Origin of the sequence: Psychrobacter immobilis (assembly GCF_904846065.1) — a bacterium.
Taxonomy (GTDB): domain Bacteria; phylum Pseudomonadota; class Gammaproteobacteria; order Pseudomonadales; family Moraxellaceae; genus Psychrobacter; species Psychrobacter immobilis_H.
The window spans coordinates 2,422,202-2,537,544 of record NZ_CAJGZV010000001.1 but is presented as its reverse complement, the minus strand read 5'-3'; the positions used below and the strand labels follow the sequence as shown (position 1 = coordinate 2,537,544).

Genomic DNA, 115,343 nt, shown 5'->3' with positions numbered 1-115,343 from the left:
TTGCTGAGTTGGTCAACGTTACCAGTCGAAACCCTGACTCACGCAGCTTGGTTAATGCTGGAACTACATCAGGGTGAGCAGGCATTTTGCTCATACGTTCTTTTAATTCGTCGACATCACTATCTATCAGCCTAACGTTATGAATATCAGCGGTCATCTGTAAGGCACTGACGCCAAGCTCGCCAAAAGGCGTATAAAGTCCTGATAACGTCACGGTTTGCGAATATAGCACCAATTGCGCAAACCATTCTCTTAGTAGTATTTTATTGCCAAATAGGCGAGCAAATAATGGCTCAAGAGTGGTAATGTCGAGTAGCGTCTCATTGACATCAAACACGATAATAGGAAGGGATTTATCGGAGGACATAAAGGATCCTTTTAGGAATAGCAAACGAAATCTAGCCAAAAAATCTCGTCAGGAAAACTAGGGCGTGTCTTAATTTTAAAAATGTTGATAAAAATAAGATAAATTGCCGTCAAACGAGGAAAATAGTGCAGATAATATCGGGATATTAACCAGCTGTTTGACGATGTTTGGCAAGATTTAGCCATTTTTAGTCCGTTTAGATGACTATCGAATGAACTGAAGATGCGCCCTAGTCTGGCATGTCAGCCAACTGCTGCAAGATAGTTTTGAAATTCTCAACGCCTTGTGCACCGCTAACCAGATGGCGCTTATTAAAAATTACCGCTGGGACGCTTTGAATGCCTTGTTGTTGCCAATGTTGCTCTTCTGCGCGCACCTCTTTAGCGAATCTTTGGTCTGCTAATACGGCTAGCGCCTCATCACGATCCAAGCCAGTCTCAGCGGCAATGTCAGCAAGCACGGCATTGTCAGAAATATTGCGACCATTGGTAAAGTGAGCGACGAATAACGCCTGCTTTAAGTCATGCATGCGACCTTTCTGATCTGCCCAGTGCAGCAATTGATGCAAGTTGAACGTGTTGTGCATACGCGTGTCATCGTTAAAGTTAAACGTAAAGCCAACCTCATTACCCGCTTCCATTAATCGAGCACGGCTAGCATCAGATTCTTGCTTGCTCGAACCATATTTCTCCATAATATGTTCACGCATATTTTGTCCGGCGCTTGGCATATTTGGATTAAGCTCAAACGGATGCCAGTGAATCTCGTGTTCGGTGTTGGTTTGCTTGAGGGCTTCTGCCAGCTGGCGGTAACCAATGACGCACCAAGGACAAACAACGTCTGAGACGATATCTATGCGTAGTGGCTGCTCTGAGAATAACTGCTTTGAATGTTCCATATCTATCTGCCTAATTCAGTATTTATTTTTTATATAAGCTGTCTGTGGTCGACCGCCTTATAAATCAATGCTAATTAACCAATGCTAAGAGAATGAGGGAACAATTACAATATCGTCTAAGTTACTGTTTAATGAGTCTCTGTCTAATAAGTATCTGCTTAAATAACTGTTTAAATGGCGGCTCAAATAACTGTTTAAATGGCGGCTCAAATAACTCAGCGATGCACTGAATTATCAGCAACTTAATAACAAAATAGGTGACTACTTAACCAATCTGTAACGGTCATCAAACGGGTTTTTGCTTAAAGTAGCGGTACTAAAAATCTTGGAGTCATAAATGAAAAACATCACTGAAGCCATGAACTGGCGTTACAGCACCAAAGAGTTTGATGCCAATAAAAAAATATCAGCAGCAGACTTTCAAAGTTTAAAGGATATCCTACGACTTAGCCCATCAAGCACTAATATTCAGCCTTGGCATTTTGTAATCGCTGATGATGAGGCTGGCAAGTCACGTATCGCAAAAGGTACACAAGGGATGTTTGATTTCAACACGGCAAAGGTGAAAGATGCCTCCCACGTCATTATTTTCTGTAGTCGTATCTATGCTGATGATAAATTTTTGCATGAAGTATTGGATAAAGAAGATGCTGATGGTCGCTTCGCAGAACCAAAATTCAAAGAGCAAATGCATCAAGTGCGCAAAATGTTTTTGGACATTCGTCGTTATGAGCAAAAAGACGAGCCACATTGGCTGGTCGAGCAAGTGTATCTGAATATGGGCGCATTATTGCTGGGTGCTGCTACTTTAGGCATTGATGCCGTACCGATGGAAGGTGCTGATCTAAAGGCACTCGATGAAGAATTTGAGCTACGTAGCAAAGGCTACACAGCCGTTGCCGTTATCTCACTTGGTTATCGTAGCGAAGACGATTTTAATGCTGATTTGCCAAAATCTCGATTGAGTGAAGCGAGCATAATTACTAAAGCGTAATGCCCGACTGGTATTTTTAACTGACTATATTGGACTCAAATAGCGTTATAAACGGCATATTTATAGCGCTATTTTTTATTGCTAATAAAATGAGTTTTTGAGTTTCATTTATAAAATTGATAGTGAATAAGCGAGATAAAATAGTGAGAAGTAAAGTTTTCATAGATTAAAAACTACACTGTAATAACTACAAAGTGAAAACAAATCGACATTTCTAATAAGTCATAATAAATCGATTGGCGCGACTTTTAAGAAGCGTTTAACCCTATTTTTTCTGATTATTTGCCAGCGAGAAGCCAGCATGTCTACCTTGAACTTAACCATTAATAAGCAAGATTATCAGCTCGACAATCTTGATCCACGCACGACATTACTCGATGTCTGTCGTCAGCACCTCAAAATTACGGGGCCTAAAAAAGGTTGTGACCATGGTCAATGTGGCGCTTGTACCATACTTATCAATGGGCGTAGGGTCAATGCCTGTTTGACCTTAGCAGTTATGCACGATGGTGATGAGATTACCACGATTGAAGGTATTGGCATGCCCGAATCATTATCGGAGCTACAACAAGCCTTTAAAGATAATGATGCGTTTCAATGTGGTTACTGTACCCCTGGGCAAATTTGTTCAGCAACAGCGCTGATCGATGAAATTAAACAAAACTGGCCCAGTCATGTCACTACAGATTTGCAAAATCCTGATGGATTGCTGGTGCAAGAAATCGCTGAGCGTATGAGTGGCAATATTTGCCGCTGTTCTGCTTATCCCAATATTATTAAGGCCATTTCACAAGTTTTAGAAAATGAAATGAATGATTCATCTAAAACTGACACAGCACAAAAATCAGAGGTGACGGGTATTTGGTCGCCACCACCTAGTGAAGCGCAATTAGGAAGCCAAACGACGAACCATAACACTATAAGTAATACGTCAGGAGGTCGCTCATGAAACGCTTTGAATATAGCCGTGCTACCGCGCCAGAGCAAGCAGCCCAATCTGCTAGTGTAAAAGACGCCTCATTTATCGCAGGGGGTACCAACCTTTTAGACTTAATGAAGTTAGAGATTGAGACGCCAATTAAGCTGGTGGATATCACTCGCTTAGCATTAGCTCAAATTGAGAAGACTACAGATGGTGGCCTACGCATCGGTACGCTAGTGACCAATAGTGATTTGGCCGCGCATCCTGAGGTCATTGCCCATTACCCAGTGCTATCACGGGCGATTTTGGCAGGTGCGACAGGACAGTTGCGCAATAGAGCGACGACGGGCGGTAATCTACTACAGCGTACTCGTTGTTATTATTTTTACCAGACGGATAGTGCTTGCAATAAGCGCAAGCCAGGTTCTGGTTGCCCAGCTATCAATGGTGAAAATCGTACCTTGGCAATTTTAGGTACTAGCGAGTCCTGTATTGCCCAGCATCCATCTGATATGGCCGTCGCGATGCGCTCATTAGATGCCACTGTTGAGACGTTAAAAACGGATGGTTCAACGCGTAAAATCGCGATTAAAGACTTTTATTGTTTGCCAAAAAATACACCACATATCGAAAACGTTTTAGAGTCTGGTGAGCTTATCACTCATGTGGTGTTGCCAGCGCCCATCAAAGGCGTGCACACTTATGACAAAGTGCGTGATCGCGCGTCCTATGCTTTTGCCTTAGTGTCTTGTGCAGCGATCATAGACGTGACTGATAATGGGCGTTTGGACACAGTGCGCCTAGCATTCGGTGGTATTGGTACTGAACCATGGCGTAACGAATCCGTTGAGGCGTTGTTAATGGGTACTGATGGCAACGAAAATATCATTAAACAAGCAGCGGACTTATTATTAAAAGAGGCTAAAGGTAGTGGTCAAAATGATTTCAAAATACCACTGACTCGTCGTCTACTCAAACAAGTTATTCAACGCGCATTAGCGGGCAAGGGAGCATAATCATGTCATTATTGGACTCAGTATTTCCGTCAGAACCGACCAAAACAATGATGATGAATGAGTCTGTTGAGTCGCTTTTTGATAAAACAGCGAGCAAATTGGTGGGTAAGCCCATTAACCGTGTTGAAGGGTCACTAAAGGTCAGCGGTCAAGCACCTTATACGGCAGAGATTCATTTAGACAATCAAGCCTATGGTGTTTTGGTGAGCGCAACGATTGCCAAAGGACGGGTCAAGAAAATCGATAGCCGCTCTTTGGATGGTATTCCTGACATTATTAAAGTGGTGACCGATCCTGAGCACTTTTTACGCAATGCACAACAGGGTGGTGCAACCAAATCACCTAAGCAAGGCGTTAGCGAAATTTTTTATCATGGTCAGCCTATTGCAGTCGTCATCGCTGAGACGTTTGAGGCGGCGACAGAAGGCGCAAAAGCACTCAGAGTGACTTATGAGGATGAGACTGAGCAGGCGGCATTGAACTTTACGACAGAGCTGCCAAATGCTCATGATGTTAATGAAAAAAAAGGTTCGGATAAAAATTCAGAAAAGGGTAATCCAGAACAAAGTCTTGCTGATGCTGCGGTAACCCTTGACCGCTTTTATCATACGCCAAGTCAAAACAGCGCAGCGATGGAGCCACATGCAACGCTTGCACATTGGGAGGGCGATAAGCTGATTATGTACTCCTCTAATCAAATGCTGTCCTCGTGCAAAAAGCAAATCGTCGATGCATTGGATTTGGATGCAAATAATGTGCAATTAATCGCTCGTTATGTCGGTGGCGGTTTTGGTAGCAAGCTTGGGATTTCTCCAGAATCGATAGCCGCCGCACTCGCCGCAAAAGAGTTGGGTCGTCCCGTGTTAATCACTATGACACGTCCGCAAGTAATGGAGGCAACGATTAGACGCTCAAACACGCGTCAACGCATCGCAATTGGCTGTAGCAAAGACGGTATTATTGACACCATGATTCATGAGACGGTCTCTAGTAATTTGCCAGGAGAAGCCTTTTTTGAGCCAGCAGCGCTCTCTACGCACTATTTGTATCGCGGTGACAATCGCCGAGTCAATTATCAGCAAGTAGACATGAACCAAGTATTGTCAGGCTCGATGCGTGCCCCCGGCGAAGCAGTCGGACAGATTGCCCTTGAGTGTGCGATGGATGAATTGGCAGAGCAACTCAACATAGACCCTGTCGAACTGCGCCGTCGCAATGAGCCTGAGCAAGATCCTAGTAAAGGCATCCCGTTTTCAACGCGTAAGCTTATCGCTTGTATCGATCAAGCGGCTGAACAGTTTGGCTGGAATCAACGCAATGCTAAGCCTGCCAGTCACTTAGAAGGTGATTGGTGGATGGGTATGGGTATGGCAGCGGCAGCTCGCGGCAACAGCTTAGCGCCATCAGAAGCACGGGCGACCCTGCAAATAGATAACTCAAAAGCACTGGGCGTGAAGGCGGTAATCGAGACAGACATGACCGATATCGGTACAGGTTCTTATACCGTATTTACTCAGGTTGCTGCAGATTTATTAGGGCTACCAATAGATCATATTGAAATGAAGCTTGGTGATACCAGCTTGCCACCTGCGGTTGGTTCAGGGGGGAGCATGGGCGCTGCTAGCTCAGGCAGTAGCATTTATCTTGCTTGTCAGCAGCTACGTGAGATGATCGCAGGAAAAGTCGGTCTGTACCCTGACACCATTCAGCTGTATAACGGTCAAATTAAGCAGATAGGTGAGCATGATGCTAATTTTGTAGAAACAGTGGTAGAAACCGTTATAGAAGCAGGAAAAGAAAAAGTAGCAGGTTTGGGCGATAATATCGTAGATAAAGTGGCTGATCTAAAAGATAAATTAGCTGAAATCTCACTAACTGAATCGAAAGAATATGACTTTAGTAATTTCCAGACTCATTCATTAGCCGATATCGTCGCTCAATATGATGACCAAAAACTCAGTGCCAAAGGTCAAATTGCACCGGGTAAAAATGCAAAAAGTCATCGCCAAGCGTCATTTGGTGCTAATTTTGCCGAGGTCGCTGTACACCGAGTGACTGGTGAAATACGCGTTAAACGTATGACTGGTGCCTTTGCAGCAGGGCGTATCCTCAATCACAAAACCGCGACCTCGCAGTGCTACGGCGGTATGGTATTTGGTATTGGTTCTGCGTTGATGGAGCAGGTGATTCACGATAAGCATGACGGTCGGCTATGTAATCATAATCTTGCAGAATACCATGTCCCAGTCAATGCGGATGTTCCTCAGCTTGATGTTATCTTGGTAGAAGAGGACGATCCGTATACCAATCCAATGCACATAAAAGGTATAGGTGAAACGGCGATTGCCGGTGCTGCCGCTGCTATTGCTAATGCCGTGTACAACGCCGTGGGTGTACGAGTTTATGACTTTCCTATTACCCTCGACAAATTACTTTATGAACTACCAGAGTAGGTTTTTAGTCAAGTAAATGGACAATATAAACCCGCTAATTGTAGTCGTTAGCGGGTTTTATAAACTGGTTTTATTAGTGGACTAGGATAGATATAGACCGTATATAGACATCAATAATAGCTAGTATATAAGAGACATTATGAATCAAATTGCTGATATTCTTAAGCTGGCACGCGAGGCTCAGCAACAACAGGTTGACGCGGTATTAGCAACCGTCGTGCGTACCGAAGGGTCAGCCTATCGCCGCGCAGGCGCGATGATGCTCATCTGTGAAGATGGTCGTTCGGTTGGGATGATTAGCGGCGGCTGTTTGGAGCCACATATTATTAAACGTGCTTTTTGGCTCACGCGTCAAGGTGCAAACGTGCAAGTCTATCAAACAGGCGATGATATTGAGTATGCTGAAAATGGTAATGTGCCAGCAAGCGTATCAGAAGAGGGTTTTGACTTTGATAGAGGCAGTGATAATAAGGGCACAGACAATAACTACGATGAACAAGATATTGATTTGGACGAGTTAAATTTTGGATTAGGCTGTAATGGGCGCGTACACGTGTTGTTTGAAAGGCTGGCAACGGCAATGTCTTTGTTAAATGTCATCAGTCAGGTTCGTCAGTCTCAGCAGCCAGTAACGGTAGCAACTTTAATTCGCTCTACAATCCATTTTAATAACCAAAATAATCCAAACTCCGAACTTCAAATTGGTGTGCGTCTTAACCTAGATAATTATATCAAGTCAGGAAAACTCACCGTTATCGACGCTAATAATTCAGATAAAGTGATATCTAATGCTTCAAGCACAGTTATCCATGCAGTTGAAAGTTTATCCGAATATAAACTTCTCCATAAAAATGCTGAGTACGTCATTGTAAAAGATGACAATGACGATTTAACCACAGAATGGCTGATTCAGCGCCTACAACCACAGATATGTTTGCTGATTTGTGGCGCTGGTAATGATGTGATGCCGCTAGTTACGATGGCAAAGCTGCAAGATTGGCATGTGACAGTGGTAGACAGTCGAGCGCAATATGCCACGCAGCGGCGTTTTCCTCAGGCAGATAGAGTGATGGTACTGGCGTTAAATGATAGTGACACTTTACTAAAACTAAGTAAAAATGCTGCCGTTGCTTTGATGTCGCATAGTCTCAGCCAAGACCGTGCTCGCCTTGGCGTATTATTAGAGCATGCTAATCACTATAAATATCTTGGGCAACTAGGACCACGCTACCGTACCGAGCGCTTAATCGAAGAAATTAGTACAAGGTTTACAAATCCTGCCAGTTTAAACCTAGGTATCAAAAAACTGCATTATCCGATTGGTTATAAGCTGGGCGGAGATGGACCTGAAGCCTTAGCACTGGGTATCATGGCACAAGTCAATGCGGTCGTCCATAACCAGCTGCCGCCAGCAGAGAACTCAGACACTCATCTTTCAAATACTAACTTTACAACGCTATTTTCTACGCATATTGATTCTATAGAGATGACTGCTACAAGTGCTCGTGCATCGATAAGTTTATCATGAGCCGCGACGCATCTATTTTAGCATCTATGCAACTAAAGCCAATAAATCTATCAAAGCCACCAAACCATGCGGTCATTATTTTGGCCAGTGGACTGAGCCTGCGTTTAGGTCAAGCAAAACAGTTACTGTGTAAAGATGGCGAACCCTTAATTTGCTTCATGACCAAACTCGCACTTTCTACAAAACCACAAGTAATTATTATAGTCATTCCTGATAATCAACCATTAATAGCCAGTGCGATGAATGAATTGGCTTTTCAGTACTCTATGATTCAAATGGTCGTAAATCCCACGCCTGAAATAGGGATGGCGTATAGTTTGAATTTGGCTATTGAGGCGGTCACGCAGTTAACAAGCTCATTAATCGAGCGCGTCGTCATTATGGGTATTGATCAAGTTCTACTCGATGAGCAGCATTTGGCAAAACTGCTGGCAGATAAGCGGTCTGTAGTGGCAAGTGCTTATAGTAGCTGGCAGTATTCAAATAATATGAATTTAAATGAAACGTCTACTGCCACTGCATTGAAGCACAATATTATCGGACTACCTTTAACGATTGATTGTGATTTACTCAGAGAGTGGCAAGCATTGCTGGTAGGCGATAAAGGGCTGCGTTATTTAATTAGAGAATTGAAGCCCAGTCAGATAAGTACCGTTGTTAATAATCAACTGAGCTATGATATCGATACTCCTGAGCAACTTGCTCATGCTAAGCAAAAAGGCTGGCTGGATAAATAGTATTAACAGTGTCAATCCATAAGTGATAAAAATGATAAATGTGATAGAAACAGAACGTCTTTACCTTAGACAATGGCAAGCAAGTGACTTTGCTGTTTTTGCTGAAATAAATGCTGATCCTGAAGTAATGAAATATTTCCCCAAGTTATTAACGCCTAAAGTAAGTGACATCATCGCTAGTAAATGCCAGCAGCTTATTGCTAATCAAGGCTGGGGGCTTTGGGCCGTCAGTTTAAAAGATAGATCAAAAGAGCATGGGGCTTTTATCGGTTTTGTTGGCTTGAATGATACCCACGCAGATATGTCTTTTGCCCCGGCTGTCGAGATTGCATGGCGACTACATAAAGATTATTGGGGACAGGGCTATGCTACCGAGGCGGCGCGTGCGGCGCTGAATTTTGCTTTTACTGAGCTGTCGCTCGATGAGGTTGTGTCATTCACAGCGGTTATTAATGAACGCTCGCAATTGGTTATGGAGCGCCTTGGCATGATGAATACCCGAGCCAACTTCTACCATCCAGCCCTTGACCCTAACCATCGGCTGGCTGAGCATGTACTGTATAACATGACGCGGCAACAGTGGAACAATCAGTTAGCAGGCTTGTGACCACAAATCAATGCCCACACTCTAATATTAACAGGACTACTCGAAGATATTACTACCGTTATACAACATAAGGTAAGGTTTGCGATATAATTTATTTTCTATTAAATGTAAAATAAGGTCGTCTTATGAATCGTAGATTATGGTTAGTCATTGGCATCATTAGTATTCTTGGCGGTATCTTTGCATTTTTTAATCCTCTTAGCGCCACTTTGGCCGCTGAGCAGTTAGCAGGTTTTATCTTCCTTTTAGTGGGTGTTTTACAGTTTATTGCCTTGTTCCGAGCACATAGTACCACTGGAAAAGTGCTGGCTGCCATCGGCGGTGTACTTGGTGTATTGATTGGTATTGAGTTATTACAAGATCCGTTGCAAGGCATATTAACCTTGACCATGGTAATTGCTATTTTATTTATGGCAACAGGTATAGTCAGAGTTGTTGTTGCTTTCGGTCTCCGTAGGACAGTGGCTTTTGTCCCAATATTACTCTCAGGTCTGCTCTCGATTATATTGGCTATCATGATATTTACCAGTTATCCGCAGTCAGCGACGTATATTCTTGGCATACTGTTGGCCGTCGAGTTGATATCTAACGGCATATCATTAATTATGTATTCACGTATACAATCAATTGTGGTGCGCAATATATAAGTTTAGTTATATAGTCAGAGCATTTTTAAACCGCTACGGTGTTACCCGCTCTAGATGTACTCAGTGTACTATCTGCGGTCGGTCGCCTTGTAGCGATTCTAAAATTCCTTGACTATAGCAATAAACAAAAAAGACGCTATTTACAGCGTCTTTTTTTATTTCATAATTTGTTTGAATATCACATCTTAATAATGCGTAAAGCCTAAGTGCAATTTGTAGTACTTTATCCTTGTATACAAATCGTATTAAATCGGCTATAGCAGAAGATGAAAGAAAAAAAGATATTGAAAATAAAGCAGATGTGAGAGATTGAAAGAAGTGCGCTTGGTTTGATATAAGCGCACGGGTCATACTGATATTTAATGATATATCAAGTGGTTTGGTTGAATTAGCTAAGAAATCTTAAGCCAGACGTTTTCAATGCCCATACCATCTCAACAAAGGCGCGGCTATTAGTCAGAGGCTCGCCATCGATGATGAGGGCGTAACCTGAACCATCAATCCATAAGAACACAAAGCTGGTCTCAGGAATCAGTAAGTCAACTTGTTGAAAAAACGAGATGGCTTGGCTTTCGACCGCCCAGCCGCGTTGTTTTTGGCGGATCATAAAACCTGAAAAGTCAGCAGCTGCAACACTTAGCATGTCCGCTTCTTCTTGGCTGTAACCGATTCGTGCTAGGCAAAACCCTTCATCAGAGCCAATAGCTGCACGGCGTTTACCGGATAAGCTGGCAACCACATACGGTAAAAACTGGTCCAACGGCAGATTGGGTGCGGGTAACAACAAAGACAGCTTTTCAATCCAGCCGTGTTCTATAAAGCTCTGTAGCCATTCGTCAGGATAACGCTCAAGCCAATCAGCGGCGAGCAACGTCTCCCCATAGGACATTAAGTCTTGTAATGACAGCTGTTCATCAGTGGGCTCACTTTGTGAAAATGCCTCAAAAATACCGGCTGGAGTGAGGGTTAGATACGTTTTATCAGCATTTAAGTAAGAGGACATAGCGGCTACCATTGTGATGAAAGGGTTAAATCGGCGATAAATTAGGTCTTGATGGTTTGATCAAGATGCTGTTGACAGTTGTTCCAGCGCTCATCGAATTGCCAGTCGCTTTTACCCAAGCGAAACCATACTAGCGAGAAGGCAAGTAGATCATTGCGAGCGATACAGTGAGCAAAGAATTCGTTTTCGATCTGCTCAATCGTGCCCCAATCCTTATCTTCACGCGCTTGCATGAGCTCAGCGGTGATGTCTTTGGATATTTCTTTGGCGTCATCGCTACTGATAAGCAATCGCTGTTTTTGCTCATTGAGAGACGGCGATATCAGGACACTCCAGCGAGTCGCCAGCATACTATTGCGTTGAATATATCGCTTCTTACTAATACAATCGCGAAACCCTTGCTGGATATGAGGGTACAAGCGATCTTTAATACGCGTAAACAGGTTATTTACATCGTAAGGAATGTCATACCAGCAGCCATAAAAAAAGTCTGCGACGGCACCTTGCAGCGGCTCTTTTTCGGTTAAAAGTAATGCGGCATTGATACGTTGTTCATGAAAATGACGGTTATTGGGTGCCAAAAACACTTTACGCGAATATAAACGAAATACTCGGCGCGCTTCCATCTCATTTTCTTTGATAAGGTCTAAATCAGACATAATAGTGTCCTTTAAGTCATAGTGTCTATTGTATGGCTAACAGCTTGTGGCTAATATCGTATGGTCAAAATGATATAGCCACTATTGAGCAACAATAGGCTATGACTTCACTAAGCGAAACGGTGCAACGTGCCAATTAATAATTAATAATTAATCAAGTAAAGTTTGCATCAAATCTATCATAAATTCAGCATCTTCTTCGTCCATGGCTTCAAACCCTTGAGGCATGCCAAGTTCAGCCAATGCTTCTTTACCATCGTCATCATTATGCAAATTCAGGATCGCATTCATGAATATTTCGGTATCAGGAAAGTCATCTTTAATTAGTAATACATGGCTAATATCTGCCAAATCACTTTCGATCAACACCGACAGCTGAGTTTTGGTCAAGCGTGAAAAGCTATGAAAAATCTCTGCTAAGAAGAAAGCCGCTTGAGCATCACCTTTGATGACTTTACGGGCGGCTGCCTGATAAGTTTCAGTGATATCCCAGTTAAGATCAGACTCTTCTATATCCACAGCTTCTAGCAAGCGTAAGCCAATCAGCTTAACATCACGGTTGTCTGCCATTGCTACGGTCGCACCCGCTTTAATGTCTTCTAAGCGCTTGATATCACTGTTTGCCGCAGCAGCAATGACCATCTCATCCGATTTGCCGATAGGGCGTGCAACAGCGCGATAGCCTTGTTCACGGATCAAAGTAGCTGCATCAAATGGGTTGGCATAGATAACTTGAATGTCACCTGCCTCAATGATTTTCTCTTGTTCAGCATGTGAGGTAGGTATGTTCAGATGCATATTTAGGTTGGCACGTTTTTGAATCAAAATATTAAACATGTGCCAGCCTGCAAAACGCTCAGGAGAAAAATCAGGGGCGATTAACATATTGTGTGTCGTCATGATTTAGCCTTCCTCATTTTGATTCATTTGGGCATACTGAGCCATAGCAGCTTCGATTTTGCTACGTGATGGCTTACGGCGTACCGAGGTATAACCTACTGTTTCGCCGCGACGAATGTTTGGCACAACGGTCGCATAGACCCAATAGTGACTACCATCTTTGCATAAATTCTTAACGTAGCCATGCCATTTTTGCCCAGCCGCTGCGGTATCCCATAAATCTTTATAAGCGGCTTTTGGCATATCAGGGTGGCGCAAAATAGATTGTGGCTGACCAATAAGTTCATCAACGCTGTAGCCACTGATTTCGACAAAAGCATCGTTGACGTGAGTCAGCACACCATCCAAATCGGTGCGCGATACAATCAGCTTGCCATCAGGATAAGGGCGTTCAATACCAGTATCATAGACAGTCCGCGATGTACCATCATAATAAGTCAGAGTAATCTGCTCAGCGGGCATATCAGGCTTATGTGCATCAGGGATTGGAGAACCCATCGTAATCTCCTTTATTTATCGTTATATTTATAATGATTAAAAAATCAATCTAGTATGGTAGTTGTCGATAACATCATGTTGCCTTTCAGCTCAGTCGTCGTCCCAATATTTATCAGGCCATTATTCCATACAAATAATGTGTGCCATCTTAAATATTTTTTATGAGACAGTCACCTCATTTTGATTTAAAGTCATATTTATCAGTCGCGCTATGTGCTATACGACGTTAAATAATAAAAAATGTGTTATCGACAAAAATCCAAATTTACCAATTAGATAAGTTTTGCAAGGGCTTCTGAGGCACGCTTGATATCTAAGAATATCAAACCAAGTTTTGCATTCGGTTTTGCCATAATAGTAAGTACCGCTTCATCTCCAGATGAGGTCATAATCACGTAGCCTTTTTCACCTTGAATCATAATACGATCGATACTACCACGTGCCAACTCACGACCTGCGCGGTCACCCAATGACAATAAAGCCGCTGACATAGCGCCAACACGGTCTTCATCAACGCCCGTTGGTAGTGCTGAGGCAATCATCAGACCATCGTTAGAAATAAGGGCAGATGCTTCAACATCGGCTGATGAGCTGTTTAGGTCTTCCAAGATTTGCTGGAATGAATCTGTACGCATATCGCTTTCTCTATGACGGGTTATTCAATTGATAAAATAACAGTGAGTAATGGTGGAGAATAAATGTTGACTAAGTCGGCTATTATAAACCCTTGCTGTTAATATTGATATACATCAGCTCAAGCAAAAAGCCAAGTTTTTGGGTTTTTTATACCGTTTGGTGCTGATTATTGACCTTTCCTCTTTACTTAACGGTTATCGATACACAAATTTCCATTAATATTTGATTTATTTACCGATTAGGAAAACGAAGATTTCTTAGTAATACAGGACTATTTTTTAGCACAATCAATGAGATCTGTAAGCTCATCAGTCGGTGTCTCAAGGTTCTATGAAAAGGTGCACTTTAGACTGTGTCAATAAAAATCGCTTATAACTTTTCATGATGGTGATATTTACTAGACTTATACGCCTCAAAAATGATATATATTATGAGATAAAAAATGTTCTTGTCTCTGAATGTGGCATCTAGGCATAAATTCAGTCAGCTTTTTTAATCCCATTTGTCTCTACACAAGCCAGCGTGTCGGGGCAATTTCAGTTTTACACCAGTGTCTACAATCCTCTCGTTTGTTGTCATACGACGTGACATCGGTGTAAGTAAGCACGATCACCATTTTTACCCTAAGGAAAAGATATGAGTATCAGTCAGGCCATCGAAAAAGTCGAAGCGCGTTACGCCCATCAACCTGAATTCGTTCAAGCGGTAAAAGAAGTTGCAATTACGATTGCGCCGTTATACGACGCCCACCCAGAATATGATACTTTTAAAATATTTGAGCGTCTCGTTGAGCCTGACCGCGTTATTGCTTTTCGTATTAACTGGGAAAATGACCAAGGTGAAGTTCAGGTTAACCGCGGCTGGCGTGTCCAGTTCAGCAATGCCCTAGGTCCTTATAAAGGTGGCGTGAGATTTCATCCGACTGTCAACCAATCTGTTTTGAAGTTTTTAGGCTTTGAGCAAATATTCAAAAACGCTTTGACTGGATTGCCAATGGGCGGTGGTAAAGGTGGCTCTGATTTTGATCCCAAAGGCAAAACAGACAGTGAAATCCGCCGTTTTTGCTATGCCTTTATGCGTGAGCTACATCACTATGTGAATAAAGACATCGATGTGCCCGCTGGTGACATTGGCGTGGGTGGGCGTGAAGTCAGCTATATGTTTGCTATGTATAAGAATTTAACGCACGAATACGGCGGGGTTTTGACCGGTAAAGGCGTTGGCTTCGGTGGCAGTTTGATGCGTACTGAGGCGACAGGTTATGGTGCGGTGTATTTCTTAGAAAACATGCTTACGGCGCAAAATGACGATATCAAAGGTAAGAGAGTATTGGTTTCAGGTGCTGGTAACGTCTCATTACATGCTGCTGAAAAAGCCCATATGCTGGGCGGCATCGTCGTCACTGTGTCAGACTCACAAGGGACTTTGTATGATGAAGCGGGTCTGAATCAAGAAAAAATTGATTGGCTCAAGGCACAAAAAGCAAAAAGCAAACCGTTGGCTGAGTACGTCGATGTTTATGGTGGAGAGTGGTTTGCGCAGCAAAAGCCGTGGCAATTCAAAGGTGACATCGCGATTCCATCAGCGACGCAAAATGAAGTCAATGAAGAAGATGCCAAGCTCATGGTTGAAAATGGCATCACATACGTTGTCGAAGGTGCTAACATGCCATTGACTGCTGAAGCCATCGACTATATTCGTTTGCACCGGGTGCATTATGCCCCAGGCAAAGCCGCCAACGCGGGCGGTGTAGCAGTCTCTGCGCTTGAGATGTCACAAAACTCAGTCCGTCAGTATAAGAGCTTTGAGCAAATCGACTTGCGCCTCAAAAATATCATGCGAAATATCCATGACTGCGCAGCTGACGCCTCAGAACAGTATGGTCAAACGGATAATGGCTATATCAACTATATGGCTGGTGCAAATATCGTTGGCTTTAAACGAGTTGCCGATGCATTGGTTGCTTACGGTATTTTAAACTAAGCACTTTTATCATAGCCACCTACTAACGAATAACGCGTCTGTTTTAACGATAGGCGCGTTTTTTATGAATTAACCCTACCGTGAATAGTCAAAGTGGTTTTTATGAAGTGATACGATTGACCTATTGATAATATGTGTTTTTTAAAAGATAATAATTTTAGAACACTCAATAAGATTAATTTTGTGGAGACCGTTATGAGCAAGATTTTCAAGCCATTTTCGCTAACGACTTTGGGTACTCGTGCTGCAGTAGTAGTGGGTGCGGCTATGTTGACTACGACAATCTATGCATCTACACAGCAACCGCTAGCAAGTGAGGTGCAAGCCGCCAAAGCCAGTAGAATAAGCTTACAACAAGCAATAAATATTGCGGCGAAAAAGTCATCTGGTCTATTGATGAGTGCCAGCTTTGATCACGATGATGATAAAGCGCAAGGCGGTGTGTATGAGATGGAATTTGTAACCAGTAGCCGAAACTATGAAATCAAAGTCGACGCCATGAATGGTAGAGTGATCAGTACGGATGTGGAACGATTAGACAGTGATGATCTGGTAGATTATAAGGCGCTTAAACAAGCGAAGATTGATGTTAAACAGGCAATGAAAATTGCTGAAAAACAATCGGGCGGGCGTGTTATCGAGATTGAGTTTAAAAACGACCGAGATTATAGTGATCATGCGTCCTATTATGAAGCTGATATCCTCAAAGGTAATAGTATCATTTGGCTAAATATTGATGCCAATACTGGCAGTGTATTTAACAATAAGTTTAAGAAATAGCTAAGTAAGTTAGATAGATAGATAGATAGATATGATAGGTATCGCTAATAGTCGTTTTTCTTGCTACTCAGTTTTTTGAAAATGGGATAGCAAAGCTGTGCATTTATTATTAAAAAAGCCCCAATCATTCAATGACTGGGGCTTTTTTAATGTGAGTAGTTAGATAAGTTCGCTATACCGTCTCACGCCACTTGCCTTGAACCATAATGCCGTTAATAGGGTTTAGTCCCATCTGATAAGCCAAATCCGCAGGGCGGGCGATATCCCATAAGACCAAATCTGCATCACAGCCAATCTCTATTTTGCCTTTATTAGACAATCCCAGCGCTTGTGCTGCATAAACAGTTGCCCCTGCCAGTACCTCTTCAGTGGTTAAGTAAAATAGCGTACAGCCCATGTTCATCGCAAGCAATAATGAGGTAAGCGGTGAAGTGCCAGGATTACAATCAGTAGAAATAGCCATGGGTACTTGGTGTCTTCGTAATGCCTCAATAGGTGGCAACTTGGTATCCCGCAGGGTATAAAATGCACCGGGCAATAGAACTGCAACGGTATCACTGGCCGCCATTTTTTTGATGTCGTCTGCTGATAAATGCTCTAAATGGTCGCTTGATAACCCTTTGTATTCAGCAACCAAGGCGCTGCCACCTATATCAGACAACTGCTCAGAGTGCAGTTTGACTGGTAGGTTTAATGAGCGTGCCACCTCAAAAACGCGTCTGATTTGCTCAGTGCTAAAGGCGATGTTTTCACAAAAGCCATCGACCGCATCGACTAAGCCTTCTGCATGTAGAATTGGTAGCCATGTACACACTTGCTCGATATAATCATCCGAGCGGTCCTGCATGTGAGACTTGTATTCAGGTGGCAAGGCATGAGCCGCTAGATAAGTGGTGCTCACATGGATATTGTGTTTGTCACCAAGTTGGCGAGCAACCGTGAGCATTTTGCGTTCAGTATCTAAATCTAAGCCGTAGCCCGATTTGATTTCGATACTGGTGACGCCTTCTTTCATGAGTGCTATTAAACGTTTTTCACTTTGTGCAAATAGCGATTCAATATTGGCAGCGCGGGTGGCAGTGACAGTTGAGACGATACCGCCACCTTGTGCCGCAATGTCTTGATAACTAGCGCCTTGCAAACGTGCCTCAAACTCGTTACTGCGATTGCCACCATAAACGATATGGGTATGACAGTCGATAAGTCCAGGCGTGACCCAGTTGCCATGAGCATTTTTTATTTGCCCTGCTGAGTAATGCGACAGGTGCGCAGTTATTTTTTTATTAGAGCCAATCCACGCAATTTTGTCATCAATAATACCGATGGCAGCATCTTCCAGTTGCCCATAAGGTACATGGTCACTGCCATTAAAACCGTAATGGGCGGAAAACGTTGCAAGATTGACATTGGTAATGATGTGGTCAAACGATGTCAGGATGTCTTTATCATCTGTAGTATTGATAGATTTGTCGAGTATCTGTGCGCTAGAGTTGTTCATAATAAGCTCCTGCTTAATACTGATAGTCAGGTGAATATATAAAATTCATCTTTACAGTTTTATTCATAAGTCTTTATTTATAGAGTCAGTAAATGCTGCTCTATAATAGTCGCTAATAGTCTTGCCGCAACTTTGCAGCTACGCCCATCAATATCAAAGGTGGGATTAATCTCGGCAATGTCGGCCATTTTTACTTTACCAGTAGCCATAATGGTTTTTACCATGCGCTCAACAAACCTAAGCTCAATGCCATAAGCAGCTGGGGCACTCACACCGGGCACAACACTGGCAGGCAAGCAGTCCATATCAATGGTCAGATAAACCACATCAACTTGATTGATAAAGCTTATAACCTGATCGGCAAGTATCTGCCAAGGCTGATAATGGCAGTCTTCATCACTGATGATATGCACGCCCAATTGCTCGGCACGATCAAACAGCGCCGCCGTGTTAGAGAACCGACTGACGCCAATACAGCAATAGTTGAATGGCTGACCATGTGCGTCAAGATGCTCGGCAATTTGGCGAAACGGTGTACCAGAAGTCGCCACATCCGACTGACGAATATCAAGATGGGCGTCAAAATTGATAATACCAATACGCGGCAGTGCATCTATATCATTGGTAATATCTGTCTGCTGTAGCGCTTGCCACAATCCCAAAAAGCTACCATAAGCAATGGCATGACCACCACCAAGACCAATGGGCAAGCCGCCTTTTTCAACAATAGTACTCACCTTATCCGCATATTTGAGCTGAGCTTGCTCAAGAATGTTCGTGGCAAAATCATCATCGTCATGACAATGAATGTCGCCAGCATCACCTAGCAATGTTGCCAGTTGATTGTCATAGCGTGTCTGCACCGACGCAATCACTGGCAGCGTCGCAAACGCTTGGCGAATCAGCGGCGGGGCAGCTCGTGCACCCACGCGTCCTTGATTGCGCCTAACCCCTTGATCACATGCAAAGCCAATTAGCCCAATATGCTGACCGGTACTATCGAAACCGTAAGGCTTTGCAAGCTGATACCAGTAGCGGGCACGTGCCGTCTCAAATAGCTCTGCACGACCTGTCCACTGCATCATGTCAGCCGCTGTGTGACTCACGGTTGTGCTAATTTTCGTCATGGCCATTGCTCATTCCCTTTCATTATCTAACGCTTATTTAGACTCGTACCAGTTGCTGCGCAATGATTGCCAATGTTCAGCAAGCGTACCGTCTAATACCAATTGCTTGGCTGCCTCGATATCAGGGGCAAGGTAGCGGTCTTTATCATAGAAAGTCACTTTTTCACGTAGTTTTTGATGTGCTACGGTCAACGGCTCTGAGGTGTCTAATCCGCGATGAAAATCGATACCTTGGCCAGCAGCCAACAGCTCAATACCGATAATGGTGGCAGTATTCTGTGCCATCTCATATAGGCGTCTAGCGCAATAGGTTGCCATTGATACATGATCTTCTTGATTGGCAGAGGTTGGGATACTGTCGACACTGCCTGGGTGAGCGATAGATTTGTTTTCTGAGGCCAGTGCTGCGGCGGTCACATGAGCAATCATAAAGCCTGAATTGACTCCAGCATTGTCAACCAAGAATGGTGGTAAGCCGCCTGACAAAGTCGCATCAATCAGCAAAGCGACACGGCGCTCAGACATAGAGCCAATCTCGGCGATTGCCAAGGCCAAAATATCAGCGGCAAAAGCGACTGGCTCAGCATGGAAGTTACCTCCTGATATGGCTACAGGACCATCTTCGTTATTAAAGATAAGTGGGTTGTCGGTCACCGCATTAGATTCTATTAATAAGGTTTTTCCTGCTTGGTTAATGATGTCAAGGCAGGCACCCATGACTTGCGGCTGACAACGCAGGCAGTAAGGATCTTGTACTCGGTCATCCTGCTCGCCGTCATGCGAGGCGCGAATGGCACTGCCTTTAATGAGTTGACGGTGAGCTTTGGCGATTTCAATTTGACCATGATGCCCACGTACTTCGTGAATACGCGCATCAAATGGTGAGTCCGATCCTTTGGCCGCATCAATTGACAGGGAGCCAACGATAGTCGCTGTCTCCAGCAAGTCACGCGCTAAGAAATAACCCCGTAATGCTAATGCGGTTGAGACTTGCGTGCCGTTGATAAGTGCGAGACCTTCTTTGGCTGCTAGGATAATTGGCTCAAGTCCATGCTGGGCTAGCGCTTCTGCTGCAGGCACTTTTTCGCCAGCGACAAACACGTCACCTTCACCCATCATTGCAAGCGTCATGTGTGATAAAGGCGCTAAATCACCAGAGGCACCAACAGAGCCTTTTGCCGGAATGTTTGGCGTGATTTGATTATTGATTAAGGCAAGTAAGCTGTCCACTACCTCGCGGCGTACGCCTGATACACCTTGTGCTAGGCTGGCCACTTTCATCACCATAATCAGTCGCACTACGCCGTCTGGTAACGCTTCACCAGTGCCTACTGAGTGAGAAACAATCAGGTTACGTTGAAGTAGCTCAAGCTGATCATCACTGATACGGGTCTTTGCTAACAGACCAAAACCAGTATTGATGCCATAAGCGCTTTTGTCGCGTGCAATGATGGTGCGTACATCTTCGTGTGAGGCATCGATGGCTTTATAAGCACTCTCGGGCAGTGTCAATATAACAGGCTGCTCATAGATATCACGTAGCATCTTAAAGCTAAGCTGGCGAGGGTGTAGCGTTAATTGTTTGATATCGTTCATAGGGTGATCCTAGTATTGTAAGACATATGGATTATATTATTTTTGATTCATGTCTTTGTTGAAATGACGTTTTTTAAATGTTTTTAGTTAACATAATACTTGTTATTAAATTTGTTTTTTTAGCCAATCCAGTTGAAGTACATGGCTAGATGTCCGAATGCCGCAGCCAATAAAATACTGAGTACCACACGCTCAAACCAGATAATGACCATTTTGCCGACAGATAATGGTATTTCAGTGGCAAGTACACAAGGAATCATGGCAGAGAAAAACAACACGCTGCTAATAGAGATGACCCCTGCAACATAGCGAGTCAGTATATCAGCCTCACTGAGGAGCAGTGCTGGCAGGAACATTTCAGCCAATCCCGCTGACATACCTTTGGCGGCAACCAGAGGCTCTGGTAAGCCGCTAAGCCATGTAAATGGATAAAGAAGCAAGCCTAAAGCATCGAATACAGGCGTATATTTTGCTAATAGTAATCCTGTCAAGCCAACCGCGATGATAGAAGGCACAATCGCCGCTGCCATCGTCAGCCCATCGCGAAAGTTAGACCATAAGATTGTTTTTAGGTCAGTGGCACGGCGCGAAGTGGACAAACCTAGATCAAATGCTGCCGCCAGACGTGTACCACGTTTATGGTCTAAAGCGGGACGTTCAACGCTATCATCAACAAGGCTAATGGGTGGAATACGAGCGGTAATCGCAGTGACAATAAAAGTAATCACTAGCGTAGACCAAAAGAACACATTCCAGAACTCCATCAGACCAAGCGTTTTGGCAACAATGACCATAAACGCTGCTGATACGGTCGAAAATCCAGTCGCAATGATAATGGCTTCGCGGGCTGAATATTGCTTTTGCAAATACACGCGATTAGTAATGAGTAGCCCGATAGAGTAGCTACCAACAAAGGATGCGACCGCATCAATCGCTGATGAACCTGGGGTTTTCCAGATAGGTTTCATGATTGGCTGCATGAGCACACCGACCATCTCGAGCAAACCAAAACCCACCAAAAATGCTAAAATTAATGCGCCAAGCGGTACAATCATACCGACTGGTAATGCCAGTTTTTCAAACAAAAACGGCAGCATGTCCTTTTCCATCATAAAGGCAGGCGCTACGTCAGCAACATACATCACTGCCAGTATCAGACCAATGATTTTAAAAGCAGTCATAATCATATGGGTGATATTTTTACGCCATGAGCCATCGATAAATGGCTTGCTTACCCCAAAGATCATCAGTAAAAATAATAACGTCACAGACAATGTATGCTGCTGAGTGACCAGATAAGTTGCCCCATGATCGAACAAAATCGTGCTTTTCTCACCAATGGTAAATGGCACAAAAAACATGACCAAACCGATAGCACTAAAGATTATCAATTGCATTAACGCTATAGGTTTAGACAGTAGTGCTTCAGTTGGTGTTACTGCTGCATCCTTGAGATTTAGTGTCGTATTTTGCTCAATCACATTATCCTCCTTGATAAAATGTCGATGATATCCTTATGTCAAATAATCACTTATAAGGATAAAGGGTATGCTACTTAATCATCGGCAAATTTAGACCATAATCTTTCGCTGTTTTGATCGCCAGCTCATAGCCTGCATCGGCATGACGCATAACCCCTGAGCCGCAATCATTGACTAGCACTCGTGCCAAGCGTTTGGCAGCGGCATCAGTGCCATCTGCGACAATGACCATGCCTGAGTGCTGCGAGTAACCCATGCCAACGCCGCCGCCATGATGTAGCGATACCCAAGTGGCACCGCCTGCGACATTGAGCATACCATTCAATAATGCCCAGTCAGATACCGCATCTGAGCCATCTTTCATGCTTTCTGTTTCGCGGTTTGGACTGGCAACAGAGCCTGTGTCTAAGTGATCACGGCCAATGACAATAGGGCCTTTTAGCTCGCCGTTTTTGACCATCTCATTGAATGCGAGCCCTGCTTTGTCACGCTCACCCAATCCTAACCAGCAGATACGGGCAGGCAAGCCCTGAAATTGAATACGCTCTTTTGCCATATCAAGCCAGCGATGAATATGTTGATTTTCAGGGAACAGCTCTTTGATTTTTTGATCGGTTTTGTAGATGTCTTCTGGATCGCCTGATAATGCGACCCAGCGAAACGGGCCTTTACCTTGGCAGAACAGCGGACGAATATAAGCGGGGACAAAACCTGGGAAATTAAAGGCATCTTTAACGCCTTCATCAAAAGCCACTTGACGAATGTTATTGCCATAATCGGTCGTTGGAATGTCCATCGCTTGTAGATCTAGCATCGCCTGTACATGTACGGCACAAGACTGAGCGGCAGCTTTGGTTAATGCAGAATGTTGCTCTGAATCTTCTTGTGCAGCTTTCCATTCTTCTACTGTCCAGCCAACTGGCAAGTAACCATTGATTAAGTCATGTGCTGAGGTTTGATCGGTGACCAAATCAGGCTTCATGCCACCATCGTGCGCACGCTTGACCATCTCAGGTAAGATGTCTGCTGCATTACCAAGTAGGGCAATAGAGACCGCTTCACCTGCGTCGGTATGCTGTTTGATGAGCTCGTAAGCATGGTCGAGATCATCGGCTTGCTTATCGACATAACCAGTACGCAAGCGAAAATCGATACTAGACTGTTGACACTCAATGTTTAATGAAGTTGCCCCTGCAAAAGTAGCCGCAAGTGGCTGCGCGCCGCCCATGCCACCAAGACCCGCGGTCAAAATCCAACGTCCTGCCCAGCTACCATCATAATGCTGACGACCTGCTTCTACAAAGGTCTCGTAAGTACCTTGGACGATGCCTTGCGTGCCAATATAAATCCAGCTACCAGCCGTCATTTGACCATACATCATCAAGTCTTTGCGATCGAGCTCGTTAAAGTGCTCCCACGTGGCCCAGCGTGGTACAAGGTTAGAGTTTGCAATCAATACACGCGGCGCATTTTCGTGCGTTTGAAACACGCCAACTGGCTTGCCTGATTGCACGAGCAACGTCTCATCGTCTTCCAATTCTTTTAATGACGCTAGGATTTGATCATAGCTTTCCCAATTGCGAGCTGCGCGTCCGATACCACCGTAGACGACTAAGCTTTTAGGGTTTTCGGCCACATCAGGATGCAAATTGTTTTGCAGCATGCGATACGGTGCTTCGGTCAGCCAGCTTTTGCAATGTAATGTGCTGCCAGTGGGCGCGGCGATTTCGCGGCTCTCATCACGGCGAGTCAGCTTAGTCTCTTTATTGGTTCCATGGTCAGTAGTCATTATCATATCCTTGTGATATCTGTTAAGACGATAAGTAATCAAAGTAAGTGTTTTACAGTCAGTCTATAAATTCAGCGAAATATCGATTAGATGACGCAGATTTTTTAGCACTGTCGTAAAGTTGTATATACAAATTATCAAAGATACTTTTTTCATGCAAGCAATTTTTTATAAATGACTCAATTATTTTTATGAGGATTTTGGTCGATAGATAAATGTCACAGTGTTTTGACAAGGTTCATGACGTTATCTCGTGATATTATGGCGCTACTATTATTGGTAAAACTAACGGTTAAACACGGACATGACAAAGACGATTCCGGCATATCAGCGCATAAAAAATGCCATATTAGACAATATTCACTCGGGTAAATGGCAAGCGGGCAATGCAATTTCTACAGAAATGGCGTTGGCAAAAGAGTTTGGCGTATCGCGTATGACGGTCAATCGCGCCCTAAAAGAGCTGAGCGAAGAGCGAGTGCTAGAGCGCCGGCAAGGGTCGGGGACGTTTGTCGCCCAGCAGCAGTTCAATCATACCTTTGTAGAAGTGCGCAATATCGCGCAGGATTTAAAATCTGCCAACCGTGATTATCAGGCGCAAGTGGTGAGTAAACGCATACTCACGGCTGCGATGTTAGACGATGAATTACGGCGTAAATTTGATATTAATGAAGTAGCTGTGTCTTCTAATACAAGCGCTAACATAAACGCTGATATAACCGTGATGGATGACAGTACTGGCGCAGATAGTAATAGCGACGTTGCTGTTTTATACGAGGTAAAAATCATTCACTTTGCGGATGGTCAGCCCATACAGTTCGAAGAGCGCTGGGTGGATGCGCAAAAGGTGCCAGAATTTATTGAGCAGGATTTTAGTGTGGTCAATACCAGTGATTATCTCATTGCTAAAAGTCCACTAGAGCGCGGCAGCTATACCATTCGTGCACTGGCGGCACCAGATGAGATTGCTGCGCTACTGCAAATCGCACCGCAGTCGCCGACATTGGTATTGCGCCGTCAGACGTATTCAGCAGGTCGAGTATTGACCTTTGTGAAGATGTGGCATGCAGGCGATCGTTATCAATTCTCCGGTGAACTATAATAGTCTTACGCATGCTCACTGTTTTTGTACGTTTATTCTTTCTGAAGTGCGCTAGTATATGAATAAATGGCTATTTAATTGGCAATAATAACGTTAATATCTGCCTAAAAAATGTCCAAAAATTCAAAGATAATATAGAAACAGTATTGAAAAATATGCTGAGCATCCTCAAATCGAGCAGCCAAAGCTAAATAATACGGCGCAAATACTTTATTATAGTATTCGCCTGTGCTGGTCTTATCCTTATTTGTTGCTATGGTTTTATTGGCACGATACCTTTTTGCATTATTCATTCACTCTTATAAGGACGTCTTATGAAACGTCGTACTCTTTTAGCACTTGCCGCCAGTACTATGCTACTTGCCGCTTGTGGTCAGTCTACTACCAATGAAGCAGAAACCAATGCGACAGACAGTGCCGCGACGGGTGGCTCTGATTTGCTGCAACGTATCAATAATGGTGGCACCATCAACGTCGGTACAGAGGGTACTTATCCGCCATTTACCTATCATGATGAGAGTGGCAAGCTAACTGGCTATGATGTCGAAGTGACACGTGCGGTTGCGGATAAACTAGGCGTAGACGTCGAATTTAAAGAGACTCAGTGGGATGCTATGCTGGCAGGTCTTGACTCAAAACGCTTCGATATGGTGGCCAATCAAGTAAGCTTGACCACGCCTGAGCGTTTGGCTAAGTATGACAAAGCCATGCCATATAGCTGGTCGGGCGCAGTTGTACTAGCACCGACTGATGACAATCGTTATAGCTCGTGGGAAGGTTTAAAAGGTCTGCGTACTGCGCAATCACTGAGCAGCAACTATGGTGAGCTTGCAGAACGCTACGGCGCAGAAATCGTCCCTGTCGATGGTATGGCGCAAGCGATTCAACTGGTTAAGCAAGACCGTGCTGACTTCACGATGAATGACAATCTGGCAGTATTGGATTATCTCAAAAAATTCCCAGATGCAGCACTTGAGATCAAACTGACAGCGCCTGCGAGTGAGCAGACTGGTTCAGGTCTAGTGCTCATCAAAGGGGATGACGCTGTGGTGGCAAAATTGAATGAAGCAATGGACGCATTAGCAGCCGATGGGACGCTGACCAAGCTTAGCGAAGAGTTCTTTGGTGCTGATATAAGTCAACAAAAATAATGCTAGCGTCTATCACGTCAATGCTAGCTGAGTTACTGGCACTACTACCATTTATGGATCCTGCGCGGGCGCAAATTGTCATCAATTCATTTTGGCCAATGCTTAAAGGCGGTATTTATTATTCGATACCGCTGGCGTTGATCTCATTTGCGATTGGTATGGCTATTGCGCTGACAGTAGCGCTGATTCGTATCGTACCGCGTGCTGGCTGGTTCCATGAAATCATATACAGACTTGCGCGTATTTATGTGTCCGCCATTCGCGGGACACCAATGCTGGTTCAGCTATTTATTATTTTCTACGGCTTGCCAAGTATCGGGGTAAAGCTTGATCCTTTTCCCTCAGCGATTATTGCCTTTTCGCTCAATATTGGCGCGTATGCATCGGAGACGGTGCGTGCCTCTATTTTGTCCATTCCAAAAGGACAGTGGGAAGCAGGCTCGACGGTAGGCTTGACGTATCTACAAACCTTTCGTCATGTCATTTTGCCGCAAGCACTTCGGGTGTCAGTACCCCCGTTATCCAATACCTTTATTAGCCTAGTAAAAGACACGTCTTTGGCGTCATTGGTATTGGTGACTGAGCTATTTAAGCAGGCGCAAATCATCACCGCACGTAACTATGAATTTATGTTGGTCTACACCGAAGCGGCGATTATTTATTGGGGTATTTGTCTGTTCTTAACCTTTATTCAAGGTAAGCTTGAAACCAGACTTGATCGCTACGTGGCGAAATAAACCCTTGATAATAGGGGCAGTATAGGATGGTAATACCGCGTCGATAAAGCGTGTGTTATTAGCAAACAGATATCAGTACAACAGGAAGTTTTATGATTCAAGTCACTAATATTCACAAAGCCTTTGGTGGCAATCAAGTGCTTAAAGGCATCGACTTGACCATCGAAAAAGGCAAGGTAGTGGTGATATTAGGACCGTCAGGGTCTGGTAAAACCACTTTTTTACGCTGCTTGAATGCGCTAGAAATTCCTGATCAAGGCATCATTGCTTTTGATGATGGTAGCTTAACGGTTGATTTTGCTACCAAGCCTAAGAAAAAAACATTGCTGGCGCTGCAGCGTAAATCAGGCATGGTATTTCAATCTTATAACTTGTTTCCACATAAGACCGCGATTGAGAATTTAATGCTTGGGCCGACGGTAGTGCAAGGGCAAACTAAGGCGCAAGCACGCGAACAGGCACTGGCATTACTTGATAAAGTAGGCTTATCGGATAAGGCAGATCTGTATCCGTTCCAGCTCTCTGGTGGTCAGCAGCAACGTATTGGCATTGCTCGTGCACTGGCTATCGAGCCGTCATTATTATTATTTGATGAGCCAACGTCTGCGCTCGATCCTGAATTGGTACAAGATGTGCTGGGCACGATGAAGCAACTGGCATCTGAAGGCTGGACGATGGTCGTTGTGACTCATGAGATTAAATTTGCTCGTGATGTGGCAGATCATGTGGTGTTAATTGAGGATGGTCATGTGGTCGAAGAAGGTAGCGCTAAGCAGATGTTCGAAGTGTCTACGCATCCACGTACGCAGGCCTTTTTGCAGCGTATTGAACAGTGATGTCATTAAGACAGTCCAAGTTATTTAGCAACTGTCTATGGCATAAATACTTACCTCTAAAGCAAAGTGTCAAACACAATAAAGCCCCGACTATATTGATATAGTTGGGGCTTTCTTTCGTTTAATAGCAATGGTGCCAAGGCTATTCAAAGGTCTTAAAAAGTACAGACTAAATTCTTTGTCGTCTTTTTAGCCAGCGTGGTACGCGAGTGGCAGTGCCGTTTAATATGGCATTAAATAAAGCTGCCATTAAGATTAACACCACGCCCACATATTGAATCCAAGATAAGGATTGATGCAGCAATAGTATGGCAAGGGCAATGGCAGTCAATGGCTCAAAAATCGTAAATACTGATGCACGAGTGGCAGGTAATTTCCCTAATGCTTTCATATAAAGGGCAAAGGGCACGACGGTTCCAATCAAAGACAACCCCAAGGCATAGCCCCAAGTATGTAAAGGTAAGCTCAATAACCGCCCATAGGTTTGATAGGTTTCAGGTAATAATAGCAGTACACCAGCACTGATGATAATAGAGGTAAAAAACACCAAAGGCGCAGGGTGAGCATCGTGCATCGCGCGCTTGCCCAGTACCCCGTATAAGGAATAACAGACGCCTGCTAGCAGTCCTAATAGGATGCCCCAGTTGACTTGCGCCTCATCACCAAGCATCGTCAATCCAACACCAAATACCGCCATGAGCGCCAGTAATGCCGACTGGCGAGTGATAGATTCATCAAGCAAGAATGCCGAAAACAATAAGCTAAACACAGGCGCAGTATAAAGCAAGGCAACCGCAGGGCCAGCACCGACATAGATCACAGCAAAAAAGTAGCATACCGACATACCAAGTACGCCAATCAAAGACTGCAATGCCAGTCCGAGCCACTGCTTTCGACGAAGCTTGATAAGATGCGGCCATAATTTCGGTAGCATGACAAGAATAAGAATAGCCGCGGTCACGATACGTAAGATCGTAATTTGCCAGCCACTAAAGCCGATTTGATTGAGGTAGGTCGAGAATATCCCCAAGGTACCCCAGCAGACAGCGGCTGTGATAATTTGAATAGTGCCTATCCATGACTGCCGTGCTGACATTACGCCATCGGTATTTGCCATATCGCTCTCTATTTTTATGTGATATCAAAACTCATGCCCAAACTCAAAACCTCAAACAGTCCAAGCCTTTTAGCTAATGGCATCATACAATACTGAAATAAGAAAAAGACAACCCGAGTAAGGGCTGTCTTTTGTTTATTTTTTCATTCTATCATTAAAGCGTTAATTAAGTTCGAACACAAGTCAGTTAGACATAAAATTCAATTTATTTGAGTTAGAGGTACGCTTGTTTTTAGCTTATGTCTTTAGCTTATCACCCTTTGGTGTCATATCCCCCAAATTTAAGCATCAAGATTTACACTTGTAGTAAAAAATTCGTCAGCAAGCGTTTGGCACCTTCCGTCGCAAATGACTCTGGGTGAAACTGCACACCTTGAATGGGATAGTCTTTATGCTGTAATCCCATAATCTCCTCACCTGCTAGCGCAGATTCGGTTAGGCTGAACTCAGCATGAGCATTATTGGCGACGACAGCTGTGACAGCCAAGCAATTTGGGAAGGTGTCTGCTTTTACCATCAATGAGTGGTAGCGCATGATTTCAATCTCTTGTGGCAAGCCTTGATAGACACCCGCGCCATCATGGCGAATGGAGGATACCTTGCCATGCATTGGCACGCTCGCCCGTACCACATCGCCGCCGAACACATGCGCAATCCCTTGCATACCTAAGCAGACACCCAATAGCGGCGTCGTCTTACCCATGACTTCAATTACTTCGGCACAAATACCGAAGTATGCAGGGTCGTCAGGAGCGCCAGGGCCCGGTGAAATGATAATGCGATCAAGATTCATTGCCTGTACATCTGCTAACGTTATCTCATTATTACGTTTAACAATGACGTTTGCGGCTTTATCGCCGTCCATCGTCTGCAAAATCTCGCCGATATATTGGTAAAGATTAAAGGTAAACGAGTCGTAGTTATCTATAATTAAAACATTCATGGGTTATCAACTCTTTGGCAAAATATAAGCAATTTACGGGTTCATAAAACTGTCTAATACCACTTTCATGGCAGACAATTTACGCTGAATTTCTAGATATTCATCAGCAGGATTGGAGTCATAAACATTACCACCACAGGTCTGCGCATAAGCGGATTCGCCGTTGATGAATAGGCTGCGAATAGGAATGGCAAAGATACAGTCACCATTAAAGTTAAACGATCCAAGCGCACCGCCATAAGCACCTCGACCATCGGGTTCGAGCTCATTAATAACTTTAATCGCTTCAACTTTCGGTGCGCCTGACAACGTCCCAGCGGGGAAGTTGCTGGCAAGGGCGCTAAACATATCTTCATCAGGATGCAAGATTCCGACGATTTCAGACGAGATATGTTGCACGTGTGAGAAGCGTTTGATATCCATGAGACTACGTACTTTGACGGTGCCAAATTGTGCCACACGGCCGATATCGTTGCGATGCAAATCGACTAGCATATTGTGCTCGGCAATTTCTTTGGCATCATTTAGTAATGCGCGAGCAAGCTGTCGGTCTTCGATGACATCGACGCCGCGCTTGGCGGTGCCTGCCAATGGATAGGTTTCCATCTCACCTTGACGCAAGCGAAACAGCAGTTCTGGTGAGGCACCAATGATGCACTGCTGAGCAAATTTCATAAAATACATGTGCGGCGACGGATTGACCGACCGCAATTTCTCATAAATGGGCATTTTATCGCCGGCAATGCGATATTTGGATTTAAAACCTACCTCACACTGAAAGATACGCCCTGAGATGATGTCTTCTTTGACTTGCATCACGGCTTTGGCATGCTCTTCTTGACTCATACCATCACCCAAAAACTCAACCGTAGGCGCCTCGTAGCTTGGGATGGGCGCATCAAGTAGCGCTTTGATTTGCTCGATGCGGTTTTCTTGCTGCGCAGTTGGATAATAAAAGTAGAAAATCTCACCGGTCATCTTATCGAGCGTTAGACCATCCAAATATACGCCAAATTTAAACGGTTCAAAGTCATCGCTCGCTTTAGCATTGAGACTGGGTTCAAAGAAATTGACACTGTCGTAACCCAAATAACCGACAAGACCACCGCTTTGGTCGCGAGCAATGACGTGCTGCGGCGTAATTTTGCGCAGTAGCTCGTAAGGATTATCCGTTTGATAATGAGTGGTTTCAGCAGTTTTATTATCAGTAATCGCGAGGGTTGCACGATCGATGGCAGCAATGGTCATAACGGGATCAAAACCAATCGCATGATGACGCGCCATATGTCCATCTTCGCCCAATGATTCAAGCAGATAACAGGTCTCAAAAGCGCGCTCAATACGTTTGAACAACGCAAAGAAATCAATATCCTGCGTGAGTTTAATGCGCTGTGGTTTACTAGGGATATCAATAGCAGCAGGTTGGTTAGGTTTTGAATTAGGAGAGGTCATAACAATATCCAAATTGGTTCAATGATTGATCAAATAAAAAGTAAGACAAATTAAAACTCTAGTTTCTGATTAATTAAGCGGGCTTTTCAGCTGTGTCTTTTATGAATGTTTTCTATGAGTCATGTCTATGAGTCATTAGTAAGGCACTCACATCGTGAGCTTGCATGGCTTTAGCACCGCGCGATACGGTAGCGATACCGACACCTAGCTGCTCGGATATCTCGCGCTGGGTGACACCGCGCTCAAGCAAGTCAAAAATGCGGATGCGATTGGCGATTTCCTGCTGCTCTTTTTCCGTCAATAGCGCACTGAATAGCAGGTCGATAGCGGTGCTGTCATGACAACTGGCTAAATGGCTTAATAAGCTTTGATAAGGGTCTGTGCTCATAACATTCATCTTAATGGAAAAGAAAAGGGAAGCTTACTTCGTTTCAGTATTCTAGTACGATAGTACATAAAAGGCAAGTAGCCTATGTAGATGTTTTGCTACTGCTGTTAAATGGGTACTGTGTTTTGGAAGATGATTATTTATATAGGATGGATACTACATTTATAAACATAAAGCCAGATAATCTTTATTAACTGGCTTTATGTTTATAAATGGTTAACAGCTCGTTTATAGACCTAATTAAACGGAAGAGTGCTCACTGGCAAGTTCAATTTGCACCTGCCAATCCTCTATATCCAGCTCATAACAGTTTTTGCCTTCGCCATTGATGCGATCTATCACCAAAAAATCAGAGTCACAACCGAGGGCAAGTAGCGGATGATGCCAGACATTGGCATCGTATTGCACACCTTGATGAGATTGCACATAAAACACGGTCAAATCATCCGCAGACTGTGGCGGCGCACCAGCAGGCGCAACGATGACGATATAATCCTGACCATTCATTGAAAAGAACGCTTGCGTACCAAACGGATGATATTCCATGACCGATAAGGCAATAGGGAACTCACGCTTTTTGGCGCGGAAGATACTCATGCCGACATCGCCGCCGTCAAGTTTGGCTTCAGCGATGGCGTGATGGCGGCAGGCATAGCCTTTATTGATATGGTAGCTATTTTCAGGCGTCTGTGCTTCCTTGTCATAGGGTTCGATTACGGTGCCGTAGGGCGCAAACTCAGCTTTGGTTAAAGGTCGTGCAACGATCGTAGTCTTCATAAGAGTACTCATGACTTTGCCTTACTTTTGGTGATCACTGTTTATAATTGCTATGAGCCACTTTGCCATAAGCCCGTACGCGAATTAAATCAACATCTGGGAATAAATGACATATTCGAATGAACGATTATGCCGCTATATTGCTCATCGTTCTGAATGCTTTGTTGTTCTGGTTATTATTTATTGCGCAGGGCTTATCGTGCTGGGCGAATAAATGGCATATGTCTATTCACGTCTTTGTATAGTAAATATCTAAATGGACCTGGTCCGCCGGCGTAACAAGATTGTGGGCAAAATGCGCGTAGCCACATAAAGTCGCCCGCTTCCACTTCTACCCATTCACCATTTAAGTGGTAGACGGCTTTACCTTCTAGGACATACAAACCATGTTCCATCACATGCGTTTCATCAAATGGAATCACGCCACCTGGTTGGAAAGTCACGATATTCACATGCATGTCGTGACGCATATCAGACTGCTCGGTAAATCTTGTGGTTGCCCATACGCCATCAGTACCCGGCATCTCAATCGCTGCAACATCGTGATCGCTGGTTACAAAGGCTTCAGGCACATCAATACCTTCACAGTGTTGATAAGCTTTGCGAATCCAATGGAATTTAACGTGCTTGTCGCTATTGTTTTTTAGCGTCCATTTGCAGCCGGGTGGTAAGAATGCATAACCGCCCGATTCAAGATGATGAGACTCACCTTCAATAGTGATATCCATTTCGCCTTCAACGATGAATATAACCCCTTCAGCGTTTGCATCTAGCTCAGGCTTTTCTGAGCCGCCATTAGGTTCAACTTCAACGATATACTGTGAAAAAGTCTCAGAGAAGCCTGAAAGTGGGCGTGCAAGCACCCACATGCGCATACCTGTCCAAAACGGCAGATAGCTAATAACAATGTCGGTCAGTACACGTTTGGGAATAATGGCATAAGCTTCGGTGAAGATAGCGCGATCAGATAGCAGTTGTGTTTGTGGAGGCAATCCGCCAGTTGGTGCGTAATATGTACTCTTTGTTGACATTGTTGACATTGTTGACATTGTTGACATTGTTGACATTGTTGACATTGTTGATGTTCCTTAGTGGTGTTGTGCCGCAATAAATTTGTGTCTAAACGTATGGTTACATCCAGTTCGCAGTGTTATCGGCAGTGGCTGGATGGTTTTTATACCAGTGTTTGGCAATGTCATCACGGCGGCATACCCAAACATCGGGCTTGCTGGTGATGTATTGCAAAAACTTTTTGAGGGCAACGATGCGACCGGCGCGACCAATGATGCGGCAATGCAAACCGATGGTCAGCATCTTGGGTGTGTGCGCGCCTTCCTCGTATAAGGTATCAAAGCTGTCTTTTAAGTATTGATAAAAAGGCTCGGCGTTGGTAAAGCCTGGGCTTGATGCAAAGCGCATGTCATTGGTCTCTAAGGTATAGGGAATGACCAAATGCGGCTTACGAGCGATTTTGTTACCGTCTTCTACTTTGACATTGAGCCAGTAAGGGAGCTCATCCGCGTAAGAGTCTGAGTCATAAATATAGCCACCTTGTTCGGCGACCAACTCACGAGTATTGGGGCTATCTCGTCCCGTGTACCAACCGAGCGGCTGACCGCCGATCATGCTCTCGAATATTTCAGTGGCACGGCGCACATGCTCGCGCTCGGTCTCGCGGTACATATTTTGATAAGTAATCCAGCGTAGACCGTGACTGGCGATTTCGTGCCCATCTTCTAATATGCGCTCGATAATATGCGGCGTTTTTTCGGCAGCAGCAGCGCAAGTGAAGGTCGTAATAGGCAAACCGTATTCTTTAAAAGTGTCTAATACTCGCCAAACACCCACACGGCTACCATACTCAAATGCCGACTCAATCGACTGATGACGATTGTTAAATTCTGGCGTACCCAAGACATCCGATAAAAACCGCTCTGATTGACCGTCACCATGAATCACGCTATTTTCTGCGCCTTCTTCGATATTGAGGACGAACTGTACAGCGATTTTAGCGCCGCCTGGCCAGTTGGCTTTTGGCGACTTGTCAGCATAGCCTTTTAAGTCGCGAGGGTAGGCGTCTTGATTGAAATCGCTGATTATTTTTTTACTCATTGTCCATATATCCTAAATATTTTAAAGCAACTTAAGTCAACTAAAGCAAAATAAGGCGTAACTTTGGATTCATGTAATATTTATCTACGACCTTTATCTATAAGCCCGATGCGTAAGCCACCATTTGCTGACGTTCTTCATCCGTCAATTTTGTGAGATTACCCAGTGGCATATAGCCTGTTTGTACAGCAGTGACGATTTTTGCTTTATGAGTTTTCATGTCGGTTGGTGTCTGCAAGATGATACCAGCTGGCGGCGCGGCAAATCCTTGCTGAGTAGGCTGAGCGGCATGGCACGTGCTACAGCGCGTGTGCACGACATCCATAATGGCATCGTCAGCAGAAGCAGTTACTGGCACGACGTCGGCAGTGATATTTTCATTTGAGACAGCGTCATTGCTTATACTAGAACCGTCGACTGCGCTATCAGTTGTTGGTGGTACACTATCTGGTGTCGCCGTTTCAGCAGCGGCTGCAGCATTGACAGTAGGTAATGGCTCAATTGGTTCTGGGCGCATCCAAATAATTAACAATACGGTTAAGACAGCAGGGATGACCAAATAACGCGGCTTATGATTGTCCAAATGCTTTTGGTTAAAATAGTGACGTACAATAGCCGTGATGATACCCACAAATACCAATACCAACCAGCCGTGAGCATGAGAGTACATCATCGGGTAATGATTGCTAATCATGGTAAAGATCAGCGGTAAGGTAAAATAGTTGTTCATCAGCGAGCGATTTTTTGCTTGTAGCGCCAAGTCCGCCACTTCTTTGCCTGGTTTTTCGCCACGCCTCACGCATTCTACCAGCGCTCGTTGCGCAGGCATGATGCCAAAGAACACATTACCTGCCATCACAGTACCTAAGATAGCACCGATATGAATGAACGAAGCACGGTCACTAAATAGCTGGTAAGAACCCCAGCAGGCGATGATTAATAGGATAAAAATAACGGTGCTAAAAATGAAGGAGTTTTTGCCCAAATGGCTGCGGACAATCACTTCATAAATGAAATAGCTGCCGAATAAAAACAACAAACTGGTCGAGATGGCACCGATACTACTACCAAAATCGACTTTGCTGGGATCAATCAAATAGGCAGTCGCATTGGCATAATAGACGATAGAGAGCATCGCCATACCCGTCAGCCAAGTAGTATAAGCTTCCCATTTAAACCAGTGCAGGGTCTTTGGCATCTCTTCGGGTTCAAGCTTGTATTTGGCAATTTCATAAAAGCCGCCACCATGTACCGCCCATAGGTCGCCTGAAATGCCTTTGTCAGCCTTCCACTGTGGTGGTTTACGTAAACTAAGATCTAGCCAAACAAAGTAAAAAGACGCACCAATCCATGCCACGCCAGCGATGACGTGGAACCAGCGAAAAAATAAGTTAAACCAATCGAGATAATAAGCGCCCATGTTGCAAATGTCCTTTTTACAATTTTCTTTTGTTCAGCTTTTTTCAATCTTTCGACGCGTTTTGCTAAGGCGACGTTCTTTTATGATGTGTTTTTATATGGTGATGCTACATAACTACATAACTACATAACTACATAACTACATAACTAAGAGCCGCGGTATGTGCTGTAGCCATGTGCGCTAAGCAGGAGCGGTACATGATAGTGACCGTTATCACTTATCATAAAATCGATGACAACTTGTGGATAAAAAGCCGTGAGATTTTGTGCATCGAAATAAGACTGGGTATCAAAGGTTAAGGTATAGCGACCAACATCTAAGTGATATTCAGCAATATCAATCGTTGGATCAAACGACCAGCTATCTGGTGCCACGCGTCCATCCGCGTTGGTGACGCCATTGGCTAATAGAGATGCCTTGCCACTTGCGCTTACGCGATCTAGCGTCACGGCAATACCAGCGGCTGGTTTGCCCAAATGGGTATCTAAAATATGCGATGAGAGAGTACCTGACATAATAATTCCTTTTATGTAAATGAGTCAGATGCGGCTGAATGCGTTAAGCGTCACTCAGCAGTTTCTGTAAACGTAAGCGGGTGATTTTATTTTGCTCAGCCGCCGCATTGACCAGCTCAGTAGCGCGATCATTGGGCAGGCGTGCTAACAATAAATCGAGCATTTGCTGCGCGCTCTTACCAGTGGCAAATACGATAAAGATAAAGCCAAATTTATCAAGGTAGTCTTGATTGCCTTGTGCCAAAGCTTCAATCACCTCGTCATTGGCATCATTGGCACCCGACTGCTCATGGGCAGCACTGTCTTGAGTATTGCGGTATTTTTCTTTTAACGAGTCGACGTTACCGATTTGTGGATGACCATCAAAAGCCTCTAGTAACTGGGCTTCTGCTGTCTGTGCTTGTGCCCAAGCATCATCACTATGGGCAAGTAGTGTAGATATATCTGAAAAAGGACGTTTTTTTTCTAAAGTCTGCGCCCAATGGGTGCTGGTACAGCAGGTCAATAGATGTGAAATTGCCTCAGCTGTTGAGAGCTCATTAAACTGCTGTAAAGATAATTTCACTATGACATCCTTTTCTTTGCTGACAAAAGCGGTGGAGTAACATTTCTCGATAACATCTCATGCTAAAGTAGTATTTATCGATTAATAATTGGTTTACTATGAGCTATTCTGCTTAAACCTGACCATTTGGTCAACTACTTTATGCAAATATTTTATTTAGGCTGGTGATATTCCATAAAAATTAGCATATGAATCCAGTTATTGGCTGGGATATGGCTCTTTATTCATCACAATAATGACAGGTAACATTAATCATGGCTCAACATAACGATATAGAACCACAAGCCGCGTCTGACGCACCTGTACAGCGCAATCAGCAAGATATCCGCGCCCACAATCAAACCGTCATTTTGGCGGCGGCAGAAGAGGAGTTCGTGCTGCAAGGTTTCCGCGGTGCGACGATGCAAGGTATTGCCGATAGAGCTGAGCTGCCAAAAGCCAACGTGCATTACTACTTTAAGAATAAAAAAAATCTGTACCAAGCAGTGCTGCATTCTATTATTCAAGAGTGGAACGATGGCTTAGTCACCATGACAGTCGATAGTGACCCTAAAACGGTCATCGAAAAGTTTGTCCGTACCAAATTGCATCAAGCGTTTGCTCATCCCAATCGCCATAAATTATTTGCGCTGGAAGTCATTGGCGGTGCCCCGCACCTGCATGAATTTATGTCGGCGACCATGAAGGCGTGGGCGCTAGACAAGGCACAAGTGATGAAAACTTGGCATGAGCAAGGTAAGATTGGCATCGCTGACCCTTTACAGCTATTGATTTTGATTTGGGCAACGACGCAGCGATATGCAGAATTTGAGACAGAAATTGTCGGTTTGATGGAAAAGAGTGAGTACGATCAGCAGGATGAAGCGCGGGCGGCAGACTTTTTAGTGCCGTTTATTTTGCGTGGCTGTGGTCTTGAGTAATGCTTATTTATTATTATTTTACGTCTATAACATGCCATTAATACGAAAGCACTTTAAATGTTTTCGTATTAAGGCGCGCTAAAAGAGTCAATGTGCAGAACCAGAACAGCAATGCTGATTGGTAAAGAATTTGACTATTCTAACGTACGTTTAAGAAGCCTTTTGTCTAAGAGGCTTTAGACCGTCATCCAGATGTTGTTCTACCGTATCAAATTCGACACCGTAGTTTTTGGGCAAAATCATATCGAGAGTAATGGCCACAATACCTGACATAGTAACTGCCGAACCAAAGATATTACGGAAAAGCTGCGGCGCCTGTGCGAATACATCAGGAACAAAAGCCACGCCCATGGACAGACCTAGCGAAGTGGCAATGATTAAGATATTGCGATGGGTAAAGTTGACCGTTGATAGGATGCGAATACCAGCGGTCGCTACCGTTGCAAACATCAATAACGTCACGCCGCCAACGACTGGTTTTGGCAACTGGGTAAAGATAGCACCCAAAATAGGAAATAGCCCCATAGTGAACAAGATAGCCCCAACATAAAAGCCCACATAGCGACTGGCAATACCAGTCATCTGAATCACGCCGTTGTTTTGGCTAAAAGTCGTCACTGGGAAGGTATTAAACACCGCCGCAATTAATGAGTTGACACCATCACCTAATACGCCACCTTTAATGCGTTTCTCGTATAAAGGTCCTTTGATGGGTTCGCCCGATATCATCGAAGTCGCCGTCAAATCACCAGAGGTTTCAATACTGGTAATGACATACATAAAGGCGATAGGAATAAAAGCCTGCCAATCAAACCCAAAACCAAACTTGAATGGCACAGGTAGCGTAAAGATAGGGGCATCAGAGACCAAAGAGAAATCAATACGTCCCATAAGAATGGCTGCGATCAGACCAAGCATCAGCCCTATAAAAATAGCACTGGAGCGAATGACTTTATTATTAACAATACTAATCAATACCACACTAACCAAGACCCCGCCACCGAGCAGCAGATTCTGTATACTCCCGAAATCTTCAGCGCCCACGCCGCCTGCCAAATCCGTCAGACCAACCTTGGTTAATGACAGACCGATAGTCACAATCACACAACCCGTCACGATAGGGCTCATCAGAGATTTGAGTCTGGTGATGAATTGACTTAAGAAAATCTCAACGAAGGCACCAAGAAAGGAGACGCCAAAGATAACAGAGAGAATCTCCTCCGGACTCCCGCCTTTGTTTTTTACCACAAAACCTGCCGCCAATACCGCGGCCAAGAAGCCAAAACTGGTTCCTTGTAATGCCATAAGACCGGAACCTACTGGTCCAACTTTATGGGTCTGAATAAAGGTAGCGACCCCTGATACCATCAATGACATGCTGATGAGATAAGGGATATGTTCCCCCAAACCCAAGACGCCGCCTATGATTAATGAGGGGGTGATGATACCGACAAAGCTGGCAAGTACGTGTTGTACTGCGCCCAAAAAGGCTTTTGTAGGGGTAGGGCGGTCATGCAATCCGTATAGTAAATCGGGGTTTCCTTGAATGTGTTCGCTCATCTTGGCTTCCTCCTAAAGTGACTTTTAGTCCAAGCTCTGTGGAGAGAGCTAAGCATTGTGATGAGTTTAGAGATGGATATCGACACACCGTTTATCTTCATATTGCTTAGTTGTCTTACAAAGAGTCGCACTTATCCTTGTGCTAATAAATATCAGCAGCTAGCTATTATTTATCAATATGACTAATAGTCGTAGGTTTAAACCTGACTAATTGGTCAACTATCTAAGGGTATAGTGAAAGGGTTGGCTATTGCAACGTTTTTTTTCATGTTGATGGCTTTATTTCTGAAATAATAACAGTCTATTAGACGAACATAGAGCAGTGGATTTGGTTTGCTGGCTATTTCTACTCGTCTAAAAACAGTAAGCAACAAAACGGAATAAGCCAGCTAGATTTAGCGCTATTTTTTAATATTAAATTTCTCGCATTAATTATTGCCAAATTGTTAATACTTCGTTATTATGCCTCTCATTATTTAAATGCTAACAATTATCATTAACATTGTTATTCGTATGAAAGACTTTGGCTTTGTCAAGACTCCAATCGTCTAAAAAATGGTTTTCAACAATAAGCGGTGCAACTGCCACAAGCTGTGCTCAACAGTAAATAGCTCTTAAAAATTCTAATTTGTGATAGTCAATAAGGTGAGTGTGTTATGCGTGAAGTAAAGTTATCAAAACTATCTAGTCAAATGACGGTATTGTCCATGGGCGTGGCAGCGGTATTATGGTCACAAGCAGTCAGTGCAGCACCTGCAGAAGACATGCCAAGCACCACGTTGCAGACCATTACGGTGACAGCCAATAGCTCAGTACGTGATAAAGTGCAAACCGATTCTGTTTACATAGAAGACTATACGCCAGCACAGCAAGCAAGCCATTTAAGCGATTTCTTAAATGTGGTGCCAGGCGTGACCATAGGCGGTACGTCATCGGTCAACCAGCGCATTCGTATTCGCGGTCTTGAAGACAGCAACCTAAAAGTCACCATTGATGGCGCGCGCCAAGAAGGCAAGCTGTTCTATCATATGGGCGATATCACCATTGATCCTGATTTGCTCAAACAAGCGGATGTGGCAGTGGGCAACAATTCTGTCACGCTCGGTAATGATGCACTTGGCGGCGCGGTTGCTTTTAAAACGGTCGATGCCGCTGACTTACTTAAACCTGGTCAAAAGATTGGTGCCAAGCTAAAAGCAGGTTATGCCAGTAATAATGATGAGCTACTGACGTCAGCCACAGTTTTTGGCGCACCATCTGATAATGTCGATTTATTGGCTTATTATGGCAAGCGTGATACCAGCTCGGGTGAAGACGGTGAAGGCCGTGAGTTGTTTGAAGACAGTGAGAGCGAGAGCTTCTTATTAAAAGCCGGCGCCTATGTTGGTAATGACCATCATGTAGGCGCAAGCTTTAGCCGTACTGATAAAGAAGGGACTTTCCCATTCCGTCCGGATTTTCCAAGCCTCGGCGATGATCCAATCCCGCAAAAAGTAAAGCGTGATACCTATACGCTTGATTATAACTTTAACCCAGCAAGCTCGCTGGTTGACGTTGATACCACCATTTATCAAACCGAGACCCAAATTTCACGTGATAATGACCCGAAAACATCGCCAGGCTATGATTGGGATGCAAAAGTGAAAACTACTGGTGGTAAGATCGAAAACACCAGTGTAATTGATGCAACGTCAGGACGCCATAAACTGATCGCAGGATTAGAGCACTATAAAAAACAGTCAGATTTTTACACCGCTAAAGACCGTGCAACAAAACTGCCCGCATCAGGGGAAGATAGTGCTAAAAATACCTCAGTTTATTTAGAAGACCAATGGCAAATGGGTAAATTTAGCCTAACGCCAGGCGTGCGTTATGACCGCTATGAAGCACCTGATTTTATTGCTGGTGGCAAAACTTACGATAATGTTGTCGGTGCACTTGCCGCAAGCTATGAGATTGCGCCGAGTACGCAGGTTTTTGCTAGCTATACTCAGCTGTTCAATGGCCCAGATTTAGGCCAAGCTATCTTCAATCGAGATGGTGCTGGCACAGTGGTTAACAACGACCTAAAAGCAGAAGAGGGTGATAACGCTGAAGTGGGTGTCGTAACCACCTTGCGTGATCTCACTACGGCTAATGATTCGCTACAACTAAGCGGTAAATACTTTGAAACCAATATCGAAAACTATATTGAATTTATACGCTCAGGTCTAAGCTGTGGACCAAACCTTGGGAATGATTGCCAAGGTGCGGTCAATAAGGACGAAGATTATAAAATAAAAGGTGTTGAGCTGGCCGCTGATTATAAAATGAATAACTTTAGCATGGGTTTAAGCTATGCTCATGCGCGTAGTAAAGGTGAAGATACGGGTTATAGTTTTTATTCACAAACAGGGTCAGGATCAGATGCAGGTGATAAATACATGGTCAATCTAGCGTATCAGCCAACTGATACCACTGAGCTTGGCTGGCGCAGTACCTATGTAGCCCCTGTTACGCAAACCTTTATACTTCGAGGTGACGTTACGGAGCTTAAGAAACCGAGCTATGATGTCCATGATATCTTTATGAGCTACTCTCCAGCTCAAGTAGATGGCTTGAAAGCCACAGTTGGGGTTTATAACCTGTTTGATGAAACTTATGCTAGCCACGGTTCGCGCTTAAATCCAGCTAATGCTACGGCTACAGATTTTGAGATGGGTCGTAATATCAAAACCTCTTTGACCTATCAATTCTAATCTAACTGTTATTGGTAATATCTAAAAGCTAGCTGTCTTTGTATGAGAGCTGGCTTTTTTATGGTCAGTAAATGATGAAGCATGTGATAGCAATTACAACTTTTTTTGAATACCAATCAAAATAACCAATGAATAAAGAAACGATGAATAAAAAACCAATACTAATGACTTCATTTCCCCCTACGTTGCGTCAGAGCTGTTTATGGATTCATCGTTATACTGGGCTTGCGATGGCAGCTTTTTTGATCATTGCTGGTATCACGGGCACGCTATTGGCGTTTCATGATGAGCTAGATGATGTGTTTAATCACAAGCTGGCAAATATTGAAGCGCAACACAAGCTGCCACTACCGATCGCCACACTGCATGATGCTGTTATCAGCGCTTATCCACAGTATCAATTTTCTAGTATGCCAACGTCAGTAGAGCCTAACAAATCAGCGGTTTTTTCGGTAGATAGAACGCGAGGTCAGGCAGCAGATAATGCTCCTAAAGCCCCATTTCAAGAGGTATATGTCGATCCCTTTACTAGTGAAATCATCGGTACGCGTGATAAAGAGGCGTGGGCATGGCGCAATACGATGTACAAGGTATTCTGGTTGCACCGTGATTTATTGCTAGGTGATATCGGCAAATTAATACTGGGTATCGTGTCTTTAATCTGGACGATCAATTGCTTTATTGGCTTTTATTTAACCTTTCCAAGAGCAGTTAGTGCCAATAAATCTCAACAAGCAGCATTGAGAAAATCATCTGGTAAACCCCGCGCTTCATTTTTTAAACGCTGGCTGCCTGCTTGGAAAATCCGTCGTAAAACCAATGCTTTTAAACTCAATTATGACTTGCATCATGCATTTGGCTTATGGCTGTGGTTGATGCTGTTTGTCATTGCGTGGTCGAGTGTCGGTTTTAATTTAAAATCGGTATATCAGCCTGTGATGCAAGCAATGGTGGGTCTTGAAGGTAGAGAAGGTAAAGGAGATAAACAAAAGAAGCCTGCGATGAATACGGAATCTAGTAGTGATAAGGCGACTACTATTGGCACTAATATGAACAGTACTAATAAGGTAGACAAGGCTAACAGTATTGCTTATTTAAGCAGGCAGGCAGAGATCGCCGCGCAAAAAAATGGCGTCAGCATCCAGCAGCTATTGGGAGTGCGTTGGGTAGAAGAGGACAATCAATGGCAAATGCGCTTTAAAACCAATAAAGATATCGGTAAAAAAGGCGGTGCGTCATCTATCACCGTGGATGCGGCGACTGGCAAAGTTGAAAAGGTCAATTTTGGTTATCAGAGCGCATTTGGTAATCAAGCTGATCAATGGATGGCAACGCTACACATGGGTCATATCAGCCATGGCGTAGGTCATTTGTTGTATCAAATATTTTTAGCATTGACGGGGTTAGCCGTGGCGGCCTTATCTGGCACAGGTGTGTATTTATGGGTCAAAGGGCGTCAAAGTCGGTTAAAGCAAAGGCAAAAATTGACGGTTAAAGACAACTCTTTGAAGCGATTACGCGAAACCAGCCATTAAAGAGCAACTATAAGATATGCTGTACTTAAACCGCATCGACAATCACTGGGCGACCTTGATGACTGAGTACGGTAACATCGACGTTATACAGATTCTTCATGGTTGCTTGGGTGATGACCTCTGCAGGTTGACCGACAGCCATTACCTGACCCTCTTTCATAGTGACTACGATATCGGCAAATTGTGCGGCTTGATTGATATCGTGCAGCACGATGACCACCGTTTTTTGCTGAGTATGGCTTAACTCGCGCAATTCACGCATCAAGCGCCCAGCATGATACATATCCAAATTATTGAGCGGCTCATCGAGTAATAAATACGGCGTATCTTGGCAAACAATCATCGCAATTAACACCCGCTGACGCTGACCACCCGATAGTGTCGATAAAAAACGCTCGGCTAACGGCGCAAGCTCAAAACGTTCGATAATTTCTTGCACTTTTTGCTGATCGTCCGCCGTCGGTTGCCCTTGGTGATAAGGATAGCGCCCAAACATCAGCAGCTCATGCACGCGCAGTCGCCCTTGTACTTGGTTGTCTTGTCCAAGCATCGCCACAGTTTTGGACAAGGTTCGCGCATGACAGCTAACAATATCACGTTCCTCATTATCTACAGCGAAACTGACCTGTCCCGACTGTAGCGGTTGCAAACGTGCCATCACCGAAAACAACGTGGATTTACCGGCACCATTGGGACCAATCAGGGCAATCACTTGTGCACTTGGTAACGACAACGTAATGTTATGAAGAATTTGCTGTTTGCCAATATGGTGCGAGATGTTATTAAGTTTAATCATAGTGGTTCTTATTTTTACAAAGGATCTAATTTTTCATTACTATATCAATGGCCAATTAGATAATTGGCTACTAGGTTAATGGTTACTAAATAATCGCGGTCTTAACGACGCTGAGTCATAAAAATCAATATTAAGAATACCAAACCACCAGCCAATTCAATGACCACCGATAGTACCCCTGCCATGCCCAATAGTTGCTCAAATATCGTCTGACCGAGTACCAAGCAAATCATCGCCACCAAACAGACCAATATCAGACGCTCGCTGTGATACATATGGCGAGCGATACGATTGGTTAGCGCACAAACTAACAGACCAAAGAAAGTCACTGGACCGACCAATGCGGTTGCCGTGGCGACCAATGCCGCAATGACCGTTAATAGTCCAAACGCTAGGTGTTGATAATTGATACCGAGGTTAATGGCTTGTGATTTGCCAAGCATCAATACGTCACATTGATAACGCCAGCGCCAGATAAACAGTGCGCTAATGGCACAGATAACAATGCTGATACCGAGCAGCTGCGGATTGACCGTATTAAATTGCGCGTAACTGGCAGATTGCACGACGACGAAATCATCAGGATTAATTAGCCGTGCAATCAGCGCCGATAAGCTGCGAAACAATACACCAAATATCACGCCGACCAATATTAGTCGCGTCAGATCCTGACTGCTTTTTGAAAACAGCAGCTTAAATAATAATAATGACGCGCCAAACATTAAAACAATTTCAAGGGTGAATTTGGCAAGAGGATTGATACTGGTAAAACTTATTGCGCCCAAAAAGAAAACCAACAGGCTTTGTAATAAAACGTATAGCGAGTCAAAGCCCAATAGTGATGGCGTCAGGATAGGGTTGTGGGTCAAGGTTTGAAATAATAAGGTCGATACGCCAATCGCATAACCGACCACCATTAACGCCAGTAACTTTTTACCTCGCAGTGGTAGCGTAAAGTCCCAATGGCCGTTGACATTGACTGTCAAAAATAGGATGGTTGAGATCAGCAATATGATAGCGGCAATGGATTTTGGGTGATTGACTATAAATGTCCAGAGTCGCGCAAGACAACTTTGTCCAAAAGTAGTTTTGTCGTTATTTTCTGAAGCACTGTTATCTATAGTGTTATTGGCTGTGGTGTTAGGCTTAGACGGTGAAAACATGCGTAAATCCTATAGTGCTAGGCTTATCTAATCAGACAAAACAACGATAAAATAGAGAGAAGAGGCAAAGAGGTTTGATCAGTTGTTATGAATAAAGAACTTTATGGCGAGTTATTTTATTGTTCAGCAGGCGCACGTAATAACAGCCATAAAAACAGTACCGTACCAACGACCCCAAAAACCGTCGCAACAGGCACTTCAAATGGATAGCGTATCGAGCGTCCAATAATATCGCACAATAGCACTGCCGAAGCGCCCAATAGTGCCACCGCTGGTAAGCTACGGCGCAATTTATCTCCCATCAATCGGCTGACGATATTAGGCACGACCAAACCAATAAAAGGAATCATTCCAACAGTTACAACGACAACCGCACTCATCATCGCCACCATGCCAACGCCAATCCACGTCACTTGTCGTTTGCTGATGCCTAAATTGAGCGCGATATTGTCACCCAAGCCGACGATGGTCAGCTTGTCAGCAATGATATACGCCAGCACGCACAATCCGCCTGTCAGCCATAGCAGCTCGTAACGACCTGCTAAGACGCCAGAGAAATCACCAAATTGCCAAACGCTGAGCATCTGTAACGATTCAGTTTGATAGGCGATAAAGGTCGTCACTGCCTCGATAATGCCACCGAAGACGATACCAATTAGCGGGATCATCAAAAAATCCGTCGGCGGAATGCGGTAGATCAGTAGCATAAACAGCATCATGCCAAATACCGCGGCGATGGTAGCCACACCCATTTTGACAATGAGCGCACTGGCTGGAAATAGCAGACTAACCACCAGTAATCCCAGTGCGGCGCTTTGAGTTGCACCGACCATCGATGGCTCAACGAAGCGGTTCTTGAGCACCACCTGAATAATTATTCCAGCAACTGCCATGGAAACACCGGTCAAGATAATAGCGATGGTACGCGGTAGGCGACTGACCAGTAGCAGTGAGCTGTCGGAGTTGGCGCTATGGTTGATAAGGCTGTGAAATATACCTGACCACGAAAAATCAGCCACACCAATTGATAAGCTTAATAACACCAAAAGCCCCATAATAATGAGGCTGCCCGTGTTGATGACCCACGGTGGTATAGAAGCACGGCGATTTTTAGAGCTTAGACCACGGCTTGCGCTTTTTTGCCAACTCGTTGATGCGGCTGGTAAAGTAGGGCGGGCTTTAACGCTGGTCTGCGCACGAGAGGAAAATAATGGCATATCAGCTACTGGCTTAAAGTGAGGGTTGGCAACTGACAGTGATGACAGTTGCCTAAAAACGAATGACGCTTATTTAACATGTTGCTTGTGTAGCATATTGCTTATTTAACGCATTATTTATTTAGCGTTAGCAAAAGCCTCTTTAATGGTCGTCAAATCCTGCATCCATTGATAATAACCGCCAAAGGCAAGGTATGAGTCTGGGCTAAGGTAAACCACTTGATTGTTACTCCATGCGTTGGTTTGCGCGACCAGTGGATTGTCCAATACGGCTTTGGCACCAGCACCATCTTCACCAATGGCGGCACTGCGATCGACGACGAATAACCAGTCTGGATTGGTTTTTTGTATGTATTCAAACGAGATTGGCTGACCGTGGCGTGCATCGGCGATTTGGTCATCTGCCATCGGAATATCTAGCACGGTATGGATAAAACCGTAGCGGGATTTGTCGCCGTAGGCAGATAGCTTATTGCCATTGACCATGACCACTAAGCCTTTACCTTTATCTTTGGTTAATGTTTTAGTCTCATCAATGAGCCCGTCGATATTGCCTTGCAGTTTCGCTGCCTGAGCACTCTTACCGAACAATGCACCCAAATCATGCAAACGCTGCTTGCTCGATTCATAGATATTTGCGGTATCAATCGTCATGTCGAGCGTTGGCGCAATACTAGACAGCGCATCATATTTTTCTGCCATGCGTGAGCCGACCAAGATAGCTTGCGGCTGCATCGCGTTCAACGCCTCAAGATCTGGCTCAAATACGGTGCCGACTGTTTTTGGTTCAGGCTGTGTCTTAGACTGTAAATTGTCTAATTTTAGACCGCTTGGCATACCATCGACAGCAACATCAAGCGCGGCCAAATCCTGCATCAACGTCATATCATAGACCACCAACGGCGATGGATTCATTGCCAAGTCGACATTACCTTTTACCGTGTCGACCGTGATTTTTTCAACAGAGACCGCATCGTTATTAGCGACATTCGAGGCATGATCTGCTGTTTGATTTTCAGTCTTAGCGTCAGCGGGCTCGGAGTCGTTAGATTCAGGTGAGCTACAACCTGTCACACTGATCGTAGCAACCAGAGCGGTCACCATGGCAGTCAGTAAAGGGCGTTTGAAAAAAGGAGTAGAGCGGTTAGGCAATAAAGTAATAGACATAAATAACTCGGTATATCAGCTGGTTGGACAAAGGATGTATCAAATAATCGGTCATATAAAAGTAAAAAGGACTTCATCGATGTGATGCTTCACACCATACAATGCTCGACGGTATTACTTTTGACGTTATGATTTTTTATGGGTTGTTTTTACGCTTAGCTATTGAGACGTTCAACATGCCTTAATATCTTGAGATTTTGTAATCTTAAAGATTCGCAGTCGATTAGGGGCTATGATAAATTAATTGAGACTCATTATCAATACAAATGATAATGGTTTTTATTACGTCACTTTATTTATGATTTGTGGCGGCCTTGGCAAAATAACTCTGTATAGCGATATTTGAGAAAGGATGGTCGAATGATTAAGTAGGTTTTGCTTATTAATAACGCTAAAAGATAGGCCGATTATTTGCCTAATAAGTAAAATTATTATAAATTTATTATTGATAATAATTATCGTTTGCATTATTATCTACGCCATTCTACCTCGGTTAATGAATATTAGGGTGTTATGAGTTCAACGGATTTAGACGCGCCACCACTTAAATTGATACTCGCAGCTATTATTATAGTGGTGGGCTTGCACGTGCTGACGGCAGTCGCATTGGTGGCGATCAAGACGCCTGAGATAAAAGTTGAACCAAAAAAAGACACACCACCTATCGAGATAGAGATGGTGACGTTACCTGTCAAAACAGCCGTCCCTGAAGTAGAAAAAGTTCAGGAAGTAAAGCCCAAAAAAGCAGCGCCTAAAACAGAGTCAAAACCTGAACCTAAAAAACAAGCACCGTCAAAACCTAAAGTAGCTCCAGTAGTGAAGGCTAAGCAAAATGCACCAGAAAAACCGGTGGTAAAAGCCAAAAAGGCTGATATAGCACCTGTCGTAAAAGTAGAAAAAAAGAAGCCTGATATTATTAAAAAAGAGGTGTCGAAAAAGCCAATAGTAGAATCGAAGGTGGATACCTCAATGGCTGATAGTCAACGTGAAGCTGAAGAACGACGTAAAATGCTAGCAGCAGAATCACAAAAGGCCGCTCAAGAAGCCCATGATAGAGCAGTGCAAGACGCTAAGAAAATAGCCGATGCCAAGGCTGCCCGAGAGGCTCAAGCCGAAGCGAATGCCAGAAAAGCAGCAGAAGACAAAGCGGCTAAAGATGCCGCGCAAAAAGCCGCAGCCGCTGCAAGTAATGAACCTGTGAGCTTTACTGCTAGTGCTGCAGACTGGGCATCAGCGCCAAACTTTAGCTTTCCTACTCGAGCCGCTCGTAGAGCATCTTCGGGTGATACATTCAAAGTGGTATTGATATTAAGAGTGAATAAGCAGGGCGGTATTGATAGTGCCCGCGTTGCTCAATCTTCAGGCAATTCAATAGTAGATAAAGAGGCGCAGCGTCAAGTAAGCTCTGGAAAATTCAGACCTTTTACTAAAAATGGCGTGCCAGTCGTCGGTAATGTCACATTACCTGTTACTTATAATGTGCCATAAATAAATGGTTATTAGTACCAAGCATCGGCGCAATCGCAAATAATCGAACAATGGTAATAAAATACAAAGGAGTCTGACATGGACTTTATGCAATACTGGCAAATCAGCGACATGGTGACAAAAACTTTGTTCTTTTTGTTGCTTGCTTTATCTATTCTTTCTTGGGTTACTGGCACCATTCGTGTGCTACAAAGCCGCAAATTGGCCGCCAATGTTGCAGATGATTTGAGTCAGCAGATTCAAGTAAAACAGGCTGAGATGATAGCAGCAGATGCCACTACTCGCCGTTTGGTTACTGAGCAGATCTTGCTCAAGCATATTGGTCGTTACCGTTTTGCCAGTGAGCGCGGCTTACCTATTCTTGGGACGACGGCAGCAATTGCGCCATTTATTGGTTTGTTTGGGACGGTATGGGGTATTTTTCATGCGCTACATAACATTGGCATGAGTGGGCAAGCAGGCTTGGGACAAGTAGCAGGGCCAGTCGGTGAGGCACTTATCATGACAGGTTTGGGGATCGCCGTGGCGATTCCAGCCGTGGTATTTTATAACCTTGCAGTGCGTATCAATCGCCGTGTGATGTATCACGCCAACGATAGAGCGCATGACTTATTGGCACGTTCTGCCGAAATGGTCGTTACCCAGCAGCCGTTAACGGACAGCAAATCGACTGTTACCCAAGATCCATTAGCAAAGGGTATGCACTCAAACACAGCAGATGCTCAGCAAGTGACTCATTATCATAATTCAGCCGCGTCGCAGCCTTAACGACTATCCATTGATCGGGCAGTTCGTTAGGCGATAGTCAAGCGAGCTATATTGCGAATAACCAAATGTATTGAGAGTGATTATGGCATTTCAATTGGGTGATGATGACAGTCAAAGTATGAGTGAGATGAACCTCATTCCGCTTATCGACATCATGCTGGTATTGATGATTATATTTCTATTGACGGCGACCGTACTGAATCCGACAGTGCCACTAGAGCTGCCGAAGACCAGTGCTGCGTTAAATGAGGCGCCACCAGAGGCTATTCAAATTAGCATCGATAAAGACGCAGGGATATTTTGGGACAGCGATGCGATTAGCATGGAGGAGTTAGAGGCACGGTTACAACAGCAAAGTGCTGGAGGTAAAGACCCTTCTGTACAATTGCGTGCTGACAAAGACAGTAAATATGACACGGTCGCTCAAGTGCTAGCCGCTGCCAGTCAAGCAGGACTTACGAAGATAGCCTTTGTCAATGAATAAGGCGAGTCTATAAAAGACGTGATTATCATATGATGTTTGCTAGATAGCCAACCATCAAAAAGGTAGCTAATATAATAATAAAACAAAAATAATAAACTTTTCTCCAGCCTCAATGAGTACTTAAACCTCAAATTAAGTACTCATTGGGGTTTTCTTTTTACCAGCCATAGCCAAAGGGATGATAGCCGTAACCGAAGCGCCCAGGCCCGTAGCCAAACGGATAAGGCGAACGTAGGTAATCGAGATCACGTTGACGGATATAGTAGTAACGTCCTTGCGCGTAAGCTTCTTCTAGCTTTTCGATGCCTTCGAGCGGACAAACGGGCTGCCAGTCGTAGCCTTCGCGACCAAGTTTATAAGCATTGAGCTCGGTGCAGTAGCTTTTGAGACCTTGCTGTCGCCCTTGCTCCCATTGTATGCGGTTGGGCAGGGGACCACCTACCTTTGCGCAGCTATCAGCATAATGACCGAAATAAGCACCTGAACGCCCTTGTAAGCCATCAGCATAGCCGACTTCTTGCCAGTTGCTTTCCTGACATTGCTGCGGGGTAAGATTTTGCGTCGTTGCACAGCCTGATAGGGTAAATAATGCAGCGCCTACTAGCGAGAGGGTAAGCCCAGTTTTACTCATGAGTTTATGGACACATTTGCTCGCTAGTGAAGCGGTCGATGAGTTTCGCTTAAGAAGATAATTCATAATAAACCTGCGCGCGTTTAAAATTATGGTTTATCATAGCACTTTTTGATGATGACAAATTTTTGTATCTCGTTATTATGCTGTTTTTTATTCGAGTTAAGTGTTTGATCTATTAGCACATATAGCCAAGCCATCGAGATTCGAAAACGTGAGTGATTGGTGGTTATCAATTCATCATGCTTGATTTTTAACGGTTCGTGCTCATTATAAGCTTCTATATAGTAGCCAGTATTTAGATAATCATTCGTGAAACAGCCGCTCATTAGAACGCTACTGGTTAGAAAATGACTGGTTAAAAAGTGACTGCTCAAACAATCAATGATGGCTTTTTTATAGTTAGCTGGGCAATCACTGTCTTTGTTGTAGCCCGTTGTATAGATAGTAGCGGTTTTATTTTTTAGTACATTTTCATTTATCCAAAAGGCCGGACCATCATGGGAACATTCATTGGCGTTATCATTGTACTATTTGTATTAGGGAGTATGATGGCGCTCAAACCTAACGGTATCGATCAGCGTTTGGATAAGCTGCGCATGACCGCGCGTCGCTTACAATTGAATCCAAAGCTGGTGAGCTGCCCTGATTGGATCAAAGGTAAAGACAACGAATATGGGCGTGGAATGTTAGGTCAATACTGTTTAGTGTTAGATAATGTGCAGCTGCCGCACACGCGCTATCAAGTGATTGATGGGCAATGGAGACCAGATAGTAGTTTTGTCGATACAAGCAAAGATGATGTTAAGCTCACGATTCCAAGTGCGATTCGTGCTAATAACAGCACTAATAATACGATTATCAAGAAGACCAATTTTAGCTTGGATAAAGCGCCGCTAGACTTGCCAATCAGTATTGAGCCGTTTGTTAAAGGTTTGCTGACTAAGGCCAATAGTATCGTGATTTATTGGGAAGATATCGCTTATGTGCGTCCTTCATCCAATCCCGCTTATCAGCAAAAATTGATTGAAGCAGATTTGTTGGTGCTCAAAAAACAGCTTGAACAATGGGCGTCAGAGATGCAAAAGCGCCTATAAAACGGCTACAAGGTAGAAAATAATTTTTTAATCTCCATTTATAAGCAATATGCAAGCACTTTTGGCAAACTCTCAGTCATTTACAGTTGACAGTGTAATGCTTAGCAGTGTAACGTCTTTATAACTGACTCTTTATCTTATGGTTATTGTTTGTTTTATAAACGTTTTTTTTAAGCAGCTATTACTATAATGATTCACCGCGCTACTATAACTCACAATTATAAATTGCCATGCTGCTGTATTTATTCTTACTTTTAATTTACTCATATAATAATGGTGTCGTCACATATGGCAAAAACCGCAACCAAAAAAAGTCCAGCGCCCGCTGCTGGTAATCCCAAAGGCAGTCCAAAGGGCAAGTCTTTGGTGATTGTAGAATCACCTGCCAAGGCAAAAACAATCAATAAATACCTTGGCGATGACTTTATCGTGCGCTCCAGTATTGGTCATGTCCGTGATCTGCCGGTTGGCGCAAGCAAAAGTGCAAAAAAACCAACAACGACTAAAAAAGATGACAGTCTAAGCAAAGAAGAAAAAACCCAGCAAGCCTTGGTACGGCGCATGGGCGTCGATCCAGAACATGACTGGGCAGCAGTTTATGAAGTATTACCAAATAAAACTAAGGTCATTAAAGAGCTTAAAGCCTTAGCTAAAGACGCTGACAAAATCTATCTAGCAACGGATATGGATAGAGAAGGGGAAGCGATTGCGTGGCATCTTAAAGAAGTCATCGGCGGCGCTGACAGTAAGTATGAGCGTGTGGTTTTTAACGAGATTACCAAGTCTGCTATTCAAAATGCCTTTAAGCAGCCGTCCAAACTTGATATCGACCGTGTCAATGCTCAGCAAGCACGGCGCTTTTTAGACCGTGTCGTTGGCTTTATGGTATCGCCGCTGCTGTGGCAAAAGGTTGCTCGCGGTCTCTCTGCAGGTCGCGTCCAGTCCGTTGCTATGCGTCTGGTCGTAGAAAGAGAACATGAAATTCGCGCCTTTATACCAGAAGAGTATTGGCAAATTCATGCCGATACTCACGTTGCCAGTAGCAAAAAGGACGCTGAGCAAATTGCGATTCGCTTAGAGGCGACCAAGCAAGGCAGCAAAACGCTTAAGCTCGTTAATAAAGAGCAGACAGATAAAGTTTTAGAAACTCTTAACTCAAGTGACTTTATCGTCAAAGAGCGTGAAGAGAAGCCAACGCAATCGCGTCCGAGTGCGCCATTTATCACCTCGACATTGCAGCAAGCAGCCAGCACGCGCTTGGGTTTTTCAGTTAAAAAGACCATGATTTTGGCACAGCGCTTATACGAAGCGGGTCATATTACTTATATGCGTACCGATTCGACTTTCTTATCTGGTGATGCACTTGCTGCGGTACGTGGCTATATCGAAGACAGCTATGGCGCAAAATACGTACCAGAAAAGCCAAATTTCTACGGCAACAAACAAGGCGCACAAGAGGCGCATGAGGCGATTCGTCCTTCTAACGTCAATATGAAGTCAACGCAGCTTAAAGGGGTTGAGCGTGATGCCATCCGCTTGTACGAGCTGATTTGGCGTCAGTTTGTCGCTTGTCAGATGCTGCCAGCAAAATACTTGTCAGTGAATCTATTCGTCGCTGCCAATGATGTCGAGTTAAAAGCACGTGGTCGTACGTTAGTATTTGATGGTTACACCAAGATTATGCCACCAGCAAAAACTGACGATACCTTATTACCGGACGTGAAAAAAGGCGATAAATTAATACTAGATAAGCTCGATCCGAGTCAGCATTTTACCAAGCCGCCACCGCGCTATACCGAGGCAAGTTTGGTGAAAGAGCTTGAGAAAAAAGGCATCGGTCGTCCATCAACTTATGCGTCTATCATCTCGACCATTCAAGATCGCGGCTATGTGAAGCTTGAAAATAAGCGCCTGTTTGCTGAAAAAATGGGTGATATCGTCACCGACAGACTAACCGCAAGCTTCCCAGATTTGATGGATTATACCTTTACCGCCGCGCTAGAAGACAAGCTTGACCATGTCGCAGAAGGTGATACAGATTGGAAAGATGTCCTCGATAATTTCTATGGCGACTTCAAAACAACGCTTGATCGCGCCAAAGAAAAAGACGGTATGCGTCCAAATGATCCAACTGACGTACCAGACGTGCATTGCGATCTTTGCGATCGTCCAATGCAATTACGTACTGGCTCAACGGGTGTATTCTTAGGTTGTACTGGCTATAATTTACCGCCAAAAGAGCGCTGTAAAGGCACTAAGAATTTAATGCCCGTCGAAGCTTTTGCCAATCTTGATGAGGCAGAAGGCGATGATGAAGCGGCAGAAGTTCGCGATTTGATGGAGAAAAAGCGTTGCCCGAAATGTAGCACGGCAATGAATGGTTATATCGTCGATGGCGGTCTGAAACTGCATGTGTGTGGTAACAATCCTGATTGTGATGGTTATGTCTTAGAAGAAGGCAAGTTCGAAGTGCCTGGCTCTGATTCTCCAACCATTGACTGTAATAAGTGCGATGGACAAATGGAGCTAAAGACGGGACGTTTTGGTCCTTACTTCGCTTGTCAGCAATGTGATAATACGCGTAAAGTGCTAAAAACAGGCGAAGCCGCACCGCCGCGCATGGATCCTATTCATCTGCCAGAGCTGAAATCAACCAAGCACGATGATTACTTTATCTTGCGTGAAGGGGCAGCTGGGATGTTCTTGGCGGCGTCTAAATTCCCGAAAGTACGCGAGACACGCGCACCAAAGCTGGCTGAGCTACGCGAAATCAAAGATAAAATGGAAGATAAATTCCAGTATCTTTTTGAAGGTCCAGATGAAGATCCAGATGGTAATCCAACTATTCTACGCTGGTCACGTAAGAAGAAGGAGCAATATATTGGCTCTGAGAAAAACGGTAAGGCCACACGTTGGGGTGTGTATTGGCGTAATGGCAAATGGGTAGAGGAGTAAGTCTGTCTTACTTTTACCATCAATCGCTTTAAACAATAAAAAGACCTCTTAGAATCTAAGAGGTTTTTTTGTGCTATTCATATTTGTGATATCAATAACAGCTAAGTTCAGATGCTATTAGTTCTTTTCGATGATACCGCAAGCAACGCGGTCGCCTGCATTACCAGCTGGTTGGCTAGTATAGTCGTCAGCACCGCTATGTACAATAAAGGCTAGACGATTAACGCTATATTTACCAGCATCAGCGACAGAGATTTTTTTATTCACATAGTTAATAGTAGCCACGCCATCTGCATTGGCAGTGAGGTTAGGCAAGTCTCCAGCATGACCATTCATATCATCAGGATTAGAGTGAGGCTTATTGTCAGGATTAAAGTGACCACCTGCCGCTTTACCCATATCAGCACAGCTACCTGTTTCGTGAATGTGTAATGATACTGTCTTGCCCGGCTGCAAATTCATCAGCTTACCGTAGACTTGTACGCCGCCATCAACTGGACGTAAGAATACTTGACCCACTTCATTTTTATTACCAGCGACTGCATTAATAGTAGATTTTAAGGCAGGTTGGCTAAGTGGATTGCCAGTTTGCATTTGACCTTCGACGGTTTGGCAACCCGTCATTACTAACGCTGAACCACATAATAGGGCACTTGCAAGCATCGTCTTATTCATTATTATCTCCATTTATATTTAATATTTAGTTATTTTTGATAAAAAGCTAACTCTTGAATGTTTATAGGTAAGTATCTTTTGATTTCTATAAACATTCGTTAATGTCGTCATCAGTATAGCTAAGGATTAGATATAGTTATTCATCAAATGCGCAACAATCGGTTAATAAATGTAAGTATCGTATGGGTTTGAAAATTGTTTACGGTATTTTCTTTACTTCGTTTTGCCATACTAAAGTTTCGCCAGTTTCCATTGTTTGCAATAAATTATAGCGAGGCATATCAGTCTGATCGTCTGCTGTTGGCGATATTGATTGTGAAGGTTGCAAACTCAAACTAAGAGTGCTCTGGCTATTACTAATAAGCTTAGCAAGCTCGCCCTCAATTCTATTACCAGTAACACCGCAGCCCATGAGCGTTTGTGGTCCCGAGCCAACTAGCAATGTATAATCTTTCATCAAAATATAAGGACCACCGATACCATTGCAGCTAGAACTAAAAAATGCGTATTGACTATCGTCATACCCTCTAAGTTTTAGCGACACTGGAAACTCTGGATGATAAAAATGACCAATAGACTCTCGAGATATTACCTGCCCTTTGTCATTAACAGTATTACGAACGGCGCTAACCAGCCGCCAGTCATAGTGCTCTAATAATGCCTTATCAATAGGGAGTCCAGTCGGTTCTTTAAATGTCCTAGGCGTACCATCAAATGTTAACGTATTGCCATTTTCGATTTTAACGACCAAGTTTTTCGATGTCATTTGAGTATTAACGAGTTTGCTTTTTGCGACTGATAATAGCTCAATATCTAACTTAATAATATTATTATCGTTAGGAAATAACTTTTTGATATTTGTATTACTTACTTTGTTTTCAGGAGCAGTTTTGCAGGTCGAGGGTCTTTCTCTGAGCTCGCTACCGTACTCAAAAGGCGGTGCGGACATCCAGACGAATTTGATAGCAAAATGTTGGCAGCCTTGAAACAAGCTTAACGAACTGGGCGCTACTGCTAAAGTAATCGGTGTATCATTACTTATATTAATAAAGTTACTTTGCTGATCTTTTACTTGTATTAACTTCCACTCATAATTACTTGCCCATTGAAGGGTATTTGCTTCAGTGGCTGTTTCGTTAGCTACCACTACAATTTTTTCTTCCAGCTTTTCAGTTTTTATGATGGGCTGATATGATACTAGGGTAGAAGTGCTAGAGCCAGTCACCATTGAGTTAGTAGGTATAGAGTTATCTTTTGCAATATTGGACTGACAGCCTGCTAATACTGCTGGAAACAAAACAACAAGCAATAAGGATAGAGTTAAGCGGTTTAAAATCAGGTGGTTTAACATTATAGCTATTACCAAATAAACATTTGTTTAAAATATAGCACAGAGTTTTAACCAGATTGTTTTTTTATTTTTGCCAAAAAAAGCCGCCCATCGTTATGATGAGCGGCTTTTTGATTTATAAGACTGGATTAGTAACTAATCAGATTAGTTATGCAGTGCTTTCCCTGCAGTTTTATCGACCGTTACTTTCGCAGGCTTAAGCGGAACTGGCATACTGACCAAGGCAACTTTTAATATCTCATCAATCGTTGCCACTGGCTGAATGGTCAGGCCCGCTTTAACGTTATCAGGGATATCGGCCAAGTCACGCTCATTAGTCGCTGGAATCAACACATGCTTGATACCGCCTCGATGAGCAGCTAGTAACTTCTCTTTGAGACCGCCGATACGCAGGATTTTACCACGTAAGGTTATCTCACCTGTCATGGCGATATCTGGGCGAATGGCAATGCCCGTTAAGGCAGAGACCAGCGCTGTCGTTAGCGCACCACCAGCAGAGGGACCGTCTTTCGGGGTCGCACCTTCTGGCATATGCACGTGGACATCCGTGGTTTTAAAGGTCTCATAATCGATACCTAAGCTATCACCGCGAGCACGTACCACGCTCATGGCAGCGCGAATCGACTCTTTCATCACATCGCCGAGTGAACCCGTAAAGCTGAGCTCGCCTTTACCTTTCATCGCGACGGCTTCGATAGTTAATAACTCACCACCAACTTGTGTCCAAGCAAGACCCGTAATACGACCAATCTCAGGCTCCTCTTCTGCTAGACCGTAGTCGTACTGATGGACGCCTAGATAGTCATCGATGTTTTTGTCATCGACCACAATTAGCTGACGTTCTGCTTTCTTCGGAGCACGTGCGCCATGGGTTTCAACCGAACCGCGAACGACTTTACGGCAGATTTTATTGACTTCACGCTCAAGGTTACGCACACCAGCTTCACGCGTATAGCTACGCACGATGCTATGTAATGCCGCTTCAACAATCTCAATTTCGCCTTCTTTGAGACCGTTATTCTTAATGGCTTTTGGCACCAAGTATTTCTGCGCGATGTTGACCTTTTCTTCTTCGGTATAACCCGGTAGACGAATGACTTCCATCCGGTCAAGCAGGGCAGGCGGGATATCCATGCTGTTGGCAGTACAGATAAACATCACTTGCGATAAATCTAAATCCATATCTAAATAATGGTCGTTAAAAGTATCGTTCTGTGAGGGATCTAACACTTCAAGCAATGCTGAGGCTGGATCACCGCGGAAGTCTTGCGCCATTTTATCGATTTCATCTAACAAAAACAGCGGGTTTTTAACTTCAACTTTGGCCAGCGATTGAACAATTTTACCCGGCATCGCGCCGATATAAGTACGGCGATGACCACGGATTTCCGCTTCATCACGCACGCCGCCAAGCGCCATACGTACAAATTTACGACCAGTCGCACGGGCAATCGACTCACCCAACGAGGTTTTACCAACACCTGGAGGACCGACTAAACAAAGAATCGGACCGCGGAGTTTTTTCACACGTGATTGTACGGCGAGGTATTCTAAGATGCGATCTTTCACATCTTGCAAGCCGTAATGATCTTCGTCCAATACCGTTTTTGCTTTTTCTAAATTGATGGAAACCTTGGTTGTGGCATTCCACGGTGTGTCCAAAATCCATTCAATATAGTTGCGCACCACTGACGATTCACTCGAGGCAGGTGGCATCATTTTGAGCTTTTTCAGCTCTTGATCCGCTTTTTTGCGCACATCTTCTGGCAAGTCGGCATCTTCTAGACGCTGCTCTAGCTCAGCCACATCATCTTCGCCATCGAACGCACCATCATTCATATCTGACAGCTCATTTTTAATGGCTTTCATCTTCTCGTTTAAGAAGTATTCGCGCTGATTGTCTTCCATTTGCTGACGGACGGCTTCTTGGATATCTTGCTCGATATTTTGTTCAGCACTCTGCTTAACCAAATATTCGGTTAAAGTATTGATATGGGTTTTAAGGTCATCATTTTCTAAGAATGATTGCTTAATATCTAAATCCATCGACACACGGGTCGAGATGAAATAAACCAGCTCAAGCAAGTCATCGATACGTTTTGCCACACGAGTCAGTTCGCGAGCATTACGCAGACGCGCATCGGCATAGCTTTCAAACAATGTGGTTAATGCTTGAATCGTGTTTTTCTGCTGGCTCTCATCCATACTGACATCAAGGTCAGCACGCTCAAAGCTTGCCATCAATAATGTGTCGTGATTTTCTATATTATCGACACGGGCACGATATTGACCTTCGATCAATACTTTGATGCAATTCTCATCACTGTCATGCGGCATGGTACTGACGATGCGACACACCGTACCGTATTGATACAAGTTATCTTGATCGATGTCTTCAGTCAGCGAGTCTTTTTGTGCCACGACCAAGACTTTATTACCATACTCAGCCTGTGCCAATTCAACGGCCTTTACCGATGGCTCACGACCGACGAACAAGGCAATCTGCATGTGCGGATAAACGACGACGTCGCGCAATGCCAGTAGTGGTAAATAGTTTTCTGTACCGTCACCTTTTATACTATCGTCTTTTGCGTCATCGTTTTCAATAGTGTTGTCCTTGTCGTCACTATCTTTATCATCACTATCTTCAACGCGATCAGCTGTTATAGCTGTATCACCTGTCGTATCGTCAGGCGCGTTGTCTCGCTCCTGATCATCAGCAATAGTAGATGAAACGTCGACATCGATGTCGATATTGTCTTGGGCAATTTTATGTTCACTCATATATTCTTCCTCGTTCACCAGACTTGTAAAGTCAAGTTCGTGGTTCATGTTTAGATAAATGGTGCTCACCGATAAAATTGCAAGGCTTGTAGGCAAAGTCACACGCTTATCTGCGCAAAATAGTTATATCTATCTAAAGACTGCGAGTCATATTGTTATTCATAATTTTAAATATTAGCTGAAATTCAATGTATACAGAGCATGGGTAAGAAGTCGTAGCTAACACCTATTGGGTTCTGTGCGTAGGATTTGTGTGCAAAATAAGGTAAACTGACGCGCGTCTTAAACGGTGGTTTTAGCGTCAAGCGGTTTAGAGGCGAGGGTGATATCCATCGCCCATGAGATATTAATAGGTCTTAATCAGGCTATAGCAGACAGAATAAGAGGCAATATATGACCATCAATGCGGTACTGCTGGCAGTCGTCATCATGCTAGGGCTGTCTTTGGCGCGTGTACACGTGGTACTCAGCTTATTAATCGGTGCGCTGGCAGGCGGACTCATCGCTGGTTTGGGAATGACCGATACTTTGAATGCCTTTCAAGAAGGTATCCGAAATGGCGCACAAATTGCGCTGTCATATGCGCTACTTGGTGCTTTTGCAGTGGCGATTGCGCATTCAGGATTGCCACAGTCATTGGCAGGGGCGGTGATCAAACGCATTGATGCGGGCGGCCCAAGTATAAAAGCAGGTGGCATGATTAAATACATGCTGTTTGCAGGTTTAATCACTATGAGCTGCTTTAGCCAAAACTTAATTCCTATTCATATTGCCTTTATTCCATTGCTAGTACCGCCATTATTACTCGCTTTCAATCGCATGCACATCGATAGACGTTTAATTGCTTGTCTACTGACTTTTGGTCTTGTGACTACTTACATGTTTATTCCGTATGGCTTTGGCGATATTTATCTCAATCAAATCATGCTGAAAAACGTCGGTGAAGCAGGCATTGATATCAGTAACATCTCAGTTACCAAAGCCATGGCAATTCCGGCTTTGGGTATGTTTGTAGGCTTGCTCGTCGCCGTATTTATCAGCTACCGTAAACCGCGCCAGTATCAGCAGCTAGCAATTGATAAAGCTGCGCATGATGAGGTGTTAGAGGGTGACGCGTTAAGCAAAACCGCGGCTGGTGCGCAAACACAAAGCAAGATGAAAACGTTGGTGGCGCTTGCCGCGATTGTGACGGCATTTGTGGTGCAGATGTATACCGACTCACTTTTGCTTGGCTCAATGTTTGGCTTTGGCGTCTTTATGGCGACGGGCGTCGTTAAATGGAGTGAAGCCGATACAGTCTTTAATGACGGTATAAAGCTGATGGCGATGATTGGCTTTATTATGATTACCGCGCAAGGCTTTGCCGAAGTGATGAAAGCAACTGAGCAGATTCAGCCATTAGTTGATGGTGCCGCGTCATTATTCGCAGGTAATAAAGCGATAGCGGCATTTATTATGCTGTTAATTGGTTTAATTGTGACGATGGGTATTGGTTCGTCATTCTCGACCATTCCTATTTTGGCCGCGATTTATGTGCCGCTATGTATCTCGTTAGGGTTTTCGCCATTGGCAACCGTGGCGATTATTGGTACGGCTGGCGCGTTGGGCGATGCAGGTTCTCCAGCATCAGATTCGACTCTTGGACCCACTTCTGGTCTAAATATCGACGGTCAGCATGACCATATCAAGGACAGTGTGGTGCCGACATTCTTGCATTACAACATTCCATTATTGGTATTTGGTTGGATTGCAGCGATGGTGTTGTAAGGTTGTAAAACACCTAAGTTATAAGATAATGAAAAAAAGACGCTTTTCTAAGCGTCTTTTTGGTTTTCAAAAAATTATTTAATTAGGAAAAATCTTAAGAAACCAATGTTATCTCTTCATTGTGTGAGCCTTGTTTAAAGTCTCTTATCCCTTTAGATAGAAGGTATAGAAAAAATAACTCAATCACAGGATCATAAATCCGCTCTAGTTTTAGATTGCCATTACTGTAGTCTATGATTGATAAACCAAATAAAACTAGCAAAATTAATAAGACTATAGGAGAAATTATGGCAATAAAGCGGTGAAAAAATATATTATTAGGCTGCCTTATTCGTTTTATTTCAATATAAGTTGTCAATGCAAAGGTATAAAATGCAACTAACGCAAAAGAAAAACTTCTCAGCTCGGCAATATCAAAATCATTGTAATCATAAATATAAGCAGCTGGTGTGAGAAACAACATAATTACCCAAAAGTAAAAGCAGACTTGTAATGAAGCGGGTGACATGAACTCTTTTTTTGCTTTATTCATGGTAGATTGAACCAGTGTTGTAATGATAATTATTTACAGTAATTGTATTTCATAATTTAAAAATAAACAATAGTCCATATCATGTAATATATCAAGAGGTTACTAATATAGTGGCTTTTCAATTGACCAGTTGGTTATTTCTTAGTTATCTGTACTTTTATCAAAATCTTTAATCTCACCATTCAGACTATTCAAAAACTCATCGCTTTGCGCCAGCAGTTTATTCAGACGCTCTTCATTGACTAGCCGTGTCATCTCCTCAGAGCTAAAAGGTTGCTCTTGACTATAGTAACGCAACTCTCTAGCGTCCTCGTTACCTAACGTTTGCAAATACTCATCTACATTATCAGCGCTAGAGTTAGTATCCATCGCTTGCTTATCATCTTTCATCAAAACCACCTTATGCCGCTTGGGGTAATTAAGCCATCTAGTGGCACATCCCACGGTTGCCGCTGTAATTGTTCGACCACTTGGAAATCATAACACCAGCCTATCTTTAACGGTTTTTTTGCCCCTGATCGATAGCTGTTACCAAGCGTCGTATCATAAAAGCCGCCACCCATGCCCATACGATTGCCGTTGAGATCTACTGCTACGAGCGGACAGATAATGACGTCTAACTCTTGTGCCCATAGCAACCGGCGATGATGGTTTTGTTTCATACCTAAGCTGTGAATACGTGTCGGTATGTTGACCAGCTTTGATTGATAAATAGGTACAAAGCGCAGGTGTTTATCGATGTTTCCTTTACCATCAAGACCGAGCGAACCAACGACCGGCAAGTAAGGAAAATAGCCTACGCGTTGACACCAGTCCAATATCGGCTGAGTGGGCAGCTCTCCAAAGCCATCGTAATATAAGCCAATACGCGCACGCGGAGGCAAGCGCTGCTGCAACTTGCGTAAATGTAAGCTTGACATGCGCGCGTATTGTCTGCGCTCGCCATCCGTTAGCTTACGACGTTGGCGGGTAAATTGCCGTCTCGGCGGATTGCTAACTGTGGCTTCTTTTGACTCAGAATTTTTTAACTCAGGATGCATAGATATACTATCCAATAATGTATTAAATTGATGGTGACTGGTACTTTTAGACAGCCGCAATGGCTATTTGTGAATATTCAACACGCCCTAGTCATGCTATCATAACGCCACTTTACAGCGTATTTTCCTTTATGTGCAGCGTGTGTTGCACTTTTTTCGAAGCAGCTATACAACAAACCATCAAAGAGGGTAGTTATGTCGACACAGAATCAGGCAACTCGTACCGAAAAAGATACCATGGGCAACGTGGAAGTCCCAGCTGACGCTTATTGGGGTGCGCAAACTCAGCGTAGCCGTGAGAACTTTAAAATCGGTGGCGAGACGTTGCCACGTCCGATGATTGAAGCAATGGCATTAGTTAAAAAAGCCGCTGCGATTACCAACGCCAGCCTTGAGCGTATCGAAGGCGATAAGCGCGATTTAATCGTGCAAGCAGCAGATGAAGTCATCAATGGCGGTCTAACGGATCAGTTTCCATTAGTCGTATGGCAGACGGGTTCTGGTACGCAGTCAAACATGAACATGAACGAAGTACTAGCCAACCGTGCCAACGAAATTGCTGGTTCTGAGCGCGGTAGCTACGCGCCGATTCACCCAAATGACCATGTCAACCATGCACAGTCTACCAATGACAGCTTCCCAACGGCGATTCGTGTAGCTGCTGCTCGTCAAATCAACAGCTTGCTTATCCCAGCGGTAAAAGCACTACGCGACACGCTAGATGCCAAAGCCAAAGAGTTTGATAGCATCGTCAAAATTGGTCGTACGCATTTACAAGACGCCACACCTTTGACCCTAGGTCAAGAGTTTAGCGGCTATGTCAGCCAACTTGACCATTCATTGGTGCGTATTGATAACGCTTTACAAGGTCTATATGAATTGCCATTAGGTGGTACGGCAGTTGGTACGGGTTTAAATGCTCATCCTGATTATGCGGTAAAATCAGCTGAGCAATTATCAACATTGACTGGTCTACCGTTTGTCACGTCACCGAATAAATTTGAAGCATTAGCCGCTCGTGATGCCGAAGTATTTGCTTCTGGTGCACTCAAAACTTTAGCAGGTAGCTTAAACAAAATCGCTAACGACGTCCGTTGGTTGGCATCAGGCCCTCGTTGTGGTCTTGGCGAGTTGACGATTCCAGAGAACGAGCCAGGCTCTTCTATCATGCCGGGTAAAGTAAACCCGACCCAATCAGAAGCAATGACCATGGTTGTCGCTCAAGTGATGGGTAACGATGTCACTATCAGCATGGCAGGCGCTTCAGGTAACTTTGAGCTAAACGTTTACAAGCCAGTGATTGCGTTCAATCTATTGCAATCTATCAAGCTGCTTGGTGATGCGTGCAATAGCTTTAATGAAAATTGTGCGGTAGGTATCGAGCCAGTAAAAGATAAAATTGATGACTTCTTACATAATTCATTGATGCTAGTGACTGCATTGAACCGTCATGTCGGTTATGAGAATGCGGCGAAAATCGCTAAAACTGCGTATAAAGAAAATAAGACTTTGAAGCAAGTGGCGGTTGAGCTAGAGCTATTAACTGAAGCTCAGTTTGATGAGTGGGTAATTCCTGCTGATATGGTACATCCTAAGTAGGCTATTAAAGACTTCTTAGAATAGTAAAAAGACCTTGTCGTGATGCAAGGTCTTTTTTTTGTTTTCAATTTTGGATCTGATACTACTTTTAGCTATTAATTGTTTCATTTGCTATAGAGATAATATGATTTACTTATTATCATATTAAATTTACTCTCAATATCAAAATTACATTCAATGAGGCAAAAAATGGCTTCCAATAAGAACCAACATTATGTACCTCAGTGCTATTTAAAAAAATTCTCTACTGATGAATCAAAAGCAGCTATTTGTCTCTATAATCTGAACAAAAAGAAACTAATAAAAAATGCACCTATAAAGAACCAGTGTTCAAAAAATTACTTCTATGGTGAAGATCTAGCTTTAGAGAAGGCGTTACAGCCGATTGAAGGGCAGTTCTCTGAAATAGTTCGCAATCTTGAAAATATAAATTACGTTCTAACAGACAAAGACAAGCTATTTCTCATAGAATTTTGGCTACTTCAACGTGCAAGAACCGAGGAGTTTTCTAAGTCTACTGCTGAATCAACTGAACAAGATATAAAAACTTTGCTTTCTATTGACATTAAAATGGAAGTTAAAGAAGTTGTTCACAAAGTAATGCAATCGATCTTAAAAGATATGCATTTAATCCATGACTTAAAGGTTTGTATTTTAAAGAACAATACTAAAACTGATTTCATAACCTCAGACCATCCAGCAGTACTCACAAATCGATGGTATTTTCTCAATAAAAAAGTGCAATTTAGATCTTTTGGATTACAGTCAGCAGGAGGACTATTTATTTTACCTCTTACTCCTAGAATTCTTATGTTGGCCTATGATAAAGATGTTTATAGTATTGCCAATATAAAAGGGTGGGTTCAGCTTAAAAATAGGCATGATATAGATGCTTTTAACTATCTTCAGTTACTGAATTGTCGAGCTAATATATACACAGCAAATCCTGATAGTGCCCTATACCTAGAGAGTCTTCATAACAAAGTGGAGTATTCAAAATCTTTGCAAGGTCATAAAACAGAGTTTTACATTTCAGATAATTCTGACGGTAAGATAAAAGATGAAAATCGAATTGATGTTTCTGAAATTAAGGTAAATCAAAAATTCTTCAAAGTCTCTCAAACTGTTTACGCTGCACCACCAATATGGCCTAGAGTAATAAATTGGAAGCCAAATGGATTTATAATGACAAATGACACGTATGATGATTTTGTTCGTCAAGCAGTAGTAAAAAAAATAGGGCGAAGTGATTTTTATAAAATGTCGATCCGCGAAAGCTAGCTAGAGTCAGTAAAAGTAATTTTATTCAAACAACTAAACTAAACCTCTCTGATTTCTTAAAAACTCAAAATATGTGTTGATCTAAACTACCTACAAAAAAGCCGAGCAAAATGCTCAGCTTTTTATGTCAATCCCTCAAAAATCTAAAACTTATACAGCAAACCAAGCGTGGAAGTTGACTCAGTACGCGAGTCAACCATTGGGCTATCGTATTGTTCATTCGGCAAATAGCTTAAGCTTTGATTGGCAAACAATGCCCAACGTTCATTGAAATCATAGTTGGCACTAATGTTAACGTAAGGATTTAAGCTCGAATTGGACTTATAAGCGGCGACTCCTGTTTCCGCTGACTCTTTTTCACTGACGCCATAATAGTATTCATTATAGTCAGCATCGTTGTATTCAAAGCCAATGCTTGGATAGACTGTTAGCTTGTCTTTTGTAATTCTAGCAAGATACGTCAAACGAGCTGTGTTACCACCACTGCGATCTAAAACATCAGTCGCGATTTGAGCACGGAAACCACCGACGGGCGTGCGGCGCAAATAAGTCAGACCAGCAGCGACTGATGCTTCACGCTCATCAAGACCTTGTAATGCGCCTCTAGCATCATCAGGATCGAAATCGTTGCCAGCGAGCTGAGCATAAGCCGACAGCTGATTTTTGCCATCATTAATAATATAAGCACCCGCTTGGGCGCCACGCACATAGAATCTATTGTTGTCATAAAACGCGCCCGGCAACACACGTACATCGAGGCTTTCTTCCATATCGTAGGCTGAGTTGACGGCTATGACGTTGACACCCACGCTTAATACAGCGTCTTGGTCAGTAGGTAAGTTGTCCTTAAAAAGTGCAGCATTGGACATATTGGCGACACTAAATAACGCGGTAGCCGTTAATGCGCTAAGCATGACGCGCGTAGAAATATGAGGTAGCGCTACAGGTTTAAACATAATAAAGTCTCGTGAATGGATGAAATAATTGGGGGCAATTGTGTATAGTCAAGGAATTTTAGAATCGCTACAAGGCGACCGACCGCAGATAGTACACTGAGTACATCTAGGGCAGGTAACACCGTAGCGGTTTAAAAGTGCTCTGACTTATAGCAAGAAGCGAGTAAGGAAAACCTAACCAGTCAGCTGTTATCATGAACTATTTAGCAATGATAAATAACTATGAAGGTTTACTCAATGGTTTTTAATACTTGTAGTATTTGATCATGAATATCTTGCCACCACCAAATAAAGCCAATGCTAATCAGTAGCATCATTATCCATGGTAGTAATTGCCAAATAAAGATAGATTTGGTCGCTGTTTCTTGTTCACTAAGGTGGCTGTGATTAGCATGAGTATTTAAGTGTGAGTTTACAGCAGAGTCGGGGTGGAAACTGCTGTTATTGTCAAAACCGACATTATTAAAGTGCTCATTATTAGCAGAAGAGTCAGTATCGCTGCTTACTGGAAAATTGATATAAGTCGTTCGATAACGGTCTTCATAAGTAGCTGGGTTAGGCGTATTCTGTAACGCTATTGTCATACGCTGACGGTAGGCGACTGCGAACGCCAGTGCAATCACTAAGCCAGTCACCGCGCCGCCGATATGCCCTGCATTATCGATACCCGGTACGGCGAAACCATAAACAAGGTTGATGCCCATGATAAATATCAAGCTTTTAAGATTGAGTACCATCCCATTGACCGATATTTTAAACAGTGCGGCTATTAATAGTGCTGCGCCGATACCCATGATGCCACCTGACGCCCCAGCCGATAGACCCGGTTGACCAGTTCCTTCTACAATACTGTGCCACGTGACATAGTTATTCAGTAAGTTGCCCCCGATCGCCGCCAGTAAAAACAATGCCAAAAACTTGGCTGAGCCAAACATCGGCTCGGCAATCTGCCCAAAGAAATACATGGCAAATCCATTAAACAATAAATGCATCAAGCCGATGTGTAAAAAGGCACTGCTGACCAAGCGCCACGGCTCATCACCCATGGTAAATGGCAATGCATTGGCACCCCATTTTAAGAGCGCCTCAGTCGATGGATTATTGGCATCGACGCCTGTCAGTACTTGCATGATGAATAACCCAATAAAGCTGGCTAGTAACAGCGTGGTGACAGGGGCTGTTTTTAATAATTGTTGAATGGTCATAAAGGTGAGATATCATTAGAATGTTATAAATAGAGTATAAAGGGTATGGTCAAATAATGTCATACATCTGCATGACATTATGATTTAACGACTAGTACTCTTAAACGACTAGTACTCTTAAACGATTAGTGCCCTTAATAGTGGATCGTTTTAACGACCGTTTTAATGACATGTTTAACGATTAGCAACTTTGAGGTTCTCATAAATGCCTTTTACCAATATATCAGTGGTGACATTATTGATATCAGTGTGACCACAGAATGCCATCGATAGATCGCATTCTTTATGGATGATTTCCAGTGCACGGCGCACGCCATCTTTGCCATAAGCGCCCAGACCATAAAGAAAAGCGCGACCAATCATCGTGCCTTTTGCACCCAATGCGCGCGCTTTTAGCACATCCTGACCCGAGCGAATGCCGCTGTCTAACCACACCTCGATACCGCTATTTTCAGCCTGCACTGCTTGTACGATATCAGATAGGGCAGATATGGAAGAGAGGGCGCCATCTAATTGACGACCACCGTGGTTTGAGACGACCAGTGCATCGGCACCGCTACGAGCAGCCATAATGGCATCTTCAGGTTCCATGATACCTTTAATAATTAATTTACCGCCCCACATATCTTTGATGCGTGCCACGTCATCCCAGCTCAAGCGCGGATCAAATTGCTCTTCCGTCCAAGCGGTGAGAGAAGATAAGTCATCCACTCCTTTCGCATGACCGACGATGTTGCCAAAGCTATGACGTTTGGTGCCCAGCATATTCATACACCACTGCGGCTTGGTCATCAAGTTGACGATATTGGCAAGTGTAGGTCTAGGCGGTGCAGACAAGCCATTTTTGATGTCCTTATGGCGCTGTCCCAGCACTTGTAAATCCGCGGTAAGAATCAACGCCGAACAATTGGCATCTTTCGCCCGCTGAATCAAATTGGCCACATAGTCATGATCGCGCATCACATATAGCTGAAACCAAAAGGGCTTGCTGGTATGGGTGGCGATATCTTCGATAGAGCAGATACTCATGGTCGATAGCGAAAACGGTATGCCGAATTTTTCTGCTGCCCGCGCGGCATGAATCTCACCATCCGCCCACATCATACCGGTAAAGCCAGTGGGCGCGATGGCGACGGGCATTTTTACTTCTTCACCAATCATCTGGGTTGCCAGACTGCGATTGTCCATATTGACCAATACCCGCTGGCGTAATTTGATACGGTCAAAGTCGGTTTCATTGCTACGATAAGTCGTCTCAGTCCATGAGCCTGAATCGACATAATCATAAAACATACGCGGTACTTTACGTTCGGCAACGCGGCGCAGGTCTTCAATTTCAGTAATTTTGCTCAAATTTTTCATTATGTTCTCACTACATCGTTTTTTTATTGTTGGTTTGCTATGTATGATTGTATGAAAAGTTGCTGTAAATCCATGACTGAAAATGGATAGTTTAATCGTGTTGATGGTGTCAAAATCACCGGAATAGTGGTGGCAAATTCCATCATCAATGGTTCATCGAAATGAGCGATATCGACCTGTTGATAGGCAATCGGCTGTACAGCTTGAAATTGAGTCAGCACTTGCTTCGCGATGTCGCACAAATGACAGCCAGACGTTCCAAGTAACCACCATTTATCATTATTTTCAGCATGACCAAGATTGGGGTTTGCAGCAACCATACGTTCCCGTAAGGCTTTTATATTATTATCATCGTACATATTTATTCTCTTGTCTTAATACTTGGGCGTGTCCTCAATTCAATCGATTACTTTCTAAATGGGCTAAAAATAGCTAAATTTTGCCAAACATCGTCAAATAGCTTCTTAATATCTCGATATTATGTGCGCTATTTTCCTTGTTTGACGGCAATTTATCTCATTTTTATCACCATTTTTAAAATGAGGACACGCCCTTGTCACAAAGTTTCGGTTTTTAGGACTTCGATTGCCAGCATAAATACCGCCTGATCTTGTTTACGTAGACTCTATGGCATGATAAAGAAGTGGGGTAAATAATGACAGCGATTGTGAGATTAGGTAAGATGACCTGCTGTTTTTAATTACTGGCTCTTCAGCTCATCTTATCTTATTACCTTTTCAATCACTTGGATATCGCGCATGGCAAGTTTTGGCAAATTTTTCAAACGATTATTGATGGCAATCATGCTATTGGTCGTTGCATTTCATGTATTAGTCGCTGGGCTACTATTAATTTGGAAAACGCAGCCGATTAATAACAGCATGTTTATGCTGACTCATCGTTTGACGGGTGGTACTGTCACCCAGACTTGGGCGGAATATGATGCCATCGCAAAATCTGCCAAACAAGCCGCGATAGTGAGTGAGGATTCGACATTTAGTCAGCACAATGGTTTTGATTTTAAAGGCATTGAGGCGGCACGTAAGAAAAATGAAGAGACGGGTAAGATGTCCGCTGGTGGCTCGACGATTACCCAGCAGCTAGCAAAAAACTTATTTTTGACCTCGCATCGCTCGTATGTTCGTAAAATTGAGGAAGCGATTATCACTGTCATGATTGAGACATTATGGGACAAGCAGCGTATCTTGACCGCTTATCTCAATGTGGCAGAGTTTGGCAATGGTATTTATGGTATCGAAGCAGCAGCTCAGCACTACTTTGATAAATCTGCGGCCAAGCTGAACCGTGATGAATCAGCCTTACTTATCGCTATGTTGACCAATCCAAAATACTACGAAGACAATCAGGGTGATAGACGTTTACGCAATAAACAACGTATTATCAAAAAGCGCATGAGCAATGCGGTGTTACCACAATCAGCTTAATGGATTGTACCTATGACCATTTAATAAATAGCGCCGTGTTTTTGAATGATAGTTTTAAGTGACGGTTTTAAGTGATAGTTTTGAATGGCAGTTTCGAGTAGTAATGAATGAAGAAAGAACCCTGATAAATTTCTTAGTGAAAAAGCGATTATAAAAGACAATTGGTATTGAAGATGATGGCGTATCGATAACGCAAAGGAGTAGTGACGTGATGGATGTGAATAATAAGCAGGACACTGATAGCAATAATACGGTGATAGCAGTTGATAATAAAAGCCATACAGAGAGCCGCAATGACCATTTAACTGAGGTTGCATGGCAGCGTTCAGAAGACGGCAGCTATTCACCCAGCAGTTATATCAATCGCGACTTGTCTTTATTACAGTTTCATTTACGTGTCTTAGCGCAGGCGGCAAGTCCTCGTCATCCGCTACTTGAGCGCTTGTTTTTCTTGATTATTTTCTCATCGAATATCGATGAGTTTTTTGAGATTCGTGTCGCAGGCATTATGCAAAAGCTCAATATGGGTGATGTCTCGACCAGTGTTCATGGCATGCGTCCCAGTGAAGTGCTGAATGAGATATCTACCGTAATGCACGACGCCATCACTGAGCAATATCGTATTCTCAATGAAGATATCTTACCAGCACTGGCGCTTGAAGATATTCGTTATCTAAAACGCGATGAGCTAAATGCTGAGCAGTCGGCATGGATGAAGCGCTACTTCACTGAGCAAGTATCGCCAGTGTTGACACCGATTAGCATCGATCCGGCGCATCCGTTTCCGCGTTTGGTCAATAAGAGCTTAAACTTCATCGCTACTTTAGAAGGTAAAGATGCCTTTGGTCGTGATATCAATCTAGCGATTGTGCCCGCACCGCGCAGTTTGCCGCGCGTGATTCGCCTGCCTGATGAGCTGACAGGTGGCAAAGAACACCACGTCATGCTCTCAGCTATTATTCATGAGCATATCGGTGAGCTGTTCCCTGGGATGAGTGTGACGGGCTGCCATCAGTTTAGACTGACGCGCAATGCCGATTTAGATTTGGCTGATGATGTTGAAGATATTGCTAAGGCTCTGGAGGGCGAGCTAGAAAACCGCCGCTTCGGTGATAAAGTGCGGCTAGAAGTCACAACCGATTGTCCAACGCCTATCAGTGATTATTTGCTCAATGAGTTTGAGCTGCATGACAATCAGCTGTACCGCGTCAATGGTCCTGTCAACTTAACGCGCTTATTGTTTGATTTCAATATTCCAGCGCTGCGCTATCAGCCCTTTACCCATGTGGTGCCAAAAGAGTTCCGTCGTGAGATGGATAAGCTGGACAAAGCAACCAGTATGTTTGCCGCCATGCGTAAAAGCGATGTGCTGGTGCACCATCCTTTTCATGCATTTTCACCGATTATCAATCTGCTTTGGCAAGCGGCGAGCGATCCAAAAGTGTTAGCGATTAAGCAGACATTGTACCGCTCAGGCACCAATTCAGAAATCGTTAAAGCATTGGCTGCTGCTGCTCGTAATGGCAAAGAAGTCACTGCCGTCATCGAGCTGCGTGCGCGTTTCGATGAAGCCTCTAATATCGCCGTCGCCAATTATTTGCAAGAAGCGGGTGCGGTCGTTGTTTACGGGATTGTCGGCTATAAAACCCACGCCAAGCTGATGCTCATTGTGCGCCGTGAGGATGATCGAATCCGCCGCTATGTGCATTTAGGGACGGGCAACTATCATGCCGCCAATGCCAAAGTTTATACCGATTATGGTTTATTTAGCGCAGATCCTGATATCTCAGAGGATGTACATAATATATTTCAAGAGCTGACGGGAATGGGCAAGCCTGCCAATCTCAAAAAGCTGCTGCATGCGCCTTTTACCTTGCATGATAAATTGATAAGCTTTATCGATGATGAAATTGCTCATGCAAAAGCCGGCAAGCGCGCTCATATTATCGTTAAGGTTAACGCTTTAACTGAACGTCGATTGATTAGCAAGTTATACGATGCCTCGCAAGCAGGCGTCAAAATCGAGCTCATTTTACGCTCCATGTGTTGTTTGCGTCCGCAAGTAAAAGGTCTGTCAGAAAACATTACCGTACGCTCTGTTATTGGGCGTTTTTTAGAGCATACGCGTGTTTATTATTTCTATAATAATGGCGACGAGCGCTTATATTGTGGTAGTGCAGACTGGATGGATCGTAATTTATTCCATCGCGTCGAAGTGGCGTTTCCAATCCAAGATAAAAAACTGTTCAAACAAGTATATCAAGACGGTTTACTTAACTATCTGAAAGACAATACACAAGCGTGGATACTTAGCGGTGATGGTGTTTGGCAGCAGCTGCAACCAGCCGCAGATAAAACGCCGCATACTGCTCAAGAGTATTTATTAAAAGTGATTAATGGCGTTGATGCATCAAGCTAGCTTAATATTTCAACGACATCTTCAAAGCGGTAAAGACGTCTTTACAATCAATAAATATCAAGCAAAAAACCAAGTATAGAGTACTTTCTATGCTTGGTTTTTTTTGGATAAACGATTTGTCTAAGTTACAAACTGTCTTGTAACCTCACATTTATTCACATATTGATACGGCAGCACACTGGTGCAGTCCATTATCTCATCCTTATAATCAAGGTCAGCCCTCACGCTATTATTAAACTGATTTGATGGTTTAATAAACAATTAGCACTCTAGTAATTCATGCAAAATTGCTCGTATTACTATCATTGATCGTATTACGAAAAAGAGCAGGGACTGCCTAAATCAACGAATTATAAAAATAGGAAACATCTTATGAGCAATACCGATAATGACACATCAGATATCAAAAAAGCTGCTGAGCAAGCAGACAGTCAGCAAATTGCGCGAAATCTTGAAGACAATAAAGCGGTCGATGCGCCTGAAGCATTAAGTAAAGATGAGCAAACCTCTTTTATTGAAGATGATTTGCGTACTGATAAATGATAAATAAACTGTGACATGAATATTCGGATTAACTTATTTTATCTATTAATGACATATTGATGCGAGGGAATTGCAATGCCAAATAATACTCATCTAAATCACGAAGAAGCGGTACCAGTTCGTGATCCAGCCGCCTTACACCCAGACAATGCACAAGACAGTTATGAAGGTCGTAAGCACGAACCTAATATCGATGGTCCACAACAAGAGTCGCAAGAAACCGACGAGATATATGTTGACCCTCGTAAAGAAGAGAATTTACCCGCTGGTGGCAAGAACGTCGCAGATTTGAATGCTTATGATTTGAGCCAAGAAGGCAATGAATAGTATGAATTGCTGGCTAGGTTGAGTTGGGTATTAAATTAAGCTCACCATTTGCTAAACCGCCATCAAAAATTTAAGCACATTAAGCAGTTGCCAAAACACGAATAACAATAATAAGGATATAGCCATGCAAACCAATGATCCGGCACTCACTAAGACACGCATCAGTGAAAATCATGACTCAACCAATAGTCATGATTCTGCTAATAGCTTCTCTAGTAGTCCTACTTCTAATGACAAGGAGCATAGTGATACTGATACTGATAGTGGCATTGAAAAGAACATCACTGAAAATAAAGGAACGGATACTTTCAAAGAAGGCGTCGTCCACTCAGAGCATGTCAATGATAATGACAACCCCGCACGTCAGCCTGATCGTCGAGACCAAGAAGGTAATGCCTTTGATGATGGCGTGAATGAGCATACGATGGTTAGCGAGACATCCAAAAGCGAAGGTATTAGCAACATGAATCGTTATGCAAATATCGACAATGCCCAAACACGAGTGTTAAATCTTGATGAAAAAGATTAATTACAGATTTTTTTATCTTTATAGAATGACTATTATGATAATAAGGAGTAATGATGAATACGCCAGATGACAAGGCTATCAACCAAAAAAACCATCAGTTAAGAGATGCGAACGATAACCATGGCATCGTACCTGATGATGCGCTACAAAAAGTCAATCCAGCAGCGGCAGCAAGGGCAACCGATGATCACGATCCTCATCATGTTGCGAAGGATAGCAAACAGTATGACAGCTCATTAATGAAAGATAATAAATAACCATTCATTTTGCTATAACGAAGTTCAAATAAAAGGCTAATAAGTGAAGCAGCAGACCAGAGGATGAAGCTTGGTTAGTTACTTCACTTATTATCTGTATAATTTTTATTGTATAAGAGAGTATCTAATCGAAAATGATACCTAATATGATGTATTTAAGCAGGTGTACCGCTATGAAAGCGTAGCTCATGATCTGGGCTAGAAATCAGTTCTGCTTCTACTTCTTTAAAAAATGCGACGCGCTCATCAATATCATCCTCAGACAGTGATTGAGCCAAGGCTAAATAATCCTCAAAGTGACGACTCTCTGACTTAAGTAAGTAGCGATAATACTTTGCCAAACGTTCGTCGTCGATGACCTCAGCAAGGGCGGCAAAACGTTCACAAGAGCGTGCTTCGATAAATGCGCCAATTATCAATACATCAACCATCGCTGCTGGCTCATAAGTACGTTTGTGTTTTAACATGCCTTTGGCATAACGTCCAGCACTCAGATATTTCCACGCCTGACCACGGTCATTCATAATACCTAAGACCTGCTCATAATGAAGCATTTCTTCACGTGTCAATTGCGCCAATTTACGCTGCAAATCATAAGAAAACTCATAGCGGAATATGAGATTCATGGCAGTGCCAGCGGCCTTTTTTTCGCAATTGGCATGATCTTGAATAATCAGCGGTACATTCGCAATCGCCGCATCAACCCAAGCTTGCGTTGTGCGTGCACCCAAAAAATTATAAACAGCAGATAGGTCAACCTTGATCGGGGTGCGTAGCTTTGCGATATCGACATCGTCCTCTTCTATGTCGTCCTTCGCCATACGAGGTTCTTTTATATTGCTGTCGTTCATAACTTTGTCGTTACTGTTCTTGACTCTTATATCTTCTTTATTCATAGTTTTTGCCATAATCGAACGTTTAAAAGGTCTTTTTTTAATATTAAATAGATAACGGTTAAGCATAAATCCGTGGGGTAATGATTACTGACAGTTTGTCTATGCTATATCAGGTACTAATCAATGAGTACTAATAAAACCTCTTAGCGCCTGTGTCATATAGGTTATCATTATTATACAACCTCAGTATTTATCTAATGAATGATGTTTTCTTGTTTATTTCTTTATTTGATAGTAGGATGATATTTTGCTTAAGCACTATTTTGTCTTACTATGGATGTATCGCCATATTGTGTTGTCGCAGTGGTGATGCTTGCCAATGTTATGCAGTTGAAACCGTTTACAGTAGGTGCAAGGCAACCGAGCTCAAATCGTACACTGAGTACATTAAGCAAGGTTGATACCATCATCCGTTGTAAATGCTTTGACCATGCTAATGGCTAAAGCGGCAAAAATATAGGTTAATAGCATAGCATAAATAGTTAATTCGCTAATCACCACAAGCTTGTATGATATATCAGTAGGTTTGCTTAGTATTTCATCTAAATTTGGAATAGATGTCTAAGACCGACAATGTGTAATCATTGCGGTAGCAACTTCGTATTCACACCCCTCACGAACAGATAAGGATAACAACATGAGCCAGTCTTCTAACGCCAATCGTATTCGAAAAGGCATTCTTGCCATCGACCAGCAATTGTATGACTTTATTGAAAACGAAGTGCTGCCGAAAGTCGGTGTTGATTCAGACAGTTATTGGTCAGGTTTTGAAAAAGTCATTAAAGAGTTTACGCCGCGCAATAAAGCATTGCTCGCAACTCGTGACAAGATTCAAGCGCAGATTGACCAGTGGCACCTGCAACATCCTGCCAAAGACGGCAACATTGATTATCCTGCTTACAAAGCATTCTTACAAGAGATTGGCTATCTGTTGCCAGAAGGCGATGATTTTAAAGTTAGCACAGAAAATGTCGATGACGAGATTGCTCATATTGCAGGCCCGCAGTTGGTCGTACCAGTACGTAATGCGCGCTACGCATTGAACGCGACCAACGCTCGTTGGGGCAGTTTGTATGATGCTTTATATGGTACTGACGTTATCAGTGACGAAAATGGTCAAGAAGCAAAAGGTGGTTACAACCCAACTCGCGGTGCTGCTGTCGTTGCTTATGCCAAACAATTCCTAGATGAAAACTTTGCCTTGGTGTCAGGTTCATATAACGATGCGACCGGCTTTAAAGTGGTCGAGGGTAAGCTTAAAATTGTCCAAGGTGATAGCAATACTGAGCTAAAAGATGCCGAAAAATTCGTTGGTTTCGTCGGTGATGCAGAAAGCCCAACGCGTATTTTATTAAAAAACAATGGTTTGCATGCAGAGATTCAAATAGATGCCAATCATCCAGTCGGTAAAGACGACCCTGCACATATCAAAGATGTGCTGCTAGAGTCAGCTATTACGGCAATTCAAGACTGTGAAGACTCAATCGCTGCCGTCGATGCAGAAGAAAAAGTGGAAGTGTATCGCAATTGGCTTGGTCTCATGAGTGGTGACTTGCTAGAAACCTTTGAAAAAGGTGGAAAAACCCGCACACGTCAGCAAAATCCAGATCGTGAATACACCACCCCAGATGGTGGTAAGCTTATCCTGCCAGGTCGTTCGTTATTGCTGATTCGTAACGTCGGTCACCTCATGCAAAACCCTGCAATATTGGTCGACTTGGGTGATGGTCAAGAACAAATATTTGAAGGCTTGATGGATGGCTTGATTACACCACTATTGACGCTCAATGACCTTAAAGGTAAGAATGCGCTATCGAATTCACGTAAAGGTTCAATGTATATCGTTAAGCCAAAAATGCATGGTCCTGAAGAAGTCAAAATGGCCAACGATTTATTCAACGCAGTAGAAGACTTATTAGGCTTAAAGCGTAATACCATCAAAATCGGTATCATGGATGAAGAGCGCCGTATGACGGTCAACTTGAAAGAAGCCATCCGTCAAGCGAAAGAGCGTGTCATTTTCATCAACACAGGGTTCTTAGATCGTACTGGTGATGAGATGCATACCAGCATGAATGCAGGTCCATTTGTACCTAAGGGTGAGATGAAGTCACAAGCATGGCAGCCAGCCTACGAGCAGTGGAACGTTGATATCGGTTTAGAGACTGGTCTACAGGGTGTTGCTCAGATTGGTAAAGGCATGTGGGCGAAGCCTGACGAGATGAAAGAGATGATGGACACCAAAGCTGCACATCCTAAGTCTGGAGCCAGTACAGCATGGGTACCGTCACCAACAGGGGCAACTTTACACAGCATGCACTATCATCAAGTGAGTGTTGCTGACGTTCAAGACAGTCTAAAATCACGTGAGCGTGCCAGTCTAGACGACATTTTAACCATTCCATTAGCAAAAAATATCAACTGGACTGATGAAGAGAAGCAGCAAGAGCTAGACAATAATGCTCAGGGCATCTTAGGATATGTTGTGCGTTGGGTAAATCAAGGCGTTGGTTGTTCTAAAGTACCGGATATCAATGATGTGGGTCTGATGGAAGACCGTGCGACCTTACGTATCTCAAGTCAACACATTGCCAACTGGTTGCATCACGATGTCGTGAGCGAGCAGCAAGTGATGGATACGATGAAGCGTATGGCAAAAGTGGTTGATGAGCAAAATGCAGGCGATAGCGACTATCAGACGATGGCAGATAACTTTGACCACTCTTATGCATTCAAAGCGGCTTGTGATTTGGTATTTAAAGGTCGCGAGCAGCCAAGTGGCTATACTGAGCCATTATTACATCAGGCACGTCTTGATCTAAAAGCAGGCTGCTAATATTGCGCAGGTTAATATTAGAATATGGCATACTTGACATTCTATTATAATACTGTCATGACTGACTAAGCTTCTTCTTGGTTTTTATACTTAATAAGGAGTCTGTAATAGCCATTGACTAAGGTTGTAGTCTGGAAACAAGAGCAGTGAAAATACCTTTTTGCTGCTCTACTATAGCAATTTTCCGATCTCAATTGTGACTGTCAGTATGTCATAAATCACATTTATTATTTTTTATTAGCCCTACTTGTTAATGAACAAGTAGGGCTTTATGTTTGCTAATCAAATGGTATTGATTACGCTAGTTTCAAGTTCTTGGTAATTATATTAATCAATAATATCTTTATCTATTTGAGCGGATAGGGATTTTTTTACAATGACCTACATTCTATAGTAGATATGGCATTCAACAAATACTGGGTTTAAAAATCTAAAAAAAATGTTGCAAATTATGTCAAAGTTGTTATGCTTGTATTCGAAGTATGAGTTTGGTAACGGATGTTACGCAACGGAGCGATAAAGACCTAAGATTACATGGCAGTTACTTTTTAATCGCAGTTATGTAAGTCATTGTTTTTTTCATCTTACTGTAATAGAACTTCGCCACACTTGTTTCTGACTAATCTCGGTAGCCAGTTACACATTATATCTTTGAGGATTTGTGACGATACCATTATGAGCACCAGCTAATCATAGCTAGCTTATTACTAAAATTGTAAAGTGGAGATACCCCATGAAAAAACTACTTTTAGCTACAGCAGTTGCTGCCTTATCTGTATCTGCAGCCAATGCAGCACCGACTATCTATGGTAAAGCTTTTGTAGCTGCTGATTATATCGATGTTGATTTTGATGGTCGTGCTGTTGCTGACAACAGCAAGGTTAATTATGGTGAAGATCAAGTAGAGATTAATTCTCATGCTTCACGTCTAGGTTTTAAGGGCTCTGAAGCCATGACTACCAATACTGATGTTATCTATCAGTTAGAGTACGGCACAAGTGTCACTGGTGATAACGCTACTTTTACTAACCGTGATACATTCCTTGGTTTAAACAACAAGCAGTTCGGTGAGTTCCGTGCTGGTAAAAACCAATCAACGCTAGCTCGTATTGATAACGTTGTTGTGAACCAAGGTTACTGGGATAACCTAGGTCAAACTGAAAACGAAAGTGAAACAGTTGCAGCATTAAATATGGCTGACAGTAATCGTCTTGCAAGCTCAATCATTTGGACTGCACCTAAGTACAATGGTCTACCGTTACAACTGTCTGCAATGTACAGCTCTAATGATGTAGATGGTGATAACTCTGATGACGCAGGTTTCGGCGTTGCAATGATGTTTGACCAAGGTACTGGCTTCACTGCTGGTGTGGCTTATGACAAAGACCAAAACATCAATGGTGATATAATCCGTGGTACTGCTACTGTAGATCTAGCCAAGTTTATGGCAGCACCTGTAATGCTAGGCGCGCTATATCAAGTAGCTGACTATAATGGTTCTTCTGATAAAGAGAAAGGTTTCGTTATTAGTGGCGAGATGGGGTTAACTAACTTTGCCCGTCCAGCGTCTGTATACGCACAGTACAACAATACTACTAACTTAAATGGTTTTGATAACTCTGATTCAGATCAAATCGTTGTTGGTGGTAAATACTTCTATAAAGACAATATCATTGCTCATGCCTATGCAGGCTTAAATAAAGCTGATAATGTTAACTATAGATATAACACTAATATTAAAGATATTTATAACGATGATATCATGGCTGACGCAAGAGGCGATGCAGAAGTATTGGTAGTTGGTACTGGTCTAGAATACAAGTTCTAATCTAAGCATTAGAATCTGATTATAAAAACTCATCCTTCGGGGTGAGTTTTTTTTGTTATATCCTTTTTGAGTGGGTAGTGCGTTATAATAGCTAAGTACTAAAACTTGAATGTTTCAAAGAGTTTGTGCTTTTGCCCTATATTTTTTGACGTATTTTTAGTAAAATCCTTCTTTACCAATTACCGACAGAGTACTATGACCAAGTTTATATTTGTGACCGGTGGGGTAGTGTCCTCACTAGGAAAAGGTATCACCGCAGCCTCTCTTGCAGCGGTCTTAGAAGCCCGTGGCGTGACCGTTACGATGACCAAGATGGATCCGTACATCAACGTCGATCCAGGTACGATGAGCCCATTCCAGCATGGCGAAGTATTCGTCACCGAAGATGGTGCAGAGACTGATTTAGATTTGGGTTACTATGAGCGCTTCTTACGCCATTCAAAAATGAGTAAGAGCAATAACTTTACTAGTGGTCGTATCTATCAAAACGTTCTAAATAAAGAGCGCCGTGGTGAATATCTTGGTGGTACAGTACAAGTTATTCCACATATCACTGATGAAATTAAGAGTAAAATCTTAGCCAGTGGTGAAGGTTATGATATCGCCATTATTGAGATTGGCGGTACCGTTGGTGACATCGAATCGTTACCATTTATGGAAGCCGTCCGCCAAATGCAAGTAGAGCTTGGTCGCAATAGAGCCATGCTGATGCATTTGACGCTCGTACCTTATATTGCTAGTGCAGGCGAAACTAAAACCAAACCAACGCAGCATTCAGTAAAAGAGCTACGTTCTATCGGTTTGCAGCCTGATATATTGATTTGCCGCTCTGATCACCACATCTCGCAAGACAACCGTCGCAAAATAGCGCTGTTCACCAATGTGGAAGAGCGTGCGGTTATTATGTGTGAAGATGCGCAAAGTATTTATCAGATTCCACGCACGCTTCATGAGCAGGATCTTGATGATTTGATCTGTGAGCGTTTTGGTTTAGATGTACCAGAAGCAGATTTAAGTGATTGGGACAAAGTGGTTGAAGCGCAGCTTAATCCTGAAATGAGTCTTACGGTAGCGATGGTTGGTAAATACGTCGAGTTACCTGATGCTTATAAATCGATCAACGAAGCACTGCTGCATGCTGGCATCACTCATAAAGCCGATGTCAAAATTGACTATGTTGATGCTGAGCGTCTAGAAGACGATGACAGCCTATTGGCGCAGCTACACAATGCCGATGCCATCCTAGTACCGGGTGGTTTTGGTGAGCGTGGTACCAATGGTAAGATAAAAGCCATCACTTATGCTCGTGAAAACAACGTGCCATATTTAGGTATTTGCCTTGGTATGCAGCTAGCAGTGATTGAGTACGCGCGTAATGTACTCAAAATCGATGCCAACTCTTCTGAGTTTGATCGCAAAACGGCAGAGCCTATCATTGGTCTCATCACTGAGTGGTTAGATGAGCGCGGCGAATTACAGATTCGTAGCGATGACTCTGACCTTGGCGGCACCATGCGTCTAGGCGCGCAGCAAGCCGAATTGGTTGCTGGTAGCAAGCTTAGCCAAATCTATGGCGCCAAAAATATCACTGAGCGTCATCGTCATCGTTATGAGATGAACAATCGCTATATCGAGCCATTAGAGCAAGCAGGCATGACCATATCTGGTTATTCTGCCAAGCAGCATCTAGTAGAATCGGTCGAGATTGCTGATCATCCTTGGTTTGTCGCCGTACAGTTCCATCCTGAATTTACCAGCTCGCCACGCGGTGGTCATCCACTGTTCAACAGCTTTGTAAAAGCGGCTAAGAACTATAACGAAAACAAATAATCGTTAACGTATAAAAACTTACATGTATAAAAAAGACTGATCTTCGGATTGGTCTTTTTTTGCGTTTAATTTTATGACTGTGGCTATGAATGAGATTGTTTTTAAGCAATAAAAATGACAATTTTTCTAATGGTTGGTCAGCAATTACGCTTAACCCCTTTTTTTACTGAGTCTATCGGTTACAATATGGGATAGAAATATTAATAACAATAAAGAGGGTAACGACTTAATGGAACATTTATCAATGGCGCAATCACATGTCAAACTTACTACGCCAAATGGCAATACTCTTAATATCGGCAACGACCAGCCATTTGTGTTGTTCGGTGGTATGAATGTCTTAGAATCAAAGGAATTGGCCTTCGAGATTGCAGAGCAATATGTCGAAATATGTCAGCGTTTGGGCATTGGCTATGTCTTCAAAGCCAGTTTTGATAAAGCCAACCGTTCAAGCCTGCACTCGTATCGAGGCCCTGGATTAGAGCAGGGTATTGATTGGCTGGGGCAAATCAAAGAAAAATTCCAAGTTCCTATTATCACGGATGTACATGAGCCGTATCAAGCGGCACCCGTTGCTGAAGTCGCAGATATCATCCAACTACCTGCATTCTTATCACGTCAGACAGATTTGGTACATGCGATGGCGAAGACAGATGCGATTATTAACATCAAAAAAGCACAGTTTTTAGCGCCGCATGAGATGCGTCATATCGTTAACAAATGCCTTGAAGGTGGTAACGATAAGTTAATTCTTTGTGAGCGCGGCAGTGCCTTTGGTTACAATAATTTGGTCGTTGATATGCTTGGTTTTGATACCATGAAGCAGATGGATATCCCTGTATTTTTTGATGTGACGCATAGTTTACAGCAGCCAGGCAGCCGTAGCGATAGTGCGGGCGGACGCCGTGAACAAATCACAACATTGGCACGAGCAGGGATGGCGACAGGACTGGCAGGGTTATTTTTAGAAGCGCATCCAAATCCAGAAACTGCAAAATGCGATGGTCCGTGTGCGCTACGTATGAGCCAATTAGAGCCGTTTTTGCGTCAGTTGAAGCAAATTGATGATTTGGTTAAAGGCTTTGAGGTGTTAGATACCCATTAATGTATTCACAGACAATAAGAGGCTGAGATCATGGCGATGCAAACAGCAACAGTCAGTATCGAAAATATCGATGATGATGAAGGATTAAAGAGTGTGATGACAGCGCTGAAAAATATCACAGGGGTGACGGCCATCGAGCTTGATCCTGATAATAATGTTGCCACCATACGTTATGAAGATACAGACACCAGTATCCATGCGTTTACGGCGGCAATCAGTACTGTCGATTATGTGACCCAGCCGTTTCCTCTTGATGCACCGCAAAACCCACGTCATGATGATTAGACGTTATTCTAAAATAAGCGCTATTGTCTGTCACTTAGGCATAAATTCACGGTTCTATTATTTACAGTTCCATTATTTACGGTTCTATTATTTACAGTTCCATTATTTACGGTTCTATTAATAAAGTGATAACCAAAGAGTCTTGTTGTTAACCGTGATAGGGCTTAAGCTGGTTAAGTGCTATTTTTATAAGGTCATAAAAAATAGCCGTCTTAAAAAGACAATTATAAAAGCAATTCTTTAATAAAAGTATTTACCTATAAAAACTCAGTTACAAAAATAAGGAGCCTCTCATGGCAAACCAAACACGTATTATTAAAATTGATGGCATGACTTGCGGTGGCTGTGTGGCCAGTGTTCATAACGCCACTGCCGATATCGATGGCTTAGACGATATCAGTATTGAGCTGGCAGATAATCAAGCGACGGTTACTTTTGATGATAGCAAAACCAGTGTAGAGACAATTGCTGCTGCTATCGACGATGCAGGCTTTGATGCCACTATTGCCAATGCTTAACCTGCTTCATTTGTATTAAAAAACCGGCTATCAAGGCTGGTTTTTTAATGGTTAAAAATTATTGATAGTAGCGTACTCATTATTCAGTTCGACCATACCAATATCAAATTTAAAAGTGTGCTATTTGTTTGACTTAGATATTCCATCCACTGAGTTGCTGTCCTAGCTCAGACGACTTTATAACGCCATAACGCATAAACGCCATACCGAGTTTTATTTATGAATGATACTACCCAAACCGACAATCATAACGCCTACGATGTAAAAACTGATATCCAATCCAATACGCCGCTCGCGCCGCAGCGTGCACACTTGCAGCTAGCAATTGAGGGGATGACGTGTCAAGCCTGCGCCTCGCGAATTGAGAAGGTGCTCAACAAAAAGCCGTCGGTATACGAGGTGAGTGTAAACTTCGCTGGCGAGACTGCGAATGTTGATTATAATCCGACCCAGACAACGCCTGAACAAGTAACAGAATGGGTAAATAAAACAGGCTTCGTTGCCAATTTGCAGGCGGCCGATAGTTTGTTTGCAAAAACAGATGAAGATACCGCGACTCAGTACCCATGGCGCTTGATTGGGTTATGGGTTTGTTTGGTGCCGTTTTTAGTTGGTATGGCAGGTATGCTCGTTGGTCAGGGTATGGCGTGGATGCCGCCGATTTGGACTCAGTTTATATTAGCGACCATTGTACAGTTTGGATTTGCTTTACCATTTTACAAAAGCGCTTGGGCGTCGATTAAAGGTGGTCTTGCTAATATGGACGTGCTAGTCGTCATCGGTACCGTGACTATTTGGGCGTATTCAACTTATCTGTGGCTGACCCATGGCGATGGCACTTTAAACAGTTTGCTGCAAAGTGGTCATGCTGGTGGTCACGGTGCGGATGGCAGTCCTGCGGTGTATTTTGAAGCAGGCGTCATGGTCATTGCTTTTGTGCGTACGGGTAAGTATCTAGAAGAGCGTACTAAGAAACACAGCCTCAATAGTATCGATTTATTATTGTCTTTAACGCCCGATGAAGTCGAACAGCAGCAGCCTAATGGTGATTTTCATAATGTTGCTCTTAAAGACGTGCAAGTTGGTGATATTTTGCGTGCTAAACAAGGCAGCCGAGTTGCAACCGATGGGGTGGTTATCGATGGTGCTGGCTGGTGTGTCGAGAGTCACTTAACGGGTGAGTCGGTACCGCTCAAAAAAGAAGTGGGAAATAAATTATTGGCAGGGGCGTTGGTTGAAAATGGCAGCTTGTTATACCGCGTCAGTGCTAAAGGTAGTGATACAAAGCTTGGTGATATGGTACAAGCCCTCAGCGATGCCCAAGGCTCAAAAGCCAATTTAGCCCGTCTTGCCGATAGAGTGACGGCGGTATTCGTCCCAGTCGTCGTTGCCATTGCGCTTATCACCTTTGGGGTGACGTGGTGGCTGACTGGCATGATTGATACTGCCTTGATGCATGCCGTCTCGGTGTTGGTCATTGCATGTCCTTGTGCTTTAGGTTTGGCAACGCCAGCCGCTATCATGGCTGGTATGGGCGTTGCTGCTCGTCATGGTGTCTGGTTCAAAGACGCACAAAGCCTTGAAGCGGCAGGCAACATCGATACAGTAGTGCTCGATAAAACAGGTACTTTGACCATTGGTAAGCCGACTATCGTGGACCATGTGATGGTGGATAAATCGATCGCAGTCGATGATGTGTTACAAATAGCCGCAAGCGTTGAAGCACATGCCAGTCATCCGCTAGCAACAGCATTGGTTAACGCGGCTACTGAGCGAAACTTGCCGTTGATGAATGTGACTGATATTAGTGTCATTAAAGGCGCTGGTATACAAGCCAATATTGAAGGTTTGGGTGTGGTAAAAGTCGGTACCGCAGAGTTTGCTAACTTAACACTGCCTAAGCTGATGCCAAAGGTATGGCAAATTGCCAGTACCGTTGCCGTCAGTATTAATGATGAAGCTTTGGGTGCTTTTGCCCTAGCCGATGACTTAAAAGTAGATACTCCGAAGGCTATTACTGCGCTACAAGATGCAGGTATCAATGTCATTTTGATGAGTGGTGATAAGCAGTCTGTGGTCGATCATGTGGCAGGGCAGCTGGGTATTGAGCAGGCTTATGGTAAAATGAGCCCACGTGATAAGGCCAGTCAAATTGCCTTGTTGCAAACGGCTGGTCATAAAGTTGCAATGGCAGGTGATGGTGTCAACGATGCGCCAGCGATGGCAACTGCCGATGCAAGCTTTGCCATGTTTGAAGGCACACATGTCGCCCAGCATAGTGCGTCTGCCCGCTTGATGGGTGAGTCACTGATGCATATTGATGCCGCGCAAAAAATAGCTAATGCAACAGTGCGCAACATCAAGCAAAATCTGTTTTTTGCTTTTATTTATAACTGCTTGGGTATTCCGCTGGCCGCTTTTGGTTTCTTAAACCCTATGATTGCCGCCGCTGCGATGGCGCTTAGCTCTATTTCAGTATTAATGAATGCGTTACGTTTGACCCAATTTAAAACAAAGGTTGAGCTGGATAACACAGTATCTGGCTCCCACGCTAAAACAGAACGTCTAACAAAAGTATAAGAGTCATATGGCTTTTAATATTATAGGTGCTGAGACAAATCCATAATTGGTAATTTGTTTATCTAAGTGTGATTTTATCAGCGCCAGTCGGTGCAAGATAAGGGAAGTTTGGCAAAATTTATGCTATGATGCCAAGCACTATAGCTGACGATTAAAGTATTAAAAACCCCTTTAGTCTTGCTCAAAACTTGCTGACTATATAGATAAACAAAGCTGGTTTGAGCATAGCACTATACGATATTTTGCTTTATCTTTTTTGTATTCTAGTTGCCGTTATTTATCCCACAAACTTGGCATGACCAAAGGAATTAACAGACATTATGTACGCTGAAGAAACCACCAACGTCACCGCAATTAAAGACATTCGCGCCCGTGAGATTTTAGACTCGCGTGGTAACCCAACTATCGAAGCTGATGTAATCTTAGCTGATGGCACTATCGGCCGTGCTGCTGCCCCAAGTGGTGCATCAACTGGTTCACGCGAAGCGCTTGAGCTACGTGATGGTGACCAAAGTCGCTATATGGGTAAAGGCGTCAAAAAAGCCGTTGCTAACGTCAATAGCCAAATTCGCAGCGCGTTGATGGATAAAGACGTCACCGAACAGCAAGGCATTGATGATGCAATGATTGCGCTAGATGGCACAGAAAACAAAGATAGCCTTGGCGCTAATGCCATGCTAGCGGTGTCTCTTGCCACTGCAAAAGCCGCTGCCAAGTCACAAAATCTGCCATTACATCAATATATTGCAAACTTGCGCAATCAGACGTCGCTGACGATGCCTGTACCGATGATGAACATCTTGAACGGTGGTGAGCATGCGGATAACACGGTTGATATCCAAGAGTTCATGATTGAGCCTGTTGGTTTCACCAGCTTCTCAGAAGCATTGCGTGCTGGTACAGAAATTTTCCACAGCTTGAAATCTGTGTTGAAATCACAAGGCTTAAATACTGCGGTTGGTGATGAAGGTGGTTTTGCGCCAAACCTGCGTAGCAACGAAGAAGCCATCACCGTTATTATGCAAGCGATTGAGCAAGTCGGCTACAAAGCGGGCGAAGACATTCATTTGGCGTTAGACTGTGCGGCTAGTGAGTTTTATAAAGATGGTCAATATATCTTGGCAGGCGAGGGCAACAAAGCATTTGATAGCCAAGGATTCTCAGATTATCTAGTCGGCTTGGCGCGTCAATATCCTATTATCTCTATCGAAGACGGGCTTGACGAGTCTGATTGGGATGGTTGGAAATATTTGACTGAGCAGATTGGTGATAAAGTTCAGTTGGTTGGTGATGATTTGTTTGTGACCAATCCTGCTATCTTGCAAGAGGGTATTGATAAGCATATTGCCAATGCAATTTTGATTAAGTTTAACCAAATCGGTACTTTATCAGAAACGCTAGATGCGATCTATCTAGCGAAGAAAAATGGCTATGCAACCATTATCTCACATCGTTCAGGTGAAACTGAAGACAGCACCATTGCAGATTTAGCCGTTGGTACGGCTGCTGGTCAGATTAAAACTGGCTCTCTATGCCGCTCAGACCGTGTGGCAAAATACAATCAGCTGCTACGTATCGAGCAACAAGTACGTGCAAGCTATCGTGGTCGTGAAGAATTCATTGGTCTACGTGGTTAACAAGCCAGATTTCTTGCTATAGCTAGGCGATATGTCATCATTAATCTGGTGATATATCGCTTAGCAAGCTTAGCTGGTTTTTTATTTTTATTATTGTCTCTATGTTGTTCGGCGTTATTATCTTATGAAATACTTTAGCCAATTTATGCTACTTGCTCTAGCCGTTGCCGTCCTTTTGGGGTTGCAATATCAGTATTGGCTGGGCGAAAATGGTCGCTTTGAGCATAATAAATTGCTGACTCAAATCGAAGAACAACAACGCTTAAACGAAAACCAAGTGGCAGCAAATAATTTGCTACGCACTGACGTTCATGACTTAAAAACTGGTCTTGAAGCAGTAGAAGAGCACGCTCGTTTAGACTTGGGTTTGATTAAGCCGAACGAGACCTTTGTACAAGTATCTACGGCGCCCACGACGCATAGCCGTTATTAATTGCTCTTAACTGTCTAAAATTATAATCTTCTATTGTCTATAATAGAAATCTTATTCACCTGAAATTCGTTACCTCTCTTATTCTTCATTTCTCCCTAGCAATACTGTCATGGGTTCTAACCATGAATACTACTTTATGAATATTGCCCTATGAATATCACACCTAATGTACATGCCATGATCGTCGCTGCGGGTCGCGGTAGTCGTTTTGGTACCTCTATTGCCAAGCAATATACGATGTTGCAAGGGCAGACTTTGCTACAGCATAGTGTGGCACGGCTTGCTAGTAGTGCTTATATTGATACATGTTTATTAGTCGTCGCAGCAGATGACAGTACGGCACAGACATTGGATTTTGCTCTACCCATACATTATGCCATGGGCGGCGCTGAGCGCTGGCAGTCCGTACAGGCAGGGGTAAAGGCGATTATTGAGGCGGGAGCCAACGATTCAGACTTGGTTGTTATTCATGATGCTGCGCGTCCTGCGGTTCCCAATCATGATATTGAAGAGGTCATCGAAGCGGCGATGCTAGAGCCCTATGGCGCTATCTTAGCGACACCGGTGGCTGATACTTTAAAGGAATCTTATCCCCAGTCTACCGCTCAATCTGAGCTTGTAGGTGAGACGCCTGTAGTTAACCTGACAGTGAGTAGCAGCCCACATTCTTACGCTAAATGTACTATCGATCGCCGTCATATGTGGCAAGCACAAACGCCGCAAGTGTTTCGCTTAGGTCAGCTGCAAAAAGTATTAACTTATGTCGCTGAACACGAGCTCACCATTACTGATGAAGCCAGTGCATTTGAATGTTTAGACCTACCCATTCGCCTCGTGACTGGCAGTCGCCAGAATATCAAGCTTACCTATCCTGATGATGCTATCTTGCTCGCAGCGATTATGAATGCCCAGTTCTGAGCAGACTAAAAATAATTAAACACTCGCAATAGCCATCAGTCTGTATCAATCTCATTAATGAGCCAGTGGTCTTATCGCTCATTGGTGACGATTTTTATCATCACTTTCCTCTCCCATATTACCTATTTATCCTATCGCTGCCCATGAACCACAGTGCAAGTTCTCGATATAAATAATTGTGAATTATTGTTTGGTTTTTTTTGATTAATGATATAAGATAAACATATATTGCTTTGATGACTAAACTAGCCTATGATGTAACCAACTTAATACAATTAATATAAACATTTATAAAATCAATAATATACCAAGCCTATTTGATATTTTCAAAGATCTTGTTTCTATGTTTTTTCTAAATTTAGTATGGTTGTCTTAGCTACATTTACCTGAAAATAGGGAGAAGCTGATTGTCAACAATCAACGATTCGACAAATCCAGTGACGACAGATCTCTGCCAGCTTATATATATAAGCCAAATTACTTCGACTGGTCTTTCAAGCCCCAGCACGCTTAACGACATCTCAGAGGTCGCGATTGAGCGTAACCAAGCCGATAATGTTACGGGTATTCTTTGCTATGGCAATGGCTACTTTTTTCAATGTGCAGAAGGGTCAGAACAAGATTTAACCAATCTAAAGAATCGCTTATTATTAGACGATCGACATAAAGAATTAAAAAGGGGCTGTAGTAGATAAGCACTATGCTAGACTACTTTTATGAAGATAACCCGTTGTAAACTAAGTAAAAAAGTACAGCGAAGACTGTTAGAGTTTTTTGCAGCTGAAGTAACCGCTAGAACAGCCGCAGATTTGCTCGACATTCAACCTAACACTGCGGCACTTTTTTATCATAAAATTAGACTTGTAATAGACGACCATCTCTCATTAGAAGCTGATGAGCTCTTTGATGGTGAAGTCGAATTAGATGAAAGTTACTTTGGCGGCGTACGCAAAGGCAAAAGAGGTCGCGGGGCTGCTGGTAAGACAGCTGTATTTGGTATTCTAAAACGAAATGGTAAGGTTTATACCATTGTCGTAGCAGACACCAAACAGACGACTCTAATGCCTGTCATCAAACGTAAAATCAAGCCTGACAGCTTTGTTTATACTGATAGTTATCGAAGTTACAATGCGTTAGATGTGAGCGAGTTTAAACACCTCAGAGTCAATCACTCTAAAGAGTTTACTTGCGGTAAAAACAATCACATCAATGGCATTGAGAACTTTTGGAACCAGTCTAAACGAATACTCAGAAAATATAATGGGATCGATAAGAAGAACTTCCATTTATTTTTAAAAGAGTGTGAGTTTAGATTCAACTATGGATCACCGTCTACTCAGCTTAAAACTCTGAGAATATGGTGTGATGTTTAATCCTTATCTACTACAGCCCCATTAAAAATCTTAGATTTTTCAGAAATTACCGAACGCCGTTTTTCGAACTGGTCTCTACGCTCCATTACACTTGAAAGGTGGATGACCAAAGAGCCTGAGCTGAAAAAACTCATGCCATTTAAACCCTATGATTGGGGCTCTAACGCATGGCGCGAATTTTTAGATATCTTACAAGGGTATTATGAGGAACAAGCAAGAACTGGCAATATTGACACGCCACCTATCAAGTACAGCACGTTAGGGGTGACGTTAAGTAAGGTTGTTGGTCAGCATCAAGCATTCTTCTTGATTCAAACGGTACTCGGTATCATGATTGTGATGACATTGTTGTGGCTAATGCTATCAGATAAGATTTGGTAGTTTTTGTAAAAATAGATTGTTTGATTTAAAAGTCCAGTATTCAATGCTGGATTTTTTTTGCTTAAATTTATGATAAAAAATTCAATAAATAAACGAAATATCAAGTTAGGCATATAAGCTATCGATAGCGACGCTTAGTAAATATATCTTAATATTTTGAGCGAACCTAATACCGAATCTTATCTATAAAATTAATTAGGCTTCATTTATCAAGTAAATCGGCGATGACCAACTGAGTGCTAAGATATCAAGAACCTCATGATATAAAAAACAGGCATAAAAAAAGCCCAATCACAATAGTATGTGATTGGGCTTTTTGGTGGTACGCTTATTAGTCTTATCAGATGCTTTGCAGCAAACTTGCTAATAAGTGACGCCAAATAGTGGCGTCCCCAGGGGGATTCGAACCCCCGTTACCGCCGTGAAAGGGCGGTGTCCTAGGCCTCTAGACGATGGGGACTAGTAACACAACACCTCAGCTGCTTTCACCTTTATGCTGAAGTGGTGCGTATTCTAATAGCGTCTGCGCTTGCTGTCAAGCCTTTTTCTTCTTCTTTTTAAAATTAAGTATCTTTTTTTGATCGCACGGCGAGGATGTAAGTCATTGCGCTTTAAATGATAGCGAATCCATAGAGAAGTACAAGCACTAATAGTCAATGCGAGCAGCATATAACCGAGGATGGTTCCCCATAACTTAAGCTGTGGATCCATAATAGAGTCCCTCCTATTACGCCTCGATAGCATGAATCGTACTGGCTATCGAGACAATGTGGGCAACTTAAACCATCTATAGGATATAACGAGACGTTCTAATGTGAGTAATTACAGCAAGTTGTCTGGTTTTTGAATTGTTTTACACAATATGATATTCAACGGTTAGACAAGTTGCTGATTTATTGTGATATCAATCATATCCCTATTGATTGTAAAACCAAGATGTCAAAGTCATCAAGTATTACAAATAGCACTATTATGGGTAGTTGGCAATATAGGATATGTGATAAATGGATTATTTGTGACTACTCTCAGTCGAATCCTCTTTATTTTCTTCAGTATGCATCGCATTAGCCAGCATAGGATAATGGTTTAGGATATGACAAAACAGCTCAGCAGTCTTTTGTGTATCGTATAGGGCAGAATGTGCGTCATTACCATCGAAATCAAGCCCTGCTGCCTTACAAGCACGTGCTAGTACTGTCTGACCAAATGCCAGCGCGGATAAGGTCACTGTGTCAAAAACTGAAAAGTTATGAAACGGGTTGTGACTTTTGTTATTAGTACGCAGCACTGCCGCATTCAAAAATGCTAAGTCAAAATGGGCGTTGTGCCCAATTAAGACGCACTGGCGGCAGTTCTCAGTACGGCGTACTTCTTTTAACCCTTTGAAGATACGGCGTAGTGCTGTTTTTTCGTCTTCGGCAATGGCTTTACGCATTGGATTGTTGGGATCAATGCCAGTGAAGGCAAGGGCACTTGGCTCAAGATTCGCGCCTTCAAAGGGTTCGATATGAGCATTGAATGCTTCCCCAGGATAAAAGACACCTTGCTCATTCAGTAGTACAGGAATGCAGGCAATCTCTAGTAAAGCATCGGTTTGCGCATTAAAGCCGGCAGTTTCCACATCAACGACGACAGGCAGAAACTTACGAAATCGGTCTTTTAGACGCATTGGTGCTAGCTCGTCTGCTGCGGTATCTTCTGTGTGACTATTTGATGGGCTCTTAATGCTATTATCTACAGGGTTTGATGGGTTTTCGTCAGGTAACGTGGCATCGTTTGGAGTGGTCATATCTGGTTAAATCGCTTTTATCAGTCGTACTGTTATATTGAATTAAGACATTAAATGAAAAATAAATAACCTATGATACAAATCACACCGCTGGTTAGCAGATGTCATTCTTATCATAGGGTTAAACTTCTCAAGTTAAAATAGAATACAGAATGGTTTTGCTTAACGCGTTTTATGCTTTGATAGACCAAGGCAGTGTCTCGCCTGCCATAAGCGGGGTCAATGATGAGCCATCAAAGTAAGGATAGGCTGCTGGCACTTGCATAGGCGTATTGATAAGTGTAATCGTGCTGTCATTGACTGGCAGTCCATAGAACTGAGCACCAAAACGACTGGCAAAGCCTTCTAACTTGTCTATTTTCCCCACGCTATCGAAAGCGGTGGCATACAATGGCAAGGCAGTTGCGGCGCTATAGCAGCCAGCACAGCCACAAGCGGCTTCTTTTTTATCCGTCGCATGCGGGGCTGAATCCGTGCCTAAGAAAAACTTGGGATTGCCACTGGTTGCCACATCTAATAATACTCTTTGATGGCTTTCACGCTTCAAAATAGGCAAGCAATAAAAGTGTGGCTTGATACCGCCAAGCAATAGATGATTGCGGTTAAACATTAAATGCTGCGGGGTAATAGTGGCGGCAATGTGATTGCCTTGTGCTAAGACAAAATCAGCGGCATCACTGGTAGTAATATGCTCGACGACAATCTTTAATGTAGGGAATTTGACAATGATTTGCGCCAACACTTCGTCTAAAAAGCGCTTTTCACGGTCAAAGATATCCACATGATCTTGCGTCACTTCGCCATGTATCAATAAGGGTAGGTTGTACTTTTCTAATGCTTCAAAAACATCGACACAGGCGTTAATATTGGTGACGCCATCAGCCGAATTGGTAGTCGCACCAGCAGGATAAAGCTTGACCGCTTGGACGATACCTGATTGTGCTGCCATCTCGATATCTTGGGCAGTGGTTTTGTCTGTGAGATATAAAGTCATACGTGGATCGAATGCAGTTTTGCGCTCAGCACTCAGCTCACTGGCTACTAAGTGCGCCATGATACGGTCGCGATAGGCACGCGCATCGTCAGTGTTCTTAACAGGAGGCACTAAGTTTGGCATACATATGACACGGTTAAAGCTGTTTGCTGCGTGCGATACAGTCGTGCTCAATGCTTTGCCATCACGCAAATGGATATGCCAATCGTCTGGCTGAAGGATGGTCAATTCTCTAATCGAATCAGTCATAATGTCGTCGCGCTCTATATCGTCATATACGGAAATAAAAGGAAGGGATACTGTACCGCTATCATAACAGATTTGCCTACTTGACTAAATATGCGACTAAATATCTGTACATAATACATGGGTTGTTTTTTAATTTGCGGCAGTCAACTGTCAACTACATGTGAATAATTGAAATCTATCGACCCAAAATTTAAATCAAAAGCTTATGCCATGGGGCAGTTGCACTTTTGCCTATAGTAAATATGATGTACACTGAGCAAGTAATTTATCTTTTGATTGAATCTTAGCGCTTTTCCTAACACTAAATGCTCACAACACTCATAACAGGAGTTCTTCATGGCTCAACTTGATCCAAAAAATATTAATAAAATCGTCTTGGCCTATTCAGGTGGTCTTGATACCTCCATCATCGCTAAATGGCTGCAAGAAACCTATGATGCAGAAGTGATTACCTTTACTGCTGATATCGGTCAAGGCGAAGAAGTTGAGCCAGCCCGCGCCAAAGCTGAAGCCATGGGCATCAAACATATCCATATCGAAGACTTACGTGAAGAGTTCGCCCGTGATTATGTATTCCCCATGTTCCGAGCCAATGCCATCTATGAAGGCGAGTATCTGCTAGGGACTTCTATCGCGCGTCCGTTAATTGCCAAGCGCTTGGTTGAGATTGCTAAAGAACACAATGCCGATGCTATTAGTCATGGCGCTACTGGTAAAGGGAATGACCAAGTCCGTTTTGAGCTTGGCGCAGTTGCTTTATCGCCTGACGTGGTTACCATTGCACCATGGCGTGAGTGGGACTTGTCTAGCCGTGAGAGCTTGATGGAATATGCCAAAGAGCATAACATTGCGATTGATTATGCGGGCAATAAGAAAAAATCTCCGTACTCAATGGACGCCAACTTACTACACATTTCTTATGAAGGCGGTATTTTAGAAGACCCTTACGCCGAAGCAGAAGATGATATGTGGCGCTGGTCAGTGAGCCCAGAAGAAGCACCTGACGAAGCTCAATACTTAGAATTAGAGTACGAAAAAGGCGACATCGTTGCCATCGATGGTGAAGCACTTAAGCCGTATGAAGTCATGATTAAGCTAAATGAGATTGGTGGTCAGCATGGTATTGGACGTTTGGATATCGTTGAAAACCGTTATGTTGGCATGAAATCACGCGGTTGCTATGAGACGCCAGCGGGCACCATTATGCTAAAAGCGCATCGCGGTATTGAGTCATTGACGCTCGATCGTGAAGCCGCACATTTGAAAGATGAGTTGATGCCACGCTACGCTAAAACTATCTACAATGGTTATTGGTTCAGTCCTGAGCGTATGATGTTACAAGCATTAATTGATAAGTCACAAGAATATGTCAATGGCACAGTACGTGTGAAGTTATACAAAGGTGCTGTGAGCGTCGTCGGTCGTAAGTCAGATGATTCATTGTTTGATGAAAAAATCGCAACTTTCGAAGATGATGCAGGTGCTTATGATCAAAAAGACGCTGAAGGTTTTATCCGTCTAAATGGTCTACGTTTGGCGATTGAAGCGAGCCGTGGTCGTGATTTATCGAAGTAAGCCGGTCTTAATAGACTGTGCTAGATAAAGCATGAATAAAAAATATGAATAGAAAAGGCGCTATATGAATAGCGCCTTTTTTTGTGGATTTTTTAAAGGTTTGTTCGATAATTTTTTGCTAGTCAAGAAGTTCTGTATTCAGAGCTTTTATTTATCATTGAGCTGTTTTTGTTTCTTTGTCATCAGGCTCATCATCGTCAACCATGACAATAGCCACATCCTGCTGTTGACGTTCTTCGATAATATCTTGTTCTATGATCTCTTCTGACGCCAGTAACACACCGTCAGATTTTTGGCTTTGATACTTGAGCGCTGCAAGCCCGCCAAGCACTCCGATGACAGCAATAATAATCAGGATAACCGGATTTTTCCAAAGGGGTATGGATGCATCGTATTCAATGGGTTTTTCGCTGGTGGTAGTCGGTGTATTATCGTTATTACCACCAATTAGACCTAAGCTTACCAAAGGTGGTTTGGGTGCGCTGGCAGGTTCGGAGGTAATACGTAGGCGATTACGACTGAGGTAGATATCTGAGATTTTGGCGAGCTGTAATAGCCAGCGTTGGTGTGGCAAGGCAATGGCTTGCATTTCTGTAAAGACTAGCATGTCGTTATGGCGACCTTGCTGCAAGTTATCAGGTGAGCGTCCAATGGCTTTTAAATAATTGCCAGTTGCCAGTTGCATGTCTTGCACAGGCTGTTGATTTTCAGGCTTGAATGTCGTTAATTCATGCCAGTAAGGATTGAAAGCTGGTGGGGTGTCAGCGAGCTGCGCTGTACTTAATAAGGCACGTTCTGTATTAGGATGGTTTTCGGATTCGGCTGCTGCTTTTGTTTTTACTGTCGAGTCTAAATTGACCTCTGATGCTGCGACTAGACTGTTATCTTCATTTACCTCATTCAATTTAACAGAGACAGACGCTGGCTCATTGATGGCAAAGCGAGCAGCTGATAAAAACTGTGGCTGTAAAGCGAACCATTTATCCATCTCGTCGTTATCAAGTTGGCTATAGTCGGCTAAAATAGCCAGCTCACGTAAGACAATCACGCATAAGGACGTGAGAAGTATCTGTACTTGCTGCGTTGTTGCGTCAATCTGCTGAGCAATATAGTCACTCGCTTTAATCACGCGAGCATTATCATAAAATATCGCATCCGCTGCTTCATGGCGGTGATATAACGTCGCATTCATGGTCGAAAAATTCATCGAATTATATTGGCGTAGCTCTTTGACTGCGCCGCGACTAAATAGCTTTTTGCTCACAGCTTGTCCGTCATTGTGCTGCTGGTAAGCAAGCAAGGCACTGATAATGGCCTGCAAACTGGCATCCATTGCCAATCGAGCTTGTGGTAATGAAAGCTTGGCGGCATCGGCCAATAAAGATACCATTGGCTTGGTATCTTGATAGAGAAAATCATACATCGACACACGTGTCGGTGAAATAGTCGTCATAATCTGCTAGCATCAAAAAGTGTGCCCCTATATTACGGTGCCAAAAGCCTTGATACAATCCCTTAATAATAGAAAAAATCAATCCACTTACTTATCACGCGGTCAATAATGATATCTATTGGGTAAATGACCGTTGGAAACATTCTATGACAAATAACGAAAGCTATAGCGAGAAAAATAACGAAAGTTCTGATGTGCAGTTGGTGGTTAATATTGCTAAGCAAACATTAACGCTCTACCAGCATAATAGAGAATTGGCTCAATATACGGTGTCTACCGCGAAAAATGGCATTGGCAGTCAACAAGATAGCGGCTGCACACCTCTTGGCAAACACTTTATCGCCAAAAAAATTGGCGCAAATGAACCCATGAATGCCGTGTTCATCGGACGCGTCCCTACGGGCGAGAGATATAGTGCTGAGCTTGGTGAACGACATTCTGAACGCGATTGGATATTAAGCCGTATTCTTTGGCTAAGTGGTGTGGAAGAGGGCTTTAATAAAGGCAGTAATAGTCAAGGTGGCTGTGATACTTATCAGCGTTATATTTATATTCATGGTACGCCAGACAGTGAGCCGATGGGTGTGCCACTCTCGCACGGCTGTATACGTATGCGTAATGAGGATATTATTGAATTGTTCGAGCAAGTGGAAGAGGGTACAACGGTGACGATTGTCGATAATTAACGACTATTTATTAACAATTACGTGGTAAATTATTTTCTTACATCTTAAGTAAAACAGAATAACTTCATAGAGTAATTGATAAATAAAACTTTATAGAGTCTAGATATTATTTAGCATATTGCTATAATAGCTTTCTTATGAATGATCAACTTGCCATGCCTAGTCTGGCTCGTTTGACCTATATTTTATGATAACTATAAGGATAATATCGATGTCTAAAGAAAGCCTAGTTACTTTACAACAAGCTTTTGATAAACGCCGTTCAATATATGCATTGGGCAACGAGCTACCAGTAGAGCCACAAGCGATTGTCAATATGGCAGAGCGTGTTTTATTGCATACGCCTTCTGCTTTTAATTCACAATCTTCGCGTCTGGTCGTACTGTTCGGTGCCGAGCATCAGAAGCTGTGGCATATCGCTGAAGAAAAACTGCGTGCAGCCGTCGGCGATGGCGACTTTTCTGGGACTAAGCAAAAGTTAGACGGCTTCCGTGCGGCAGCGGGTACAGTGCTGTTTTATGAAGATAAAAACGTGACTGAGTCATTGCAAGAGCAGTTTGCGTTATATGCAGATAGATTTCCAGTTTGGGCTCAGCAAACCTCAGCCATGCATCAGTATGCGATGTGGACAGAGCTACGTACTTTAAATGTTGGTGCCAACCTACAGCACTACAATCCGCTTGTGGATGAAGACGCAGCTAAGGCTTATGCTATCCCAGATAGTTGGGAATTGGTGGCACAGATGCCATTTGGCAACATTGTTGAGCCTGCTGGCGAGAAAACGTATCAGCCAGTTAGTGAGCGTATGAAAGTGCTAGGTTTATAAAATACTTAAGCTTATAAACGTGCTAGATGTAGAAAACTGATAGTAATTTTTGAAATATGCTTAACGTTGAAGTATTACGTTTTTCAAATGGTTGAGTTTAAGCATTCAATTAAAAAAAGTACCTCAAAGCAAGCGCTCAAAAAAAGACAGCCCATATAAAGTGAGCTGTCTTTTTTATTCTAAGCTTAGTTTATTTTAAATTGAATCGACTATAAGAGCATTTTTACCGAAATATGGAGCTGTCTGTCACTTTAGCCAAGTGTTTTTCTGTGCGCTTAAGGTCTCTCACTAGCATGGCTGCAAACCAGCCAGCGCCATACAATGCACTGCTATCTGTCTTCGACTTTAATTGATAGCGCTGTTGGTACATTTTATGATTATGATATTTATTCAAAGTCTTTTGTGCTTTTGCTAAGTATTTTAGCCAGCGTTTGCTTTCCTTCTTGGCTTTTTTCTTTTTTGACTTTTTCTTATCTAATAATGGCGTGGCAAACTCACTGATATAAAGTAAGGGGGTTAACTGCTCATGCAGCTCATGCTCTGCCTCATTATCGTCTAGATCAATATTTTCTATATCGTCACTTTTTGAATCTACGTTTTCTAAGTCACTATCTTCTAAGTCAACACTTTGTAAATCATCATCTTTTAAATCATTGCTTTCTATATTAATGTTATTTGAGCCAAGGTCTTTTTTACTCTGTAGCTTTTGTACTGCTTTGCCAAGCTTTGCTTGCTGTTTGGATAAGGTTTTTGCCAGTTTATCGATGGCGAGTTGATCAGCCTTCGGTTCAAGGCTTGGGTCGCTCATGGTAAAGGCGATCAGCTCAAGTAAGGTCAGTTGAAAATCGTTGGCACAGATGGCATCTTTCGGAGTAATATTCAGTGCATCCATATCTGTTGCCCAATCGACTGTAGGTGCACCTTGCTGTTGTAAATTAGGCTCTATATGTGAGGCAAGATGGGCAAGCTCTCGATATTCATTCAATAACATGGCTGTTTGTTGTAGTATCGGCAGCCAGTCTGGATTGATTTCGTCAGAATAGCTGGCAAATGCTTGTAGGGCAGCTTGCAAGCGGACAATACCAATGTATAGTTGTAATGCATGGTCGTCCTCTTCGCTGCCAGCGACGATAGCGCTGCTATTGGGCAGTATTTGCAACAGACAGTTATGTACCGCTGCGCGCACAAAGGCAGGCATACTGATTTTCTTATCGATATTTAGCTGATCAAGGTCAGCGTGGACAGCTGGACTATGCTGCTGTTCTGTGATTAGTAAACCACCGCGCTCAGCCTTGGTTACCGTAGACAAACAAAGCTTGTAGCGCTTACACCAAGTTTTGGCGGTTGCAAATAAAAAATCGATATCTCCTGATATCAGCTCAAACTCAATCTCTTGAATAGCATCACGCTGAGTATCATCATTACCGTGAATAATTTCTCCATAATCGTACGCCATCTCGACATGGTTATTTGCATCACCATCACTACCACTATCACCCACTAGCAATCGTGTGGTGCGCTCTACATCGGTCACATATAGCCGTGTGAGATTTTTAGCCAGTTTTTTTAGCTTAAATTCAGCCAGGGCAGGGGCGACAGAGGTGTTTTTATAAATAGTTAAATCAGGCATGAGCGTATTATTATCGAGCATCGCTTGTACTTGTTCATTATCTAGTACCGCATTATGCTCTAGGCGTGCTGCAATGCCATCGCCGCCCGCTTTGATGGTCTGTACCCAAGCATCGCCTTCTTTACGGATACGCAAGCCAATGCCTGCCTCTGCAAGCTGTTGGTCTGGGGTATCATAATAATGGGCAGCCAGTTGTGTCACCTCAGAAGACTTGACTCGTGCTTGGCGCATCAAACCTTTCAGTCGCGACTCTGGTACCAAAAACTTTAGCTCTATCTCTTGCATGATGGCTCCCGATTATTTTAATAAATTTGAATGACTACCATCGTATGAAAGCTATCGGCGAATAACAAGCAAAATTTTTTCTATAAATACTCTGAGCCAATATTAGAGATATACTTTTAGTAAGTAATCATTATAATTAACGTTAATTATTAAACAAAAGTAGGATAAAGTGGTTGGCTTTATAATAAAAGCTAAAATATTTTTATCCAAGATATTTACCATATCTCATAAAATGCCGGATTATAAAATAATGACACAATGCAATCAAAAAAAGTGTGACACTCAGCAGTCTCATTCAATCTTACTGCCTAAAGCCTTGTTTCCATCAGTTTTATGTCTACCAATAATGCTTGGGTCTGTGTTATTGATAGGCGGCTGCGATAGCTCTTCTGAATATGCAGAAAGTAGCGCAGATCTGACAGAGGTGGCAACCGAAGAAGTTGCAGACGCTACAGAAGGGGAGATGGTTGGCATCATGTCCGATGTGGCAGCTGATAATGCCTCTAACGCTGATGATTTAGAGGTTGCAAACCTATCGAGCACTAGTGAACAGACCCTTGGTAGTCAGGCAGCAGACATTAAAATTGCTGGCAAAGCGCTATTGATAACTGCCAGTGCTGATTTTAAAGTTGAAGATGTCGTCAAAACTAGTGATGCTATTGAGAGTTTGACACGGCAACAGGCTGGTTATGTGGCACTTAGCAATATTAGCAATCATCCACATGATAGTCGAACCTTTGTACAAGGCAATAAAAATATCACGATTACAACCTACACTCGTCAAGCTGACATGACGGTTCGTATTCCTCGCGCCAATGTCAGTAAGTTCCTAGCGCAATTACAACAGCAAGTCGCATTTTTAAATGGGCAGCAGTTTAGTGCTCAAGATGTGACATTAGATATTTATCGTGAACAGCTAGCGAGCCAGTTAAATAGTGATATGGCAAGCGAGCTTAGCCAAGAACGCCTGAGTAGTAAAAATGATAAAGACCAAGGCAGCAATGTTGATGCTATTACCGCGACTTATGCGGCACGTCGTCAGCAAGAGCTTGCCAAGCTTGAGCAACTGGCTATTGCTGATAAAGTTCAATATAGCACCATTAACCTGACCTTTATGCAGCCAGATATCAGTTATAAAGAAACCACACAAAATCTAGATGTGCTATTAGAAGCTGAGCAGCCAAGTTTTAGTAGTCAAGTGAGTCAAGCATTTAAAGATGGCTGGGAGATACTTAGATCAGTAGCGCTTGGATTGATACAACTGTGGTGGTTGCTTGTACTTGGCGGTATTTTTTATCTAATTTACAGAATGATAAAGTCAATCTATCGTAAATTTTTTAAACATGATCCCCGTATAAAAAATATGAAGCGTGAGCTGATGGGTGAAAATCCAAAAAGTCAAGATTCACTCGGTATACAGAGCAGTCAGGTAGAGGATTATAGCAATAATATGAAAGAGACTGATAGTAAGGATAATAAGCACTCAAATTAAGAATTAACAAGCTCACAATGCTCAAAATCTTACAATAATAGAGTGCAAATAAGCAGACATAAAAAAGCCGCCCTACAAGATAGGACGGCTTTCTTTATAACTGGTGCTTACGAGATGTACTTATAAGTGGTCGGTGATTAGAACTGGTTCATTGTGTTCTTGCCGCCGCCAGCTTTAAGGGCGTTTTCACCTGAGAAAATCTCTTTGTGATCATCACCAAGGTCAGAACCAGCCATTGCTTGGTGTTTCACACAAGCGATGCCTTCACGGATTTCTTTACGTTGTACGCCAGCAGCATAAGCAAGCATACCATCTTCACCGAAGTAGCCTTTAGCAAGCTCATGCACGCTAAGCGCAGTGGTGTGATAAGTAGGTAGCGTGATTAAGTGATGGAACACACCTGCTTCACGTGATGCATCACGTTGGAAGTTTCTAGCCGCTTCGTCAGCTGCTGTATCAAGTTCAGTACCATCGTAATCAGCACTCATCAAGTCATCTTTATTGTAGGCAGATAGGTCTTTGCCTTCTTCTTCCCACTGAGCGATGATTTGCTTACGGAAGTTCAGTGTCCAGTTGAATGATGGGCTGTTATTGTATACAAGCTTGGCTTTTGGCTGTTGCTCTTTAATACGATCAACCATCATTTTGATGTGTGCGACGTCTGGAGTCGGTGTTTCGATCCATAGTAGATCAGCGCCATTTTCTAGAGCCGTTACACAGTCAAGTACGACACGGTCGATGTTCGTTTCTTCACGGAATTGATATAGACCATTTTGAAGACGAACTGGACGTACTAGTTTGCCGTTATGCTTAAGCAAGCTGTCGTTCTCTTTGGCGTTTTCTAGCGTGACTTCTTCCATCTCGATAAAATCGATGTACTGAGAAGCAAGATCGCCTGGCTCATTTGATACTGGGATTTTTTGCGTGAGTGACGCGCCTTCAGAGTCAGTACGAGCAACGATAACGCCGTCTTCAACACCAAGCTCTAAGAATGCATAACGAATAGCGTTGATTTTTGCGATATAGTCTTCATGCGGTACAGTGACTTTACCCGCTTGGTGACCACATTGCTTAGCGTCAGATACTTGGTTTTCAACCTGAATAGCACAAGCACCAGCTTCGATCATTTGCTTGGTTAGCAAGTAAGTGGCTTCTTCGTTACCGAAACCTGCATCGATGTCAGCAATGATTGGCACAACATGTGAATCAAAGTTTTCGATTTTTTCTAGGATAGCTGAGGTATCTTGACCCGCTTCTTCTGCAGCGTTTAGCTCACGGAAGTAGTCGTTCAATACTTTAGCATCAGCTTGACGCAAGAAGGTGTAGATTTCTTCGATTAGCTTAGGTACAGAGGTTTTTTCGTGCATAGATTGGTCAGGAAGAGGACCAAACTCAGAGCGAAGGGCTGCAACCATCCAACCTGATAGGTAGATGTAAGTTTTAGACGTAGTACCGAAATATTTTTTCTTAGCGTACATGGTTTGTTGAGCCACAAAACCATGCCATGCACCTAAAGACTGCGTGTACTGAGACGTATCATTGTCATAGTCTTCCATGTCTTGACGCATGATTTTTGCAGTATATTTGGCGATATCTAAGCCCGTTTTAAAACGGTTTTGTGACATCATACGTGCCGCATCGGTTTCGCTGATATTCTGCCAGTTACCGTGCTTTTGCTTTAATTCACGTACTAAGTCGATCGCTGATTTATATGCAGTTGACATCTATGTCTCCTTGGGGTGGTGAAAATTAGTTACTTAGAAAATTACAAGTATTGAGGTAATTTTGATATATGTAGAAAGATGCTGGCAGAAGTAAAAATCTAAAATATAAACCTTGTGCGTTAGCAATCTCTACTAAACTATAAGAAAATTATGATAAAAGCAAATAAAACCTGTCGAATTGGTCAGCTTTTATTATTGGGTCTTTTGTTTTAGGTTAAATGCGCTTTTTTATAAGCCTTTTTTGACTGTTAAAGTGCTTATTGCCCTAAAAAGTGCCAACTACTAATTCAAGCTTAAAAATAAATGAGAGCAAAAAATTAAGTTTGCGTAATAAATGTTATGTCCGTATTTCCGCATGAAAATGCGATAAAATACCTGTGGTAGTCAATCCATCAAAACGCACGGCGACTACCTAACATTAAACAAGGACTGATTAAGCGCTTGCTAGCCACTATAACTAGGTTGCCTTGATTTATCTAGTTTATGATTATTATCTTGGGTATTTAATTTTATGATAGTACATATAAAACAATGACTTATGATGAATGATTTCAGTTATAATAAGCGTATATCAAAATAATTAATATAAAATTGTCCTTATTTCATGCTGTGATAGATGATTTATACTAAATAACAGGGCAAAAAACGCCGCGTTTGTAGTGGTATTTATTTTAAGGTAAAGAGACATATATGAATTTGCAGCGGGTAGATTTAAATTTATTGGTACATCTAGATGTGTTGTTACGAGAAAAAAACGTCACTCGTGCAGCTGAGCAGCTTGGCATTACCCAACCTGCCATGAGTAATATTTTGCGCCGGCTACGTAAGCTATTTAATGATCCATTGCTGGTACGCTCATCCGAAGGCATGACGCCGACTGAACGCGCTTTGGAGTTGCAACCTCGTATCCGTGAAATACTGGCGGATTTGACACAAGTATTAGAGCCACGCACAGAATTTCGTCCTTATAGTACCTCGCGCGTTTTTCGCATCATGACCTCAGACTATGCTGAAGCGACACTGGTACCAAAATTGGTCAAAGCATTGCGTTCAGAGGCACCAAATGTCATCTTAGATTTCTTAACGCCATCGGACGTCTCATATCGTGATATGGAGCAGGGGCGAGTGGATTTAGCGATCAACCGCTTTAATGAAATTCCGCAAAGTTTCCACCAAGTCCTAGTCTGGCGTGATACCTTTAGCTGCCTATTGTCCTCTGACAGTCCCTATGCTCATCGGTTTAATCTTAAAAATTATCTTAAGGCGCAGCACGTTTGGGTCTCTAAAACTGGTATGGGTGTGGGATTTGGTGTCAATCCAGAAAAATCTGGTGGCCTAGGTTCAATTGATCAAGCACTGCAACGTTTAGGTCAAAAACGTCAAATCAGTGTTTTTACCCGCCACTATCAAATGCCAGCCATGCTTGCAGCCAATAAAGATTTGGTTGCAACTTTGCCTACGCGTGTGGCAAAAATGCAGGCTAATAACGACAGTATCATGATGGTCGAGCCACCATTTTTTATCCCTGAATTTGAGCTAACGATGGCGTGGTCGCCTTTGTTGCAGCATCATCCCGCCCATCGTTGGTTGCGTCAGCTTATCATGCATGTGGCTCGTCAAATTGTTGACGAAGAAGAGAATCCACCCCAAGAAATTCCTGTGATGAATCATTTGTTTTAAGCCATTTATTTTTGGTTATCGATTGCTTATTTATTAAACCAGCCCAAGCGCTGGTTTTTTATTGGCGTAATTTTGCTGAAAAATCTCGTCCAAGATTTTGACCTAATAAATCAGTCAGTCACATTCTTAACATCTTATGAACACTTCTTTATAACTTGTAAAACTACTCGTTGTACATTTTGCTATGATAAATCCTACTTAAGAAAAAAGACAAATACATAGCCTATTGTTAAGTTATACGACAGTATCGGATTTCATAAAATCGTTGATGAAGTTGTCCAATCTAACCAGATGCGTTTATAAAAATGACCATTCTTGGTTTATGTATTTTTAAAGTTTCAGATGATAAAGCGATCAATTTTCAAACCAATAAAATAGTTTAATAAATAAGGATAATAATCATGGCAGATATTACTACTATAAACCCAGCAACGGGTGAAGCGATCAAAGAATACAATTACATGAGTAATGATGAGGTGAACAAGATTGTTGAATCCTCGCACCAAGCATTTACTGAGTGGCGTAAAACCAGCCATGAAGCGCGTGCAAAAGTCATCAATTCTATCGGTGAGACATTGCTTAAGTATAAAGAAGAGTTGTCTAAACTTATGACTGAGGAGCGTGGTAAGCTCTATAGTCAGAGTTTGCAAGAAATAGATTTGTGTAAATCAATTTGTGACTATACCGCAGAAAAAGGGGTGGCTGCACTTGCTGACGATGAGCGTGATATTGAAGGCTTGAAGAAAGGTATTGTGACCTATCAGCCTATCGGTGTTATCTATGGCATGCAGCCATGGAACTTTCCTGCTTACCAAGTATTCCGTTATACTATCGCAAATCTGATGGCAGGTAATAGTATTTTACTCAAGCACGCGTCAAACGTGACTGGTTCAGGCTTGTTAATCGAAAAAATCTTCCATGAGTCAGAGTTACCAAACGATTTGTTCCGTACGATTTTAATCGATCACGACCAATCAGAAGCATTAATCGGTCATGACAAAGTGCGCGGTGTCACACTGACAGGTAGCGACGGCGCTGGTAGCATTGTGGGTCAGCAAGCAGCAAAAGCCATTAAAAAGGTGGTGCTAGAATTAGGCTCAAACGATGCCTTTATTGTCTTAGAAGATGCTGATGTAGAGTTAGCGGTAGAAACCTGTACCCAAGCGCGTCTCATTAATAACGGTGAAACTTGTGTCGCCGCTAAGCGCTTTATCGTCGTTGATAGCTTATACGATGATTTCCGTAAACGCATTGTCGAAAAATTTGCAGATGCTAAATCTGGCGATCCGATGGATGATGCCTCTGATCTTGGTCCATTAGCCCGCAAAGATTTACAAGAAAAGTTGCATGAGCAAGTAGAAGACAGTGTGGCAAAAGGCGCAACGATTGCTGTTGGTGGTCAATTGCCAGAAGGTAAAGGCAGTTTTTATCCAGCCACTATCTTGGAGAATGTCGAAAAAGGCCAACCTGCCTATGATGACGAGTTATTTGGTCCTGTCGCCTCATTAATACGAGCCAAAGACCAAGATGATGCATTACGCATTGCCAATGACAGTCGCTACGGTTTGGGCGGTGCTATCTTCTCTAAAGACGAAGACAAAGCCATTCGCCTAGCGCGTGAAGAGTTTGATACGGGCATGGTCTACATCAATGGTTACGGTCTTGCAAATCCAGCGTTGCCATTTGGTGGAGTGAAAAACTCAGGTCATGGTCGCGAGCATGGCGGTTTTGGTATCAAAGAATTTGTAAATATTAAAGGGCTACATGTTCATAAAAGTCAATAATAGCTGACGTCTTCGGGATTAATATGCTTTAGAAGATTTTAAAGGTAGCTATTAGAAAGCCCAGTCATTCATTGAGTGACTGGGCTTTTTTATGCAAAGAGTTTAAGCTTGATAGTTGGTGCCTGATAATTTGTGACTGTCGCTACTTACTCAGTCGTTCAAATATAGTTTTAATGGTAGCGTTGGTAAAGACATACTTTGTTGATTGGCTGCTTGAGCATGGTCTAGCGAGAGTGCGCCTTTGGCCAATAATAAAATCGTCCAAGGGAGCAATTGATGCTCAAGCTTTTGCACGCGTGCTTGCAAGCTATCGGCAGTGTCTCTTTGATGTATCTCTAACAGCGCTTGGGTCAAAACAGTACCCGCGTCTAGCTCAGCGGTGACGACATGAATACTACAGCCATGATGTCGCTCACCTGCTTGTATCGCACGCTGATGGGTATCAAGGCCTTTATAGATAGGTAGTAAAGAGGGGTGCAGATTAATCATCGGCGCTGGTGCATTATCGATAAAATCTGCACTCAAGACACGCATAAAACCAGCTAACACAATGAGATCTGGTTGCCATAAGGCTAGTTGGCTGCTGGCATGATTCTCAAAGGTCTTGATTCCCATGCGTTTGCCGCTAGCAACATGTGACAATACGGCTACGGGAATGTCAGCGTCTTTTGCACGGGTGATGGCATAAGCATCTTCACGGTTACTAATGACGCCAACAATCTCAATCGGCAGTGCGCCAGCTTGCATCGCATCTATCAGTACTTGCAAGTTGCTACCACTACCAGATACCAGTACAGCAATCCGTAAAGGGTTATTATCAATTTTTTTTTGACTGTCTGACATTAACGGTACACCACAGAATCCGCTTCGCGCTTCACCATTTCGCCTAATTGCCAAGCTTTTTCACCAGCATCGTTCAAAGTTTGAATGGCCGCATCTGCTTTATCTTTAGGCACGACAATGACAAAACCAACGCCGCAGTTAAAGGTGCGGTACATCTCGCTTTGTTCAATATTTCCTTGGGTTTGTAACCAAGTGAATAGCTCTGAGAACTGCCAGCTAGTCGTATCAATGCTAGCAGCTAAATTCTCTGGTAATACACGTGGTAAATTATCGGTTAAGCCGCCACCAGTGATATGTGACATTGCATGCAGCGCTGAGCTACCAAGAGTATCTTGCAACGCTTTAATCGCTTTAACATAGATGCGAGTAGGGGCCATTAACGCGTCTTGGATAGGCTGACCGTCTAATTGCTCATCACTGCTCGTCACATCAATGCCGCTGACTTCGATGACTTTACGTACCAATGAATAACCGTTTGAGTGTGCACCACTTGAGGCAAGAGCGATCAATACATCGCCTTCCGCGACGTTTTCGCCAGTGATGACTTCTGCTTCTTCGACCACACCGACACAAAAGCCTGCCAAGTCATAATCGTCGTCTTGATACATACCTGGCATCTCAGCGGTTTCGCCGCCGATCAGGGCACAGTTTGATAACTTACAGCCTTCACCAATACCAGTGACCACAGTCGCTGCTACATCAATATCAAGCTTGCCAGTCGCATAGTAATCTAAGAAAAATAATGGCTCTGCACCGCAAACCAATAAATCGTTGACGCACATGGCGACCAAGTCGATACCGATCGTGTCGTGACGGTTTAGCTGTAACGCCAGTTTAAGTTTGGTGCCCACACCATCAGTACCTGAAACTAATAACGGTGAGGTGTAACCAGTTGGTATACGACAAAGCGCTCCAAAGCCGCCAAGTCCGCCCACAACTTCAGGACGAGAGGTGGCTTTTGCCACTGATTTAATACGTTGTACCAACGCATCGCCAGCATCAATATCAACACCAGCATCTTTGTAGCTTAAAGAAGGCTTGTTACTCATGGTCATCTCACAAATTTTATAGGGAATGAAGGTCTGTCAGTAGAAAATCGAGTTGGTCGTGTTAATTCTGAATATAGTGCGCGCATTATACCCAAAAATGACCCTTACTCGCAAAGCAACTTGCGGATATTTGGCGGATATTTCACGAAGACTGACTTTAAGTAGTAAATAAAAAGTTAAGAAACAAAAAATGACGGATTTTTTGCTGTACTCTGCGATAATGGAACGCTAAATTTATTGTCGATAACAGTTCGCTATTACGCCGTTGTTGTACGATAAGACGTATCATTTCTTTCAATTATACCTCCATCTTAAATCAGCCTATCATAGGATTCCTTGTCATGATGAACCAACCAATAGATCCTTTTTTTCGGCGCTTATTTATTGTCGTTGCGATGGTGGTGGGTATATTGTTACTGTATTTGATGATGCCAGTCATTATACCGTTTGTCTTTGCTTTCGTACTGGCTTATTTGTTCAATCCGCTGGTCAAACGCTTATCGAAGTATATCAAACGCTGGGTGGCGATTATCATTGTCTATTCCACCATCACTTTAGGAATGGTGCTACTGCTTTGGTGGTTAATACCGACTTTGTGGCATCAGTTGCAAGCGGCGTGGGAGTATCTGCCTAAGGTCTTAACTTGGTATAATGAAGTCGTACGTGAATGGTTCGTTAACAACAGTCGTATCAATCTGCCAGAGTTGGAGTCTAAAGGGTTTTCTGAGACATTGGTTGAATACATGCAGACCAATTATAAGTTTGAAGATGCCAGTACCATGATGAACCAAATATTGGTGTCGAGCATGAACTTCATCAATAATGCTGGACTCATTGTGCTAGTACCGATTTTAACCTTTTATTTTTTGTTCAATTGGGATCAGCGTCTGCAGACATGGAAGCTGGCGATTCCCGCTGCGTATAGCAAAAAAGTCATTCAAATTGCTCGAGAGTGTGACCTTGCATTGATGGCATTTATCAAAGGTCAGCTATTGGTGATGGTCTTATTGGGCGCTATTTATGCGGTGCAATTACAGCTTATTGGGCTTGAGCTTGGGCTTATTATTGGTATGGTTGCCGGTATTGCTAGCTTTGTTCCTTATTTGGGTTTTGGCATTGGTTTTATCGCTGCCATTATCGCCTGCCTGTTCCAGTTTGGGCTAAATTGGACGTATTTGTCGCTGATCGTCGGAGCGTTTTTAGTTGGGCAAGCCGCAGAAGGTTATATTCTACAGCCGTTACTATTGGGTGATAAGATAGGTCTATCGCCGCTTTGGGTGATTTTTGCTGTATTGGCAGGCGCAAGCTTATTGGGTTTTGTTGGTATGCTCATCGCACTGCCAGTGTCTGCCGTGCTTAATGTACTGTTTCGCCATTTATACATCTACTATCGTTCGACTGATTTTTATAAAGGTCGTAAGCAATTGGCTTTGTTTGAGAAGAGATAAGTATTTTATCGTTAGAGTAACGAGGTCATCATAATTGGATAGTAAAATTGATGACGGATAATAAATGGTGATTGATAAGGCTTAATAGGTAAAAGACTTGTCAGTCATTTTGCAAATATGTTATATATAGGCGCAGTATTGACAGTATCAGCCGTTATCCAGTTGGTCGTTAACAAGATGACTTTTGATTAGGTAATTCTCAGATATACTCTCGATTAAAACAACGAGATGCTAACGCAGCAAGTTTATATCAGGTAGTATAAGAGCATCTCAAAGACAGTTATTAATAATTTATCCTTTTATTTATTGCATTACGCAAAACGAGTTGATGATTCATGGCAGAAGCACAGCTAAGTCTCAATCTGGACATTAAGCATGATGCAAGTCTAAGTGACTTTGCCGGTCCTGGTTGGATGTCGATTATTGATGCAGTGCGGCAACTACATGTCGGCCTGATCGGTCAACTGTACCTATTTGGCAGTCCTGCTACGGGCAAGTCGCACTTATTATCTGCTATCTGTGAGTCATTTATTGAGATGGACAAGTCAGCGATTTGTTTGTCACTCAATGAGTTGATTCATACCGATGTGCACGTCCTCTCCTCTCTAGAAAACTTCGATCTAATCGCGATCGATGATTTAGAGGTATTGGAGCAAAGCAGTCAATGGCAAGAAGCCTTATTTCATTTGATTAATCGCAGTCGTGAAGGTCAGCGTCAATTGTTGTTTGCAGCCAATAAGCCTGCTGGTGATTTGCCCTTTCAATTGAGGGATTTGCTGACTCGTTTGGCACAAGCACCTACGTTTAAAGTACCCAATGGTCATGACTTAGCCGACCGTCAGGCGTTATTACAATCTATCTTGCGTCGGCGTGGTTGGCAGTTTGATGATCGAATTATTGATTATTTGCTTACTGAGGGACCACATCGCATCGGTGCGATGATGGAAGTACTCAATTATATTCAGCCGATGTTTTCGAACCTTGGGCGTAGCAATATATCCAAAGCAGTCATCATTGACGCATTGCGTACCATTGATGAGCAGACACTAGCAGCAGAGCTTGCTGATATTGCGCAAGAGACACAAGTAGATAACGATTCAGCGGAACAAGATCAACATACGATGCCACTCGATTTTTAGCATTAACAACTAAAGTCTTTTATCCAAAGCGCTTTTACTATTGCCAAAACGTTTTCACTATTAATGGAATCACTTATGAAATCCAATGCTTCTTTGCTAAAAAAACTGACCATCAGCACGTTGCTTATTGGTGCAGGCTCTATCTCTATGCTGTCGCATGCTGAAGTAACGCTACTGGTTGATGACCATATCAAAGTCACGGCTATCAATGGGCAAGAAGTGCAGCAGAGCGCTTTTCAACCATTGACTAAAAAGTTCACGCTTCAGCCGGGTCAACATGCGATTACTGCGAAGTATGACCGTTTATATGACTTGCGCCGTGATGAGCATGATTATTTACGTTCGGGTAATGTGAGCGTGACGGCAGAATTGGCGGACAATCAAACCTATCGTCTGACCATGCCGAATCAGCCAGAAGAGTATGCAGCAGCTAAAGAATATGCCAAGCGTCCGATACTGGCAGTAGAGAAAAACAATACTGTGATTGCAAGTCAGCAAGGTATCGCTGGTAATCAAGGTGGATTGTTGTCAGGTTTAGGCAAGGCGTTCGGCGGTGTGTTTGGCGGAGCAGATGATGCAGAGCTACAGAATCAGCGTGCGATTGCCGCATTAGATCAACCAAATGTGAATACGGGTACGGTAGCGACTACTAAGCAAACCACTAGTGTTAATTCATCTGCTAATACCTTAGATCAATTTATGCAAATTTGGTTACAAGCCACGCCTGCTGAGCGCGAAAAAATGCGTCAATGGATGCAAAAATAAGGTTTCATTAGCAACAGCAACTACAAAAAAAGCACCTAAAGTAGGTGCTTTTTTACGATCTAGATTTTAGGGCGTGTCCTCAATTCAATCAATTACTCTCTAAATGGGCTAAAAATGGGCTAAAAATGGCTAAATTTTGTTAAACATCGTCAAATAGCTTATCAATATCTCGATATTAACAGCGCTATCTTCCTTGTTTAACTGCAATTTATCTCATTTTTATCACCATTTTTAAAATGAGGACACGCCCTAGTGATGTACTGTTTTTTTAGCAATGATTAACCTAAAAAGGCGTTATACATCCAGATGAGCTTTTCTTGCTCTTGTACATAGGCATCTACGAGGTCAGCTGTTCCTTGATCTTCGCTGTCTGCTGCTAGAGCAGATACTTTACGCTGCTCTGTAATCAAAGCTTGTAAACCCGTTACCACGCCTTTCACACAAGCATTGCCATCTTTGACGTTTTTATCTTCTTGAATGCTAGTATGTTGAGTAAAATCGCTATAAGCATGCAGCGGTGTGCCGCCCAAAGTTAAGATACGCTCAGCGATTTCATCAATTTGTAATTGTAGCGCGGTATACAATTCTTCAAACTTTGGGTGCAAGGTGAAAAAGTGCTCACCTTTTACATTCCAGTGATAGCCACGGACGTTTAAATAAAAGACGTGATAAGTTGACAATAAATTGTTTAGTTGTGCAATGACTTCGCTCATGTCAGCTTTTTCTAGACCGATTTGATTAGTAGCGTTACTCATAATATTATCCTTATAGTTTGAGTGTTGATATAAAACATTAAATGAAGAAGATGAGAAGTGTAGCAACTCGTGTGCTACATTACTATGCTCTTTAATATATTAACGCTTTTCAGCCTTAAAAAGTAACAATCTTAGAAAATAGTATGATAAAACTGCCATATAGAATGGCGTCAGCTTAAGCTGAAATCATAACTATACATTCATATAATTTAGAGCAATTATCACCTTGCTTTTGATAGCTATTATAATAGCAGAGCACCATCAATAAGTTAATTTCAATAAATTTATAATTATGATTGATTTTGTAAAAATTATTTTTTATTGATCATTTCTTTATCGCTCATAGAGTAAGCGATAAAGAAGTCTTCTACTATTTTATGCTGGCGGCTGTAAGTTTTCAGGGTTTAAGCCTTTAACGGGGATAACTTCTTGCAAATGCTGACGTACCGTATCGATCGGAAACTTCTGTGCTTCTAAGCGCTTTGGCACAATTTGGCTGCCTTGTTGACCTTTCATCTCAAACATCATAAAGATATAGTCGTCCGTCTCATCCCAGCTTTTGACAGCTGACCATGGAATGACGGCTTGCTGGGTCGTGCCTGCTCGCATTTGCATGCCGCGCATTTGGTTGTTATTAAATGTGTCAGGCTGATTCACTGGCATCGCCATGACGAGGCCATGCTTTTGTACGCCCAATTTCATCTGACGCATCTCGTCTGGCATCTCTTGATC

102 protein-coding genes and 1 tRNA gene (2 of these 103 running past the window's edge) are annotated in these 115,343 nt (G+C 43.0%); 53 read left to right on the top strand and 50 right to left on the bottom strand.

Annotated elements, in window-relative coordinates:
• Together JMW64_RS10510 and JMW64_RS10505 are read right to left on the bottom strand one after the other, a co-directional pair.
• Positions 1 to 367, bottom strand: partial view of a haloacid dehalogenase type II gene (locus JMW64_RS10510; RefSeq protein ID WP_201554614.1) — the 5' portion only. The gene continues 329 nt to the left of window position 1, outside the view; only the first 367 of its 696 coding nucleotides appear in the window; the start codon lies at positions 365 to 367; its stop codon lies off the left edge, out of view.
• Between the two features lie 229 nt (positions 368 to 596).
• A complete protein-coding gene (locus JMW64_RS10505) occupies positions 597 to 1,265 on the bottom strand; it encodes a DsbA family oxidoreductase (protein WP_201554613.1) in 669 nt (222 codons plus the stop codon).
• Positions 1,266 to 1,602: 337 nt separating this feature from the next.
• Here JMW64_RS10505 and nfsB point away from each other — a divergent pair, with 337 nt between their 5' ends.
• The 8 genes from nfsB (at position 1,603) to JMW64_RS10465 (ending at position 10,169) form a co-directional block, all read left to right on the top strand.
• The gene (nfsB, locus tag JMW64_RS10500) at positions 1,603 to 2,259 is read left to right on the top strand and encodes an oxygen-insensitive NAD(P)H nitroreductase (RefSeq protein ID WP_201554612.1); all 657 of its coding nucleotides are present in this window, start codon (positions 1,603 to 1,605) and stop codon (positions 2,257 to 2,259) included.
• A gap of 301 nt (positions 2,260 to 2,560) precedes the next feature.
• Positions 2,561 to 3,208 carry a 2Fe-2S iron-sulfur cluster-binding protein gene (locus JMW64_RS10495; RefSeq protein WP_201554610.1) on the top strand — a complete coding sequence of 216 codons (648 nt, stop codon included), beginning with the start codon at positions 2,561 to 2,563 and terminating at the stop codon, positions 3,206 to 3,208.
• Positions 3,205 to 4,197, top strand: coding sequence for an FAD binding domain-containing protein (locus JMW64_RS10490; RefSeq protein WP_201554609.1), 993 nt, complete (start codon positions 3,205 to 3,207; stop codon positions 4,195 to 4,197). Before JMW64_RS10495 ends, JMW64_RS10490 begins: the two co-directional genes overlap by 4 nt.
• A gap of 2 nt (positions 4,198 to 4,199) precedes the next feature.
• On the top strand, positions 4,200 to 6,650 hold the full coding sequence (locus JMW64_RS10485) for a xanthine dehydrogenase family protein molybdopterin-binding subunit (RefSeq protein WP_201554608.1): 2,451 nt from the start codon (positions 4,200 to 4,202) through the stop codon (positions 6,648 to 6,650).
• Positions 6,651 to 6,789: 139 nt separating this feature from the next.
• Positions 6,790 to 8,178 carry an XdhC family protein gene (locus JMW64_RS10480; RefSeq protein ID WP_201554607.1) on the top strand — a complete coding sequence of 463 codons (1,389 nt, stop codon included), beginning with the start codon at positions 6,790 to 6,792 and terminating at the stop codon, positions 8,176 to 8,178.
• Positions 8,175 to 8,915, top strand: a complete 741-nt coding sequence (locus JMW64_RS10475; protein WP_201554606.1) for an NTP transferase domain-containing protein — start codon at positions 8,175 to 8,177, stop codon at positions 8,913 to 8,915. The genes JMW64_RS10480 and JMW64_RS10475 overlap by 4 nt, the downstream gene beginning before the upstream one ends.
• A gap of 31 nt (positions 8,916 to 8,946) precedes the next feature.
• Entirely contained in the window at positions 8,947 to 9,522 is a 576-nt protein-coding gene (locus tag JMW64_RS10470) for a GNAT family N-acetyltransferase (protein WP_201554605.1), read from the top strand.
• Between the two features lie 125 nt (positions 9,523 to 9,647).
• Positions 9,648 to 10,169, top strand: a complete 522-nt coding sequence (locus tag JMW64_RS10465; RefSeq protein WP_201554604.1) for an HdeD family acid-resistance protein — start codon at positions 9,648 to 9,650, stop codon at positions 10,167 to 10,169.
• 388 nt (positions 10,170 to 10,557) lie between these two features.
• Here the strand turns inward: JMW64_RS10465 and JMW64_RS10460 are convergent, their stop codons facing one another.
• The 5 genes from JMW64_RS10460 to JMW64_RS10440 all read right to left on the bottom strand — a co-directional run bounded on the left by JMW64_RS10460 (position 10,558) and on the right by JMW64_RS10440 (position 13,864).
• Positions 10,558 to 11,172 (bottom strand): hypothetical protein, encoded by a 615-nt coding sequence (locus JMW64_RS10460; RefSeq protein ID WP_201554603.1) that lies wholly within the window; start codon positions 11,170 to 11,172, stop codon positions 10,558 to 10,560.
• Between the two features lie 41 nt (positions 11,173 to 11,213).
• The gene (locus JMW64_RS10455; protein ID WP_201554601.1) at positions 11,214 to 11,831 is read right to left on the bottom strand and encodes a hypothetical protein; all 618 of its coding nucleotides are present in this window, start codon (positions 11,829 to 11,831) and stop codon (positions 11,214 to 11,216) included.
• 150 nt (positions 11,832 to 11,981) lie between these two features.
• A complete protein-coding gene (locus JMW64_RS10450) occupies positions 11,982 to 12,731 on the bottom strand; it encodes a PhnD/SsuA/transferrin family substrate-binding protein (protein ID WP_201554599.1) in 750 nt (249 codons plus the stop codon).
• A gap of 3 nt (positions 12,732 to 12,734) precedes the next feature.
• Positions 12,735 to 13,229: a PAS domain-containing protein gene (locus JMW64_RS10445; protein ID WP_055124629.1), complete on the bottom strand. Its 495-nt coding sequence runs from the start codon at positions 13,227 to 13,229 to the stop codon at positions 12,735 to 12,737.
• A gap of 272 nt (positions 13,230 to 13,501) precedes the next feature.
• On the bottom strand, positions 13,502 to 13,864 hold the full coding sequence (locus tag JMW64_RS10440; protein ID WP_010201036.1) for a roadblock/LC7 domain-containing protein: 363 nt from the start codon (positions 13,862 to 13,864) through the stop codon (positions 13,502 to 13,504).
• Positions 13,865 to 14,501: 637 nt separating this feature from the next.
• On the opposite strand from JMW64_RS10440, the gene gdhA reads away from it, so the two are divergent.
• Positions 14,502 to 15,848 carry an NADP-specific glutamate dehydrogenase gene (gdhA, locus tag JMW64_RS10435; protein WP_201502734.1) on the top strand — a complete coding sequence of 449 codons (1,347 nt, stop codon included), beginning with the start codon at positions 14,502 to 14,504 and terminating at the stop codon, positions 15,846 to 15,848.
• A 195-nt stretch (positions 15,849 to 16,043) separates the two neighbouring features.
• Positions 16,044 to 16,628, top strand: coding sequence for a PepSY domain-containing protein (locus tag JMW64_RS10430; protein WP_201554597.1), 585 nt, complete (start codon positions 16,044 to 16,046; stop codon positions 16,626 to 16,628).
• 172 nt (positions 16,629 to 16,800) lie between these two features.
• Here the strand turns inward: JMW64_RS10430 and hutI are convergent, their stop codons facing one another.
• The 5 genes from hutI to hutU form a co-directional block, all read right to left on the bottom strand.
• Entirely contained in the window at positions 16,801 to 18,126 is a 1,326-nt protein-coding gene (hutI, locus tag JMW64_RS10425) for an imidazolonepropionase (RefSeq protein WP_201554595.1), read from the bottom strand.
• Positions 18,127 to 18,203: 77 nt separating this feature from the next.
• On the bottom strand, positions 18,204 to 19,253 hold the full coding sequence (hutG, locus tag JMW64_RS10420) for a formimidoylglutamase (RefSeq protein ID WP_227694178.1): 1,050 nt from the start codon (positions 19,251 to 19,253) through the stop codon (positions 18,204 to 18,206).
• Positions 19,254 to 19,286: 33 nt separating this feature from the next.
• Positions 19,287 to 20,849, bottom strand: a complete 1,563-nt coding sequence (gene hutH / locus JMW64_RS10415) for a histidine ammonia-lyase (RefSeq protein ID WP_201554591.1) — start codon at positions 20,847 to 20,849, stop codon at positions 19,287 to 19,289.
• Between the two features lie 119 nt (positions 20,850 to 20,968).
• Positions 20,969 to 22,330 (bottom strand): YjiH family protein, encoded by a 1,362-nt coding sequence (locus JMW64_RS10410; protein ID WP_201554589.1) that lies wholly within the window; start codon positions 22,328 to 22,330, stop codon positions 20,969 to 20,971.
• Between the two features lie 70 nt (positions 22,331 to 22,400).
• Entirely contained in the window at positions 22,401 to 24,119 is a 1,719-nt protein-coding gene (gene hutU, locus JMW64_RS10405) for a urocanate hydratase (RefSeq protein ID WP_201540230.1), read from the bottom strand.
• A gap of 304 nt (positions 24,120 to 24,423) precedes the next feature.
• Between hutU and JMW64_RS10400 the strand changes: the two genes are divergently transcribed.
• The 4 genes from JMW64_RS10400 (at position 24,424) to JMW64_RS10385 (ending at position 27,945) form a co-directional block, all read left to right on the top strand.
• On the top strand, positions 24,424 to 25,221 hold the full coding sequence (locus JMW64_RS10400) for a UTRA domain-containing protein (RefSeq protein ID WP_201554587.1): 798 nt from the start codon (positions 24,424 to 24,426) through the stop codon (positions 25,219 to 25,221).
• Between the two features lie 314 nt (positions 25,222 to 25,535).
• A complete protein-coding gene (locus tag JMW64_RS10395; RefSeq protein WP_201554586.1) occupies positions 25,536 to 26,372 on the top strand; it encodes an amino acid ABC transporter substrate-binding protein in 837 nt (278 codons plus the stop codon).
• A complete protein-coding gene (locus JMW64_RS10390; RefSeq protein ID WP_045444414.1) occupies positions 26,372 to 27,109 on the top strand; it encodes an amino acid ABC transporter permease in 738 nt (245 codons plus the stop codon). Before JMW64_RS10395 ends, JMW64_RS10390 begins: the two co-directional genes overlap by 1 nt.
• Positions 27,110 to 27,201: 92 nt before the next feature.
• The gene (locus JMW64_RS10385) at positions 27,202 to 27,945 is read left to right on the top strand and encodes an amino acid ABC transporter ATP-binding protein (protein WP_060491687.1); all 744 of its coding nucleotides are present in this window, start codon (positions 27,202 to 27,204) and stop codon (positions 27,943 to 27,945) included.
• A gap of 169 nt (positions 27,946 to 28,114) precedes the next feature.
• On the opposite strand, the gene JMW64_RS10380 is transcribed toward JMW64_RS10385, so the two are convergent.
• The 10 genes from JMW64_RS10380 to uraD form a co-directional block, all read right to left on the bottom strand.
• Positions 28,115 to 29,062 carry a DMT family transporter gene (locus JMW64_RS10380; RefSeq protein ID WP_201554585.1) on the bottom strand — a complete coding sequence of 316 codons (948 nt, stop codon included), beginning with the start codon at positions 29,060 to 29,062 and terminating at the stop codon, positions 28,115 to 28,117.
• Between the two features lie 295 nt (positions 29,063 to 29,357).
• Positions 29,358 to 30,005, bottom strand: coding sequence for an anthranilate synthase component II (locus tag JMW64_RS10375; protein ID WP_201554584.1), 648 nt, complete (start codon positions 30,003 to 30,005; stop codon positions 29,358 to 29,360).
• Between the two features lie 33 nt (positions 30,006 to 30,038).
• On the bottom strand, positions 30,039 to 31,457 hold the full coding sequence (locus tag JMW64_RS10370) for an anthranilate synthase component I family protein (RefSeq protein ID WP_201554583.1): 1,419 nt from the start codon (positions 31,455 to 31,457) through the stop codon (positions 30,039 to 30,041).
• Between the two features lie 112 nt (positions 31,458 to 31,569).
• Positions 31,570 to 31,845 (bottom strand): Trp family transcriptional regulator, encoded by a 276-nt coding sequence (locus JMW64_RS10365; protein ID WP_201554582.1) that lies wholly within the window; start codon positions 31,843 to 31,845, stop codon positions 31,570 to 31,572.
• Between the two features lie 240 nt (positions 31,846 to 32,085).
• A complete protein-coding gene (locus JMW64_RS10360) occupies positions 32,086 to 32,634 on the bottom strand; it encodes an ureidoglycolate lyase (protein WP_227676499.1) in 549 nt (182 codons plus the stop codon).
• A 182-nt stretch (positions 32,635 to 32,816) separates the two neighbouring features.
• Positions 32,817 to 33,653, bottom strand: coding sequence for a bifunctional allantoicase/(S)-ureidoglycine aminohydrolase (locus tag JMW64_RS10355; RefSeq protein WP_201554581.1), 837 nt, complete (start codon positions 33,651 to 33,653; stop codon positions 32,817 to 32,819).
• 100 nt (positions 33,654 to 33,753) lie between these two features.
• A complete protein-coding gene (puuE, locus tag JMW64_RS10350) occupies positions 33,754 to 34,734 on the bottom strand; it encodes an allantoinase PuuE (protein ID WP_201554579.1) in 981 nt (326 codons plus the stop codon).
• Positions 34,735 to 34,831: 97 nt separating this feature from the next.
• Positions 34,832 to 36,154: a urate hydroxylase PuuD gene (locus tag JMW64_RS10345; RefSeq protein ID WP_201554577.1), complete on the bottom strand. Its 1,323-nt coding sequence runs from the start codon at positions 36,152 to 36,154 to the stop codon at positions 34,832 to 34,834.
• A gap of 146 nt (positions 36,155 to 36,300) precedes the next feature.
• Positions 36,301 to 36,669 (bottom strand): hydroxyisourate hydrolase, encoded by a 369-nt coding sequence (gene uraH, locus JMW64_RS10340; protein WP_201554575.1) that lies wholly within the window; start codon positions 36,667 to 36,669, stop codon positions 36,301 to 36,303.
• A gap of 43 nt (positions 36,670 to 36,712) precedes the next feature.
• Complete coding sequence (gene uraD, locus JMW64_RS10335; RefSeq protein ID WP_201554574.1) at positions 36,713 to 37,234, bottom strand: 2-oxo-4-hydroxy-4-carboxy-5-ureidoimidazoline decarboxylase; 522 nt, start codon at positions 37,232 to 37,234, stop codon at positions 36,713 to 36,715.
• Positions 37,235 to 37,488: 254 nt separating this feature from the next.
• Here uraD and JMW64_RS10330 point away from each other — a divergent pair, with 254 nt between their 5' ends.
• Entirely contained in the window at positions 37,489 to 38,154 is a 666-nt protein-coding gene (locus tag JMW64_RS10330; RefSeq protein ID WP_201554573.1) for a TetR/AcrR family transcriptional regulator, read from the top strand.
• Positions 38,155 to 38,304: 150 nt separating this feature from the next.
• Here JMW64_RS10330 and JMW64_RS10325 read toward each other — a convergent pair whose 3' ends face one another.
• The gene (locus tag JMW64_RS10325; RefSeq protein ID WP_055124608.1) at positions 38,305 to 39,714 is read right to left on the bottom strand and encodes a uracil-xanthine permease family protein; all 1,410 of its coding nucleotides are present in this window, start codon (positions 39,712 to 39,714) and stop codon (positions 38,305 to 38,307) included.
• A gap of 656 nt (positions 39,715 to 40,370) precedes the next feature.
• Here JMW64_RS10325 and JMW64_RS10320 point away from each other — a divergent pair.
• Positions 40,371 to 42,452: a TonB-dependent receptor domain-containing protein gene (locus tag JMW64_RS10320; protein WP_193008655.1), complete on the top strand. Its 2,082-nt coding sequence runs from the start codon at positions 40,371 to 40,373 to the stop codon at positions 42,450 to 42,452.
• A gap of 164 nt (positions 42,453 to 42,616) precedes the next feature.
• Positions 42,617 to 43,987, top strand: a complete 1,371-nt coding sequence (locus JMW64_RS10315) for a PepSY-associated TM helix domain-containing protein (RefSeq protein ID WP_201554572.1) — start codon at positions 42,617 to 42,619, stop codon at positions 43,985 to 43,987.
• Between the two features lie 25 nt (positions 43,988 to 44,012).
• Here the strand turns inward: JMW64_RS10315 and JMW64_RS10310 are convergent, their stop codons facing one another.
• The 4 genes from JMW64_RS10310 to JMW64_RS10295 form a co-directional block, all read right to left on the bottom strand.
• The gene (locus tag JMW64_RS10310; protein WP_201554571.1) at positions 44,013 to 44,783 is read right to left on the bottom strand and encodes an iron ABC transporter ATP-binding protein; all 771 of its coding nucleotides are present in this window, start codon (positions 44,781 to 44,783) and stop codon (positions 44,013 to 44,015) included.
• 101 nt (positions 44,784 to 44,884) lie between these two features.
• Complete coding sequence (locus JMW64_RS10305; RefSeq protein ID WP_201554570.1) at positions 44,885 to 45,946, bottom strand: iron chelate uptake ABC transporter family permease subunit; 1,062 nt, start codon at positions 45,944 to 45,946, stop codon at positions 44,885 to 44,887.
• Between the two features lie 116 nt (positions 45,947 to 46,062).
• Positions 46,063 to 47,163 (bottom strand): ABC transporter permease, encoded by a 1,101-nt coding sequence (locus tag JMW64_RS10300; RefSeq protein ID WP_265089808.1) that lies wholly within the window; start codon positions 47,161 to 47,163, stop codon positions 46,063 to 46,065.
• 117 nt (positions 47,164 to 47,280) lie between these two features.
• A complete protein-coding gene (locus JMW64_RS10295; RefSeq protein ID WP_201554569.1) occupies positions 47,281 to 48,330 on the bottom strand; it encodes a siderophore ABC transporter substrate-binding protein in 1,050 nt (349 codons plus the stop codon).
• 513 nt (positions 48,331 to 48,843) lie between these two features.
• Between JMW64_RS10295 and JMW64_RS10290 the strand changes: the two genes are divergently transcribed.
• The 3 genes from JMW64_RS10290 to JMW64_RS10280 all read left to right on the top strand — a co-directional run bounded on the left by JMW64_RS10290 (position 48,844) and on the right by JMW64_RS10280 (position 51,070).
• Positions 48,844 to 49,818, top strand: coding sequence for an energy transducer TonB (locus JMW64_RS10290; protein ID WP_201502713.1), 975 nt, complete (start codon positions 48,844 to 48,846; stop codon positions 49,816 to 49,818).
• A 78-nt stretch (positions 49,819 to 49,896) separates the two neighbouring features.
• Positions 49,897 to 50,586 (top strand): MotA/TolQ/ExbB proton channel family protein, encoded by a 690-nt coding sequence (locus JMW64_RS10285; RefSeq protein WP_201554568.1) that lies wholly within the window; start codon positions 49,897 to 49,899, stop codon positions 50,584 to 50,586.
• 82 nt (positions 50,587 to 50,668) lie between these two features.
• The gene (locus JMW64_RS10280) at positions 50,669 to 51,070 is read left to right on the top strand and encodes an ExbD/TolR family protein (RefSeq protein ID WP_045444454.1); all 402 of its coding nucleotides are present in this window, start codon (positions 50,669 to 50,671) and stop codon (positions 51,068 to 51,070) included.
• A 157-nt stretch (positions 51,071 to 51,227) separates the two neighbouring features.
• Here JMW64_RS10280 and JMW64_RS10275 read toward each other — a convergent pair whose 3' ends face one another.
• Positions 51,228 to 51,701 (bottom strand): DUF2799 domain-containing protein, encoded by a 474-nt coding sequence (locus JMW64_RS10275; RefSeq protein ID WP_201554567.1) that lies wholly within the window; start codon positions 51,699 to 51,701, stop codon positions 51,228 to 51,230.
• Positions 51,702 to 52,201: 500 nt separating this feature from the next.
• Between JMW64_RS10275 and JMW64_RS10270 the strand changes: the two genes are divergently transcribed.
• On the top strand, positions 52,202 to 52,798 hold the full coding sequence (locus JMW64_RS10270) for a hypothetical protein (RefSeq protein WP_201502710.1): 597 nt from the start codon (positions 52,202 to 52,204) through the stop codon (positions 52,796 to 52,798).
• A 288-nt stretch (positions 52,799 to 53,086) separates the two neighbouring features.
• Positions 53,087 to 55,753 carry a type I DNA topoisomerase gene (topA, locus tag JMW64_RS10265; protein WP_201554565.1) on the top strand — a complete coding sequence of 889 codons (2,667 nt, stop codon included), beginning with the start codon at positions 53,087 to 53,089 and terminating at the stop codon, positions 55,751 to 55,753.
• Positions 55,754 to 55,870: 117 nt separating this feature from the next.
• On the opposite strand, the gene JMW64_RS10260 is transcribed toward topA, so the two are convergent.
• From JMW64_RS10260 to lon, 3 genes are all read right to left on the bottom strand, one after another.
• On the bottom strand, positions 55,871 to 56,428 hold the full coding sequence (locus JMW64_RS10260) for a superoxide dismutase family protein (protein WP_045444459.1): 558 nt from the start codon (positions 56,426 to 56,428) through the stop codon (positions 55,871 to 55,873).
• 199 nt (positions 56,429 to 56,627) lie between these two features.
• Positions 56,628 to 57,779, bottom strand: coding sequence for an META domain-containing protein (locus tag JMW64_RS10255; RefSeq protein WP_201554563.1), 1,152 nt, complete (start codon positions 57,777 to 57,779; stop codon positions 56,628 to 56,630).
• Positions 57,780 to 57,923: 144 nt separating this feature from the next.
• Positions 57,924 to 60,356, bottom strand: coding sequence for an endopeptidase La (gene lon / locus JMW64_RS10250; protein WP_109589636.1), 2,433 nt, complete (start codon positions 60,354 to 60,356; stop codon positions 57,924 to 57,926).
• A gap of 600 nt (positions 60,357 to 60,956) precedes the next feature.
• On the opposite strand from lon, the gene JMW64_RS10245 reads away from it, so the two are divergent.
• The gene (locus tag JMW64_RS10245) at positions 60,957 to 62,330 is read left to right on the top strand and encodes a Na+/H+ antiporter family protein (protein ID WP_201554561.1); all 1,374 of its coding nucleotides are present in this window, start codon (positions 60,957 to 60,959) and stop codon (positions 62,328 to 62,330) included.
• 94 nt (positions 62,331 to 62,424) lie between these two features.
• Here the strand turns inward: JMW64_RS10245 and JMW64_RS10240 are convergent, their stop codons facing one another.
• The 3 genes from JMW64_RS10240 to JMW64_RS10230 all read right to left on the bottom strand — a co-directional run bounded on the left by JMW64_RS10240 (position 62,425) and on the right by JMW64_RS10230 (position 63,902).
• Positions 62,425 to 62,862 (bottom strand): hypothetical protein, encoded by a 438-nt coding sequence (locus JMW64_RS10240; protein ID WP_201540207.1) that lies wholly within the window; start codon positions 62,860 to 62,862, stop codon positions 62,425 to 62,427.
• Between the two features lie 141 nt (positions 62,863 to 63,003).
• Positions 63,004 to 63,252 (bottom strand): hypothetical protein, encoded by a 249-nt coding sequence (locus tag JMW64_RS10235; RefSeq protein WP_201554560.1) that lies wholly within the window; start codon positions 63,250 to 63,252, stop codon positions 63,004 to 63,006.
• The gene (locus JMW64_RS10230; protein ID WP_201554559.1) at positions 63,252 to 63,902 is read right to left on the bottom strand and encodes a 5-formyltetrahydrofolate cyclo-ligase; all 651 of its coding nucleotides are present in this window, start codon (positions 63,900 to 63,902) and stop codon (positions 63,252 to 63,254) included. Before JMW64_RS10230 ends, JMW64_RS10235 begins: the two co-directional genes overlap by 1 nt.
• A gap of 195 nt (positions 63,903 to 64,097) precedes the next feature.
• On the opposite strand from JMW64_RS10230, the gene fumC reads away from it, so the two are divergent.
• Positions 64,098 to 65,501, top strand: a complete 1,404-nt coding sequence (fumC, locus tag JMW64_RS10225) for a class II fumarate hydratase (RefSeq protein WP_201554558.1) — start codon at positions 64,098 to 64,100, stop codon at positions 65,499 to 65,501.
• 189 nt (positions 65,502 to 65,690) lie between these two features.
• Complete coding sequence (locus JMW64_RS10220) at positions 65,691 to 66,782, top strand: DUF4238 domain-containing protein (RefSeq protein WP_201554557.1); 1,092 nt, start codon at positions 65,691 to 65,693, stop codon at positions 66,780 to 66,782.
• Positions 66,783 to 66,925: 143 nt separating this feature from the next.
• Here the strand turns inward: JMW64_RS10220 and JMW64_RS10215 are convergent, their stop codons facing one another.
• The 4 genes from JMW64_RS10215 to JMW64_RS10200 form a co-directional block, all read right to left on the bottom strand.
• Entirely contained in the window at positions 66,926 to 67,738 is an 813-nt protein-coding gene (locus JMW64_RS10215) for a MipA/OmpV family protein (protein ID WP_201554556.1), read from the bottom strand.
• A 230-nt stretch (positions 67,739 to 67,968) separates the two neighbouring features.
• A complete protein-coding gene (locus tag JMW64_RS10210) occupies positions 67,969 to 68,943 on the bottom strand; it encodes a rhomboid family intramembrane serine protease (RefSeq protein WP_201554555.1) in 975 nt (324 codons plus the stop codon).
• A gap of 174 nt (positions 68,944 to 69,117) precedes the next feature.
• On the bottom strand, positions 69,118 to 70,305 hold the full coding sequence (locus JMW64_RS10205) for an alpha-hydroxy acid oxidase (RefSeq protein WP_201554554.1): 1,188 nt from the start codon (positions 70,303 to 70,305) through the stop codon (positions 69,118 to 69,120).
• Positions 70,306 to 70,328: 23 nt separating this feature from the next.
• Entirely contained in the window at positions 70,329 to 70,664 is a 336-nt protein-coding gene (locus JMW64_RS10200; protein WP_109589427.1) for a glutaredoxin family protein, read from the bottom strand.
• Between the two features lie 399 nt (positions 70,665 to 71,063).
• On the opposite strand from JMW64_RS10200, the gene mtgA reads away from it, so the two are divergent.
• From mtgA to JMW64_RS10170, 6 genes are all read left to right on the top strand, one after another.
• Complete coding sequence (gene mtgA / locus JMW64_RS10195; RefSeq protein WP_045453173.1) at positions 71,064 to 71,750, top strand: monofunctional biosynthetic peptidoglycan transglycosylase; 687 nt, start codon at positions 71,064 to 71,066, stop codon at positions 71,748 to 71,750.
• A 211-nt stretch (positions 71,751 to 71,961) separates the two neighbouring features.
• Positions 71,962 to 74,169 (top strand): polyphosphate kinase 1, encoded by a 2,208-nt coding sequence (ppk1, locus tag JMW64_RS10190; protein ID WP_201555118.1) that lies wholly within the window; start codon positions 71,962 to 71,964, stop codon positions 74,167 to 74,169.
• A gap of 372 nt (positions 74,170 to 74,541) precedes the next feature.
• Complete coding sequence (locus tag JMW64_RS10185) at positions 74,542 to 74,712, top strand: hypothetical protein (protein WP_193008754.1); 171 nt, start codon at positions 74,542 to 74,544, stop codon at positions 74,710 to 74,712.
• A gap of 75 nt (positions 74,713 to 74,787) precedes the next feature.
• Positions 74,788 to 75,039, top strand: a complete 252-nt coding sequence (locus JMW64_RS10180) for a hypothetical protein (protein WP_201554553.1) — start codon at positions 74,788 to 74,790, stop codon at positions 75,037 to 75,039.
• A 124-nt stretch (positions 75,040 to 75,163) separates the two neighbouring features.
• Complete coding sequence (locus JMW64_RS10175) at positions 75,164 to 75,568, top strand: hypothetical protein (protein WP_201554552.1); 405 nt, start codon at positions 75,164 to 75,166, stop codon at positions 75,566 to 75,568.
• 50 nt (positions 75,569 to 75,618) lie between these two features.
• Positions 75,619 to 75,825, top strand: a complete 207-nt coding sequence (locus tag JMW64_RS10170) for a hypothetical protein (RefSeq protein WP_201554551.1) — start codon at positions 75,619 to 75,621, stop codon at positions 75,823 to 75,825.
• A gap of 155 nt (positions 75,826 to 75,980) precedes the next feature.
• Here the strand turns inward: JMW64_RS10170 and miaE are convergent, their stop codons facing one another.
• Positions 75,981 to 76,646, bottom strand: a complete 666-nt coding sequence (miaE, locus tag JMW64_RS10165) for a tRNA-(ms[2]io[6]A)-hydroxylase (RefSeq protein ID WP_227694251.1) — start codon at positions 76,644 to 76,646, stop codon at positions 75,981 to 75,983.
• A 712-nt stretch (positions 76,647 to 77,358) separates the two neighbouring features.
• On the opposite strand from miaE, the gene JMW64_RS10160 reads away from it, so the two are divergent.
• From JMW64_RS10160 to JMW64_RS10100, 13 genes are all read left to right on the top strand, one after another.
• Positions 77,359 to 79,557 (top strand): malate synthase G, encoded by a 2,199-nt coding sequence (locus JMW64_RS10160; protein ID WP_201554549.1) that lies wholly within the window; start codon positions 77,359 to 77,361, stop codon positions 79,555 to 79,557.
• A 733-nt stretch (positions 79,558 to 80,290) separates the two neighbouring features.
• On the top strand, positions 80,291 to 81,385 hold the full coding sequence (locus tag JMW64_RS10155; protein ID WP_201554548.1) for a porin: 1,095 nt from the start codon (positions 80,291 to 80,293) through the stop codon (positions 81,383 to 81,385).
• 195 nt (positions 81,386 to 81,580) lie between these two features.
• Positions 81,581 to 83,215, top strand: coding sequence for a CTP synthase (locus JMW64_RS10150; protein WP_060491652.1), 1,635 nt, complete (start codon positions 81,581 to 81,583; stop codon positions 83,213 to 83,215).
• A 244-nt stretch (positions 83,216 to 83,459) separates the two neighbouring features.
• A complete protein-coding gene (gene kdsA / locus JMW64_RS10145) occupies positions 83,460 to 84,320 on the top strand; it encodes a 3-deoxy-8-phosphooctulonate synthase (RefSeq protein WP_060491651.1) in 861 nt (286 codons plus the stop codon).
• Between the two features lie 30 nt (positions 84,321 to 84,350).
• Positions 84,351 to 84,605: a heavy-metal-associated domain-containing protein gene (locus tag JMW64_RS10140; RefSeq protein ID WP_060491650.1), complete on the top strand. Its 255-nt coding sequence runs from the start codon at positions 84,351 to 84,353 to the stop codon at positions 84,603 to 84,605.
• A gap of 293 nt (positions 84,606 to 84,898) precedes the next feature.
• A complete protein-coding gene (locus tag JMW64_RS10135) occupies positions 84,899 to 85,123 on the top strand; it encodes a heavy-metal-associated domain-containing protein (protein ID WP_060491649.1) in 225 nt (74 codons plus the stop codon).
• A gap of 219 nt (positions 85,124 to 85,342) precedes the next feature.
• Positions 85,343 to 87,703, top strand: a complete 2,361-nt coding sequence (locus JMW64_RS10130) for a heavy metal translocating P-type ATPase (RefSeq protein WP_060491648.1) — start codon at positions 85,343 to 85,345, stop codon at positions 87,701 to 87,703.
• Between the two features lie 320 nt (positions 87,704 to 88,023).
• On the top strand, positions 88,024 to 89,340 hold the full coding sequence (gene eno, locus JMW64_RS10125) for a phosphopyruvate hydratase (protein WP_055125148.1): 1,317 nt from the start codon (positions 88,024 to 88,026) through the stop codon (positions 89,338 to 89,340).
• A gap of 124 nt (positions 89,341 to 89,464) precedes the next feature.
• Complete coding sequence (locus JMW64_RS10120) at positions 89,465 to 89,773, top strand: FtsB family cell division protein (RefSeq protein WP_055125147.1); 309 nt, start codon at positions 89,465 to 89,467, stop codon at positions 89,771 to 89,773.
• A gap of 150 nt (positions 89,774 to 89,923) precedes the next feature.
• Complete coding sequence (gene ispD, locus JMW64_RS10115; protein WP_201554546.1) at positions 89,924 to 90,691, top strand: 2-C-methyl-D-erythritol 4-phosphate cytidylyltransferase; 768 nt, start codon at positions 89,924 to 89,926, stop codon at positions 90,689 to 90,691.
• Positions 90,692 to 91,098: 407 nt separating this feature from the next.
• A complete protein-coding gene (locus tag JMW64_RS10110; RefSeq protein ID WP_227694174.1) occupies positions 91,099 to 91,386 on the top strand; it encodes a BLUF domain-containing protein in 288 nt (95 codons plus the stop codon).
• Between the two features lie 21 nt (positions 91,387 to 91,407).
• Complete coding sequence (locus tag JMW64_RS10105; RefSeq protein WP_201553697.1) at positions 91,408 to 92,064, top strand: IS1595 family transposase; 657 nt, start codon at positions 91,408 to 91,410, stop codon at positions 92,062 to 92,064.
• Between the two features lie 102 nt (positions 92,065 to 92,166).
• A complete protein-coding gene (locus JMW64_RS10100) occupies positions 92,167 to 92,445 on the top strand; it encodes a hypothetical protein (protein WP_227694172.1) in 279 nt (92 codons plus the stop codon).
• 384 nt (positions 92,446 to 92,829) lie between these two features.
• On the opposite strand, the gene JMW64_RS10095 is transcribed toward JMW64_RS10100, so the two are convergent.
• From JMW64_RS10095 to pyrC, 4 genes are all read right to left on the bottom strand, one after another.
• A tRNA-Glu gene (locus JMW64_RS10095) sits at positions 92,830 to 92,905 on the bottom strand.
• Between the two features lie 53 nt (positions 92,906 to 92,958).
• The gene (locus JMW64_RS10090) at positions 92,959 to 93,156 is read right to left on the bottom strand and encodes a hypothetical protein (protein ID WP_140412980.1); all 198 of its coding nucleotides are present in this window, start codon (positions 93,154 to 93,156) and stop codon (positions 92,959 to 92,961) included.
• Positions 93,157 to 93,454: 298 nt separating this feature from the next.
• Positions 93,455 to 94,234 (bottom strand): ribonuclease T, encoded by a 780-nt coding sequence (rnt, locus tag JMW64_RS10085; RefSeq protein WP_201554544.1) that lies wholly within the window; start codon positions 94,232 to 94,234, stop codon positions 93,455 to 93,457.
• A 172-nt stretch (positions 94,235 to 94,406) separates the two neighbouring features.
• Positions 94,407 to 95,477, bottom strand: a complete 1,071-nt coding sequence (gene pyrC / locus JMW64_RS10080) for a dihydroorotase (RefSeq protein WP_201554543.1) — start codon at positions 95,475 to 95,477, stop codon at positions 94,407 to 94,409.
• A gap of 336 nt (positions 95,478 to 95,813) precedes the next feature.
• Here pyrC and JMW64_RS10075 point away from each other — a divergent pair, with 336 nt between their 5' ends.
• Positions 95,814 to 97,052 (top strand): argininosuccinate synthase, encoded by a 1,239-nt coding sequence (locus tag JMW64_RS10075; RefSeq protein ID WP_060491644.1) that lies wholly within the window; start codon positions 95,814 to 95,816, stop codon positions 97,050 to 97,052.
• A gap of 154 nt (positions 97,053 to 97,206) precedes the next feature.
• On the opposite strand, the gene JMW64_RS10070 is transcribed toward JMW64_RS10075, so the two are convergent.
• On the bottom strand, positions 97,207 to 98,505 hold the full coding sequence (locus JMW64_RS10070; protein WP_201554542.1) for a hypothetical protein: 1,299 nt from the start codon (positions 98,503 to 98,505) through the stop codon (positions 97,207 to 97,209).
• Between the two features lie 146 nt (positions 98,506 to 98,651).
• Here JMW64_RS10070 and JMW64_RS10065 point away from each other — a divergent pair, with 146 nt between their 5' ends.
• Positions 98,652 to 99,191, top strand: coding sequence for a L,D-transpeptidase (locus tag JMW64_RS10065; protein ID WP_060491642.1), 540 nt, complete (start codon positions 98,652 to 98,654; stop codon positions 99,189 to 99,191).
• Positions 99,192 to 99,402: 211 nt separating this feature from the next.
• Entirely contained in the window at positions 99,403 to 100,017 is a 615-nt protein-coding gene (locus JMW64_RS10060) for a nitroreductase family protein (RefSeq protein WP_201554541.1), read from the top strand.
• A gap of 223 nt (positions 100,018 to 100,240) precedes the next feature.
• Here the strand turns inward: JMW64_RS10060 and JMW64_RS10055 are convergent, their stop codons facing one another.
• On the bottom strand, positions 100,241 to 101,932 hold the full coding sequence (locus JMW64_RS10055; RefSeq protein ID WP_201554540.1) for a CYTH and CHAD domain-containing protein: 1,692 nt from the start codon (positions 101,930 to 101,932) through the stop codon (positions 100,241 to 100,243).
• Between the two features lie 346 nt (positions 101,933 to 102,278).
• Between JMW64_RS10055 and JMW64_RS10050 the strand changes: the two genes are divergently transcribed.
• Complete coding sequence (locus tag JMW64_RS10050; protein ID WP_201554539.1) at positions 102,279 to 103,424, top strand: DUF4349 domain-containing protein; 1,146 nt, start codon at positions 102,279 to 102,281, stop codon at positions 103,422 to 103,424.
• A gap of 137 nt (positions 103,425 to 103,561) precedes the next feature.
• On the opposite strand, the gene JMW64_RS10045 is transcribed toward JMW64_RS10050, so the two are convergent.
• Complete coding sequence (locus JMW64_RS10045; RefSeq protein WP_045444527.1) at positions 103,562 to 105,148, bottom strand: isocitrate lyase; 1,587 nt, start codon at positions 105,146 to 105,148, stop codon at positions 103,562 to 103,564.
• Positions 105,149 to 105,838: 690 nt separating this feature from the next.
• On the opposite strand from JMW64_RS10045, the gene JMW64_RS10040 reads away from it, so the two are divergent.
• The gene (locus JMW64_RS10040) at positions 105,839 to 106,828 is read left to right on the top strand and encodes a LysR family transcriptional regulator (RefSeq protein WP_045444529.1); all 990 of its coding nucleotides are present in this window, start codon (positions 105,839 to 105,841) and stop codon (positions 106,826 to 106,828) included.
• 401 nt (positions 106,829 to 107,229) lie between these two features.
• The gene (locus tag JMW64_RS10035) at positions 107,230 to 108,612 is read left to right on the top strand and encodes an NAD-dependent succinate-semialdehyde dehydrogenase (protein WP_201554538.1); all 1,383 of its coding nucleotides are present in this window, start codon (positions 107,230 to 107,232) and stop codon (positions 108,610 to 108,612) included.
• A gap of 150 nt (positions 108,613 to 108,762) precedes the next feature.
• On the opposite strand, the gene purN is transcribed toward JMW64_RS10035, so the two are convergent.
• The gene (gene purN, locus JMW64_RS10030; RefSeq protein WP_201554537.1) at positions 108,763 to 109,455 is read right to left on the bottom strand and encodes a phosphoribosylglycinamide formyltransferase; all 693 of its coding nucleotides are present in this window, start codon (positions 109,453 to 109,455) and stop codon (positions 108,763 to 108,765) included.
• Positions 109,455 to 110,504, bottom strand: coding sequence for a phosphoribosylformylglycinamidine cyclo-ligase (purM, locus tag JMW64_RS10025; protein ID WP_201554535.1), 1,050 nt, complete (start codon positions 110,502 to 110,504; stop codon positions 109,455 to 109,457). Before purM ends, purN begins: the two co-directional genes overlap by 1 nt.
• A 341-nt stretch (positions 110,505 to 110,845) precedes the next feature.
• On the opposite strand from purM, the gene JMW64_RS10020 reads away from it, so the two are divergent.
• The 3 genes from JMW64_RS10020 to JMW64_RS10010 all read left to right on the top strand — a co-directional run bounded on the left by JMW64_RS10020 (position 110,846) and on the right by JMW64_RS10010 (position 113,856).
• The gene (locus JMW64_RS10020; RefSeq protein ID WP_045444540.1) at positions 110,846 to 111,952 is read left to right on the top strand and encodes an AI-2E family transporter; all 1,107 of its coding nucleotides are present in this window, start codon (positions 110,846 to 110,848) and stop codon (positions 111,950 to 111,952) included.
• Positions 111,953 to 112,287: 335 nt separating this feature from the next.
• On the top strand, positions 112,288 to 113,091 hold the full coding sequence (hda, locus tag JMW64_RS10015; RefSeq protein ID WP_201554533.1) for a DnaA regulatory inactivator Hda: 804 nt from the start codon (positions 112,288 to 112,290) through the stop codon (positions 113,089 to 113,091).
• A 75-nt stretch (positions 113,092 to 113,166) separates the two neighbouring features.
• Positions 113,167 to 113,856: a DUF2057 family protein gene (locus JMW64_RS10010; protein ID WP_201554530.1), complete on the top strand. Its 690-nt coding sequence runs from the start codon at positions 113,167 to 113,169 to the stop codon at positions 113,854 to 113,856.
• 278 nt (positions 113,857 to 114,134) lie between these two features.
• Here JMW64_RS10010 and JMW64_RS10005 read toward each other — a convergent pair whose 3' ends face one another.
• Complete coding sequence (locus JMW64_RS10005) at positions 114,135 to 114,611, bottom strand: Dps family protein (RefSeq protein ID WP_045453127.1); 477 nt, start codon at positions 114,609 to 114,611, stop codon at positions 114,135 to 114,137.
• A gap of 375 nt (positions 114,612 to 114,986) precedes the next feature.
• On the bottom strand, positions 114,987 to 115,343 hold the 3' portion of the coding sequence (locus tag JMW64_RS10000; RefSeq protein ID WP_055125130.1) for a YcxB family protein. 303 nt of this gene lie beyond the right edge of the window; the window shows 357 of its 660 coding nt (coding positions 304-660); the start codon falls outside the window, past its right edge — the gene reads right to left on this strand; it ends in the stop codon at positions 114,987 to 114,989.

Coding starts and splice junctions, on each gene's coding strand:
- JMW64_RS10505 (WP_201554613.1), bottom strand. CDS start 1,265: ATGGAACATTCAAAGCAGTTATTCTCAGAGCAGCCACTACGCATAGAT.
- nfsB (WP_201554612.1), top strand. CDS start 1,603: ATGAAAAACATCACTGAAGCCATGAACTGGCGTTACAGCACCAAAGAG.
- JMW64_RS10495 (WP_201554610.1), top strand. CDS start 2,561: ATGTCTACCTTGAACTTAACCATTAATAAGCAAGATTATCAGCTCGAC.
- JMW64_RS10490 (WP_201554609.1), top strand. CDS start 3,205: ATGAAACGCTTTGAATATAGCCGTGCTACCGCGCCAGAGCAAGCAGCC.
- JMW64_RS10485 (WP_201554608.1), top strand. CDS start 4,200: ATGTCATTATTGGACTCAGTATTTCCGTCAGAACCGACCAAAACAATG.
- JMW64_RS10480 (WP_201554607.1), top strand. CDS start 6,790: ATGAATCAAATTGCTGATATTCTTAAGCTGGCACGCGAGGCTCAGCAA.
- JMW64_RS10475 (WP_201554606.1), top strand. CDS start 8,175: ATGAGCCGCGACGCATCTATTTTAGCATCTATGCAACTAAAGCCAATA.
- JMW64_RS10470 (WP_201554605.1), top strand. CDS start 8,947: ATGATAAATGTGATAGAAACAGAACGTCTTTACCTTAGACAATGGCAA.
- JMW64_RS10465 (WP_201554604.1), top strand. CDS start 9,648: ATGAATCGTAGATTATGGTTAGTCATTGGCATCATTAGTATTCTTGGC.
- JMW64_RS10460 (WP_201554603.1), bottom strand. CDS start 11,172: ATGTCCTCTTACTTAAATGCTGATAAAACGTATCTAACCCTCACTCCA.
- JMW64_RS10455 (WP_201554601.1), bottom strand. CDS start 11,831: ATGTCTGATTTAGACCTTATCAAAGAAAATGAGATGGAAGCGCGCCGA.
- JMW64_RS10450 (WP_201554599.1), bottom strand. CDS start 12,731: ATGACGACACACAATATGTTAATCGCCCCTGATTTTTCTCCTGAGCGT.
- JMW64_RS10445 (WP_055124629.1), bottom strand. CDS start 13,229: ATGGGTTCTCCAATCCCTGATGCACATAAGCCTGATATGCCCGCTGAG.
- JMW64_RS10440 (WP_010201036.1), bottom strand. CDS start 13,864: ATGCGTACAGATTCATTCCAGCAAATCTTGGAAGACCTAAACAGCTCA.
- gdhA (WP_201502734.1), top strand. CDS start 14,502: ATGAGTATCAGTCAGGCCATCGAAAAAGTCGAAGCGCGTTACGCCCAT.
- JMW64_RS10430 (WP_201554597.1), top strand. CDS start 16,044: ATGAGCAAGATTTTCAAGCCATTTTCGCTAACGACTTTGGGTACTCGT.
- hutI (WP_201554595.1), bottom strand. CDS start 18,126: ATGAACAACTCTAGCGCACAGATACTCGACAAATCTATCAATACTACA.
- hutG (WP_227694178.1), bottom strand. CDS start 19,253: ATGACGAAAATTAGCACAACCGTGAGTCACACAGCGGCTGACATGATG.
- hutH (WP_201554591.1), bottom strand. CDS start 20,849: ATGAACGATATCAAACAATTAACGCTACACCCTCGCCAGCTTAGCTTT.
- hutU (WP_201540230.1), bottom strand. CDS start 24,119: ATGACTACTGACCATGGAACCAATAAAGAGACTAAGCTGACTCGCCGT.
- JMW64_RS10400 (WP_201554587.1), top strand. CDS start 24,424: ATGACAAAGACGATTCCGGCATATCAGCGCATAAAAAATGCCATATTA.
- JMW64_RS10395 (WP_201554586.1), top strand. CDS start 25,536: ATGAAACGTCGTACTCTTTTAGCACTTGCCGCCAGTACTATGCTACTT.
- JMW64_RS10390 (WP_045444414.1), top strand. CDS start 26,372: ATGCTAGCGTCTATCACGTCAATGCTAGCTGAGTTACTGGCACTACTA.
- JMW64_RS10385 (WP_060491687.1), top strand. CDS start 27,202: ATGATTCAAGTCACTAATATTCACAAAGCCTTTGGTGGCAATCAAGTG.
- JMW64_RS10380 (WP_201554585.1), bottom strand. CDS start 29,062: ATGGCAAATACCGATGGCGTAATGTCAGCACGGCAGTCATGGATAGGC.
- JMW64_RS10375 (WP_201554584.1), bottom strand. CDS start 30,005: ATGAATGTTTTAATTATAGATAACTACGACTCGTTTACCTTTAATCTT.
- JMW64_RS10370 (WP_201554583.1), bottom strand. CDS start 31,457: ATGACCTCTCCTAATTCAAAACCTAACCAACCTGCTGCTATTGATATC.
- JMW64_RS10365 (WP_201554582.1), bottom strand. CDS start 31,845: ATGAGCACAGACCCTTATCAAAGCTTATTAAGCCATTTAGCCAGTTGT.
- JMW64_RS10360 (WP_227676499.1), bottom strand. CDS start 32,634: ATGAGTACTCTTATGAAGACTACGATCGTTGCACGACCTTTAACCAAA.
- JMW64_RS10355 (WP_201554581.1), bottom strand. CDS start 33,653: ATGTCAACAAAGAGTACATATTACGCACCAACTGGCGGATTGCCTCCA.
- puuE (WP_201554579.1), bottom strand. CDS start 34,734: ATGAGTAAAAAAATAATCAGCGATTTCAATCAAGACGCCTACCCTCGC.
- JMW64_RS10345 (WP_201554577.1), bottom strand. CDS start 36,154: ATGGGCGCTTATTATCTCGATTGGTTTAACTTATTTTTTCGCTGGTTC.
- uraH (WP_201554575.1), bottom strand. CDS start 36,669: ATGTCAGGTACTCTCTCATCGCATATTTTAGATACCCATTTGGGCAAA.
- JMW64_RS10330 (WP_201554573.1), top strand. CDS start 37,489: ATGGCTCAACATAACGATATAGAACCACAAGCCGCGTCTGACGCACCT.
- JMW64_RS10325 (WP_055124608.1), bottom strand. CDS start 39,714: ATGAGCGAACACATTCAAGGAAACCCCGATTTACTATACGGATTGCAT.
- JMW64_RS10320 (WP_193008655.1), top strand. CDS start 40,371: ATGCGTGAAGTAAAGTTATCAAAACTATCTAGTCAAATGACGGTATTG.
- JMW64_RS10315 (WP_201554572.1), top strand. CDS start 42,617: ATGACTTCATTTCCCCCTACGTTGCGTCAGAGCTGTTTATGGATTCAT.
- JMW64_RS10310 (WP_201554571.1), bottom strand. CDS start 44,783: ATGATTAAACTTAATAACATCTCGCACCATATTGGCAAACAGCAAATT.
- JMW64_RS10305 (WP_201554570.1), bottom strand. CDS start 45,946: ATGTTTTCACCGTCTAAGCCTAACACCACAGCCAATAACACTATAGAT.
- JMW64_RS10300 (WP_265089808.1), bottom strand. CDS start 47,163: ATGCCATTATTTTCCTCTCGTGCGCAGACCAGCGTTAAAGCCCGCCCT.
- JMW64_RS10295 (WP_201554569.1), bottom strand. CDS start 48,330: ATGTCTATTACTTTATTGCCTAACCGCTCTACTCCTTTTTTCAAACGC.
- JMW64_RS10290 (WP_201502713.1), top strand. CDS start 48,844: ATGAGTTCAACGGATTTAGACGCGCCACCACTTAAATTGATACTCGCA.
- JMW64_RS10285 (WP_201554568.1), top strand. CDS start 49,897: ATGGACTTTATGCAATACTGGCAAATCAGCGACATGGTGACAAAAACT.
- JMW64_RS10280 (WP_045444454.1), top strand. CDS start 50,669: ATGGCATTTCAATTGGGTGATGATGACAGTCAAAGTATGAGTGAGATG.
- JMW64_RS10275 (WP_201554567.1), bottom strand. CDS start 51,701: ATGAGTAAAACTGGGCTTACCCTCTCGCTAGTAGGCGCTGCATTATTT.
- JMW64_RS10270 (WP_201502710.1), top strand. CDS start 52,202: ATGGGAACATTCATTGGCGTTATCATTGTACTATTTGTATTAGGGAGT.
- topA (WP_201554565.1), top strand. CDS start 53,087: ATGGCAAAAACCGCAACCAAAAAAAGTCCAGCGCCCGCTGCTGGTAAT.
- JMW64_RS10260 (WP_045444459.1), bottom strand. CDS start 56,428: ATGAATAAGACGATGCTTGCAAGTGCCCTATTATGTGGTTCAGCGTTA.
- JMW64_RS10255 (WP_201554563.1), bottom strand. CDS start 57,779: ATGTTAAACCACCTGATTTTAAACCGCTTAACTCTATCCTTATTGCTT.
- JMW64_RS10245 (WP_201554561.1), top strand. CDS start 60,957: ATGACCATCAATGCGGTACTGCTGGCAGTCGTCATCATGCTAGGGCTG.
- JMW64_RS10240 (WP_201540207.1), bottom strand. CDS start 62,862: ATGAATAAAGCAAAAAAAGAGTTCATGTCACCCGCTTCATTACAAGTC.
- JMW64_RS10235 (WP_201554560.1), bottom strand. CDS start 63,252: ATGAAAGATGATAAGCAAGCGATGGATACTAACTCTAGCGCTGATAAT.
- JMW64_RS10230 (WP_201554559.1), bottom strand. CDS start 63,902: ATGCATCCTGAGTTAAAAAATTCTGAGTCAAAAGAAGCCACAGTTAGC.
- fumC (WP_201554558.1), top strand. CDS start 64,098: ATGTCGACACAGAATCAGGCAACTCGTACCGAAAAAGATACCATGGGC.
- JMW64_RS10220 (WP_201554557.1), top strand. CDS start 65,691: ATGGCTTCCAATAAGAACCAACATTATGTACCTCAGTGCTATTTAAAA.
- JMW64_RS10215 (WP_201554556.1), bottom strand. CDS start 67,738: ATGTTTAAACCTGTAGCGCTACCTCATATTTCTACGCGCGTCATGCTT.
- JMW64_RS10210 (WP_201554555.1), bottom strand. CDS start 68,943: ATGACCATTCAACAATTATTAAAAACAGCCCCTGTCACCACGCTGTTA.
- JMW64_RS10205 (WP_201554554.1), bottom strand. CDS start 70,305: ATGAAAAATTTGAGCAAAATTACTGAAATTGAAGACCTGCGCCGCGTT.
- JMW64_RS10200 (WP_109589427.1), bottom strand. CDS start 70,664: ATGTACGATGATAATAATATAAAAGCCTTACGGGAACGTATGGTTGCT.
- mtgA (WP_045453173.1), top strand. CDS start 71,064: ATGGCAAGTTTTGGCAAATTTTTCAAACGATTATTGATGGCAATCATG.
- ppk1 (WP_201555118.1), top strand. CDS start 71,962: ATGGATGTGAATAATAAGCAGGACACTGATAGCAATAATACGGTGATA.
- JMW64_RS10185 (WP_193008754.1), top strand. CDS start 74,542: ATGAGCAATACCGATAATGACACATCAGATATCAAAAAAGCTGCTGAG.
- JMW64_RS10180 (WP_201554553.1), top strand. CDS start 74,788: ATGCCAAATAATACTCATCTAAATCACGAAGAAGCGGTACCAGTTCGT.
- JMW64_RS10175 (WP_201554552.1), top strand. CDS start 75,164: ATGCAAACCAATGATCCGGCACTCACTAAGACACGCATCAGTGAAAAT.
- JMW64_RS10170 (WP_201554551.1), top strand. CDS start 75,619: ATGATGAATACGCCAGATGACAAGGCTATCAACCAAAAAAACCATCAG.
- miaE (WP_227694251.1), bottom strand. CDS start 76,646: ATGGCGAAGGACGACATAGAAGAGGACGATGTCGATATCGCAAAGCTA.
- JMW64_RS10160 (WP_201554549.1), top strand. CDS start 77,359: ATGAGCCAGTCTTCTAACGCCAATCGTATTCGAAAAGGCATTCTTGCC.
- JMW64_RS10155 (WP_201554548.1), top strand. CDS start 80,291: ATGAAAAAACTACTTTTAGCTACAGCAGTTGCTGCCTTATCTGTATCT.
- JMW64_RS10150 (WP_060491652.1), top strand. CDS start 81,581: ATGACCAAGTTTATATTTGTGACCGGTGGGGTAGTGTCCTCACTAGGA.
- kdsA (WP_060491651.1), top strand. CDS start 83,460: ATGGCGCAATCACATGTCAAACTTACTACGCCAAATGGCAATACTCTT.
- JMW64_RS10140 (WP_060491650.1), top strand. CDS start 84,351: ATGGCGATGCAAACAGCAACAGTCAGTATCGAAAATATCGATGATGAT.
- JMW64_RS10135 (WP_060491649.1), top strand. CDS start 84,899: ATGGCAAACCAAACACGTATTATTAAAATTGATGGCATGACTTGCGGT.
- JMW64_RS10130 (WP_060491648.1), top strand. CDS start 85,343: ATGAATGATACTACCCAAACCGACAATCATAACGCCTACGATGTAAAA.
- eno (WP_055125148.1), top strand. CDS start 88,024: ATGTACGCTGAAGAAACCACCAACGTCACCGCAATTAAAGACATTCGC.
- JMW64_RS10120 (WP_055125147.1), top strand. CDS start 89,465: ATGAAATACTTTAGCCAATTTATGCTACTTGCTCTAGCCGTTGCCGTC.
- ispD (WP_201554546.1), top strand. CDS start 89,924: ATGAATATCACACCTAATGTACATGCCATGATCGTCGCTGCGGGTCGC.
- JMW64_RS10105 (WP_201553697.1), top strand. CDS start 91,408: ATGAAGATAACCCGTTGTAAACTAAGTAAAAAAGTACAGCGAAGACTG.
- JMW64_RS10100 (WP_227694172.1), top strand. CDS start 92,167: ATGACCAAAGAGCCTGAGCTGAAAAAACTCATGCCATTTAAACCCTAT.
- JMW64_RS10090 (WP_140412980.1), bottom strand. CDS start 93,156: ATGGATCCACAGCTTAAGTTATGGGGAACCATCCTCGGTTATATGCTG.
- rnt (WP_201554544.1), bottom strand. CDS start 94,234: ATGACCACTCCAAACGATGCCACGTTACCTGACGAAAACCCATCAAAC.
- pyrC (WP_201554543.1), bottom strand. CDS start 95,477: ATGACTGATTCGATTAGAGAATTGACCATCCTTCAGCCAGACGATTGG.
- JMW64_RS10075 (WP_060491644.1), top strand. CDS start 95,814: ATGGCTCAACTTGATCCAAAAAATATTAATAAAATCGTCTTGGCCTAT.
- JMW64_RS10070 (WP_201554542.1), bottom strand. CDS start 98,505: ATGACGACTATTTCACCGACACGTGTGTCGATGTATGATTTTCTCTAT.
- JMW64_RS10065 (WP_060491642.1), top strand. CDS start 98,652: ATGACAAATAACGAAAGCTATAGCGAGAAAAATAACGAAAGTTCTGAT.
- JMW64_RS10060 (WP_201554541.1), top strand. CDS start 99,403: ATGTCTAAAGAAAGCCTAGTTACTTTACAACAAGCTTTTGATAAACGC.
- JMW64_RS10055 (WP_201554540.1), bottom strand. CDS start 101,932: ATGCAAGAGATAGAGCTAAAGTTTTTGGTACCAGAGTCGCGACTGAAA.
- JMW64_RS10050 (WP_201554539.1), top strand. CDS start 102,279: ATGCTTGGGTCTGTGTTATTGATAGGCGGCTGCGATAGCTCTTCTGAA.
- JMW64_RS10045 (WP_045444527.1), bottom strand. CDS start 105,148: ATGTCAACTGCATATAAATCAGCGATCGACTTAGTACGTGAATTAAAG.
- JMW64_RS10040 (WP_045444529.1), top strand. CDS start 105,839: ATGAATTTGCAGCGGGTAGATTTAAATTTATTGGTACATCTAGATGTG.
- JMW64_RS10035 (WP_201554538.1), top strand. CDS start 107,230: ATGGCAGATATTACTACTATAAACCCAGCAACGGGTGAAGCGATCAAA.
- purN (WP_201554537.1), bottom strand. CDS start 109,455: ATGTCAGACAGTCAAAAAAAAATTGATAATAACCCTTTACGGATTGCT.
- purM (WP_201554535.1), bottom strand. CDS start 110,504: ATGAGTAACAAGCCTTCTTTAAGCTACAAAGATGCTGGTGTTGATATT.
- JMW64_RS10020 (WP_045444540.1), top strand. CDS start 110,846: ATGATGAACCAACCAATAGATCCTTTTTTTCGGCGCTTATTTATTGTC.
- hda (WP_201554533.1), top strand. CDS start 112,288: ATGGCAGAAGCACAGCTAAGTCTCAATCTGGACATTAAGCATGATGCA.
- JMW64_RS10010 (WP_201554530.1), top strand. CDS start 113,167: ATGAAATCCAATGCTTCTTTGCTAAAAAAACTGACCATCAGCACGTTG.
- JMW64_RS10005 (WP_045453127.1), bottom strand. CDS start 114,611: ATGAGTAACGCTACTAATCAAATCGGTCTAGAAAAAGCTGACATGAGC.